The 100,302-nt window shown below is 66.9% G+C and carries 100 protein-coding genes and 1 tRNA gene; 39 read left to right on the top strand and 62 right to left on the bottom strand.

Annotation, left to right across the window (positions count from 1 at the left end; translation table 11 throughout):
• Positions 1 to 227: 227 nt before the first annotated feature.
• Complete coding sequence (recF, locus tag AAC050_RS07350; protein ID WP_339914421.1) at positions 228 to 1,358, bottom strand: DNA replication/repair protein RecF; 1,131 nt, start codon at positions 1,356 to 1,358, stop codon at positions 228 to 230.
• A 119-nt stretch (positions 1,359 to 1,477) separates the two neighbouring features.
• Here recF and AAC050_RS07345 point away from each other — a divergent pair, with 119 nt between their 5' ends.
• On the top strand, positions 1,478 to 2,365 hold the full coding sequence (locus tag AAC050_RS07345) for an SHOCT domain-containing protein (protein ID WP_339914420.1): 888 nt from the start codon (positions 1,478 to 1,480) through the stop codon (positions 2,363 to 2,365).
• Between the two features lie 7 nt (positions 2,366 to 2,372).
• Here the strand turns inward: AAC050_RS07345 and dnaN are convergent, their stop codons facing one another.
• The 7 genes from dnaN to mutM form a co-directional block, all read right to left on the bottom strand.
• Positions 2,373 to 3,491 carry a DNA polymerase III subunit beta gene (dnaN, locus tag AAC050_RS07340; RefSeq protein ID WP_339914419.1) on the bottom strand — a complete coding sequence of 373 codons (1,119 nt, stop codon included), beginning with the start codon at positions 3,489 to 3,491 and terminating at the stop codon, positions 2,373 to 2,375.
• A gap of 152 nt (positions 3,492 to 3,643) precedes the next feature.
• Positions 3,644 to 5,077, bottom strand: coding sequence for a chromosomal replication initiator protein DnaA (gene dnaA / locus AAC050_RS07335; protein ID WP_339914426.1), 1,434 nt, complete (start codon positions 5,075 to 5,077; stop codon positions 3,644 to 3,646).
• A 446-nt stretch (positions 5,078 to 5,523) separates the two neighbouring features.
• On the bottom strand, positions 5,524 to 5,793 hold the full coding sequence (rpsT, locus tag AAC050_RS07330; RefSeq protein WP_339914418.1) for a 30S ribosomal protein S20: 270 nt from the start codon (positions 5,791 to 5,793) through the stop codon (positions 5,524 to 5,526).
• 104 nt (positions 5,794 to 5,897) lie between these two features.
• The gene (locus tag AAC050_RS07325) at positions 5,898 to 6,686 is read right to left on the bottom strand and encodes an enoyl-CoA hydratase-related protein (RefSeq protein WP_339914417.1); all 789 of its coding nucleotides are present in this window, start codon (positions 6,684 to 6,686) and stop codon (positions 5,898 to 5,900) included.
• Between the two features lie 36 nt (positions 6,687 to 6,722).
• Complete coding sequence (locus tag AAC050_RS07320) at positions 6,723 to 7,280, bottom strand: DUF1697 domain-containing protein (RefSeq protein WP_339914416.1); 558 nt, start codon at positions 7,278 to 7,280, stop codon at positions 6,723 to 6,725.
• Positions 7,281 to 7,288: 8 nt separating this feature from the next.
• Positions 7,289 to 7,852, bottom strand: coding sequence for a hypothetical protein (locus tag AAC050_RS07315; protein ID WP_339914415.1), 564 nt, complete (start codon positions 7,850 to 7,852; stop codon positions 7,289 to 7,291).
• Between the two features lie 204 nt (positions 7,853 to 8,056).
• Entirely contained in the window at positions 8,057 to 8,920 is an 864-nt protein-coding gene (gene mutM, locus AAC050_RS07310) for a bifunctional DNA-formamidopyrimidine glycosylase/DNA-(apurinic or apyrimidinic site) lyase (protein ID WP_339914414.1), read from the bottom strand.
• Positions 8,921 to 9,077: 157 nt separating this feature from the next.
• Here mutM and AAC050_RS07305 point away from each other — a divergent pair, with 157 nt between their 5' ends.
• Positions 9,078 to 11,069, top strand: coding sequence for an oligopeptide transporter, OPT family (locus AAC050_RS07305; protein ID WP_339914413.1), 1,992 nt, complete (start codon positions 9,078 to 9,080; stop codon positions 11,067 to 11,069).
• 330 nt (positions 11,070 to 11,399) lie between these two features.
• Complete coding sequence (gene typA, locus AAC050_RS07300) at positions 11,400 to 13,232, top strand: translational GTPase TypA (protein ID WP_339914412.1); 1,833 nt, start codon at positions 11,400 to 11,402, stop codon at positions 13,230 to 13,232.
• A 197-nt stretch (positions 13,233 to 13,429) separates the two neighbouring features.
• Here typA and AAC050_RS07295 read toward each other — a convergent pair whose 3' ends face one another.
• Positions 13,430 to 13,681: a GlsB/YeaQ/YmgE family stress response membrane protein gene (locus AAC050_RS07295; RefSeq protein ID WP_339914411.1), complete on the bottom strand. Its 252-nt coding sequence runs from the start codon at positions 13,679 to 13,681 to the stop codon at positions 13,430 to 13,432.
• A 171-nt stretch (positions 13,682 to 13,852) separates the two neighbouring features.
• Here AAC050_RS07295 and AAC050_RS07290 point away from each other — a divergent pair, with 171 nt between their 5' ends.
• Positions 13,853 to 14,245, top strand: a complete 393-nt coding sequence (locus AAC050_RS07290; RefSeq protein ID WP_339914425.1) for a helix-turn-helix transcriptional regulator — start codon at positions 13,853 to 13,855, stop codon at positions 14,243 to 14,245.
• 109 nt (positions 14,246 to 14,354) lie between these two features.
• Entirely contained in the window at positions 14,355 to 15,161 is an 807-nt protein-coding gene (gene hisN / locus AAC050_RS07285) for a histidinol-phosphatase (RefSeq protein ID WP_339914410.1), read from the top strand.
• 6 nt (positions 15,162 to 15,167) lie between these two features.
• Here hisN and AAC050_RS07280 read toward each other — a convergent pair whose 3' ends face one another.
• From AAC050_RS07280 to AAC050_RS07270, 3 genes are all read right to left on the bottom strand, one after another.
• Positions 15,168 to 16,283 carry an alpha/beta hydrolase gene (locus tag AAC050_RS07280; RefSeq protein WP_339914409.1) on the bottom strand — a complete coding sequence of 372 codons (1,116 nt, stop codon included), beginning with the start codon at positions 16,281 to 16,283 and terminating at the stop codon, positions 15,168 to 15,170.
• Positions 16,280 to 17,197, bottom strand: a complete 918-nt coding sequence (locus AAC050_RS07275; protein ID WP_339914408.1) for a methyltransferase — start codon at positions 17,195 to 17,197, stop codon at positions 16,280 to 16,282. Before AAC050_RS07275 ends, AAC050_RS07280 begins: the two co-directional genes overlap by 4 nt.
• Positions 17,198 to 17,292: 95 nt before the next feature.
• A complete protein-coding gene (locus AAC050_RS07270; protein ID WP_339914407.1) occupies positions 17,293 to 18,063 on the bottom strand; it encodes a methyltransferase in 771 nt (256 codons plus the stop codon).
• Positions 18,064 to 18,338: 275 nt separating this feature from the next.
• Between AAC050_RS07270 and AAC050_RS07265 the strand changes: the two genes are divergently transcribed.
• Positions 18,339 to 18,809, top strand: coding sequence for an Hsp20 family protein (locus AAC050_RS07265; RefSeq protein WP_339914406.1), 471 nt, complete (start codon positions 18,339 to 18,341; stop codon positions 18,807 to 18,809).
• 100 nt (positions 18,810 to 18,909) lie between these two features.
• Here AAC050_RS07265 and AAC050_RS07260 read toward each other — a convergent pair whose 3' ends face one another.
• From AAC050_RS07260 to gpmA, 3 genes are all read right to left on the bottom strand, one after another.
• Positions 18,910 to 20,202 (bottom strand): pentapeptide repeat-containing protein, encoded by a 1,293-nt coding sequence (locus AAC050_RS07260; RefSeq protein WP_339914424.1) that lies wholly within the window; start codon positions 20,200 to 20,202, stop codon positions 18,910 to 18,912.
• A gap of 65 nt (positions 20,203 to 20,267) precedes the next feature.
• On the bottom strand, positions 20,268 to 20,897 hold the full coding sequence (locus tag AAC050_RS07255; protein WP_339914405.1) for a bifunctional diaminohydroxyphosphoribosylaminopyrimidine deaminase/5-amino-6-(5-phosphoribosylamino)uracil reductase RibD: 630 nt from the start codon (positions 20,895 to 20,897) through the stop codon (positions 20,268 to 20,270).
• Positions 20,894 to 21,607 carry a 2,3-diphosphoglycerate-dependent phosphoglycerate mutase gene (gpmA, locus tag AAC050_RS07250; protein ID WP_339914404.1) on the bottom strand — a complete coding sequence of 238 codons (714 nt, stop codon included), beginning with the start codon at positions 21,605 to 21,607 and terminating at the stop codon, positions 20,894 to 20,896. The genes AAC050_RS07255 and gpmA overlap by 4 nt, the downstream gene beginning before the upstream one ends.
• Positions 21,608 to 21,783: 176 nt before the next feature.
• On the opposite strand from gpmA, the gene AAC050_RS07245 reads away from it, so the two are divergent.
• On the top strand, positions 21,784 to 23,283 hold the full coding sequence (locus AAC050_RS07245) for a phosphomannomutase/phosphoglucomutase (protein ID WP_339914403.1): 1,500 nt from the start codon (positions 21,784 to 21,786) through the stop codon (positions 23,281 to 23,283).
• Between the two features lie 9 nt (positions 23,284 to 23,292).
• On the opposite strand, the gene AAC050_RS07240 is transcribed toward AAC050_RS07245, so the two are convergent.
• Together AAC050_RS07240 and glmM are read right to left on the bottom strand one after the other, a co-directional pair.
• Complete coding sequence (locus AAC050_RS07240; RefSeq protein WP_339914402.1) at positions 23,293 to 24,351, bottom strand: putative sulfate exporter family transporter; 1,059 nt, start codon at positions 24,349 to 24,351, stop codon at positions 23,293 to 23,295.
• 5 nt (positions 24,352 to 24,356) lie between these two features.
• Positions 24,357 to 25,706, bottom strand: coding sequence for a phosphoglucosamine mutase (glmM, locus tag AAC050_RS07235; protein ID WP_339914401.1), 1,350 nt, complete (start codon positions 25,704 to 25,706; stop codon positions 24,357 to 24,359).
• A gap of 165 nt (positions 25,707 to 25,871) precedes the next feature.
• On the opposite strand from glmM, the gene glmS reads away from it, so the two are divergent.
• The 5 genes from glmS to AAC050_RS07210 all read left to right on the top strand — a co-directional run bounded on the left by glmS (position 25,872) and on the right by AAC050_RS07210 (position 31,394).
• Positions 25,872 to 27,686 (top strand): glutamine--fructose-6-phosphate transaminase (isomerizing), encoded by a 1,815-nt coding sequence (glmS, locus tag AAC050_RS07230; RefSeq protein WP_339914400.1) that lies wholly within the window; start codon positions 25,872 to 25,874, stop codon positions 27,684 to 27,686.
• A gap of 233 nt (positions 27,687 to 27,919) precedes the next feature.
• Positions 27,920 to 28,798 carry a UTP--glucose-1-phosphate uridylyltransferase gene (locus tag AAC050_RS07225; protein ID WP_339914399.1) on the top strand — a complete coding sequence of 293 codons (879 nt, stop codon included), beginning with the start codon at positions 27,920 to 27,922 and terminating at the stop codon, positions 28,796 to 28,798.
• Positions 28,799 to 28,873: 75 nt separating this feature from the next.
• Positions 28,874 to 30,106 (top strand): NAD-dependent epimerase/dehydratase family protein, encoded by a 1,233-nt coding sequence (locus AAC050_RS07220; protein ID WP_339914398.1) that lies wholly within the window; start codon positions 28,874 to 28,876, stop codon positions 30,104 to 30,106.
• A 5-nt stretch (positions 30,107 to 30,111) separates the two neighbouring features.
• The gene (locus AAC050_RS07215; protein WP_339914397.1) at positions 30,112 to 31,002 is read left to right on the top strand and encodes an SDR family oxidoreductase; all 891 of its coding nucleotides are present in this window, start codon (positions 30,112 to 30,114) and stop codon (positions 31,000 to 31,002) included.
• 26 nt (positions 31,003 to 31,028) lie between these two features.
• Positions 31,029 to 31,394: a bleomycin resistance protein gene (locus AAC050_RS07210; RefSeq protein ID WP_339914396.1), complete on the top strand. Its 366-nt coding sequence runs from the start codon at positions 31,029 to 31,031 to the stop codon at positions 31,392 to 31,394.
• A gap of 39 nt (positions 31,395 to 31,433) precedes the next feature.
• On the opposite strand, the gene AAC050_RS07205 is transcribed toward AAC050_RS07210, so the two are convergent.
• The 11 genes from AAC050_RS07205 to AAC050_RS07155 all read right to left on the bottom strand — a co-directional run bounded on the left by AAC050_RS07205 (position 31,434) and on the right by AAC050_RS07155 (position 43,901).
• The gene (locus tag AAC050_RS07205) at positions 31,434 to 32,051 is read right to left on the bottom strand and encodes an EipA family protein (RefSeq protein ID WP_339914395.1); all 618 of its coding nucleotides are present in this window, start codon (positions 32,049 to 32,051) and stop codon (positions 31,434 to 31,436) included.
• Between the two features lie 133 nt (positions 32,052 to 32,184).
• On the bottom strand, positions 32,185 to 34,593 hold the full coding sequence (pheT, locus tag AAC050_RS07200) for a phenylalanine--tRNA ligase subunit beta (protein WP_339914394.1): 2,409 nt from the start codon (positions 34,591 to 34,593) through the stop codon (positions 32,185 to 32,187).
• 10 nt (positions 34,594 to 34,603) lie between these two features.
• Positions 34,604 to 35,680, bottom strand: coding sequence for a phenylalanine--tRNA ligase subunit alpha (gene pheS / locus AAC050_RS07195; protein WP_339914393.1), 1,077 nt, complete (start codon positions 35,678 to 35,680; stop codon positions 34,604 to 34,606).
• Positions 35,681 to 35,748: 68 nt separating this feature from the next.
• Entirely contained in the window at positions 35,749 to 36,693 is a 945-nt protein-coding gene (locus tag AAC050_RS07190; protein WP_339914392.1) for a polysaccharide deacetylase family protein, read from the bottom strand.
• 73 nt (positions 36,694 to 36,766) lie between these two features.
• Complete coding sequence (locus tag AAC050_RS07185; RefSeq protein WP_339914391.1) at positions 36,767 to 36,970, bottom strand: dodecin family protein; 204 nt, start codon at positions 36,968 to 36,970, stop codon at positions 36,767 to 36,769.
• A gap of 138 nt (positions 36,971 to 37,108) precedes the next feature.
• Positions 37,109 to 37,465, bottom strand: coding sequence for a 50S ribosomal protein L20 (rplT, locus tag AAC050_RS07180; RefSeq protein ID WP_339914390.1), 357 nt, complete (start codon positions 37,463 to 37,465; stop codon positions 37,109 to 37,111).
• A 109-nt stretch (positions 37,466 to 37,574) separates the two neighbouring features.
• Positions 37,575 to 37,772 (bottom strand): 50S ribosomal protein L35, encoded by a 198-nt coding sequence (gene rpmI, locus AAC050_RS07175; protein ID WP_339914389.1) that lies wholly within the window; start codon positions 37,770 to 37,772, stop codon positions 37,575 to 37,577.
• A gap of 219 nt (positions 37,773 to 37,991) precedes the next feature.
• A complete protein-coding gene (locus AAC050_RS07170; protein ID WP_339914388.1) occupies positions 37,992 to 39,953 on the bottom strand; it encodes a S9 family peptidase in 1,962 nt (653 codons plus the stop codon).
• A gap of 163 nt (positions 39,954 to 40,116) precedes the next feature.
• Positions 40,117 to 42,120: a S9 family peptidase gene (locus tag AAC050_RS07165; RefSeq protein WP_339914387.1), complete on the bottom strand. Its 2,004-nt coding sequence runs from the start codon at positions 42,118 to 42,120 to the stop codon at positions 40,117 to 40,119.
• Positions 42,121 to 42,279: 159 nt separating this feature from the next.
• Positions 42,280 to 42,801 (bottom strand): translation initiation factor IF-3, encoded by a 522-nt coding sequence (gene infC / locus AAC050_RS07160; RefSeq protein ID WP_339914386.1) that lies wholly within the window; start codon positions 42,799 to 42,801, stop codon positions 42,280 to 42,282.
• Positions 42,802 to 42,923: 122 nt separating this feature from the next.
• Positions 42,924 to 43,901: a glycosyltransferase family 9 protein gene (locus AAC050_RS07155; protein WP_339914385.1), complete on the bottom strand. Its 978-nt coding sequence runs from the start codon at positions 43,899 to 43,901 to the stop codon at positions 42,924 to 42,926.
• 71 nt (positions 43,902 to 43,972) lie between these two features.
• On the opposite strand from AAC050_RS07155, the gene AAC050_RS07150 reads away from it, so the two are divergent.
• Positions 43,973 to 44,725, top strand: coding sequence for an alpha/beta hydrolase (locus AAC050_RS07150; RefSeq protein WP_339914384.1), 753 nt, complete (start codon positions 43,973 to 43,975; stop codon positions 44,723 to 44,725).
• A 21-nt stretch (positions 44,726 to 44,746) separates the two neighbouring features.
• Here the strand turns inward: AAC050_RS07150 and AAC050_RS07145 are convergent, their stop codons facing one another.
• Positions 44,747 to 46,102 carry a peptidoglycan DD-metalloendopeptidase family protein gene (locus tag AAC050_RS07145; RefSeq protein WP_339914383.1) on the bottom strand — a complete coding sequence of 452 codons (1,356 nt, stop codon included), beginning with the start codon at positions 46,100 to 46,102 and terminating at the stop codon, positions 44,747 to 44,749.
• Positions 46,103 to 46,497: 395 nt separating this feature from the next.
• On the opposite strand from AAC050_RS07145, the gene AAC050_RS07140 reads away from it, so the two are divergent.
• From AAC050_RS07140 to AAC050_RS07125, 4 genes are all read left to right on the top strand, one after another.
• A complete protein-coding gene (locus tag AAC050_RS07140) occupies positions 46,498 to 49,677 on the top strand; it encodes a YdbH domain-containing protein (RefSeq protein WP_339914382.1) in 3,180 nt (1,059 codons plus the stop codon).
• 76 nt (positions 49,678 to 49,753) lie between these two features.
• Positions 49,754 to 49,945, top strand: a complete 192-nt coding sequence (locus tag AAC050_RS07135; RefSeq protein ID WP_339914381.1) for a YnbE family lipoprotein — start codon at positions 49,754 to 49,756, stop codon at positions 49,943 to 49,945.
• Between the two features lie 16 nt (positions 49,946 to 49,961).
• Entirely contained in the window at positions 49,962 to 50,324 is a 363-nt protein-coding gene (locus AAC050_RS07130; RefSeq protein ID WP_339914380.1) for a DUF1318 domain-containing protein, read from the top strand.
• 1 nt (position 50,325) lies between these two features.
• Positions 50,326 to 50,586, top strand: a complete 261-nt coding sequence (locus AAC050_RS07125) for a hypothetical protein (RefSeq protein WP_339914379.1) — start codon at positions 50,326 to 50,328, stop codon at positions 50,584 to 50,586.
• 29 nt (positions 50,587 to 50,615) lie between these two features.
• On the opposite strand, the gene AAC050_RS07120 is transcribed toward AAC050_RS07125, so the two are convergent.
• Positions 50,616 to 51,782 (bottom strand): DNA cytosine methyltransferase, encoded by a 1,167-nt coding sequence (locus AAC050_RS07120; RefSeq protein ID WP_339914378.1) that lies wholly within the window; start codon positions 51,780 to 51,782, stop codon positions 50,616 to 50,618.
• 97 nt (positions 51,783 to 51,879) lie between these two features.
• On the opposite strand from AAC050_RS07120, the gene AAC050_RS07115 reads away from it, so the two are divergent.
• Entirely contained in the window at positions 51,880 to 52,341 is a 462-nt protein-coding gene (locus AAC050_RS07115; protein WP_339914377.1) for a hypothetical protein, read from the top strand.
• Here AAC050_RS07115 and mddA read toward each other — a convergent pair.
• A complete protein-coding gene (mddA, locus tag AAC050_RS07110; protein ID WP_339914376.1) occupies positions 52,298 to 53,065 on the bottom strand; it encodes a methanethiol S-methyltransferase in 768 nt (255 codons plus the stop codon). The genes AAC050_RS07115 and mddA overlap by 44 nt on opposite strands.
• A 196-nt stretch (positions 53,066 to 53,261) precedes the next feature.
• Here mddA and AAC050_RS07105 point away from each other — a divergent pair, with 196 nt between their 5' ends.
• The 4 genes from AAC050_RS07105 to AAC050_RS07090 all read left to right on the top strand — a co-directional run bounded on the left by AAC050_RS07105 (position 53,262) and on the right by AAC050_RS07090 (position 56,396).
• On the top strand, positions 53,262 to 54,404 hold the full coding sequence (locus AAC050_RS07105; RefSeq protein ID WP_339914375.1) for an acyltransferase: 1,143 nt from the start codon (positions 53,262 to 53,264) through the stop codon (positions 54,402 to 54,404).
• 36 nt (positions 54,405 to 54,440) lie between these two features.
• Positions 54,441 to 54,974 carry a CHAP domain-containing protein gene (locus AAC050_RS07100; RefSeq protein ID WP_339914374.1) on the top strand — a complete coding sequence of 178 codons (534 nt, stop codon included), beginning with the start codon at positions 54,441 to 54,443 and terminating at the stop codon, positions 54,972 to 54,974.
• A gap of 51 nt (positions 54,975 to 55,025) precedes the next feature.
• Positions 55,026 to 55,838, top strand: a complete 813-nt coding sequence (locus AAC050_RS07095) for a tryptophan 2,3-dioxygenase (protein WP_339914373.1) — start codon at positions 55,026 to 55,028, stop codon at positions 55,836 to 55,838.
• Between the two features lie 72 nt (positions 55,839 to 55,910).
• A complete protein-coding gene (locus tag AAC050_RS07090) occupies positions 55,911 to 56,396 on the top strand; it encodes a PA2169 family four-helix-bundle protein (protein ID WP_339914372.1) in 486 nt (161 codons plus the stop codon).
• 89 nt (positions 56,397 to 56,485) lie between these two features.
• On the opposite strand, the gene rplS is transcribed toward AAC050_RS07090, so the two are convergent.
• The 10 genes from rplS to AAC050_RS07040 form a co-directional block, all read right to left on the bottom strand.
• Positions 56,486 to 56,911: a 50S ribosomal protein L19 gene (gene rplS, locus AAC050_RS07085; RefSeq protein ID WP_339914371.1), complete on the bottom strand. Its 426-nt coding sequence runs from the start codon at positions 56,909 to 56,911 to the stop codon at positions 56,486 to 56,488.
• Between the two features lie 2 nt (positions 56,912 to 56,913).
• Positions 56,914 to 57,666: a tRNA (guanosine(37)-N1)-methyltransferase TrmD gene (gene trmD / locus AAC050_RS07080; protein ID WP_339914370.1), complete on the bottom strand. Its 753-nt coding sequence runs from the start codon at positions 57,664 to 57,666 to the stop codon at positions 56,914 to 56,916.
• A 44-nt stretch (positions 57,667 to 57,710) separates the two neighbouring features.
• Positions 57,711 to 59,555 (bottom strand): DUF885 domain-containing protein, encoded by a 1,845-nt coding sequence (locus AAC050_RS07075; RefSeq protein ID WP_339914369.1) that lies wholly within the window; start codon positions 59,553 to 59,555, stop codon positions 57,711 to 57,713.
• Positions 59,556 to 59,623: 68 nt separating this feature from the next.
• Positions 59,624 to 60,076, bottom strand: coding sequence for a hypothetical protein (locus tag AAC050_RS07070; RefSeq protein ID WP_339914368.1), 453 nt, complete (start codon positions 60,074 to 60,076; stop codon positions 59,624 to 59,626).
• 8 nt (positions 60,077 to 60,084) lie between these two features.
• Positions 60,085 to 61,749, bottom strand: a complete 1,665-nt coding sequence (locus AAC050_RS07065; RefSeq protein ID WP_339914367.1) for a thiamine pyrophosphate-binding protein — start codon at positions 61,747 to 61,749, stop codon at positions 60,085 to 60,087.
• 48 nt (positions 61,750 to 61,797) lie between these two features.
• A complete protein-coding gene (truA, locus tag AAC050_RS07060) occupies positions 61,798 to 62,559 on the bottom strand; it encodes a tRNA pseudouridine(38-40) synthase TruA (RefSeq protein ID WP_339914366.1) in 762 nt (253 codons plus the stop codon).
• Entirely contained in the window at positions 62,559 to 63,479 is a 921-nt protein-coding gene (fmt, locus tag AAC050_RS07055; protein WP_339914365.1) for a methionyl-tRNA formyltransferase, read from the bottom strand. Before fmt ends, truA begins: the two co-directional genes overlap by 1 nt.
• Before the next feature lie 27 nt (positions 63,480 to 63,506).
• Positions 63,507 to 63,734 carry a hypothetical protein gene (locus AAC050_RS07050; protein WP_339914364.1) on the bottom strand — a complete coding sequence of 76 codons (228 nt, stop codon included), beginning with the start codon at positions 63,732 to 63,734 and terminating at the stop codon, positions 63,507 to 63,509.
• Positions 63,734 to 64,312, bottom strand: coding sequence for a peptide deformylase (gene def / locus AAC050_RS07045; protein WP_339914363.1), 579 nt, complete (start codon positions 64,310 to 64,312; stop codon positions 63,734 to 63,736). The genes AAC050_RS07050 and def overlap by 1 nt, the downstream gene beginning before the upstream one ends.
• A gap of 70 nt (positions 64,313 to 64,382) precedes the next feature.
• Positions 64,383 to 64,727, bottom strand: a complete 345-nt coding sequence (locus tag AAC050_RS07040) for an acyl-CoA thioesterase (RefSeq protein WP_339914423.1) — start codon at positions 64,725 to 64,727, stop codon at positions 64,383 to 64,385.
• Between the two features lie 245 nt (positions 64,728 to 64,972).
• Here AAC050_RS07040 and putA point away from each other — a divergent pair, with 245 nt between their 5' ends.
• The gene (putA, locus tag AAC050_RS07035; RefSeq protein WP_339914362.1) at positions 64,973 to 68,128 is read left to right on the top strand and encodes a bifunctional proline dehydrogenase/L-glutamate gamma-semialdehyde dehydrogenase PutA; all 3,156 of its coding nucleotides are present in this window, start codon (positions 64,973 to 64,975) and stop codon (positions 68,126 to 68,128) included.
• 21 nt (positions 68,129 to 68,149) lie between these two features.
• Here the strand turns inward: putA and AAC050_RS07030 are convergent, their stop codons facing one another.
• From AAC050_RS07030 to AAC050_RS07005, 6 genes are all read right to left on the bottom strand, one after another.
• Positions 68,150 to 68,932 (bottom strand): LOG family protein, encoded by a 783-nt coding sequence (locus AAC050_RS07030; protein WP_339914361.1) that lies wholly within the window; start codon positions 68,930 to 68,932, stop codon positions 68,150 to 68,152.
• On the bottom strand, positions 68,925 to 70,550 hold the full coding sequence (locus AAC050_RS07025; RefSeq protein ID WP_339914360.1) for an MBL fold metallo-hydrolase: 1,626 nt from the start codon (positions 70,548 to 70,550) through the stop codon (positions 68,925 to 68,927). The genes AAC050_RS07030 and AAC050_RS07025 overlap by 8 nt, the downstream gene beginning before the upstream one ends.
• 22 nt (positions 70,551 to 70,572) lie before the next feature.
• A complete protein-coding gene (locus AAC050_RS07020) occupies positions 70,573 to 71,217 on the bottom strand; it encodes a LysE family translocator (protein ID WP_339914359.1) in 645 nt (214 codons plus the stop codon).
• Positions 71,217 to 72,080, bottom strand: coding sequence for a universal stress protein (locus AAC050_RS07015; RefSeq protein WP_339914358.1), 864 nt, complete (start codon positions 72,078 to 72,080; stop codon positions 71,217 to 71,219). The genes AAC050_RS07020 and AAC050_RS07015 overlap by 1 nt, the downstream gene beginning before the upstream one ends.
• A 155-nt stretch (positions 72,081 to 72,235) precedes the next feature.
• The gene (locus AAC050_RS07010) at positions 72,236 to 72,751 is read right to left on the bottom strand and encodes a pyridoxamine 5'-phosphate oxidase family protein (RefSeq protein WP_339914357.1); all 516 of its coding nucleotides are present in this window, start codon (positions 72,749 to 72,751) and stop codon (positions 72,236 to 72,238) included.
• 96 nt (positions 72,752 to 72,847) lie between these two features.
• Positions 72,848 to 73,585: a cyclic nucleotide-binding domain-containing protein gene (locus AAC050_RS07005; protein ID WP_339914356.1), complete on the bottom strand. Its 738-nt coding sequence runs from the start codon at positions 73,583 to 73,585 to the stop codon at positions 72,848 to 72,850.
• A gap of 110 nt (positions 73,586 to 73,695) precedes the next feature.
• Between AAC050_RS07005 and AAC050_RS07000 the strand changes: the two genes are divergently transcribed.
• Positions 73,696 to 74,124 carry a hypothetical protein gene (locus AAC050_RS07000; protein WP_339914355.1) on the top strand — a complete coding sequence of 143 codons (429 nt, stop codon included), beginning with the start codon at positions 73,696 to 73,698 and terminating at the stop codon, positions 74,122 to 74,124.
• 47 nt (positions 74,125 to 74,171) lie between these two features.
• Here AAC050_RS07000 and AAC050_RS06995 read toward each other — a convergent pair whose 3' ends face one another.
• A complete protein-coding gene (locus AAC050_RS06995) occupies positions 74,172 to 74,537 on the bottom strand; it encodes a cytochrome c (protein WP_339914354.1) in 366 nt (121 codons plus the stop codon).
• Between the two features lie 116 nt (positions 74,538 to 74,653).
• Between AAC050_RS06995 and AAC050_RS06990 the strand changes: the two genes are divergently transcribed.
• The 3 genes from AAC050_RS06990 to AAC050_RS06980 all read left to right on the top strand — a co-directional run bounded on the left by AAC050_RS06990 (position 74,654) and on the right by AAC050_RS06980 (position 77,091).
• Positions 74,654 to 75,487: a universal stress protein gene (locus tag AAC050_RS06990; protein WP_339914353.1), complete on the top strand. Its 834-nt coding sequence runs from the start codon at positions 74,654 to 74,656 to the stop codon at positions 75,485 to 75,487.
• Between the two features lie 22 nt (positions 75,488 to 75,509).
• The gene (locus AAC050_RS06985; protein WP_339914352.1) at positions 75,510 to 75,878 is read left to right on the top strand and encodes a hypothetical protein; all 369 of its coding nucleotides are present in this window, start codon (positions 75,510 to 75,512) and stop codon (positions 75,876 to 75,878) included.
• Between the two features lie 85 nt (positions 75,879 to 75,963).
• On the top strand, positions 75,964 to 77,091 hold the full coding sequence (locus AAC050_RS06980; RefSeq protein WP_339914351.1) for a serine hydrolase domain-containing protein: 1,128 nt from the start codon (positions 75,964 to 75,966) through the stop codon (positions 77,089 to 77,091).
• Between the two features lie 37 nt (positions 77,092 to 77,128).
• On the opposite strand, the gene AAC050_RS06975 is transcribed toward AAC050_RS06980, so the two are convergent.
• Positions 77,129 to 77,205, bottom strand: a tRNA-Arg gene (locus tag AAC050_RS06975).
• A gap of 139 nt (positions 77,206 to 77,344) precedes the next feature.
• On the opposite strand from AAC050_RS06975, the gene AAC050_RS06970 reads away from it, so the two are divergent.
• Positions 77,345 to 78,628, top strand: coding sequence for a hypothetical protein (locus AAC050_RS06970; RefSeq protein ID WP_339914350.1), 1,284 nt, complete (start codon positions 77,345 to 77,347; stop codon positions 78,626 to 78,628).
• A gap of 133 nt (positions 78,629 to 78,761) precedes the next feature.
• Here AAC050_RS06970 and AAC050_RS06965 read toward each other — a convergent pair whose 3' ends face one another.
• Together AAC050_RS06965 and AAC050_RS06960 are read right to left on the bottom strand one after the other, a co-directional pair.
• Positions 78,762 to 79,556: an SDR family oxidoreductase gene (locus AAC050_RS06965; RefSeq protein ID WP_339914349.1), complete on the bottom strand. Its 795-nt coding sequence runs from the start codon at positions 79,554 to 79,556 to the stop codon at positions 78,762 to 78,764.
• A 1-nt stretch (position 79,557) separates the two neighbouring features.
• Entirely contained in the window at positions 79,558 to 79,860 is a 303-nt protein-coding gene (locus tag AAC050_RS06960; protein WP_339914348.1) for a 4a-hydroxytetrahydrobiopterin dehydratase, read from the bottom strand.
• A 137-nt stretch (positions 79,861 to 79,997) separates the two neighbouring features.
• Between AAC050_RS06960 and AAC050_RS06955 the strand changes: the two genes are divergently transcribed.
• Genes AAC050_RS06955 through AAC050_RS06945 form a run of 3 tightly spaced genes read left to right on the top strand, consistent with a single transcriptional unit; the run spans position 79,998 to position 82,823 of the window.
• On the top strand, positions 79,998 to 80,774 hold the full coding sequence (locus AAC050_RS06955; RefSeq protein ID WP_339914347.1) for a class I SAM-dependent methyltransferase: 777 nt from the start codon (positions 79,998 to 80,000) through the stop codon (positions 80,772 to 80,774).
• Positions 80,762 to 82,357 carry a 2-polyprenylphenol 6-hydroxylase gene (gene ubiB, locus AAC050_RS06950; RefSeq protein ID WP_339914346.1) on the top strand — a complete coding sequence of 532 codons (1,596 nt, stop codon included), beginning with the start codon at positions 80,762 to 80,764 and terminating at the stop codon, positions 82,355 to 82,357. Before AAC050_RS06955 ends, ubiB begins: the two co-directional genes overlap by 13 nt.
• A gap of 22 nt (positions 82,358 to 82,379) precedes the next feature.
• A complete protein-coding gene (locus tag AAC050_RS06945; RefSeq protein ID WP_339914345.1) occupies positions 82,380 to 82,823 on the top strand; it encodes a hypothetical protein in 444 nt (147 codons plus the stop codon).
• Positions 82,824 to 82,834: 11 nt separating this feature from the next.
• Here the strand turns inward: AAC050_RS06945 and arfB are convergent, their stop codons facing one another.
• The 7 genes from arfB to AAC050_RS06910 form a co-directional block, all read right to left on the bottom strand.
• Entirely contained in the window at positions 82,835 to 83,239 is a 405-nt protein-coding gene (gene arfB / locus AAC050_RS06940; protein WP_339914344.1) for an alternative ribosome rescue aminoacyl-tRNA hydrolase ArfB, read from the bottom strand.
• Positions 83,236 to 83,712 (bottom strand): YaiI/YqxD family protein, encoded by a 477-nt coding sequence (locus AAC050_RS06935; RefSeq protein ID WP_339914343.1) that lies wholly within the window; start codon positions 83,710 to 83,712, stop codon positions 83,236 to 83,238. Before AAC050_RS06935 ends, arfB begins: the two co-directional genes overlap by 4 nt.
• A 13-nt stretch (positions 83,713 to 83,725) precedes the next feature.
• A complete protein-coding gene (locus AAC050_RS06930; RefSeq protein ID WP_339914342.1) occupies positions 83,726 to 85,087 on the bottom strand; it encodes an amidohydrolase family protein in 1,362 nt (453 codons plus the stop codon).
• Positions 85,087 to 86,580, bottom strand: coding sequence for an amidohydrolase (locus tag AAC050_RS06925; protein ID WP_339914341.1), 1,494 nt, complete (start codon positions 86,578 to 86,580; stop codon positions 85,087 to 85,089). The genes AAC050_RS06930 and AAC050_RS06925 overlap by 1 nt, the downstream gene beginning before the upstream one ends.
• Positions 86,581 to 86,675: 95 nt before the next feature.
• Positions 86,676 to 86,963: a DUF167 domain-containing protein gene (locus AAC050_RS06920; protein WP_339914340.1), complete on the bottom strand. Its 288-nt coding sequence runs from the start codon at positions 86,961 to 86,963 to the stop codon at positions 86,676 to 86,678.
• A 20-nt stretch (positions 86,964 to 86,983) separates the two neighbouring features.
• Positions 86,984 to 87,916: an FAD-binding protein gene (locus AAC050_RS06915; protein ID WP_339914339.1), complete on the bottom strand. Its 933-nt coding sequence runs from the start codon at positions 87,914 to 87,916 to the stop codon at positions 86,984 to 86,986.
• Positions 87,916 to 88,680: an electron transfer flavoprotein subunit beta/FixA family protein gene (locus AAC050_RS06910; protein ID WP_339914338.1), complete on the bottom strand. Its 765-nt coding sequence runs from the start codon at positions 88,678 to 88,680 to the stop codon at positions 87,916 to 87,918. The genes AAC050_RS06915 and AAC050_RS06910 overlap by 1 nt, the downstream gene beginning before the upstream one ends.
• Positions 88,681 to 88,803: 123 nt before the next feature.
• On the opposite strand from AAC050_RS06910, the gene AAC050_RS06905 reads away from it, so the two are divergent.
• Entirely contained in the window at positions 88,804 to 89,145 is a 342-nt protein-coding gene (locus AAC050_RS06905) for a hypothetical protein (protein WP_339914337.1), read from the top strand.
• A gap of 117 nt (positions 89,146 to 89,262) precedes the next feature.
• Here AAC050_RS06905 and AAC050_RS06900 read toward each other — a convergent pair whose 3' ends face one another.
• On the bottom strand, positions 89,263 to 89,835 hold the full coding sequence (locus tag AAC050_RS06900; RefSeq protein ID WP_339914336.1) for a cob(I)yrinic acid a,c-diamide adenosyltransferase: 573 nt from the start codon (positions 89,833 to 89,835) through the stop codon (positions 89,263 to 89,265).
• Between the two features lie 16 nt (positions 89,836 to 89,851).
• On the bottom strand, positions 89,852 to 90,058 hold the full coding sequence (locus AAC050_RS06895; protein ID WP_339914335.1) for a twin transmembrane helix small protein: 207 nt from the start codon (positions 90,056 to 90,058) through the stop codon (positions 89,852 to 89,854).
• A gap of 140 nt (positions 90,059 to 90,198) precedes the next feature.
• Here AAC050_RS06895 and AAC050_RS06890 point away from each other — a divergent pair, with 140 nt between their 5' ends.
• Positions 90,199 to 91,320: a hypothetical protein gene (locus tag AAC050_RS06890; protein ID WP_339914334.1), complete on the top strand. Its 1,122-nt coding sequence runs from the start codon at positions 90,199 to 90,201 to the stop codon at positions 91,318 to 91,320.
• Positions 91,321 to 91,466: 146 nt separating this feature from the next.
• Here the strand turns inward: AAC050_RS06890 and ahcY are convergent, their stop codons facing one another.
• Positions 91,467 to 92,858 (bottom strand): adenosylhomocysteinase, encoded by a 1,392-nt coding sequence (ahcY, locus tag AAC050_RS06885; protein ID WP_339914333.1) that lies wholly within the window; start codon positions 92,856 to 92,858, stop codon positions 91,467 to 91,469.
• A gap of 178 nt (positions 92,859 to 93,036) precedes the next feature.
• Between ahcY and AAC050_RS06880 the strand changes: the two genes are divergently transcribed.
• The 3 genes from AAC050_RS06880 to AAC050_RS06870 are packed head-to-tail and all read left to right on the top strand — an operon-like array spanning position 93,037 to position 95,397.
• Positions 93,037 to 93,945 (top strand): retroviral-like aspartic protease family protein, encoded by a 909-nt coding sequence (locus AAC050_RS06880; protein WP_339914332.1) that lies wholly within the window; start codon positions 93,037 to 93,039, stop codon positions 93,943 to 93,945.
• 40 nt (positions 93,946 to 93,985) lie between these two features.
• Positions 93,986 to 94,975, top strand: coding sequence for a biotin synthase BioB (bioB, locus tag AAC050_RS06875; RefSeq protein ID WP_339914331.1), 990 nt, complete (start codon positions 93,986 to 93,988; stop codon positions 94,973 to 94,975).
• 23 nt (positions 94,976 to 94,998) lie between these two features.
• Complete coding sequence (locus AAC050_RS06870) at positions 94,999 to 95,397, top strand: Tat pathway signal protein (RefSeq protein ID WP_339914330.1); 399 nt, start codon at positions 94,999 to 95,001, stop codon at positions 95,395 to 95,397.
• 100 nt (positions 95,398 to 95,497) lie between these two features.
• Here AAC050_RS06870 and AAC050_RS06865 read toward each other — a convergent pair whose 3' ends face one another.
• Positions 95,498 to 96,472: an ABC transporter ATP-binding protein gene (locus AAC050_RS06865; protein WP_339914329.1), complete on the bottom strand. Its 975-nt coding sequence runs from the start codon at positions 96,470 to 96,472 to the stop codon at positions 95,498 to 95,500.
• A gap of 124 nt (positions 96,473 to 96,596) precedes the next feature.
• Here AAC050_RS06865 and AAC050_RS06860 point away from each other — a divergent pair, with 124 nt between their 5' ends.
• The 3 genes from AAC050_RS06860 to polA all read left to right on the top strand — a co-directional run bounded on the left by AAC050_RS06860 (position 96,597) and on the right by polA (position 100,285).
• On the top strand, positions 96,597 to 96,836 hold the full coding sequence (locus AAC050_RS06860; protein WP_339914328.1) for a zinc-finger domain-containing protein: 240 nt from the start codon (positions 96,597 to 96,599) through the stop codon (positions 96,834 to 96,836).
• A 15-nt stretch (positions 96,837 to 96,851) separates the two neighbouring features.
• Positions 96,852 to 97,292 (top strand): VOC family protein, encoded by a 441-nt coding sequence (locus AAC050_RS06855; RefSeq protein ID WP_339914327.1) that lies wholly within the window; start codon positions 96,852 to 96,854, stop codon positions 97,290 to 97,292.
• A gap of 71 nt (positions 97,293 to 97,363) precedes the next feature.
• Positions 97,364 to 100,285, top strand: a complete 2,922-nt coding sequence (gene polA, locus AAC050_RS06850; protein ID WP_339914326.1) for a DNA polymerase I — start codon at positions 97,364 to 97,366, stop codon at positions 100,283 to 100,285.
• Positions 100,286 to 100,302: the final 17 nt, after the last annotated feature.

Below are 100,302 nucleotides of genomic sequence, written 5' to 3'. Positions count from 1 at the left end.
CCCTGGACCGCCACGCCAAACTGACATGGTTGCTTCTCCCACGAGGGGAGAAGGACGTGGGGGCCGCACCGTGCCTGAACAGGTCGCGCTATCGCGCGCCGCTGGGTCCCGGGGTTCGCTGCGCGCCCCCGGGATGACGACAGCAGAGGGGGGATTGTGGTGCGACCCGGGAAGCACCGTACCCCCTCTCCCCAACCCCTCTCCCCACGGGAGAGGGGCTTTTTTCCCTACCCGAAGCCGCCGGGCTCGACCTTGACGAAGGTGGCGCGGGGGGTGAGGTCGGTGAAGAGGTCGGCTTCGGTGCCGGTCAGGAAGGCCTGAAGGCCGAGGGCGGTGATTTCCTCGAACAGGGCGGCGCGGCGGCGGGCGTCGAGGTGGGCCGGGGCTTCGTCCAGCAGCAGGACGGGCGGCACGGCCGAAACGGTGCGCAGCCGGGTCACCTGGGCCAGGATCAGGTTCAGCACCAACGCCTTCTGTTCGCCGGACGAGCCCTCGGCGGCGGGACGGTTCTTTTCGCGGTGCAGGGCGGTCAGGTCCGAGCGGTGCGGCCCGAACAGGGAGCGGCCGGCGGCGGCGTCGCGGGCGCGGGATCGCAGCAGACCCTCGCGGATCGCCGCGGCGATGGCGGCCTCGTCCGTGCCGGCGGCGGCCATGGATTCGGCCTCGCCGGTCAGGCCCAGATCGGCCTGGGGGAAGGGGCGGTCGCCACGGGCGTCGATCCCGGCCTGGAGCACGCTCAGGGCGGCGGTGCGGGCCATGGCGGCCCGGGCCCCGGCCTCGCCCAGCCGCAGCTCCAGCGCGTCGAGCCACAGGGGATCGGCTTCCCGGCCTTCTGCGCCGTCGGTCAGCAGGCGCAGCCGCTCGCGCAGGGCCTTCTCATAACCGGCCACCACGGCCGCATGGTCGGGCACGGCGGCGAACACCAGACGATCGAAGAATTTCAGCCGCGCGGCGCGGGCGTCGGAGAACAGCCGGTCCTGTTCCGGCGTGGCCCAGACCGGGCGCAGGAAGTCGAGCAGCCGCCCCGGCTGGGCCGTCTCGCCGTCGATACGGACGATGCGGCGCGCCGCCCCGGCCGACTGGACCCCGGTGCCGAGACGGACTTCATCCCCATCACCGGCGTCGAGCGTCAGGGCCACGGCCCAGGCCCGGCCGCCGGCCTCACCCGGTTCGCGCCGGCCCATCTCGACCGCCGTGGCGGCGCGCAGACCGCGCCCGGGGGTGAACAGGCTGAGCGCCTCGAGCAGATTGGTCTTGCCCGCCCCATTGGGCCCGTACAGCACCACCGGCCCCGCCGGAACCGGCAGGGTGGCGGACGCATAAGACCGGAAATCGGTGAGGGTGAGGGACTGGATCAAGTGTCACGCTTAGCGACAACCGCACGCCTCTGCCAAATTGATCGATGCCCAAACGAGCACTTCCGTGAATTTGGCGGCTAGCCATTCACAATCTAAGATTTGCTGGAGGGTCAAATCGAATGAGCAAGATCGACAAGCTGGAGCAACTAGATCGCCTGAAAGCGAGCGGCGCGTTGACCGATCAGGAGTTCATTGCCGCCAAGGCCAAACTTCTAGAATCGCGCGAAATTCCGGTGACATTGATCATAGGCGCGGCCCTTCTGGTCGTCATTTCAGCCGGACTGGGGACTTGGCTGTACGCGAGGCCCCCTTCGAACGATCAGCCTTCATCCCAGGCAACGCAAAATCCAAACCCCTCAATCTTGCCCTCGGCCGATCAAGCCTCTCCTGTCAATGTTGCCCTAGATGCAACGACGGTGCCCCACTCAAGGATTGATCGACTTTTCATACCATCCCTTGTCCACGGCAATCTCCCGTTTTTCGAAGCCATTTCAGGCCCCGCAAAGCAGGTCTTTGGCAGTAGCAGGAGCTACGAAATAGACGGCTGCGCAATTTGGTTAGAGATGAAGGGTCAGGAAATTCAATCGATCACCACGTCCATTTCCAACCAATGCAACCCCAGTAGTCTTGGGTTTACTCTTAACGGGAAAACCCTAGCCCAAGCCGCCCAGCGTTTCGGCGAAGGCCGGTATTCAGCAAGCTGCCTAAGAAGCTGCGGTAACGCCGTTGAACCCAGCTACACGTTGGAAATTGACGGCTACCACGCCAATAACTGGATCAGCTATAGCTTCGACTCTCAGCCAAATGGCGATCGTGATTATGATCGGCTCAACGTCTGGGAAAGTAAAATGGAAGCCGCTGAAGGCGAGGACTATGTAATTATGTCGCGATTCAATTGCGACCAACGATACGGCGCAGATGCACGGCGAGCCATCCAAGGCTTCAAGATCAAATCAGTGACCATTTCGAACGGCCTAGACCCTGAAGGGTCAGCTGCCTGCAGCTAACCGCGCCCTACACCCGCAGCGGCATCAGCACGTACTGGACGCCGGGATCGCCGGGATCGAGGACGAGGGTCGGGCTGGCCGGGTCGGCGAACATGAAGGTGGCGTTCTCGCCGGTGATCTGGCCGGCGACGTCCAGCAGGTAGCGGGCGTTGAAGCCGATCTCGAACGGCTCTTCGGAATAGCCGATCTCGACCTCCTCGACGCCCTGACCGGCCTCCATGTTGCGCACCGTCAGGGTGACGCGGTCGAGGTCGAAGGCCAGTTTCACCGAGCGGCTCTTCTCGGCCGAGATGGTGGCGACGCGGTCGACGGCGTTCTTGAACACGGCATTGTCGATGTCGGCGCGCTTGTCATTGCCCTTGGGAATGACGCGCAGATAGTCGGGGAAGGCCCCGTCGATGACCTTGGAGGTCAGGCTGGCCTCACCGAACTCAAAGCGGATCTTCTGCGGACTGACCTGGACCTCGACCGGGCCGGAGCCGTCCTCGAGCAGGCGACGCACCTGGTCGACGGTCTTGCGCGGGACGATGACGCCGGGGCCGCCGGCGGCCCCTTCCGGGGCCGGGGTCTCGGCCAGGGCCAGACGGTGACCGTCGGTGGCCACGGCGCGCAGCAGCGGAATGCCGGCCTCGGCCACCGTGTGCAGGTACAGGCCGTTCAGATAATAGCGGGTCTCTTCGGTCGAGACGGCGAAACGGGTCTTGTCGATCAGCCGGGCCAGATCATCCTTGGCCATCGTGTAGCGGGTGCCGCCGGTATCGGCCGACATGACCGGGAAGTCGCCGGCCGGCAGGACCGGCAGGTTGAATTTCGAGCGGCCGGCCGAGACCGTCAGGCGCGGATCGTCGCTGTTGTAGGTCAGGGCGACCTCGGCCCCCTCGGGCAGTTTGCGGATGATCTCGTACAGGGTGTGGGCCGGGGCGGTGATCTGCCCCTCGACCTGGACCACGGCCTCGGCCTCGTCGACCATCTCCATGTCGAGGTCGGTGGCGGCGAAGGCCAGTTTGTCGCGCCCGGCGCTGAGCAGGACGTTGGACAGGATCGGGATGGTGTTGCGGCGTTCAACGACGCTCTGAACGTGGCCGAGGGCCTTGAGGAGCGCGGATCGTTCGATGGTCAGCTGCATGTCGTCTCGCCCGGGGTGCGACGACTCGGGAATCATCGCCGCGAATAGAAGGCCTTTGACACTAGCGGATTGGCGCGCAGGAGCAACGGGGGCGCTGCTGTCCCCACAATCGAAAGATGGGGAGGAAACGCAGCGCCCTGTCGCGGACGGGTCTAGCCCCGCAGTTTGCGGGTCAGGACCTCGACGTCGCGGGCGATCTGGTCGTCCTGCGGCATCAGTTCCTCGATCTTGCGCACGCCGTGCAGGACGGTGGTGTGATCGCGCCCGCCGAAACGACGACCGATGTCCGGATAGGACCGGGTCGTGTGCTGCTTGCACAGCCACATGGCGATCTGGCGCGGACGGGCCACGGCGCGGGTGCGGCGCTCGCTGAGCAGGTCGGCCTGTTTCATGTTGAAATGCTCAGCCACCGTCTTCTGGATCTCGTCGACGGTGATGCGGCGCTCGGGTCCGCCACGCAGGGCGGCCCCCAGCAGGACCTGGGCCTCGTCGACGGTCAGGGCCGACAGACGGGCTCCGGCGACGGCGGCCAGGGTGTTCACGGCCCCCTCGAGCTCGCGCATCGAACCGGGGGTGCGGTCGACCAGATGTTCCAGCACATCGGCCCGGACCTCGCCGGAGACGACGCCGAGACGGCCGAGGGCCTCGAGGCGGTTGCGGGCCACGGCCAGTTTCAGCAGGCGGTCGGCCGGCTCGACCGGGCAGGTCAGGCCCGAGGCCAGATGGCTGCGCAGGCGCGGCTCGACCTCGGTCAGGGCCATCGGCGGGCGGTCGGCCGACAGGACGATGCGTTTGCCGTCCTCGATCAGGGCGTTGAGGGTGCTGAGCAGTTCTTCCTGGGTCGAGGCCTTGCCGCCGACGAACTGGACGTCGTCGATCAGCAGCATGTCGGCGCTGCGCAGGCTGTCCTTGAAGGCGGCGGTCGAGCGGTCCTGCATGGCGCGCACAAAGGTCGACAGGAAGCGTTCGGCGGTCAGATAGACCACCTTGGCATCGGGTCGCAGGCGCTGGGCCTCCCAGGCGATGGCGTTGAGCAGGTGGGTCTTGCCGTAGCCGTAGGGGCCGCAGAAGAAGATCGGATTGAAATGACCGTCGGCCCAGCCGGCGGCCTGACGGGCGATGGCCAGGGCGAAGGCATTGCCCTGACCCTCGACGAAACTGTCGAAGGTCAGACGCTCCTGCAGGCCGGCGGCGCGGACGGCGCGGGCCCCGTCGGCGACCGGTCCCACGGTGGGACGGGGCATGGGCGTATGGGCGACGACCTCGTCACGGGCGGCGCTGACGGCCGAGGCCGGAGGGGTCGAACTCATCTCGGCGCGGCAGCGCACGTCCAGTCGACGCGACAGGCCGTCGAGCCCCAGCCACAGCTCGTTCATGCGCCGCAGGGCGTTCTTGCGCACCCAGTCACGGGCATAGGCGGTCGGGGTGACGAGGATCAGCTGACCGGCACCGTCGGCGCGCACGGCCGACGGGGCAATATAGGAACTGAACGGACCTTCACCGATCTCGGCACGAAGACGGCCGGCCGCCTCGCTCCAGATGTGATCAGGATCGGTCATGCTCGCCATTGCCACGCCCCCCGCCATTTTCATCGCCCCGTCCTCAAAGTTTACTACAGACATCGCCCTTCTGAGGCGCCGGAAACGAGGACGACTTCTCCTGCCCCGCGAAGCACAGGCTTCGCGGGCGGGGTCAAACTCTCGAACAGACGTCTCACGCCGACGCGATACTCAGGTTCCGCGCCGTCTTCATCCGTGTCGGGATGGAAGAGCGTTAGAGCCCAAAACTTACGCTCCGAGAGAGTTGGGTCAACGCTGATTCGCGACTCGAATTGCAGTTAAATTGTTTGACTCCGCTAAAGCCAAAGCAGCGTTGAGAAATTGGTCGGCTCGCCCGACGGGCGAGCGTCGAATCCTGTGGGACGACTTATCTGCAGACACGGAAACGGCGAGGGAGCTGTCGCGCCCTCGCCGTTGATATTAATCATAATTCGTACGACAGCCCGATAAAGGACCGTCCGCAGGCGGCGTTGTCAGGCGGCCGACAGCTTCTTCAGCTGGGCGGCCAGACGGGACACTTTTCGTGAACCGGTGTTCTTGTGAACCACGCCCTTGGAGACCGCGCGCATCAGCTCGGACTGGGCCTCGACGAAAGCGCCCTTGGCGGCGGCCGCATCACCCGAGGTGAGGGCTTCCTGGAATTTACGGAGGAAGGTGCGAACGCGGGTGCGTCGCGCCTTGTTGACCTCGGTACGGGCCGCGATCTTGCGGATCGCCTTCCGGGCGCCGGGGTTGTTAGCCATCTGGAAAAACCTTCAACGGAAAACGCCGCAGACCAAACGTCCACGGCGTGAAATCTCAAGAGCGCGCGGATATAGCTGAAAGGGCGGAGGGGGTCAACGCGGAGTCACCGTCCCGTGAAATTCGGCTTTCGCTTGGCGACGAAGGCGGACATGCCCTCCTTCTGGTCCTCGAAGGCGAACAGCGAGTGGAACAGGCGGCGCTCGAACTGGACGCCCTGGGTCAGGGTGGTCTCGAAGGCGGCCCCGACCATCTCCTTGTTGGCCATGACGGCGAGGATCGACTGGGCCGCGATCTTGGCGGCCACGGCGCGGGCCTCGTCCATCAGGGTGTCGGCGGGGACGACGCGCGACACCAGGCCGGCACGCTCGGCCTCGGTCGCATCGATCATCCGGCCGGTCAGCACCATCTCCATCGCCTTGGACTTGCCGACGGCCCGGGTCAGGCGCTGGGAGCCACCGATGCCGGGGGCGACGCCGAGGTTGATCTCGGGCTGGCCGAATTTGGCCTTGTCCGAGGCGAGGATGAAATCACACAGCATGGCCAGCTCGCAGCCGCCGCCGAGAGCGAAGCCATTGACCGCGGCGATGATCGGCTTGCGGAAGCGGGCGATGCGGTCATGGCCGAGGGCGAAGAAATTGCCCGTGTACATCTGGGCATAGGTCTGGTCGGCCATCTCCTTGATGTCGGCCCCGGCCGCGAAGGCCTTGGGACCCGAGCCGGTCAGGACCAGACAGCGGACGCTGTCATCCTGTTCGACGGTGTCGAGGAAGGCGGCCAGTTCGGCGAACAGGGTCGAGTTCAGCGCGTTCAGCGCCTCGGGCCGGTTCAGGGTCACCACCGCATAGCCGTCGGCATGGCGTTCGATCAGCAGGGTGGAATAGCTGTCAGACATGATGGTGCTCCTCTGGGTCGGGCGAGGTCTAGCGCGTCACCCGCCTGACGGAAACACCTCGCCGACCCCGACCATCGTTGCCAGCTTGAGGACGGTGTTCCAGTTGCGGCCGGTACCGGTGCCGGTCAGGCGGGGCACGGCCTTTTCCGCCATCTTCGACCGGCCAATGCCGTCGGCGCACCAGAGATAGAGGGTGTTGTCCACGGCGGCGGCCCGTTCGTCGCCGATGGCGAGAGCCTGAAGGGTTTCAAGCGCGCCGTCCGCGAGTCCGGCCTTCATCACCATGACCAGCAACCGGCTGCCGTTGGCCGCGGCCTGTTCGGGAAAGGGGTTGGCGGCGATCAGGGCGGCCCATTGGTCGGGGGTGCGGACGATCGTCTCAATGCGGCGGCCAAAGCGGCGTTCGGTCTCGGCCTCAAGGGCGGCTTCCAGCGCGCCCGGATCACGATCGCTGTCGACCACCAGATTGCCGCTGGCCGCCAGGGTGCGGGGGTTGGTCAGCCCCATCTCATTCGCCATGGCGCGCTGTTCGACCACGGGCGCGCGGATGCCGCCGGTGTTCATGGCCCGAAACAGGATGATACGGTAGCGCAAGGGTGAACTCAGAAACCCAAGCGCTTCTGCATCATTTCCCACTGCCGAATAGCCCTGAGCGCAGGGCTTTCCTCAAGCTGCCGGGCCATTTTTATTGCAGGATGATCTTCGATCGAACGCATCATCTTCATGGTCGGAGAATTGTAATCTGCAAGCAACTTGTGGCTCTCAAGGATGGAAGACATTTGATCTACCGCACGGATCTGCCGCTCAATTTCGTCAGTACCCCCCATGCTACGCTGCACCTCATCCACGAGTCGCATTTGCCGATCAAGTCCGGCCCAACCGGCGGCACCTCCACTCGCCGTTTTAGACGTCCCCGCGCGAGCGGTGGACCTGTGATCCTCACGCCGTTCCTCTGCGCGCTTCATCAAGACGGCCTTGTCCACTTTCCATTTCTCCTGAAGCCGGCGGATGAGGGTTTCGTTTGGTGGAGGGGAAAGGCGCTTCATCGCGGTTGTGGCCCGCAGCCCAGGATGCTTGAGCATCATGTCAGCCACCAAATTCAGGGAGGCGCTATCGTCAATACCTGACCCTCTGGGCCGGCCACGAGATCGCTTGGGATTGCTCATTGCTTGTCTCCTTTCGCGCTCAGTCTGCCGTATGAATCTTTCTTCGCAAGCGAGAAGAAATGTATTCGTTTAGAATTCGAACGAGGAAAAATACCCCACTTCAAGAACTGTTAGAGCTTTCTAGCGAGAAAAAATGCCCGCCCGGAACCAAATGGCGGCGAGGAAAAGTCCTCCCCATATTCGTTCCTCTGCTATTTCAGCCACCTACCCTTTCTGGCAGACCGGGCAGAAGAAGGTCGAGCGGCCGCCCTGGACGATGCGGGTGACGGTGCCGGTGCAGCCGTCGGACAGACAGGGCTGGCCCTCACGACCATAGACGTCGAAGCGATGCTGGAAATAGCCCTGGCCGCCGTCGGCATTGGCGAAATCCTTCAGGGTCGAGCCCCCGGCGGCGATGGCCTCGGTCAGGACGTCGCGGACCACGGTCGCCAGCCGTTCCAGCCGGGGGCGACTGACCTTGCCCGCCGGGGTCAGGGGCGAGATGCGAGCGCGGTACAGGGCCTCGCACACATAGATATTGCCGAGACCGGCGACGTGGCGCTGATCCAGCAGGCTGACCTTGATGGACGGTTTGCGGTCGGCGAAGGCCTCGGCCAGATGCGCGCCGGAAAAGCCGTTGCCGAGCGGCTCGGGGCCGAGACCGGCGAACCAGGCATGGGCCGCGACCGCCCCGGTCGGGATCAGTCCCATAAAGCCGAAACGGCGGGGATCGGCATAGCCGACCCGGGTGACGACGGCCCCGGAGACCGCGTCCAGACTCATATGTTCATGCTTGCCGGTGACCGGGGCGGTGTGGACGAAGTCGCCCGGCGCAGTCCCGGCCAGGGTGAAGCGTCCGGTCATGCCCAGATGGGTGACCCAGGTCTCGCCGGTCGACAGGGCCGCCAGCAGATATTTGGCCCGGCGCTCGATGCGCTGGACGGTGGCCCCGTCCAGCCGGTCGACGAAACGCTCGGGAAAGGGAAAGCGCAGGTCGGGCCGGTTCTGGCACACGGCGGTCAACCGCGCGCCGACGAGGACAGGCTCGAGGCCGCGACGGACAGTTTCGACTTCAGGGAGTTCGGGCATGGGCTCTGACTCAAGGGGTAGGGCTTGGGGCTTAGGGCTTAAGGCTTAGCAGGAGATGCCGGGCGCTTCAGCCCTGCTCCCTAAGCCCTGCTCACTACCTACTAGCCTCCGCGGCTGTTTCCGGCCTAGCTTCACCCGAAGACGGAGAGCCCCCACGATGACCGACACCGCTGTACGGCCCGCCAAACGGCTGGAACTGACACTGCGCGCCCTGGTGCTGGGGTCGTTGCTGGCGCTCGTGTTCACGGCGGCCAATGTTTATCTGGGGCTGCGGGTCGGCCTGACCTTCGCCTCGGCCATCCCTGCCGCGGTGATCTCGATGGCGGTGCTGCGGGCGTTCCGGTCCTCGACCATCTGGGAGAATATGACGGTCCAGACGGTGGCTTCGGTCGGCGGGGCCATGGGGGCGATCATCTTTGTGCTGCCGACGCTGGTCATGGTCGGCTGGTGGACCTCCTTCCCGTTCTGGACCTCGTTCATGATCTGCGCCTTCGGCGGCGTGCTGGGCGTGACGCTGTCGATCCCGCTGCGCCGGGCGCTGGTGATCAACACCGACCTGCCCTACCCCGAAGGTGTCGCCGCCGCCGAGGTGCTGAAGGTCGGGTCGCGCGGCGAGGACCAGACCGAGGCGGCCGTGCGCGAGAACAAGGCCGGTCTGATCACCGTGATCGTCGGGGCCGTGGCCTCGACCCTGTTCGCCTTTCTCGCGTCGGCGCGGGTCTTCACCGCCGAAGCGACCAGCTATTTCCGCCTGCCGCCCGCCCTGGGGGGCGGGGCGACCGGCATGGGCGGCGGGGTGTCGATGGCCCTGCTGGGCGCCGGCCATCTGATCGGTCTGGCCGTCGGCCTGTCGATGCTGGCCGGGCTGGCCATCGCCTGGGGCGTGGCCGTGCCGCTGCTGACCGCGATGCAGAACACGCCCGGACTGGCCGAAGCGGCGGCGACGGATGTGTGGCTGAACCAGGTGCGCTTTATCGGAGCCGGGGCCATCGGCGTGGCCGCGCTGTGGACCCTGACCAAGCTGATCCGTCCATTGGTCGTGGGCCTGACCGCGGCGCTGGCGGCCCAGGCCAAACGGGCCACGGCCGAGACGCTGGAGCGGGTCGAACAGGATATCCCGATCGGTCTGGTCGGACTGGTGTCGCTGGCCGCGGTCGCCGCCATCGGGGTGCTGCTGTGGAGCTTCACCGCCGGGACCCCCCTGGCCCCGCATGCGCCGCTGCTGGTCGTCGGCGGTCTGTTGTATGTCGTCGTGATCGGCTTCGTCGTCGCCTCGGTGTGCGGCTATATGGCGGGGCTGATCGGGTCCTCGAACAGCCCGGTATCGGGCGTCGGCATTCTGGCGGTGATCGTCGCCACATTGATGATGGTGGCGGCCATGCGGCTGGCCCATATTCCGGCCGACCCGTCGGTCATCGCCTATGCCCTGCTGGTCACCGCCGTGGTCTTTGCCATCGCCGTGATCGCCAATGACAATCTGCAGGACCTGAAGACCGGCCAGCTGGTCGAGGCGACGCCGTGGCGGCAACAGACGGCCCTGATCGTCGGGGTCATCGCCGGGTCGCTGGTCATTCCGCCCATCCTCGACCTGCTGAACGGGGCCTATGGCTTCGTCGGTGGCCCGGCCGCCACGGTGGTCGGGGCCCAGCCCCTGCCCGCGCCGCAGGCGACGCTGATCTCGTCGCTGGCCCGCGGGGTCATCGACGGCAATCTGCCCTGGAATTTCATCGGCATCGGCGTGGTTCTGGGCATCGCCATCATCGTCGTCGATGAAATCCTCGGGGCCCGGACCCGGGCGCGGCTGCATCCGCTGGCCGTGACCCTGGGCATCTATCTGCCCTTTTCCGTGGTCTCGACCGTCGTCGTCGGGGCCGTCGCCGGCCGGATCTATGACGAGGTGGTGTCAAAATCGCCGTTCGCCGCCGTCGCCCGTCGACTGGGTGTGCTGCTGGCCTCGGGCATGATCGTCGGAGAGAGTCTGTTCGGGGTGTTCACCGCAGGGGTCATCGTCAGCACCCGCAACAGCGCCCCCTTCGCCCTGTTGCCGGAGGGATCAGCCTGGCCGGCGATGGCCGTGGGCGCAATCGCCTTCCTGCTGGCGGTAATCGGCCTGTACGGCTGGACCCGCAGCCGGGCGGCCAGGGTCTAGACCATTTTTGTTTCAGGTCGACTCGACCTGAATCCAAAAAATGGTCCCGATTCAAACTGGAGCGAAATCTGAGCCGAGTTGGACTGCGTCCAACTCAACCGATTTCGCTCTAGCCGCCCGGTTCACCGAGCCCGGTTCCGCCAACTGCCCTGCCCTTGCCGTTTTTGCCCGGCATAGGGAGGGCGCTTCACCGGAGACCGTGTTCCGCACGCTCTGGCGTTTGCGCCCGCGCCCCTGTATGAGGCGCGCGCTCCCTGTAACTGTCGCTCTTTCTCCGCGGCCCGCCCGGTTCACCCCGTTCGCCGGCCGCTTTTCACGTCTGATATCAAAATGAACCTGCGCAACGTCGCCATCATCGCCCACGTCGACCATGGCAAGACCACCCTGGTCGACCAGCTTCTGGCCCAGTCGGGCGTGTTCCGAGCCAACGAGGCGACGACCGAGCGCGCCATGGACTCCAACGATCAGGAAAAAGAGCGCGGGATCACCATCCTGGCCAAATGCACTTCGGTGCTGTGGAACGGCAAGGCCGGCGAGACCCGGATCAACATCATCGACACCCCCGGCCACGCCGACTTCGGCGGTGAGGTCGAGCGCATCCTCGGCATGGTGGACGGCTGCGTCATTCTGGTGGACGCCGAAGAAGGCGTCATGCCCCAGACCAAATTCGTGCTGACCAAGGCCCTGAAGATGGGCCTGCGTCCCATCCTGTGCATCAACAAGGTCGACCGCCCCCACGCCGATCCCGACCGGGTCCACAACGAGACCTTCGACCTGTTCGCCGCCATCGGCGCGACCGACGAACAGCTGGACTTCCCGCACATCTACGCCTCGGGCCGTAACGGCTGGGCGACGCTGGACATGAATGTGCCCAACGACAACCTGGCCCCGCTGTTCGACCTGATCGTCGACCATGTCCCGCCGCCCAAGGTTCAGGAGAACAAGGACAAGCCGTTCCAGATGCTGAACGTGCTGATCGAGTCCGATCCCTTCCTCGGCCGTCTGCTGACCGGCCGCATCGAGAGCGGCAAGGCCGTTCCCGGTATGGCCATCCATGCGCTCGACCGTGACGGCAAGGAAATCGAGCGCGGCCGCATCACCAAGGTGCTGGCCTTCCGCGGCCTGAAGCGTACGGCGCTGGACGAGGGCTCCGAGGCCGGTGACATCGTCGCCATCGCGGGCCTGTCCAAGGCCACCGTGGCCGACACCCTGTGCGCCATGGACGTCACCGACGCCCTGCCCGCCCAGCCGATCGATCCGCCGACCATCTCGATGACCGTCTCGGTCAACGACAGCCCGCTGGCCGGTCGCGAAGGCGACAAGGTCCAGTCGCGCGTGATCCGTGACCGCCTGCTGAAAGAGGCCGAGGCCAACGTCGCCATCCGCGTGACCACCACCGAGGGTGGCGACGCCTATGAGGTCGCGGGGCGGGGCGAACTGCAGCTGGGCGTGCTGATCGAGAACATGCGCCGCGAGGGCTTCGAGGTGTCGATCTCGCGTCCGCGCGTGGTCTATCAGACCGGCGAGAACGGCGAGAAGCTGGAGCCGATCGAGGACGTCATGATCGACGTCGACGACGACTACACCGGCATCGTCATCGAGAAGCTGTCGGCGCGGAAGGGCGAGCTGAAGGACATGGGCCCGTCGGGCGCGGGCAAGACCCGCATCAGCCTGATGTGCCCGTCGCGCTCGCTGATCGGCTACCAGGGCGAATTCCTGACCGATACGCGCGGTTCGGGTGTGCTGAACCGGGTGTTCAGCCACTATGAGCCGCACAAGGGGCCGATCGAGGGCCGCCTGAAGGGCGTGCTGGTGTCCAACTCCGACGGCGAGACCGCCGCCTTCGCCCTGTGGAACCTCGAGGACCGCGGCGTGATGTTCGTGGGCTCCGGTGAAAAGACCTATCTGGGCATGATCATCGGCGAAAACGCCCGCTGGGACGATCTCGACGTCAACCCGATCAAGGGCAAGGTGCTGAACAACATCCGCGCGTCGGGCAAGGACGAGGCCGTGCGCCTGACCCCGCCGCGGGCCATGTCGCTGGAACAGGCCATCGCCTATATCGGCGAGGACGAGCTGGTCGAGGTCACGCCCAAGTCGATCCGTCTGCGCAAGCAGATCCTGAACCCGAGCTTCCGCAAGAAGCGTTCGCGCCCGGAGTAGTCGCTCCGGCGACGGGATCGAGACCATGAAAAAGGGCGGCCCCGGCAGGGACCGCCCTTTCTTCTTGCGTGAGGTTCGGCCGGTCTAGACCATTTTTGTTTCAGGTCGAATCGACCTGAATCCAAAAAATGGTCCAGATTCAAACTGGAGCGAAATCTAAGCCGAGTTGGACTGCGTCCAACTCAACCGATTTCGCTCTAGCCGCGTTTGACGAGACCCAGCAGGAACAACAGCAACACCGCGCCGCCAAAGGCGACCAGCAATGTCATCAGGTTGAAGCCCCCGACCGGGATGCCCAACAGGCTTCCGGCGATGAATCCCCCCAACAGGGCACCGACGATGCCGACGATCAGATTGGTGATCAGGCCATGGGATCGCCCCATGACCTTTTCGGCCAGCCAACCGGCGACGACGCCGATGATGATCCAGCCAATGATTCCAAGACCCATAGTCGCTTCCTTTCCAATTCGAGCTCGCACAGTAAATGCACGACAACCGGTGTGGTTGCGACGCTTGAAAAGTCGGCGTTCGACGACATTCCCCCCCAAAGCGAACGCGGCACGCCCCTTGCCGCATGAGAGGCGAGCCGTTCCGTTTCGGGACAGCACGTGATCAAGGGGATTGGGGCCATGGCTACCGATATCGATCTTCATCTGGGCCGCCGGTTGCGTCGTCGTCGTCGTCTGCTGGGTCTGACACAGCAGCAGCTGGCCGTTCAGGTCGGAATCCGCTTCCAGCAGATCCAGAAATACGAATGCGGGGCCAATCGCATCTCGGCCGCCCGGTTGTGGCAGCTGGCCGAGGCGCTGGAATCGCCGGTCAGCTATTTCTACGACGGACTGGAAGAGGCGATCGAACGGCAGGAGGCGGCCGGCGCGAACGGCGGCGAAATGTTTTCCCGCAAGGAAACGCTCGACCTGATCCAGGCCTATTACCAACTGGGCGAGCGGCCGCGCCGCCGTCTGCTGGATCTGGCCAAGTCACTGCACGCCGAGACCGACGCGGCCGCCTGACACCGGGCCTTTCGGCTCCACCGCCGTCCCCTCCCCGACCGGGTGGGGACGGGGTCCGGGGTCACAAGGTGAGTGACTTGCCCGCGGCGCTTGCTGTATGCCGCCGGCGATGACCGAGCTTGAAGCCTTCACCGTCGATCTGGCCCGCGAGGCCGCGCGCGTGTCCCTGCCGTTCTTCCGGGGCCGCTTCGACCAGCAGGACAAGGGCGGGGCCGCGGGCTTTGACCCGGTGACCGAGGCAGATCGCGCCGCCGAGGCGGCCATGCGACAGCTGATCACCGCCCGCTATCCGCATCATGGCGTGATCGGCGAGGAATACGGCGAGGACCGTCCCGAAGCCGACCATGTCTGGGTGCTGGACCCGATCGACGGCACCCGCGCCTTCGTCGCCGGCCTGCCGCTGTGGACCTGTCTGATCGCGCTCAGAAGCGAAGGGCAGCCGGTCATCGGGGCCATCGCCCAGCCCTATCTCGACGAAATCTTCCTCGGCGGTCCCTCGGGGGCGCAGATGCTTCGGGGGGGCCAGACCCACAGCCTAAAGACCCGGGCCTGCGCCGGTATCGACCAGGCCGTGATCTCGACCACCGACCCCGACCTGTTCACCGCCCCCGAAGCCCAGGCCTGGGCCCGCGTCCGGGCCGCGGCCCGTCTGGCCCGTCTGGGCTGCGACGCCTATGCCTATGCCATGCTGGCGGCCGGCCATCTCGACATGGTGGTGGAGAGCGGGTTGCAGGTCTGGGACTGGTCGGCGCTGGTTCCGGTGATCGAGGCGGCCGGCGGCAGTGTCACCAACTGGCACGGCGAGGCGGCGGACGGCAGCGGTCAGATCCTGGCCATCGGTGACCCGAAACTGCGCGCGCCGGCGCTGGCCGCCCTCGGTGCGGCAGCCCTGCCCGGGATCAGCACGCCGGCCTGAGGCCGGTCAGCTTCCGCTGGATTCGGGCGCGGGCACGGCCGGTTCGGCACGGGGTTCAGGGTCAGCCTCAACCCCGGGGGCCGGGTCCTGAGACGGAGCCGGAGCCGGAGCCGGAGCCGCCTGATGCGGTGACAGGTCCTGCACCGGCGAGACATAGTCGGCCATGGCGTCGAACTCGTCGAGGAAGACCCCGCGCAACTCGTCCGTCTCCATAATGACTTCATGCCGGGCCCCGGGGACCTCGACATAACGCCCCCGGCTGAGCCGTCGGGCCGCCCATTTGTTGGTCTGTTTCCAGACCCGGTCATCATCACCCGCCTGAACAATGGCGACCGGAATCTTCACGGCCTTCAAGGCCTTGGGCTTCAGGGCCCGTTCTCCGGCGTCGAGGGCGAAGGCCAGCCAGCCCCAGGTCGGTCCGGCGACGGCCAGGTGCGGGCAGGCGTACAGCTGCTGACGCCACAGCTCGTAGCGGGTCTCGTCCGACGTCAGGGCATTGTTCTGGAAGGTATGGTCGAACGGATCGTCCATCTCATCGAGAACATAGTCAGCCCCCTTGCCGTGACGCAGGTTCCAGCGCACCGCCAGCTTGACCGACCACATCGAGCGTTTGCCGGTCCTGACCCGCAGCATCGGACTGCACAGCAAGGCCCCGGAAAAGCGGGCCTCACCCGCCTCCAGCGTCATCAGATTGAGGACCGAGCCCATCGAATGCCCCATCATGATCCACGGCTTGGGGGCCCGCGCCTCAAAGGTGTCGAGCAGGCGGGCATAGTCGTCCAGAAATTCCTCGACCGCCCGGGCATGGCCCTTCAGGCGATCCGGCAGCAGGCGGGCCGACAGGCCCTGGCCCCGCCAGTCGTGGGCCAGGACGCAAAATCCCCGCGCCAGCAGATTACCGATCAGTTCGAAATATTTCTCGATCGGCTCGGTGCGGCCCGGACTCAGGACCACCGTGCCACGCGGTCGGGCCGCGACCAGGGTCGACGGCGTCCAGAAGGCCGCGCGCAGGCGCAGACCGCCGGCCCCACGGAACCACTCCCCCTGCCCGCCGGGTGGTGGGGCGGCACCGGGAACCCCCATCAGCGGGGCATTGGCAGCATAGGCTACGGCACGGTTCACTCTGGCTTCCTGAACTTCAAGGTCATGCGATCACTCTCACCGATCGCATCGTATTTGGTCCGGTCGAACGTAGGATCAGGCGTCTGGCCCCGCGGTGCCGTCAGCCGTTGGGGCGGCAGGGTATCGACACCGAACGGATAATCCTTGGTATCCCTTTCATTGGCGTTGATTTCCGAAGCCGCAACGAAAACAAATCCGGCCTCGGCCGCCAGCTGCCGGACAAAGGCCTCCTGGACATAGCCGTTGGCGGCCGCAGGGTCCTGATCCTCATCGGGGGCGAGGCGGTGCTGTTCAATGCCCAGGGTGCCGCCGGGCCGCAGGACGGCATAGGCGTCGGAGAAGGCCTTTTCCGCAATGCCCGCCGCCATCCACGAGTGGATACTGCGCATGAACAGAACCATGTCCGCCGACCCTGCAGGCGCAAGCGGGCCGCTGCCCGGTCCGAAGGCGCTGAATTGCATCTCGCCATAGAGTTTGCGGTCGGCGGCGAAACGCGTCTGAAACGCCGCCATCAGGGCCGCCTGGGCCGGATCGTCACCGGCCCCCGTCTGGAATCCGGCCGCATAATAGGTGCCACCACCCTTGGCCAGATAGGGGGCGATAATTTCCGTGTACCAGCCACTGCCGGGCCAGACGTCGACGACGGTCATATTCGGCTGCAGGCCGAAGAATCGCAGGGTCTCCATAGGATGTCGCGCCGTATCCCGTGTCCGGTCCCGTTCCCGCCAGGGTCCGGCAATAGCCCATTCGAGCGACCCCTCGGGCGGGCCCGAAGGTGCGGCCGGCACCTCGACCTCTTCATCCTGCTTTTTTCGACTGCAACCGGCGAGGCTCGTCATCATGACGGCCGAAGCCCCCAGAAGCACGCTCCGGCGCGACGCGAACGGCCGCCAGGCCCGCGAAGACTTACGCATACTTTTCCCCCGTCTCGCCGAACATCGCGCCAGGCGCAAACATCGACAGAGCTGGATTAGCCACGTTCGCCGTCATCGTCAAAACTGCTCCCGGATCATTCCGGCCTGCGGAATCTCAAGGTCATCCGGTCGCTCTCGCCGATAGCGTCATAAGCGGCGCGCTCGGTGACGCTCAGGGTTCGCCCGTTCTGGGTCGAGCGCCGCACCGGTGGCAAGGTCCAGACACCGAAGGGGTGGTCATGATCGTCCCGCGCATTGGCGTTCAGCTCGCTGCGCGCCTCCAGCACGAAACCCGCCCTGAGGGCCGCATCGACGACATAGGATTCCGGTACATAGCCCGTGGATGCCGTCACGGCAGCGTCCAGCCCATCGGGCGCGCGATGCTGTTCCACCGCCAGAACGCCGCCCGGTTTCAGGGCCTTGAAGAAGGCCGCCATATAGGGGTCGGTGCGACCGTCCCGGGCCCAGTTGTGAATCGCACGCGCCACCAGCACCAGGTCGGCACTGCCGTCCTCGACTCCCATGGATTCGACCGGGCGATTGACGGCCGCATAGTGGCCGCCGGTCGCCTGCGCATAGGGCTGAAGGATGGCACTCCACCAGCCGCCCGAACCGGGTTCGATCTCGACGATGGTGGCCCCCGGGGTCAGGCCCCAGAAGGTCAGGGCTTCAACCGGATGCCGGAAGACGTCCCGGCTGATATCCCCGGCGGGCCGGGTCGGGCTGGCCACCGCCGCGCGGAGCGCCGCGTCCTCCTGATAGACCGGCGGAGTCATGGCCATCTGACTGCGGGCCAGCCGGGCCTGGGCATGCGCCGCGGAGGGCAGCACCAGAACAGTTGACAGCAGCAGGACAGACAGGCGCATGAAGCGTCTCCGAAGGGGACGGGGTCGTGACCCCACGTTCCATACGACGGATGGGCGGATGGGCAAGTCACGATCCCGCATGGTGACCGTTATCGGTCAAAACGCCACCCCCTTGACCCGGTGCGATCGCTTCCCACATCGGAATGCGAGAGCGCCGGTTCCGGGCTCTCCAGACCCGACGGGGCCCGACAGGGACCGTCACGGCCTGATCCCCACTGCCGTCCGGGGCAAAATCGCCGGACGGCTCAACCTTGCTGATCCCAGGAGGATGACCCATGCGTGCCTATGATTTTACCCCCCTTTATCGTTCCGCCGTCGGCTTTGACCGGCTGGCCAATCTGCTCGAGACCGCGGCCCGGACCGGTGAATCCGGCGGCTGGCCGCCGTACAATATCGAAACGACCGGCGAAAATACCTATCGCATCGAACTGGCCGTCGCCGGCTTCACGTCCGACGAACTGACGATCGAGGTGAAGGAAAACCTGCTCACGGTCACCGGCCGCAAGACCGCCAATGACGACAGTGACTCACGGACCTATCTGCATCGCGGACTGGCCGAACGGGACTTCGATCAGCGCTTCCAGCTGGCCGACTATGTCGTTGTGACCAAGGCCGATCTGGTCAACGGCCTGCTCGCGATCGACCTGAAACGCGAGCTGCCCGAAGCGTTGAAACCCCGCCGCATCGAGATCGGCGCGGCCCCCGCACTGATCGACGGCCGCAAGTCCAGGAACAAGGCGGCCTGACCGCAGCCGCGTCGAAGCGGACACATCTACAGTTCACATGAGGAGGGGCGGCGTTCGCGTCGCCCCTTTTTCAATTCCGGCAAAGCGCGAAGCGCCCGGATCAAATGGCGATGAGTGGTGGCTCGGTCGCAGCCTCGATGTCGGCCAGACCCCGGATCCCGGTCAGGTCGGCCCCTGTCAATTCGACCTGACGCATCTGGGCTCCGTGCAGGATCGCGCGACTCAGGTCCGCGTCGGTCAGGATCGCGCGCCGCATGTCGGCCCCGCTGAGATCCACGCCGCGAAGACTGGCTCCGGTCAAATCTGCCGGAAGCAGCCGGTCGGCGGACAGCATCAACGGGCCCAGCTGGGCCTCACGCATATCGGCACCGTTCAACCGGGCTCCCCCCAGCCGCACGCCCCGCAGGTCGGCGCGGCACAGATTGGCGGATCGCAGATCCGCCCCTTCCAGATGGGCCCCCTGTAACTGCACCCCGACCATGTCGAGGCCGTAGAAGACCGCGCCGCGCGCCGACAGGGCCGTCAGATTGAGACCGGTGATCGATTTCAGGGCCCGCAGGTCGACGCCGTCGAAAACGGAGGGCTGACCCTCGACCCCGCCGGTTTCACACCACTGGGCATGGTCCCGCAACATCTCGGCTGCCGGCATATGATCCACGGGTTCGCCGGCCGCGCGGTCATCGGTCAGGGCCCCCTCGAGGTTGGCCCCGTCCGTGCGCCACATCGTCGCCGTGACCCCGACCAGGATCGCGTCCCGAAGATCCGCGCCCGACAGGTCGGCACCGGACAAATCGGCACCCGCCAGATCGGCCCCGCGGAAACTGGCGTGTTTCAGATTGGCCCGGACCAGCTTGCAGTCCTTCATGACGGCGTTGGTGAAATCGGCGGCATTGGCGATGACGCCCGTCAGTTTGGACCGCTGAAGATTGGCTCCGGCCAGACAGGCCCCCTGGGCCTGGGTGTCGTTGCGGTTGCGGGCCTGGATCACCCGGTAGCCGATCTTGGAATCCGCCGAAGCGATCGAGCCCTCGCGAAGGTCCGCCTCAAACATGTCCGCACCGGTCAGATCCGCACCGCGCAGGCAGGCCCCGCGCAGGTCCGCGCGCCTGAGGCTGGCCTCCACCAGAACGCTGTCCTGCAGGTCCGCGCCGAAAAAATTGGCGTTGTCGAGTTTGGCACCGCTCAGATCGCAGCCGATCATACTGGCGGCGGAGAAGTCGGCATCAGCGAGATTGCGCCCGCTCAGATCCAGTCCCGACAGGTCCATCCAGGCGAAAACGGCCCTCGCTCCACCCGGCTTCGCCTGCCACAGACGGTCATGGCGCGTGCAGATGGCGTCCAGCTCGACCTGGGAAACACGCCGTCTCACCGCAAATGTTGGACTCGCCGCCATGATTTCATGATGAACCGACACACTTAAGGAATCTTTTCTGAAATCCGGGCCCGGCGAAAGGGGTTTCAGACGGTCATCAGGCCCTGTTCGACCAGGGCGTCAGCCAGTTCGCCGGGGCCGATCCACAGTCGCGTATAGCCGGCCTCACCGAGCCGTTTGAGCTCGGTCACCAGATCCGCCCGCGGCGAGGCGGCGAATTGCGCGTCAAAGCCCGCGCCACTCTCGCTGATCCGCACCATCGGCCGTCCGGTCTCGAGCCGGTGCAGATAGCCTTCGTACAGGACGGCGGCATCGTCGCTGAGCAGGCCGGTCTCGACCGTCAGTCCGGCCTGACGCAGCCGCTCGACGCCCCGGCCCGAGGCGAAGGGCGAGGGGTCGACAGCGGCGATCACGACCCGGGCGACCCCGGCCTCGACCAGAAACTGGGCGCAGGAGGTCCGGCCCGACGAACGGGCACCGCAGGGCTCCATCGTCACATAGGCGGTCGCGCCGCGGGCCTTGTCGCCGGCGGCCGGAATGGCCTGTTCCTCGGCATGGGGACGGCCACCGGGTGCCGTCGCGGCCTCGGCCACCACGACTCCGTCCCGGACCAGAACGCAGGCCACGGCCGGATTGGGCCATGTCTCGCCCATGCGGGCCAGCGCCATGTCGATGGCGCGACGCATGAAACCGGCGTCGTCCGGAGGGCCGCTCATGCGATCGCCGGCAGGTCTGCGGCCCGCGCGGTGTCGAGGTAGCGGGCGGCGACCGGCTTCAGGTCCGCATCCAGATCGATTTCCAGCGGGTTGCCGGTCGGGATCTCGACCCCGACGATCCGGTCGTCCGGCACCTGGAACAGGTGTTTAACGATGGCCCGCAGCGAATTGCCGTGGGCGACGATCAGCACGTCGTCTCCGGCCCGGATACGGGGCGCGATGGTGTCGTTCCAGTAGGGCAGGACCCGCTCAAGCGTGGTCTTCAGGCTCTCGGTGTCGGGGATCGGCTGACCGGCGTAGCGCGGATCGGCATGGAAATCGTATTCACCGCCGGGGGCCAGGGGCGGCGGGGGGACATCGTAGCTGCGACGCCAGATGTGAACCTGGTCCTTGCCGTGCTTTTCGGCGGTTTCGGCCTTGTTGAGCCCGGTCAGGCCGCCGTAATGGCGCTCGTTCAGCCGCCAGTCCTCAACAGTCGGGATATCCTTGAGGCCCGCCGCCTGCAGGGCCAGGGCCCCGGTGCGTTTGGCCCGTTTCAGCACCGAGAGGAACATTACGTCGGGCCGGAAACCGGACGCGGCGATCAGCTCGCCCCCGCGACGGGCCTCAGCCTCGCCCTTGTCGGTCAGGTCGACATCGACCCAGCCGGTGAAGCGGTTCTCGAGGTTCCACTGGCTCTGGCCGTGACGCAACAGGATCAGACGGGGCATTCAGGGTCTCCGGGACGATCCGCTGGGCGTAGGACCGGGTGCGCGCCGGGTCAAGGCGAGCGCGCCACCGGGCCGGGCGGTCGGGGCGGAGCCCTCGGCGGCGTGCGGCGTTATTGTCCGGCGGGGCCCCGGTAGCCTATAGCCACGCCAAACCCGGCTCTCCAAAGGTTCCATACATGCAAAAGCCCCGCTCCGATCTTCGTCCCAACACCGCCGAGTACGAGACCATTCCGCTGGTGAAGGCGACGGGGTTTCGCGAATATGACGCGCGCTGGATCCTGGACAAGGAAATCAACCTGCTGGGCCTGCAGGCGCTGGGGCTGGGTCTGGCCACCTATGTGCATGAGGTCGGCACCCGGCCGCGCATCGTCGTCGGCCACGACTACCGGTCCTATTCGCTGAGCGTGAAACAGGCGCTGATCCTGGGCCTGCTGGAAGGCGGGATGGAGGTGCTGGACATCGGCCTGGCCCTGTCGCCGACGGCCTATTTCGCCCAATTCGCCCTCGATGCCCCCTGTGTGGCCATGGTCACGGCCAGCCACAACGAGAACGGCTGGACCGGGGTCAAGATGGGGGCCAATCCGCCCCTGACCTTCGGGCCCGATGAGATCGGGCGGTTGAAGACCATCGTGCTGGAGGGTCAGGGCGTGGCCCGGCCCGGCGGGCGGCTGGAACGGGTCGAGGGCTTCCGCGACCGCTATCTGGACGAGGTCACCACCGGGGTGAAGCTGACCCGGCCGCTGAAGGTGGTCGCCGCCTGCGGCAACGGCACGGCCGGGGCCTTCGCGCCCGAGGCCCTGCGTCGCATGGGGGTGGAGGTGATCGAGATGGACACCGAGCTCGACTATAATTTCCCCAAATACAATCCGAACCCCGAGGACCACGCGATGCTGAGCCAGATGGCGCAGCGGGTGCGCGAGACCGGGGCCGATCTGGCGCTGGGCTTCGACGGCGACGGCGACCGCTGCGGCGTGGTCGACGACACCGGCGAGGAGATCTTCGCCGACAAGATCGGCCTGATGCTGGCCCGCGACCTGTCGGCCCTGCACGCCGACGCCACCTTCGTCGTCGATGTGAAATCGACCGGCCTGTACAAGACCGACGCGGTGCTGAAGGCCAACGGGGCAAACACCGTCTACTGGAAGACGGGTCACAGCTATATCAAGCGCAAGACCGCCGAGCTGGGAGCGCTGGCCGGGTTCGAGAAGTCGGGCCATTTCTTCTTCAATGCCCCGATCGGGCGCGGCTATGACGACGGCACCGTCGCCGCCGGGGCCATCCTGGCCATGCTGGACCGCAACCCGGGGAAAAAACTGTCCGAACTGAAAGCGGCCCTGCCCGACGCCTGGACCAGCCTGACCATGTCGCCGCATTGCGACGATGAGCTGAAGTATGAGGTGCTGGAGCGGATCGTCGCCGAATATCAGGCTCTGGCCGACGCGGGTGGCTCGATCCTGGGCCGCAAGATCATCGAGGCCATCACGGTCAATGGCGTGCGGGTACATCTGGAAGACGGGTCTTGGGTGCTGGTACGGGCCTCGTCCAACAAGCCCGAGCTGGTGGTGGTGGTCGAGAGCATGCGGTCGGCCGACGACATGCGCGCCCTGTTCCGCGACGAGGTGAAACCGCGGCTGGCCAAATACCCGGAGATCGGGGCCTACAATCAGGAAATCTGACGGTCGCCGTCAGACCTGGGCCAGCAGATAGATCAGGCCGAGCGCGAGACCGACCAGCACCACCAGCGACAGGGTCACCACGATGGCGATGCGCAGGCCTGACCGGGCGACCGCCCGGGCGTCAGTGCTGAGCCCCAAGGCGGCCATGGCGATTATCGTCAGCGCCGTGGCGAGTCCGGCCATCACCGGCAGGGCTGAAATCGGGATCAGGCCCAGCGACCGCGCCGCCATCATCACCAGAAAGCCGATCACGAACCACGGCACAAGCCGGCCGATCGGAACTGCAGGCACCCGGACTGTATCGCTCCGGGGGTCCGCGCCGGCCCGCCGGCGCAGGGCCATCACCAGCGCCAGACCCAGACAGACCGGCCCCAGCATCAGGACCCGCACCAGCTTGATCAGGGTGCCGGACTGGGTGGCGATGGCCCCGACGGGCATGGTGGCGGCCAGGACCTGGGGCACGGCATAGACGGTCAGCCCCGCCAGCACACCATATTCAACATGCGGCATCCGCAACAGCGCACCCAGCAGCGGCAGGGTGAGCACCACCACGACCCCCAGCACCGCAGTGAAGGCGATGGCGGCCGAGACGTCCTCGGCGTCGGCGTCGATCACCGGGGCCACGGCGGCGATGGCCGAGTTGCCGCAGATGGCGTTGCCGCTGGCGATCAGGACCGACATCCGGCGCGGCAGGCGCAGCAACCGGCCCAGGCCGTAGCTGACCCCGATGGCGACGGCGACGATCAGCGCCGTTCCGGCCAGCAGTCCGGGCCCGATGGCGATGACCGTCGCGGCGCTGACCGAGGCCCCGAGCAGTACGACCGCGATTTCCAGCAGGGTGCGGGCGCTGAACTCAATACCGGGTCGAAGGGCGGCGGACGGGGTCCAGACCGAGCGAATGGCGGCCCCGATCAGGATGGCAAGCACAATGCCCTCTATCCAGGCCCGCCCGAAAAGGCTGAATTCCAGGGCCTGGACCGCGAGGGCCAGGCCGGTAACGACGACACAGGCGATCACCCCGGGCAACACGGCAAGTAGACTGCCTGCCGTGCGTACCGGAACGGACATGAACCCTAGCCCGCCGCCTCGACCGCCGCGACGATGTCACCGACGACGCTTTCGACCATGACCGGGTCGTCGCCCTCGGCCATGACGCGGATCAGTTTCTCGGTGCCGGACTTGCGCACCAGCAGCCGGCCGGTGCCGGCCAGACGGGCCTCGCCCGCGGCGATGGCGGCCTTGACCCCGGCGCTCTCCAGCGGCTTGCCGACCTTGTAGCGGACGTTCTGCAGCAGTTGCGGCACCGGCTCGAACTGCTGGGCCAGGTCGCTCATGGTGCGGCCGCTCTCGACCATGACGGCCAGCACCTGCAGGGCCGACATCAGGCCGTCGCCGGTAGTGGCATAGTCGTGCAGGATGATGTGGCCGGACTGTTCACCGCCAAGGTTGAAGCCACCCGAGCGCATCCGCTCCATCACATAGCGGTCGCCGACCTGGGTGCGCTCCAGGGTCAGGCCGTCGGCCAGCAGGCCGCGCTCGAGCCCGAGGTTGGACATGACGGTGGCCACCACGCCGCCGCCGGTCAGCAGGCCGCGCCGGGCCCAGTCGCGCGCCACCAGGGCCATGATCTGGTCGCCGTCGACGATCTTGCCGTGCTCATCGCAGACGATCAGCCGGTCGGCGTCCCCGTCCAGCGCGATGCCGATGTCGGCCCGGTAGCGTTTGACCGCCGCCGCCAGGGCCGTCGGATAGGTCGAGCCGCATTCGGCATTGATGTTCAGGCCGTCCGGATCGACCCCGATCGGGAAGACCTCGGCCCCCAGCTCATAAAGGGTGGTCGGGGCGACGCGGTAACCGGCCCCGTTGGCGCAGTCGATGGCGATGCGCAGGCCCTGCAGGCTGAGGGTTTTGGGGAAGCTGGCCTTGGCGATCTCGATATAGCGGGCCTGGGAATCATCGATCCGCTTGACCCGACCCAGCTTGTCCGGCGCGGCCAACCCTTCGTCCAGGGCCGTGTCCATCATCGATTCGATCTTCAGCTCGACGTCGTCGGACAATTTGTAGCCGTCCGGCCCGAACAGCTTGATGCCGTTGTCGACATAGCTGTTGTGCGAGGCCGAGATCATCACCCCGATGTCGGCCCGCATCGACCGGGTCATCATGGCGACGCCGGGGGTCGGCAGCGGCCCGAAGGTCAGCACATCCATGCCGGCGCTGGTGAAGCCGGCCACCAGGGCCGGCTCGATCATATAGCCCGACAGGCGGGTGTCCTTGCCGATCACCGCCAGGTGGCGACGGTCGTTACCGGACATGAACAGACGGCCGGCGGCGAGGCCGACGCGCAGAGCGACCTCGGGTGTCATCGGATGGGAATTGGCCCGGCCACGGATACCGTCGGTGCCGAAATAGCGTCTCTCGCCCAAGGCGTTCTCCTCCGATTTCCAAGGCCGCGGAAACCTTGCGAAACCGCATTTTAGATGCCACGCCGAGGCATATCGCCTAGAGGCGCAACCGGACGTTAGACGTCGGATTAGACTGTCAGACGTCCGCGCGCAAAGCGACGACCATCATTTTCCGGGGAAGACATCATGTGCGGCATCATCGGAGTGACCGGAGTCGGCCCCGCGGTACCCCGGATCATCGACAGCCTGAAGCGACTGGAATACCGCGGCTACGATTCCGCCGGGATCGCCGTACTGGTCGACGGGCGTATCGAGCGTCGCCGGGCCAAGGGCAAGATCCGCGAGCTGGAGGCCGTAATGGCCGCCGAACCGCTGGAGGCCACCATCGGGATCGGCCACACCCGCTGGGCCACCCACGGCGCGCCGACCACGGTCAACGCCCACCCGCATCAGGCCGGGCGGGTGGTGCTGGTCCACAACGGCATTATCGAGAATTTCGCCGAGCTGAAGGCCGGGCTGGCCGCTGCCGGGCGGGTGTTCGAGAGCCAGACCGACACCGAGGTCGTGGCCCATCTGCTGGATGAGGCGCTGAAAGGGGGCAACGACCCCGTGACGGCGTTCAAGACGGTGCTGGACCGGCTGACCGGGGCCTATGCCCTGGCGGTGCTGATCGAGGGCGAGGACGGGCTGATCCTGGGGGCCCGGCGCGGCAGCCCGCTGGTGGTCGGCTGGGGCGAGGGCGAGATGTATCTGGGCTCGGACGCCCTGGCGGTCGGCCCCTTTACGCAGAAGATCAGCTATCTGGAAGAAGGCGACTATGTCGCCATCGACCGCGGCGGCGCGCGAATGTTTGATGTGACCGGCGCATCGGTGCAGCGTCCGGTCGTCCAGGTTTCGGCCTCCTCGGCCCTGGTCGAGAAGGGCGAGTACCGGCATTTCATGGAGAAGGAGATCCATGAGCAGCCCGACAGCGTGCAACGGACACTGTCGGAATACCTCGATTTCGTGAACGGCCGCACCAAGACCCAGACGATCGATTTCACCGCCATCGACCGCATCCAGATCGTCGCCTGCGGCACGGCCTTCTATGCCGGCCAGATCGGTCGCTACGCCTTCGAGCGGCTGGCGGGCCTGCCGTGCGACGTCGAGATCGCCTCGGAGTTTCGCTATCGCGAACCGGCCGTCACGCCGGGCACCCTGGCCATGGCCGTATCCCAGTCGGGCGAGACCGCCGACACCCTGGCCTGCCTGGCCTGGTGCAAGGCGCACGGTCTGAAGACCGCCGCCCTGGTCAACGTCCATTCCTCGTCGATGGCGCGCGAAGCCTCGGTCCTGTGGCCGACCCATGCCGGTCCCGAGATCGGGGTCGCCTCGACCAAGGCCTTCACCGCCCAGGTCGCCGCCCTGCTGGCCCTGGCCGTGGCCGCCGGGGTGGCGCGCGGCCGCATCGATGCCGCGACCGAGGCCGAGCTGGTCAAGGCCCTGTTCGAGGCCCCGCGCCTGATCGCCGAAGCCCTGCAGATGGACGGCGACCTGCGTGAAGTGGCCCAGGACATCGCCAAGGCCACCGACGTCATCTTCCTGGGCCGCGGAGCCATGTTCCCCCTGGCCATGGAGGGGGCGCTGAAGCTGAAAGAGATCAGCTATATCCACGCCGAGGGCTATGCCGCCGGCGAGCTGAAGCACGGCCCCATCGCCCTGGTCGACGAATTCACCCCGATCGTGGCCCTGGCCCCGCTGGACGATGTGTTCGAGAAGACCGCGTCCAACCTGCAGGAGGTGGCCGCGCGCGGCGGCCCGGTGATCATGATTGCCCCGACCCGCGCCCCCGACCCGCACGGGGCCGGCATCCGGCGCATCGCCGCCCCCGACTGTCACCCGCTGGTCGCGCCGCTGGTCTATGCTGTACCGATGCAGTTGCTGGCCTATTACACGGCCGTGCAGAAGGGCACCGACGTCGACCAACCGCGCAACCTGGCCAAGTCGGTGACGGTGGAATAGCCACCACAATCCGCACTTTTTGCTTTCGTCATCCCGGCGAAGGCCGGGACCCAGCGGCGCGCGTGAGCGCGAATCTGTCGCGAACACCGTGCCCGGAACCATCACCTTCGCTTCGCTCCGGTGCCGCTGGGTCCCGGGGTCGCTTCGCGCCCCGGGATGACGATAGCTTTGAAATTGGCATCCGTCCGTCCGATCCTGCGTTAGGATCGCGCTTCGCTGAATCAGGACCTCCCATGACCTCCACGCCCCGCCGTCTTCGCAAGGCCGTCCTGCCCGTCGCCGGTCTGGGCACCCGGGTCCTGCCCGGGACCAAGACCACGCCGAAGGAACTGCTGAACGTCGTCGACCGGCCGATCCTCAGCTACATCGTCGAGGAGGCCCGCGAGGCCGGGATCGAGCATATCGTCTTCGTCACCGGCCGGTCCAAGGGGGCGATCGAGGACTATTTCGATCACCAGATCGAGCTGGAGGCCCAGCTGCTGGCCAAGGGCAAGACCGAGATCCTGGCGGCGATGAACGCCGAACTGGCCACCGCCGGCGAGATGAGCTTCACCCGCCAGATGCAGCCACTGGGTCTGGGCCACGCCATCTGGTGCGCCCGCGACATCATCGGCGACGAGCCCTTCGCCGTGCTGCTGCCGGATGTCATCGTCGACGCCGCGCCCGGGGCCCTGAAACAACTGGCCGGGGTCTATGCAACGGTCGGGGGCAATGTCATCGGCGTCGAGGCCGTGCCGGACAGTGAGACCCACAAATACGGCATCGTCGACCCGGTGAACCGTGACGGCCGCAACATCCGCATGCAGGGCATGGTCGAGAAGCCGGCCCAGGGCACGGCCCCGTCCAACCTGTCGATTTCCGGGCGCTATATCCTGCAGCCCGAGATCTTCGACTTCCTGCAGACCCAGGAACGGGGGGCCGGAGGCGAGATCCAACTGACCGACGCCATGGCCCGGCTGATGCAGGATCAGAGCTTTACCGCCGTCGAATACGAGGGCGTGACCCATGACTGTGGCGACAAGATCGGCCTGTTGCGGGCCAATGTCGCCCTGGCCCTGAAGCGCCCCGACCTGGGCGCGACAGCGCGGGCGGCGATCGAGGCCCTGCTCTAGCTCCACGGCCCCGCTTTGCCCGCGTCCGCGCTTGGGTTAGTCAGGGAGCCCTGTAGCAAAGAGGGTTTAAGCGACATGCGCGTACTGGTTCTGGGCGGTGACGGTTTCTGCGGCTGGCCGACGGCGCTGCACCTGTCGGCACGAGGCTGGGACGTGACCGTCGTCGACAACCTGTCGCGGCGCAATATCGACAATGAGCTGGAAATCCAGTCGCTGACCCCGATCCGGATGATGGGCGAGCGGATCGCGGCGTGGAAAGAGGTTTCCGGCCAGACGATCGATTTCGTCAACATGACCGTCGGCAAGGAATTCGACCGGCTGGTCGCCCTGATCCGCGACCTCAAGCCCGACAGCGTTGTGCATTTCGCCGAACAGCGGGCCGCCCCCTATTCGATGAAGTCGGCGCGGCATAAATTGTACACGGTCGACAACAATATCAACGCCACCAACCACCTGCTGGCGGCGATCGTCGAGAGCGGGCTGGACGTGCATCTGGCCCATCTGGGGACCATGGGGGTCTATGGCTATGCCACCGCCGGCCTGCGCATCCCCGAGGGCTATCTGAAGGTCACGGTCGATACCGACCACGGCCCGGCGGAACAGGAGATCCTGTTTCCGCCGAACCCGGGCTCGATCTATCATATGACCAAGACCCAGGACGCCCTGCTGTTCCAGTTCTACGCCAAGAACGACGGCCTGCGCGTCACCGACCTGCACCAGGGCATCGTCTGGGGCACCCAGACCGCGGAGACGCGGCAGGACGAGCGGCTGATCAACCGGTTCGACTATGACGGCGACTACGGCACGGTGCTGAACCGGTTCCTGATGCAGGCGGCGGTCGGCTATCCGATGACGGTGCATGGCACCGGCGGCCAGACCCGGGCTTTCATTCACCTTCAGGACACGGTGCGCTGCGTCGAGCTGGCGCTGGCCAATCCGCCGAAGCGCGGCGACCGGGTCAAGATCCTGAACCAGATGACCGAGAGCCACCGGGTGCGCGATCTGGCGGCGATGATCGCCGGCGTGACCGGGGCGACGGTGTCCAATGTGCCCAACCCCCGACTGGAGGCCGACGAGAACGAGCTGGTCGTCGCCAATGACCAGTTCCGCGACCTGGGGCTGAAGCCGATCACCCTGGCGCAGGGGCTGCTGGACGAGGTGACCGACATCGCCCGTCGCTATGCCGACCGCGCCGACCTGTCCAAGGTGCCCTGCGTCTCGTCGTGGAACAGCGCCCGGGCCGAGGCCGTTCAGGCCGGCGAACCGGTTCCGTCCACCCTCCGGCCCTCCACAGCCCGCATCGCCTGATCCGGATGGACCGACCCGCTCCCGCCACGCCGCCGACGCTGCTGGTCTACGGCGGTGGCTGGCTGGGCCAGGTCGTGGCGCGAGCGGTGCTGGCGCAGGGTGGCAGCGTTTCCGCCACGTCGCGCGATGCCGGGCGACGCGCGCAGCTGGCGCAGGACGGCATCACCCCGCTCGACCCGGCCGATGAGGCCGCCGTGCAGGCCGCCGTGGCCGCAGCCTCGGCCCTCCTGATCACCGCTCCGCCCGAGGCCGGCGGTTGCCCGGGCGCGCGCGACCTGATCCCGGCGCTGTCGGCCTCGGGGTCGTGGCCGGACTGGATCGGCTATGTCTCCTCGACCGCCGTCTATGGCGACCGGGACGGGGGCTGGGTGTTCGAGGACGACGCCCTGAACGCCGCCAGCCTGGAAGGGGCGCGCCGCGTACGGGCCGAGCAGGACTGGCTGGATGCCGGACAGGGCATGGGGCTGACGGTGCAGATCTTCCGCCTGCCCGCCCTCTATGGACCGGGCCGCTCGGTGATCGAGCGACTGGGCGACGGCTCGGCCCGGCTGGTGCGCAAGCCCGGCCAGGTGTTCAACCGTATCCATGTCGAGGACGTGGTCGCGGGCCTGTTCGCCTCCATGGCCCGACCGCGACCCGGGGCGGTCTATAATCTGACCGACGACGAACCCTGCGCCGCCGATACGGTGACCGCCTGGGCGACCAACCGGCTGGGCCTGCCGCGACCGCCGGAGGTCGACTGGACCGACCCTTCGGTCAGCGCGGGGATGCGGCGGTTCTATCTGGACTCGAAACGGGTTTCGAACGCCCGCGCCAAGGCCGAACTGGGCTGGCGACCGCGCTACCCCAGCTATCGCGAGGGGCTGCAGGCGTTGATCGACGCCGCCGGAACATAGTCGACACTGGCAGGGGACATTCACCGATGACCGATCATGCGACCCCGAACCTGCCCGCGCGGGATTTCGAGCTGACCTCGCGATTCTACCAGACGCTGGGCTTCGAGCAGGGCTGGCGCGACGCCGGCTGGATGATCCTGCGGCGAGGGGCGATCACGCTGGAGTTCTTCCCCTATCCCGACCTGGACCCGGCGGCGAGTTCGTTCGGCTGCTGTCTGCGGCTCGACGATCTCGACGCCTTCTACGGTGCCTGCCTGACGGCAGGCGTGCCGGAGCAGTCCACCGAGGCACCCCGACTGCAGGCTCCGAAGCTGGAAGCTTCGGGCCTGAGAATTGGTTATCTGATCGATCCGGACGGTAGCCTGATCCGGATCATCCAGAACCCGCGCTGAAGCAGCGCGCGCCCGCGGCGCGAGCGTTTGCGCCCTACGCTAGAACGGCAGCAGGTTGCGCTGGCGGCTGTAGGCCATGGTGCCGACATTGGCCCCCAGACGCAGGCCGACGCCGGTGCGGATCGGGGCCAGGGTGATGCCGTCGGCGCGCTGATAGTTCACACCCAGTCCGCCGATCAGATAGGCCGACCCCTCCACGCCCGGGAAGCGGCGGTAGATCATGTCCGGGCGATAGAGGCCGTAGACCAGGGTGAAGACCCGGCTGGCGTTGCCACCGATGTCCCAGCCAATGGAGATGCCCTGCCAGAACACATCCTGCGAGGCCGACAGGTCCTTCATATGCAGGGCTCCACGACCGTAGCGCAGACCGATACCGGCGGCCCCGGCCCCCTCCTCGCCCGCGATATAGGCGGTGGGGCGGTCGCCCTGTTCGGCGAAGACGCGTTCGATCGCGCCGCCCATGGCCTCGGCGGCGATGCCCAGTTCGCGCGACCCGGCGGCGATCAATTCGTCCGCCGTATAGGCCGGGGCATTGGCGTCGGACGAGATCGGATAGTTGGGCTCGGCCGACTGGCGCGGGTTGGTGGCGCAGGCGGTCAGGCTCGACCCGGCCGCGGTGGCGGCAAGACCGGAGAGAATCAGTTGGCGACGATGCATGGCAGAACTCTCGGGGCTGGCGACGGGGGACGGAAACGGCCCGGGACCGAGGGTTCGGAACCGGACGCACAGGGTCACCGCCCTTTGCGGCAGACTTGCGGCCCCAAGGTTAACGAAACCTTGCCACAAGCCCTCAGCTACGCAGCCGCGCGCCCAGTTTTTCCGCCGCCGCCACCACTTTGGTCGACAGGGCCTCGATTTCGGCCTCGGTCAGGGTGGCCTCGCGCGGCTGGATCACGACCTCGAGGGCGATGGAAACCATGCCCGGATCGACACCGGCACCGCGATACAGGTCGAAGACCCGGACCTCGGTGATCAGGGTCTTGTCCGCTGCGGCAACGGCGCGGATCAGATCGCCCGCCGCCCCGCCTTCGGCGACCACGAAGGCGAAATCGCGGGTCAGGGGCATCAGATTGGCCAGATTGGCCGGCCCGCGGGCCTTGCCACCCTTGCCGCGCGGTTCCGGCACCGACTCCAGCACGATTTCGAAGGCCAGCATCGGGCCGTCCGCGTCGAGCGCCTTGAGCACCCGCGGATGCAGGGCTCCGAACTCGGCCATCACATTCTTCGGGCCGAGCTGAAGACGGGCCGAACGGCCGGGGTGCCACCAGTCGCGGTTCTGGCCCTGATTGAGTTGCAGCGAACCGACCGGGGCTCCGATCTGCTCGAGCACGGCCATCAGATCGGCCTTGAGCATGAACAGGGCGTCCTCGCCCGCGCCGGCCCAGTGACGGGTCGGATGCGGCGCGATCAGGCCGGTGATGACGGTGCGCTGATCGTCCGGTCCGTCGCCCAGATAGATGGGACCGATTTCGAACAGGGCCGCGTCGGCGTGACCGCGCGCGGCGTTGCGGGCCGCGGCCTGGATCAGGTTGGGCAGGGCCGAGGGTCGCATGCAGTCGAGCTCGGCTGCGATCGGATTCTCGAGCACAAGGCGTTCATCGCCGCCCCCGAACAGGGCGGCGGTGGCGCGGCTGGTGAAGGACCAGGTCACGGCCTCGGCATAGCCGAGCCCTGCCAGGGCGCGACGCGCCAGACGGACCCGGGCCTGACGCGGATTGAGGACGCCGGTGGAAGCGTGGGCCTGTTCGGGCAGGGGCGTGGACGGCAGGGCGTCATAGCCCTCGATCCGGGCCACCTCCTCGACCAGATCGGCCGGGCCCTCGACGTCACGGCGCCATGAGGGCGGGGTGACCTGCCAGGGCCTGGCGCGGTCGAGGCCGAAGCCCAGGGCCGTCAGAATGTCGGCGATCCGGTCTTCGGTCAGGGACAGGCCCGACAGGCGCTGGACATAGGCAGGATCGAAATCGACGGCGACGGGATCGGCCGGAGCCTGTCCGGTGACCACGACCTCCGACGGTTCGCCGCCGCACAGGTCGAGGATCAGCCGGGTCGCCAGTTCCAGTCCCGGCACCACCGAGGCCGGATCGACGCCGCGAGCAAAACGATACTGGGCGTCGGAATTGATGCCGAGGCTGCGTCCGGTCTGGGCCGTGGTGATCGGGTCGAACCAGGCGCTCTCGACGAAGACGTCGGTGGTCGCGTCGGAACAGCCGGTCGACTCGCCGCCCATGACGCCGCCGAGGCCGATCGGGCGTTCGCCAGCAGCGTCGGCGATGACGCACATGGTGGGATCGACGGTGTAGGTCTTGCCGTCGAGGGCGATCAGATGTTCGTGCTCGCCGGTGTCCGTGGCCACCTGTCCACCGCGCACGACGATCTCGCCGCCGACCAGCAGGGCCGCGTCATAGACGTGCAGCGGGCGGCAGCGATCATAGGCAATCAGATTGGTGATATCGACCAGCCGGTTGATCGGCCGCAGGCCGATGGCCGTCAGACGCGCCTGCAGCCACTCGGGCGAGGGGCCGTTTTTCACGCCCCGGATCAGGCGGCCGGCGAAGACCGGGCATTGGTCGGGGCTGTCGATCCGCACCGAGATCGGCGAGGCGAAGGTGCCGGGCACGGGTTGCGGTTCGGTCGTCTTCAGCGGGCCGAGGCCGGCGGCGGACAGGTCGCGGGCGATGCCGGCGACGCCGAGCCAGTCGGGGCGGTTCGGGGTGACCTCGAAGTCGATGACCGGATCGACCCCGAACACCGCGGCGGCCGGGGTGCCGACCGTCAGGCCGTCGTCAAGGTCGAGGATGCCGTCGCTGTCACCGGCCAGTTCCAGCTCGGCGGCCGAGCACAGCATGCCGTTGGAGACCACACCACGCACCGGCTTCTCGACCAGGGTGACGTCGAGGCCCGGCACCCAGGCCCCGATCGGAGCATAGATGGTGACCAGTCCGGCCCGGGCATTGGGCGCGCCGCAGACGATCTCCTTGATGCCGTCGACCGTCTCGACCTGACAGACGCGCAGACGGTCGGCATTGGGGTGCTGCACCGCCTCGACGATGCGGGCCACGGTGAAGGGGGCCATGGCCGCGGTCGGGTCGGTGACGTGCTCGACCTCCAGACCGGCCATGGTCATGGCGGCAGCGATGTCGGCGACGGAGGCGTCGGTCTCAAGGTGATCCTTGAGCCAGGACAGGGTGAATTTCATCGTCGTGTCCTCAGCTCAGGCCGCTGGCGGCATTCGGGGCCGCGAAGGCGGAGAAGCCATAGTGGGCCAGCCAGCGGGTGTCGGCCTCGAACATCGGACGCAGGTCGGGAATGCCGTATTTCAGCATGGCCAGCCGGTCGACACCCATGCCGAAGGCGAAGCCCTGGTACTCGTCGGGATCGATGCCGCAACTGCGCAGCACATTGGGATGGACCATGCCGCAGCCGAGAATCTCGAGCCAGTCGGTGCCCTCGTTCAGCTTCAGCTGTCCGCCCGAGCGGTCGCAGCGGATGTCCATCTCGGCCGAGGGTTCGGTGAACGGGAAATGGTGCGGCCGGAAGCGGGCGTCGACGTCATCGACCTCGAAGAAGCGGGCGATGAAATTGATCAGGGTCGTCTTCAGGTGACCCATGTGGATGTCGCGGTCGATGACCAGACCCTCGATCTGATGGAACATCGGCGTGTGGGTGGCGTCGGAATCCTTCCGGAAGGTGCGGCCGGGGGCGATGATGCGGATCGGCGGCGTCTGCGACATCATCGTGCGCACCTGCACCGGTGAGGTGTGGGTACGCAGCACCTTGCGTTCGCCGGTTTCCGGATCGGGCTTCAGGAAGAAGGTGTCGTGCATTTCCCGCGCCGGGTGTTTGGGCGGGAAATTCAGGGCGGTGAAATTGTGGAAGTCGTCCTCGATGTCCGGGCCCTCGGCCACGGCGAAGCCCATGTCGGCGAAGACAGCGATCATCTCGTCCATCACCTGCATGGTCGGATGGACGCTGCCCTTGCGGCGCGGTCGGGCCGGCAGGGTCAGATCGACGCGCTCGGCCAGAAGGCGGGCGTCCAGTTCGGCGGCCTCGAGTTCAGCCTTGCGGGCCGCCAGGGCTGCCTGGACCCGATCGCGCAGGCCGTTGAGCTTCGGCCCCTGCTCGCGGCGTTCATCGGGGCTCATGGCCCCCATGCCTTTCAGCAGACCGGAGATAGTGCCGGACTTGCCGAGGGCGGCGACGCGCAGGTCCTCAACCGCGGTCACGGTGGCGGCTCCGCCGATGGCGTTGATGAGGTCGAGTTCGAGTTGGGCAAGGTCAGTCATGGTGCGGTGTCGTCTAGCGGCTGACGGCGCTTTCGTCACGGGGCAAGCGCAAGGATAGGGGGCGGCGCTCAGTTCCCGGCTTCATAGGCCTGAACGATCCAGGCCGGGGGTTCAGGCTCCCAGCGGATCGGGCGGCCCTCGCTGAAGGTCCAGCGGTGCAACCATGACACGCCATTGGCCCGCACATAGCTGTCGGGATGCTGATAGATCGGGTCGGCCATGGCCGTCTCCAGCGGCACAAACCGGTAGCCGCGCGCCAGATACAGGGCATGGATCTGCGGGTACCAGTCGCGGTTCAGGCTATGGGCGTGCAGGAGCAGCACCTGGGCCGGTTCGCGGCCTCCGGTCAGTTCAGCGCTGTAGGGCTCCCAGTGATCGAGAACGGTCGACATGTGCGCCACATAGGCGGTGCCGATCCGGGTCATCAGCCCTGAGTCGCCGGCCGCCTCGGCCCGCCGGTAGAGGGCGGCGAACATCCAGTCGTTGTTGTCGATCGTGACCGGCGCGACATCATAGCCGCGCGTGGCCAGTCCGGCGGCCATGGCGTCATGCTTGTCCTGCGTTTCGCCGGTGAACAGATAGGGATGGCGGAACCAGTGCAGGGTCTGACCCCGTGCGGCCAGCACCGACCGCGTCACTTCGGCACCGCGGTCGACGTCGTCCAGCCAGGCCTCGGCGGTCGTCTGGTGGATGTTGATATGGCTGAAGGTGTGGTTGCCCAGTTCGACGCCCGCATCCAGCCACAGGTCGAGAATCGCCGGCAGGATCGCGTCGCGTTGCGCCTCGCAGACCTTGCCCTCATTGACGAAGGCGGTGGCGTGGGTGTCCAGCGGCTCCAGCATGGTCAGGAATTCGCGGGTCAGGTCCAGAGCCTGTTCCCGATCGCACAGGCGGCGGCCCTCGCCCTGATACGGCAGGTCATCAAAGGTGACGGCGACGGTCCGGGGCCCGGCGGCGGCTGGGCTGGCCAGCAGCAGAGCGAGGACGACCAGTGGGATCAGGCGCATTTTCATGGACCCGATCCTAGCCGCAAAGGACTGGATACGGGAAACGCCGTCACCCACTGCCGAAAATCAGGACAACCGGTCAGTCGTTGAGGATGAAGGTGATCTTCATATTGACCCGGTATTCGGTGATCTTGCCGGCGCGAACCACGACCTTCTGGTCCTGGATCCAGGCGCCTTCGACATTCTTCAGCGTCTTGTCGGCCCGGGCGATGCCCTGGTTGACCGCGTCCTCAAAGCTGATGGCGGAGGCGGAGGTGATTTCGGTGACTCTGGCGATGGACATGGATTTTCCCTGATATTGGACCCGGTCACGACTGGTGGTCGGACGGTCAGAGCCGTACGCCGGGAGCCTATTGCCAACGGAAAACGCCCGCCCCGGTTCCCCGGAGCGGGCGTCATCTGGTCTCGAATGACTTGAAGATCAGGCGGCGAGTGCGCCGCGGACCTTGTCAGCGATTTCCTTGAAGCCGGCACCGTCCATGGCCAGGGCGGCGAGGACCTTGCGGTCCAGCTCGATGCCGGCCTTGTCCAGTCCGTGCATGAACTGGGAATAGGTCAGGCCTTCGGCCCGGGCCGCAGCGTTGATGCGCTGGATCCAGAGCGAGCGGAAATTACGCTTGTTGGTCCGACGGTCACGATAGGCGTATTGCCCGGCGCGATCGACCGCGGCCTTGGCGGCGCGGATGGTGTTCTTGCGGCGGCCGTAGAAGCCCTTGGCCTGGGCCAGAACCTTCTTGTGCTTGGCGTGGGAAACTACGCCCCTTTTGACGCGAGCCATTTGGCAATATCCTTGTCTGGGCCCCTGCTGCGGCGCGCTCGGCGCTCGACGGCTGTAGGGGCGGAGTTCAAATTCAGTGTGAGAAGATCAGGTCGAACCGCTGCGCCGATCAGGCGTAGGGCATGTAGGATTTGATCTTCTTGACGTCGGCGGCGGCCATCAGCTTGGTGCCGCGGTTCTGGCGGATATATTTGCTGTTGTGGCTGATCAGGCGGTGACGCTTGCCTGCCACACCGGACTTGATCTTGCCGGTCGCCGTGAATTTGAAGCGCTTCTTGGCGCCTGACTTCGTCTTCAATTTGGGCATTTTTACTCTCTTTTGAGTGGGCTATCGCCCTTTGGGCTACGTGAGCCCTCGGGGTGCAGACCCTTGATTAAGAACCGCCCAGGCATGCCTGTTCGCCCGGCGGTTCGGTACGCGAAGGCGCGGCTTGTAGGCCAGGCCTGAACGGATGGCAAGATGAGTCTCGCCTCCGGAGCCGGAGGCCGCCTCACGACCACGGGGTGTGAGGCGGCGACGGTCCGGTCAGTCGGGCGGGTTGTTGCGCTCGAGGAACGGGATGAGGGCGTTGAACACCGCCAGACGTCCCGCGGCGCTGGACAGCCAGTGGTCCTCACCCTGCAGATCCACCAGTTCGACATCCTTGCCGGCGCGCCGCAGGGCGGTGGCGAAGATCTCGGACTGGGCATAGGGCACGACACTGTCGTCGCGGCCGTGGATCAGCAGGATCGGCACATTGGCGTTCTGCACCATACGGGCCGGCGAGACCTCGACCAGGCTGCCGTCATTGATGCGCGTGGCCCCCATGAAACGCTTCCAGTAACGCATCACCGGCGTGTCGCGACCGCCGGACTGGTCCCGCTCCCAGTCGAGCATGCGCGGCAGGTCCGAAACCCCGGCCCCGGCGGCGGCGCAGCGATAGACGCCCGGGTCGATGGTCGGTCCGGCCATGGCGGCATAACCACCGTAGCTCCAGCCCCAGATACAGACCCGTGCCGGATCGGCGATGCCTTCGGCAGCCAGATAGCGGACCCCGTCGGACAGGTCGGTCTGCATCTTGCGACCCCATTCGCCGAACCCGGCCTCATAGTGGGCCTTGCCGAAGCCGACGGAGCCGCGGAACTGGGGTTGCAGCACCGCATAGCCGCGCGACGCCAGCAACTGGGCCCAGTAGTCGAAGCCCGGCTCGTCGCGAGCCTGGGGTCCCCCGTGCGGCATGACGATCAGCGGCAGGTCGGCCACTTCGCGGCCCGGCGGCAGGGTCAGATAGGCCGGAATATTCGTCCCGTCGGCGGCAGCGTAGTTGATGAAGCGCACCTCACCGATCGCCTCAACGGGAATGGCAGGATAGGCCGAACCGATGCGTACGGCGCGGCCGGCGGCCAGATCCACCAGATGATAGGTGCCGATATCGGTCCCGCCCTCGGTCGAGACGATCAGCGTGGAATAGTCCGGCGTGGCCGAGACCAGTTCAACATGACGGTCCGGATAGGCCGCCGTCACCGAGGCCCAGGCCCGACCGGCCTGTTCATCGGTAAAGAGATAGGTCTGGTCGTTGTCGCCGAGGAAGCTGAAGCCCAGCAGCCGGCCGGTACGGGGATGGTAGAGGGGCGAGGCCTCGCCGGAATCGCCGAATGACAGTGCCCGTGGCTCGGACCCGTCGAGCGGGATTTCGTAGAGCTGGTCGCCGCTGTCTTCAGGGACCCGAACGATCACCGACTCGCTGGTCCGGCCGAAGCCGAGCAGGTCGGGCGTGTCGATCATATGGTCCTCGCTGATCCAGATCTGCGCCAGACCGACGTTGCGGCGCGCCGAAATCCACCAGCGTCCCCGTTCGGAATCCCAGCCCGAGCGCGCCACCGCGCGTCCGTCCGCCCCCATCACGCCATTGAAATCATCGCGCAGCGTGCCGACGCCCGTGTCGAGGTCCACCTCGAAGGTCTGGATCTGGAAATCGCGATCGAAGCTGCGCACGAAGGTGCGCGGGACGCCGTTGACGATATGGACGAACGGCGGGCCGGCCAGAACATTGACCACGCCGGACCCGCCGGAGATGCGCGTACTGGCCATATTGGCCGCGCCACCGACCGTCCGGTTGAGCAGGGTGACAAAGCGGCGCGTACGCACATTGTAGGACTGGGCGTTATAGAATTCGCTCTCGTCGGCGATGTTACCGAGATCGGCATACCGTGAGGTGAAGATCAGCACATGATCGTCATCGGCCCAGCGGACGCTGCGGATCTTCTGGGTGCCGATATCGACGACGCCGAGCGCCTCGCCCGCGACGGACCGGATCCCGAGCCGACGACTTTCGCCGACCTGCCCGACGAAGGCGATGCGTTCGCCGTTGGGTGACAGGGCCAGGTTGGACAGTGCCGGCAACGAGGCATAGGCCTCGATCGGCGGCGGGGCCGGCTGAGCGACCGCCGGCATGGCCGCCACATTTGCCAGGGCAAGAGCCCCGGCGGCAAGAATCGATCGGATCATGAATACTCCCCCTGATCAGGACCGGGCCGTGACCCCCACCCCCGGTCCTCTACGTGATGAAAGTTTATCGCCCGGCGTGTCTGATTTGAAAAGCGCTACCTGACAGCGACTGGCCACGGCAGACCGGAGGCCCCGCTCCTCGCCGGCGCGGGGCCTGATGAGTCTAGTCGGGCGGATTATTGGCTTGAAGGAACCGCACAGTCTCGGCCAGCATCCTCTGCCGCGTTTCCCCGCGCGACAGCCAGTGATCCTCGCCGCTCAGTTCGATAAATTCGACCGGCTTGCCGGCACGGCGCAGGGCGCGCTCCATCAGCCGACTCTGCTCGATCGGCACGACGGAGTCATCACGGCCATGGATCAGCAGGATCGGCGCGTCGGCCTGGTCGGCCAGCCGGGCCGGCGACAACTCATCAAGGGACCGGTCGCCCAGACGCTCGCCCCCCATGAACCGGTTCCAGTAGCGCGTCGTCGTGTTGTCACGCCGCGTCCCGTCCGAGGCCTCATTGTCGACGAAGACCCTCAGGTCCGACAGGCCCGCAACCGACACGGCGCACCGGTAGACACCCCGGTCGAGCGTCGGGCCGGCCAGGGCAGCATAGCCGCCGTAGCTGGCCCCAACGATGCAGACCCGCGCCGGGTCGATCACGCCCTGCTCGGTCAGATAGCGCACGCCGTCGGACAGGTCGGTCTGCATCTTGCGACCCCACTCACCGTAGCCCGCCTCCATGAAGGCCCTGCCACGGCCGGTCGATCCGCGGAAATTAGACTGCAGCACCGCATAGCCGCGCGACGCCAGGGCCTGGGCCCACCAGTCGAACCCCATGACATCATGATACGCCGGCCCGCCGTGAGCCAGAACGACCAGCGGCAGCCCATGCGGGTCCTGAATGCCGGGCGGCGTGGTCAGGTAGCCGTGGATTTCCAGACCGTCGGCGGCGGCATAGGTGACCGCGCGCACCGGAGCGACCTGATCCGGCTTGATCTCTTCATATGAGCCGCCGACCCGCATGATCGCGCCTGCGTCCAGATCGACCATATAGTAGGTGCCGGAATCCCGGGCCCCGCTGGTGAGCACCACCGCCTTGTGAAGATCGTTGCTCCAGCTGACCAGTTCCGGCAATCGGCCGGCGAAGGTCTGCGAGACCTGCGTCCACAGGTTCGCGGCTTGCGGATCCGCAAAACTGTAGATACGGCCCTCGTCCGTCATCCGTGATGCCCCCATCAACCGATGGGTGGTCGGGTGGAACTCAAGAGCTTGCGGATTGAAGTCGAACCGCACCGGCCGCCAGTCGCCGTTGGCCAGATTGACGTCGAAAAATTCGGTGGTTTCGGGACCCTCCTGGCCCAGATCCGGACGGAGGGCGGCGATGATGACACTGTCGCCATTCAGCCCGAGGCCAATCAGATCGGGTGTGTCGATCGGGGCCTCGGTTCGCCAGGTCGAGCGAAAGCCGCCACCCTGCCTCAGGTACAGACTCCAGGTCCGTGAATCGGCATCATATTCGCTGCGCGCCACGGACTGGCCGGAAGGGTCCAGAACAAAGCCTCTCACCTGGCGGCCCATGACTTCGGCAAGGGCAGCACGACCGGTCTCGAGATTGATGCGGAAGAGATCGAGACGATCCGGATTCCCGAACGTAAAGGCCCGGGTGAGAATCCGGGGCCCGTCGTCCCCCTGGATGACGTGCGAGGCGCTGAACATGGCTGGAAACAGGCCGCGCGTACCCACCAGCATGGTCACAAGCCTGTTCCGGGCCGGGTCGTAGATCTGACCGCTCCATAGCTCCTGCTGGAACAGGCCCAGCCGTGGCACGGTCTCCGTCGATGAGGTGGTGATCAGGACCCGGTCCTCACCGATCCACTCGAGATCGCGAACCTTGGCCCGACCGACGTCGACGCCCCCCACCTGGGCCTTGGTCGCCAGGTCCAGCATGACCAGCACCCTCTGTTCGCCCGAGACGGTGACGAAGGCCAGACGTTGGCCGGACGGCGACACCTGGAGCAGTTCGAGCGAAGGCAGGGCTCCGTAGGCCGCCAGCGGCGCGGGATCGGCCAGAGCGGCGGCCGCGCCTGATTCAGCCCTGGCCGGCGTCGGGGTCAGCCCCCCCGCAAGACCGGTTGCCAGCAGGCCGGCCGCAAGGCCGAAGAGAATATTGCGACGAAACATGAGGTCCCCACCCAGATTAGACGGTGGCCATCATTCCCGCGACCGGCCGCAATCTCAAGTGGTTCCTCACAAAAGCTCCCGTCAAATCATTCCCCGGAAACGAAAAACGCCCCGGCCGTGGGGGCCGGGGCGTCTGTGTCTGTCCAAAATCCGGAGCCGTCAGCGCGGGGCGAGGATCATGATCATCTGGCGGCCTTCCATACGCGGGGCGTATTCGACCTTGGCGATCTCGTCGAAATCGGCCTGAACCTTGTTGAGCAGCTTCATGCCGAGTTCGGGGTGGGCCATTTCACGGCCGCGGAAACGCAGCGTCACCTTGACCTTGTCACCCTCGTCGAAGAAGCGGGCCATGGCCTTGGCCTTCACCTCATAGTCGTGGACGTCAATGTTGGGACGGAGCTTGATCTCTTTCAGCTCGACGACCTTCTGGCGCTTGCGCGCCTCGGCCTTCTTCTTCTGTTCCTGGAAACGGAATTTGCCGTAGTCGAGAATCTTGCAGACCGGCGGCTCGGACGTGGAAACGATCTGGACCAGGTCCATGCCGGCCTCTTCGGCGGCTTCCAGCGCTGAAGACGTCGGCATGACGCCTTGTTTCTCACCGTTCTGATCGATCAACAGAACGCGCGGGGCGCGGATTTCCTGGTTCATGGGCGGCCCGTCCTTGACGGGCGGCTGGTTCATCGGACGGCGAATGGGCGTCGTTTCCTTGTGTGAGCAGAAGGGCAGATGTCTTGCAGGAGGGCACGCGCGATCATCGGTCGCGTTCTCCAAGGTTGGTTATATGCCCGCGAAAGGCCCTGACTTCAAGGCGCGCCGGGGCCGGGCGATGCGATGAAGTCCGCATGCAGGGCCAGAACCGCCGCAAACACCTGATCGACGGACAGGGCCTCGATCGGCGCGAAGGCTCCGCGCGTCTCATTGGAGGCGACGGTGCGGGTCGTCGCCCCCCATGGCCCGTACAGCCACCATTCCGTCGGTCCGAACAGGCCCAGCGTCGGCCGGCCGAGCGCGGCGGCGACGTGCATCAGGCCGGAATCATTGCCGACGAACAGGTCGGCGACGTCGATCGCGGCGGCGGACGCCAGAATGTCGCCCTTGCCGACGAAGTCGATGCCCCGGGGACCGGCGGCCTCCAGCGCCGGGGTCGCGGGGGCCCGATCCCCCGGGCCGCCGACAGCCATGAAGCGCCAGCCGTCGAAACGGGGTTCGGCCTTGAGCCTTTCGACCAGTTCGCCCCAGCGATCGGCCGGCCAGCTCTTGCCCGGCTGGTGGGCGATGGGGGCGAGGGCGAGGATCGGTCCGGGGCCACTGCCGCCCGCGAGCTGCGGGGCGAGCACGGCCTGTCGATCGGCCCGGGACTGTTCGTCGAGGAATATCTCGGGCTCCAGGGGCGTGGACGCTCCCATCAGGCGCGACACCACCTCGACCTTGCGTACTCCGGTCTCCCAGCTGCGGTTGTAGATCACCCGCCGCCGTGTCGGGATCAGATAGCCCAGCGCCGAACCGCGAAGGTCGATAACCAAATCCCAGCGGGTGCCGACGACCTGTTTCCACAGTCCGAACCAGTGGCCCGCGGCCTTCTTCTTGTCGAGAATGATGACCCGCTCGACGTCCGGCGCGGCGCGGAAGAAGGGGGCCGGCGGGCGGCCGCAGGCGACGGTGATCCGGGCTCCCGGCACCTGGCGGGCGATCTCCCGGATGATGCCCGAGGAAATGACGCAGTCGCCGATACGGTTGGAGGTGACGAACAGCACCTTCGGGACGATCCTGGAGTCGGGCACGCGCATTCGCCTTCGCTTCATCGGTCAGGGTTCGCTATCAGGCCCGGAAGGATTGGGCGAGAGGAACGGTCATGAACGACGAAACGATCCGCTATCTGACGCGACCCGACGGCGAGCGGCTGGCCTTTCGCGCCACGCCGGGCGACGGGCCGACCGTCGTGTGGATCGGCGGCTTCCGCTCGGACATGGAGGGCACCAAGGCCCTGGCCCTGGAGGCCGCGGCGCTCGAGCAGGGCCGGACCTTCGTGCGCTACGACCATTTCGCCCACGGCCAGTCGTCGGGTGACTGGCGTCAGGCCTCGGTCGGTCGCTGGCGCGAGGATGCGATCGCCCTGATCGATAGTCTCGAGGGGCCGGTCATTCCGGTCGGGTCGTCGATGGGAGGCTGGGTGGCCCTGCTGCTGGCCCTGGCCCGCCCTGACCGTATGGCCGGAGTGGTTCTGGTCAATCCGGCCCATGATTTTACCGAACGACTGATGTGGCCGGGACTGGCCGATCATGAGCGGCAGGCCATTCTGCGTGACGGCGAAACCCTGATGACCGAGGAAGGGCTGGGCGACTATGTCCTGACCCGGGCCATGTTCGAGGAGGCGCGCGACTGGCTGTTGCTGGACGGGCCGATCAGGATCGCCGCCCCCGTCCACATCCTGCAGGGGCGCGGCGACGCGGTTGTGCCGTGGCGGCATGCGCAGGCGCTGATCGAGCGGATGAGCGGTGGCGATGTGCGACTGGATCTGATCGAGGACGGCGACCACCGGCTGTCGGGCCCGACGGACCTGGCGCGACTGATTACGGCGGTGAATGATATGAGACTGCGCCGCTAAGCGTCAGCCTGAGTCCGGGCTTCAGGCCTGGGCGGGCCGAAGGCCTTCGGCGGTGGCCTCAAGCACGGCCGGGTGGCTGTCGCCCCCGGCAGCGATGATCCGGTCGATGCGGGCCTTTTCAGCCCGGAAGGCGGCCAGGTCCGACCCGGTCAGAATCGTACCCTCGGAGGTGCGGATGCCGGCCGGATTGATCCGTTGGCCGTTACGCCAGATCTCGTAATGCAGGTGCGGTCCGGTCGACGCACCGGTCGATCCGACATAGGCGACGACCTGGCCCTGACGAACCCGCTGTCCGGCCCGAATGCCCGAGCCATAGCGCGACAGGTGGCCGTAGCCGCTCTCAAGGCCGTTGGCGTGGCGGATGCGCAGCCAGTTGCCGTAGCCGCCCCAGCGACGCGCCTCGACCACCACGCCGTCGGCGGGGGCGATGACCGGGGTCCCGGTGCCCGCGGCGAAATCCATACCCTGGTGCATCTTGCGATAACCGGCGATCGGATGGCGGCGGAAGCCGAAGGTCGAGGAAATGCGGAAGCCACGATCCAGCGGCGTGCGCATCATGGTCGAACGCATGTTCTTGCCGGTGGCGTCGAAATACTGGGCCTCACGGGACCCGGACGGCTTGAACCGGTAGAAGACCACGCCCTTCAATTCCGCATAGAGCAGATCGCCCGAGGACACGGTGCGACCGCTTTCGGTGATCGAGCGGGGGAAGACGAAGGTATAGTCGTCACTGGCCCGGATATCGCGATCCAGATCGAATTTGTGGGCGAACAGCTGGATAGCGCGACGACGGACCGCCGCCGGCGCACCGGCGCGCTGGGCCGAGGACGAGAGCGATCCCTTGACCTCGCCGTGCAGGACCACGGTTTCGTCAGTGACCTTTTCGTCGAGGGCGCGCAGGCGCAGGGCCCCGTCAAAACTGCGCGAAACGGTGAGCTGGCTGGCCGGGCCCGTGCGCATGGTCAGGCCGATCAGACGGGCGTCGCCGCGTCCGACGCGGGGCTGGGAAATGGCGGTCTCGAAGCGCAGACCGGCGCGCAGGTCCTTGAGGTCAAAGGCGCTGGCGATGGTGGCGGCGACGGCGCTGGCCTCTTCAGCACCGATTCCGGTGCGGCGAACGGCCTGTTCGAAGGTCTCGCCCTTGCGAATCTGAACCGGGATGGCTTCGGGAGCGGTCAATCCGGCGGGCATGCCGGCGGTGGCGAAGGCCTGGGCCTCCAGCACGGAAATCTGTTGTTGTGTCAGCGGCGGCGCTTCGAGCGCGATCGCAGGCTGGTAGACGCGCCCGGCGAGCAGAGCCACCGATATCGCAGCCACGGCCGTAAAAGCGTGCGGTGCCAAGCGCATCGGCTGGCGGCGTGGGTCGAACTGAGCCATCGGTCCCCGACATACAACGGCACAAAACGGTGCCCGAAGTCACTAGAAGCAAGGATCGCGCCCAGGTGCCCCGAGGGTCGCGAGACGAGCCGTATAACCCGTCACTCCCAGTATGGGAAGCATCAGGGTTACAAATGATTAACTGCACACTGTATCGGCAGCGTCACATGAGTCACCCTGCAGTTCAAGCGGCGAGACAGACAGTTCATTCACCGTATCGGGGTGAAATCCTCGTGAAAAAAGAATCCCGCGGCCCTCGTATCGCCTCACCGTCAGAGAAAGTGTCTCCAGCGCCACTCCATGGTGTTCAATCTGCAACGAAAAATCCATTGCTGATGTGTGCTGCACTGTTCAATCCTGCTTCCTCCCGTTTCTGAAATGCTTCGGACCCACGCTTGACTGACTCTTCCCCACCCGATGTGCCCGAGACTCGCGCACCCCGCTCCCGGCGGGGTTCCGGACGTGGACGCCGGATCGGCGCGGTCGTCGTCGGCCTGACGCTGGTGCTGGTGGCGACCCTTTATCTCAACCGGAGGGCGGCGACACAGCAGGTGCTGATCGGCTGGCTGGCGCGTCAGGGCATCGACGCGGACATCGCGGTCGAGAAGGTCGAGCTCGACGGTTTTGTCGCCCGGGTCCGGATCGGCGATCCGCGTGCGCCCGAGGTGGAGATCGAACGGGTCGAGGTCGACTATGTCATCGGCCTGCCATGGCAGGCCGGCGGAGCCGGCCTGACGCCCAGTCGGGTGCGGCTGTTGCGGCCGGTGGCCCGGGCCCGCTGGCAGAACGGCCGGCTGTCCTTCGGGTCGCTGGACCCCCTGATCGAGAAATTCGCCGCCCGGCCGTCGCGCACCGACATCCCCGGACCGCGCATTCTGGTCGAAAGCGGACGCGTCAGACTGACCACCGACTTCGGCCCGATGGAGCTACTGGCCGACGCCACCGTCGACGACGGCCGGTTGCTGCGACTGGCGGCACGGATACCGGAGGTTTCTCTCGGCAAGGGCGGGACCACGGCGCGCAATCTGTCCGGCACGCTGAATCTGACGACTGCGGGCGAGCGGGTGGCATTGCGCATGGACCTTGCCGCTGACCACGCGAACATCCCCGGCTGGCAGGGTCAGGCCCTGCGGCTCAGGGCCACCGGCGACCTGCCCTACCCCGACATCAAGACGCGGCGGGAAGACGGGGCGGTTCGGCTGGACGGAACCCTGACCGGCGACCGGCTCAGCAGCGGACAGACGACATTTACCGACGCCGCCGTCGCGATGCGGTTCGCCGGTCAAAGTGCGGGCTGGACCGACGCCTTCCGACTGACGGGCCACAGCGATGTCGAACTCGCCGCCGGACGGATCGACGGTGGAAGTCTGGACGCCCGGACCGTCGCCGCGACCCTGAAGGCGGCCCGAACGACCTTGACCCGCGATCCCGAGGGTCTGACGTGGCGGCTCGACGGTGCCGCGGGGCTGACCGCCCGGCGGGCTGCGGGAGTCGGCATCTCGGGCACCGCCGTCACGGCCCGGGCACCGCGTCTGATGATCGGCGGCCGCGGTCGGGCCTTCGAGGCCCGGGGCCCCGCGACCGTCACCGCCGCCCGGGCGACCTGGGCCGACCTGGACCTGAACACTCTGCGCGGCTCCCTCGATCTGGACCTGGTGCAGGATGCGGGCGTTCGTTTCGAGGCCACGGGTTCAATGCAGGCCGCTCGCGGAGCCTGGCCCCTGTTCGGATCGCCGGCGCGGGACGACGTTCCGGAACTGGCCGAAATGAAACGGGCCCTGTCAGCCTTCGCCCTGGACGCCCCGGGCCTGAGCCTGACTGCCGGCGACGGCGGCGTGCGGCTGGTGATGGACCGGCCGGTGCGGATCACCCCGGCCAACGGCGGCGTCCTGACGCTGGAGCCGGTCGCACGACCGGTCTATGCCGCGCCGCAGGGGCAGGTCGGCGGCGGGGCCCTGACCCTGACCGCCACGCGCGGGCAGGGCCTGCCCGAGGCCAATTTCGTCGTCCCGGCCTGGACTCTGACCCCCGGCGGCTTCAGCGCGACCCTTGACGGTCGCGCCGCACTCGATTTCGGCCTGGCCCGCGGCGTGGCCCTGCAAACCCGCGGCGTGCTGGCGTCCGGACACGGCCGGGTGATCTACACAGCCAGCGACTGTGTGACCGCCACCGTCGAGCGGCTGGAGCTGGACCAGAATGACGTCACCGGCCTGTCCGGCGCGGTCTGCCCGGGCACCGGCCCCATGGTCACCATCGCCGACGGCCGCTGGCGGGCCGGTGGGGCGATCACCGGTTTCAGCGCCGCCGCGCCCTTCCTGGCCATGGATTTCGCCGGGATCGAGGGCGGACTCGTGGCCACGGGCGGACCGGCGGGACTGGGTCTGGAGGCACGCATCGACCAGAGCCGGGTCGGGGACACGACCGTGCCGCGCCGGTTCAACCCCGTGGCCGCCAGCGGACGGGCCCGACTGACCGGTCAGGACTGGACCGGGGTCTTCGACCTGAGCCAGGGGCCGCACGCTCTGGGGCGGTTGACCCTGGCCCATGACGGGTCCGCCGGAACGGGGGGAATCGACATCGTCGCACCGAATCTGACCTTCGCCGAAGGCGGACTGCAGCCCGACGACCTCAGCCCTATGGTCACTGGCCTGCTGGGACCTCCGGTGACCGGATCGGTCAGTTTCACCGGCCGCATCGACTGGGCCGCGGACCGTGAGGGTTCCAGCTCAGGCCTGCTGACCGTGCCCAACCTCGACTTCAACAGTCCGGCCGGACCGGTGAAGGGACTGAAGGGCGAGGTCGCCTTCATCAGCCTGACCCCGCTGGTGACCGCCCCGGGACAGGTCCTGACCGCAGAGCGGCTGGACACGGTCTCGGCCCTGACCAATCTCGACCTGACCTTCGGCCTCGACGCGGCGGCGATCACCGTCTCGGGCGGCGAACTGGCTGTCGGCGGCGGGATTATCCGGGTCGAACCCTTCGTGGTCTCACTGGACCGGACCCAGCCGTTTGAGGGAATCATCGTGCTGGAGAACGTCCAGCTGGGCGACGTCATCGCCGGGGCCGGGTTCGGCGACACGGTGCAGATGGATGCGGTCGTGTCAGGCCGGCTGCCGTTCATCTCCGACCCGGTCCGGGGCGTGCGGATAACCGGCGGGTCCCTGTTCGCGGTGCAGCCCGGACGCCTGTCGATCCAGCGCCAGGCCCTTACGGGCCTCAAGACCGGCGGCGGCGGCGAGGTGCCGACGGGCACGGTCGAGGACCTGGCCTATCAGGCCATGGAGAACCTGGCGTTCGACGTGCTGACGGCCGAGGTCAACACCCTCAAGGAGGGGCGACTTGCGGTGCTGTTCCATATCCGCGGTCGCCACGATCCGCCGCAGCATCAGGAGATCCGGCTGAGCGTGGCCGAACTGATCCGGCGTGAATTCCTGAACGGAGACCTGACCCTGCCGTCGGACACCGGTATCGACCTGACGCTGGACACTACCCTGAACATCAACCAGCTGGTCCGGGACCTGATGGATATGAACATCGCCCGCAGAGGCGGCACGCCGGTCTCGACACCGCGATGATCATCGTTCAGCACCCATTCACCCCGTTTCGCGTTAAATCAGTCCGAGCCCCATTCGCCTTCCGGAGCGTCATGAGATGATCACCAAGCGCCATATCGGCATCCTGCTCGCCGGCGGTCTCGCCGCCACCAGTCTGGGTGCCTGCACTCCGACCGTGCGGCTGGAGATCGCGCCGATCCAGATCTATGCCAAGCTGGACGCCGATGTTCGCGTGCGCCTCGACAAGGAGCTCCAGGACCTCCTTATCGCAAACCCCAACCTGTTCTGATCGGGAGATGGCTCAAATGAACCTGCGCAAACTCTTCGTCGTCGGGGCCGCGATCGCCGCCCTTGGCGTCGCCGCCGGTGCCGCCCTGGCCCAGACCCCGGCCCAGAAGGCCATGGTCGACGCGGCCAAGGTCCGGGGCGTGGTCGGTGAACAGGCCGACGGCTTCATCGGCTTTCGCCTCTCCACCCAGGACCCTGACCTGAACGTCGCGGTCCAGACCATCAACAGCGCCCGCGGCCGACTTTATGCCGAAAGCGCCGCCGCCGCCGGTACCACGGCCGAGGTGGCCGGAGCCCGCATGTTCGAGGCCCAGCTGCTGCCGCGCATGACCACAGGCCAGTGGTACCGCACCGCTGACGGCCAGTGGATGCAGCGCTAGGGTGGCATCGCCGATCCGGTCGCGTCTGGTCGCGGTGCTGGTCACGGTCGCCCTTACGGCCGTGACCACGGCGGGGCTGGGCCGGTTCTGGAGTGCTATCGGCGGCGGACCGCTGTCGCTTCACGGCTGGATCGCCATGACGCTCGGTATCGGCGGTACTGCGGCCCTGGCCGGGGTGCTGATGGCCCTGGCCTTCCGCTCGGACCGCGACGGCTGGGACGCCCGGGCCGATCGGCTGCCCGGGGATGACGCCAAGAGATAGGCGTCCCCGGCGCATGCCGGATCGTCGCTTCAGGCGACCTGCCGCACGGGCCGGGTCAGGGCCGGCAACAACAGGCCGGCGGACAGGGCCCCGACCACGGGCACAGCCACGGCGTCACCCATCACTTTCAGCGCCGCGCTGTCGCTGGGCGGCAGACACCAGCTGTCATCGACTCCCATCAGCCGGGCGGCCTCGCGCGCGGCCAGACGGCGGGCCCGGATCCGGCCGTCGTCACAGACCACCAGATATTGCCGCGACGACCCCCCGGCCGGAGTGCGCAGACAGCCGGCCAGACCGTCGAAACGCAACTCCAGCCGCTGGACCTTGCGCCCGTCCTCGACCCGGACCCGACGATAGCCGGCCCCGACGTGACGTCCCCCCGAAGCGGCGGCCCGGTCCAGACGCGCCCGGTGCAGCGGCGCACACAGGGCCAGCAGGGCCGCGGTCTGATCCGGATCGAACCAGCGCACCGCATCGTCCGGCAGCAGCAGGGCCGCCAGATCGAGATTGCGCCGGGCCGGGACGGCGAGCGACCACCAGCGCCAGACGCGACGCACCGCGGCGGGCAGGCGGGCGACGGCAGCGACCAGCCGGGCCGAATGGAAGGGCGCGACGGGGACGGGCACCGTGGGTCCAGCGACTCCGCGCATGGCGACGATGAACAGGCGCGGCCGCGACTGGGGCAGCCACAGGGCGGCGTCCATCTCGAGCGCACCGACGACATAGCCGGCGTCGGTCATGGCCTGGCAGACGGCAGCGAAATCGGCCCCGTCGCCCGAACTCAACAGACCGGTGACGTTCTCGAGCACGATCAGCGACGGGGCCCGCCCTTCGGCGTCCAGACCCTGGATCAGCCGCCAGAAACCCCAGAAGGCCCCGGAGCGAACCGCCTGAAGTCCGCCGCGCGCCCCGGCCAGACTGACGTCCTGACAGGGCGACGAGGCCCAGCACAGGTCGGGCGTTCCGGTCAGGTCGGACGCCGACAGCGACCAGACGTCGAATTCATACAGCGGGATGTCGGGATGGTTGGCGCGGAAGGCGCGGGCCTTGAGCGGGTCGATGTCATTGGCCAGACCGATCCGGAACCCGTCCAGACCCATGCCCGCCAGCCCGCCCCCGGCGAAGAATTCCCACGCCACCGGACCGGAGTCGGGGGCGGGCGGGGATACGAGCGGACCATCGACGCGAATCGTCATTGGGCGAGCATAGTCCAGCCGGATACGTCTGGCGCCCCCTCTTGACCCCTGCCGGGCGGCGGCGCTCCATGCCGGTCACCGTTTCCGGGAGTCTGCCATGCGTCTCATTGCCCTGATCACCGCGCCGGTGCTGGTGTTGGCCGCCTGTTCGCCGTCGCCACAGACCCCGGAGGCCCCGGCGATCGACGTCTCGCCGGCCCTGCTGGGCGGGGTCGATCTGAGCCGGCCGATCCGGGCCCTGGGCAATGAGCCGTTCTGGGCCGTAGAGATCACGCCGCAGGGCCTGATCTATGCCGGGGTCGACCGCCCCGAACAGCGGGCCGACAACCCCGGACCGGTGCTGCAGGGGACCACCGCCGTCTATGCCGCCACCAACGGGACCGGCAAGGCGCTGAAGGTGACCCTGATCGCCACCACCTGTTCCGACGGCATGAGCGACCGCACCTATCCGCTGACCGCCCGGGTCGAGATCGACGGCGAGACCCTGATGGGCTGTGCCGCCTCGATGGCGGCGATCATGGGCGCGGGGGAGTCGGGACAGGTGGTCGAGGCGAACTGACGCGGCGGGGTATCGGCAGGATCATGGATACGCGCGCGCTGTAGTCGCGATAGCGGTCACCGAAACAGGCGATCAGGTCGCGTTCCTCCAGCTGGATCCCGATCAGGATGTAGGCCGTGGTCGCGACAGCGAAGACCAGATGACCGAGGCTCATGACCGGGGTCGCCCAGAAGGCGATGATGAAGCCGAGATAGATCGGATGCCGCACCACCTTGTAGAACAGCGGCGTGCGGAAATCGCTCGGCGGCACCTCCCGGCCCCGCCGGTAGGCCCAGACCTGACGCAGGCCGAACAGGTCGAAATGACTGATCAGGAAGGTCGACAGCAGCACGACCAGCCAGCCGATCCCGAACAGGGCCCAGACGGCTGTCTCCAGAGTCGGCGACTGGACGGCCCAGATCGTCTGCGGCAGCGGCCGCCACTGCCAGAACAGCACAATCAGGGCCAGGCTGGAGAACAGGACATAGGTCGAGCGTTCGATCACCGGGGGCACGAACCGCGCCCACCATGTCTTGAAGGCCGGGCGGGCCATGGCGCTGTGCTGAACCGCGAACAGACCCAGCAACAGGGTATTGACGACGAGGGCCTCGGTCAGGGAAACGGCGATCCCGCTGTCGATGGTTTTTGGCACCATGAATCCGCCGACAAACCCTATGGAATACAGGAATGTAAGAAAAAATATGATGTAGGCGACGATACCGTACAGAACTGCGAGCGTCTTCATGACTGCGTCCCTCCCCCGGGATTTTCCTTGTTCGGTTGCGCGGAATTCGCCGCTCATCCTCCACCAGAAACCGCCACTCCGCAGACCATTGTTATATGAAAAGGGGCGGTTCGAACAGTCACCCGGTCGTGCGAACCTTCCGGATCGGTGCCGCCCGTTTACGGTTCCCAAAGCCACAGGCGCGTAAGCTCGCGGCATGACCCCGATTGCGCCCCCCGCTGATCTGCGCGCCCTGACCTCGTTGAGGTTTTTCGCGGCCGCCTGGGTGGTGCTGTTCACCTTCTGGCCGGATCTGGATGCGGGCTTCGTGCCGGTGGCCGTAACCAGGGGCTATCTGGGGGTCGAGACCTTCTTCGTCCTGTCGGGCTTTATCCTGAGCCACGTCTATCTGCAGGCGGCGGGCGAGAAGCGGTTCCGCTACGGCGGTTTCCTGTGGGCGCGGATCGCGCGGGTCTATCCCCTGCATCTGGCGACCCTGGCCGGGGTGATGGCCCTGGGGCTGGCGGCGGTCGCTGCCGGCCTGACCATTGACGGCAATGTGCTGAGCTGGGCCTCCCTGCCCGCCCAGTTGACGATGACCCATGCCTGGGGCCTGGCACCGGCGGCCGGCTTCAACCATCCGTCGTGGTCGATCTCGGCCGAATGGTTCGCCTATCTGGCCTTTCCGGCCTTCGCCGTCGTGGCCTGGCGGTTGCGCGAACGACCGCGAGCAGCGGTGGCGGGCGCGGCCCTGTTCCTGACCGGCCTGTATCTGGCCTTCGAGGCGATGGCCGGATTTTCCCTGACCGAGGCCACCTTCGCCTGGGGCGCACTGCGGATCGTACCGTGTTTCGCTTTGGGCTGCGCCCTGTATTTGGTCTATCGCCGCACGCCGCTGAAGCGGGGCGGACTGTGGGCGGCCGCGGGTGCGACGGGGATGGCGATCAGCGCATCGCTGGGCGCATGGGACGGGTTCACGGTATTGTCAGCCGGTGCCCTGATCCTGGGTCTCGCCTCGATGACCAATGCCGGGGCCGGCTGGCTGGCCTCGAAGCCCGCCGTCTATCTCGGGGAGATCAGCTATTCGATCTATATGGTCTGCGTGCCGTGGCAGATCGTGGCCGTGAATGTCGCGGCGCGGCTGACCGGGGCCGAAGACAAGCGGCTGACGCTGGGCGTGTGGCTGGTGGTGGTGGCCCTGCTGCCAGTGGTGGCGGCGGTGTCCTACCATCTGGTGGAACGCCCGGCCCGGACGGCCTTGCGACGTATGGCCGAACGGCGACGCGCCGCGCATACGGATATCGCCGATAGGGTAAATTCCCCGGAAAGGGTTCTTCAACCTTCGGAAACTATCGTCTAAGGCTTCTTTCCCGGAAACAATTGGAAACAGGCCAGTATGACAAAACGGATCACCGCCGCAGTGGTTGCAGCCTCCCTCGGGTTTTTTGCCCTGGGTGCCGCGCCGGCAAAGGCCGATGATCCCTACTGGCAGTGCGTGACCTTTGCCCGGATGTTCTCGGGCATCAATATCTTCGGTGACGCCTGGACCTGGTGGAACCAGGCCGTCGATCGTCTGAGAACCGGCCATGCGCCCGAGACCGGCTCGGTGCTGGTGTTCCGTCCCGAGGGCCGGATGAGCCGCGGCCACGTCGCCGTGGTCTCCGACATCCTGACCGACCGGGTGATTCGGGTGACCCACGCCAACTGGGGTGGCAGCCGCGGCAAGGTCGAGGAGAACGTTACCGTCGTCGACGTCTCGCGCGGCGGCGACTGGAGCCAGGTCAAGGTCTGGTACAATCCGATCCATGACCTGGGGTCGACCGTCTATCCGACCTATGGATTTATCTACAAGAATGCGCGCGACGCCTTCGACGCCGGGGCCGAGGTCGGCGCGGCGGCGAACGGCACGACCGGAACCCGCCGCCGCTGATCCCGGCTTAAGCGCTGGCCCTCGGGGGGGCGGGCGCGATAGGACGGAGCCATGACCGACAGCGCCCCCGACCCAACCCCCGACATCACCTATGCCAGCTATCTGGACCTCGACGTCCTGCTGAGCGCCCAGAACCCGCGCTCGGACGAACATGACGAGATGCTGTTCGTCGTCATCCACCAGACCAAGGAACTGTGGCTGAAGCAGATCCTGCACGAGGTCGCCCTGGCCCAGCGACTGGTGCGGGCCGGCGATCTGGTCCCCGCCTACAAGATTCTGGCCCGGGTCAGCCGTATCCAGGCGGTGATGACCCAGAGCTGGGACATCCTGGCCACCATGACCCCGGCCGACTATCTGCGTTTCCGCGGAGCGCTGGGGACCTCGTCCGGCTTCCAGAGTGACCAGTTCCGCCGCTTCGAGACGATGCTGGGGCTGAAGGACGACAGCTTCCTGAAATTCCACGTCGACCGGCCCGCAGCCCATGCGGCCCTGACCGCGGCGCTGAACGCGCCCAGCCTGTACGACGACGCGTTGTCGCAGCTGGCGGCGGCGGGTCTGCCGGTGCCGGCCGAGGTGCTGAACCGCGACGTGCGCCAGCCCTATGTGGCCTCGGAAGGCGTCGAGGCGGCGTGGCTGGAGGTCTATCGCGACACCGCCCGCTGGTGGCCCCTGTACCAGCTGGCAGAAAAACTGGTCGATCTGGACGACGCCCTGCTGACCTGGCGGCACAAACATGTGGTGACGGTCGAACGCATCATCGGCCGCCGCCGCGGTACCGGCGGCACCGAGGGTGTGGCCTATCTGGCCTCGACCCTGGAACGACGCTGCTTTCCGGAATTGTGGTCGCTGCGCACCAAACTCTGAACGGCCAAGCTGAAACCAAACCGGGGTCTCCGCGCTTTTCCTGCTGTTCCTCCCACAGTGAAAGGCACGATTATGAGTACGCCACAATCCCACGACATCCACGTCCTCAACAGCCTGATCGAGACCACCCTCGACAGCGCCGACGGCTATCGCGAAGCCGCCAGCGAGACCGAGGACCGGCGCTTCAAGACCCTGTTCGAGCAGCGCAGCCTGGAGCGCCAGGGCCTGGCCGGTGACCTGAAGGGCGCAGTCCTGACCCTGGGCGGCGAGCCCGAGGACGACGGCTCGGTGCTGGCCAAGGCCCACCGCGCCTTTCTCGACGTCAAACACGCCCTGCTCCGCGACGAACAGGCTGTGGTCAATTCGGTCGAGAACGGTGAGGACTTCATCAAGACCAAGTTCGAGAAGGCCCTTGAGGACTCCGACGTCTCGGCCTCGACCCGCGAGACCATCCGCCGCGCCTATACGACGGTGAAGGACGGTCACGACCAGATGCGCGACCTGAAGCACAGTCTGGAAAGACAGAAGGACACCGCCAGGTCGGTGACGTCCCACTAGGTCCTGGTCGGTACCGGTCCGGACACGACATGAAAAAGGCCCCGGCGGATCCCGCCGGGGCCTTGATCAATTCGGGTGATCCGAGGAGATCAGCTCTCTTCGGCGGCTTTTTCAACCTTGCCGGTTTCCGGCACGATGGCCTTCTTGTCCGGGCGCACGGTCTGCTTCTCGGCGATCCGGGCCGACTTGCCGCGACGGTCACGCAGGTAATAGAGCTTGGCACGCCGCACGACGCCGCGACGCTTGACCTCAATGGACTCGATCATCGGCGAGACCAGCGGGAAGACGCGCTCGACGCCTTCACCGAAGCTGATCTTGCGGACGGTGAAATTCTCATTGATGCCGCCGCCGGCGCGGGCGATGCAGACGCCTTCGAAGGCTTGGACGCGCTCGCGCTCGCCTTCCTTGATCTTGACGTTGACGCGCAGGGTGTCGCCCGGCTGGAATTCGGGGATGGGGCGGATGTCGGTCAGGCGGGCTTTTTCTTCAGCCGCGATCTGCTGGACGATATTCATAGCTATTTCTCCTCGAGCTTTGCGCTCTTTACCTGTGATTTGGCGGGCTCATGGCCCGCGGTCGTCTGTGCAGAATGCGCCGCCCAGAGGTCCGGCCGTCGCGTCCGCGTGGTCTCTTCCCGCTGCATCTGACGCCATTGCGCGACCTTTTTATGGTCACCCGACAGCAGCACCTCGGGAATCTCCAGCCCCTCGAACGTCCGCGGTCGCGTGTACTGCGGGTGTTCCAGAAGACCGTCCTCGAAACTTTCGCTACTCAGACTCTCCGCCTGGCCGAGGACGCCGGGCAGCAGTCTCACGCACGCCTCGATCACCACCATGGCCGCCGCCTCGCCACCGGCGAGCACCGCGTCCCCGACGGAGACCTCCTCGAACCCGCGCGCGTCGAGCACGCGCTGGTCCACCCCCTCGAACCGGCCGCAGAGGACGGTGATGCCGTCCGCCTGTGCCCAGTCCTTGACGCGCGCCTGGGTCAGGGGCCGACCCCGGGCACTCATGTACAAAAGCGGCCGCCCCGGACCGGAAACACTGTCGAGTGCCCGGGCCACCACGTCCGCCTTGAGTACAGCTCCGGGGCCGCCACCCGCAGGGGTGTCGTCCAGGAAGCCGCGCTTATCTTCGGAAAAGGCGCGAATGTCCACTGTCTCGAGCGCCCACAGGTTCCGCTCACGCCAGGCGGTGCCGATCAGCGACACCCCGAGCGGGCCGGGAAAGGCCTCGGGGAACATGGTCAGGACAGTGGCGGTAAAGGGCATGGCGCGCGCCCTTTACCGCCGATGGGCCGTCGAGGCGAGAGGGTTCAGCCTGTGGGGCGGCCGCCACCCGCCGCGATCCAGGCGTCGATCTGGCCTTCCAGCACGTCGAGCGGCACGCTGCCGCCGCCCAGCACCACGGTGTGGAAGTCACGGATGTCGAAGCGATCGCCCAACGCCTGACGGGCGCGGGCGCGCAGTTCGAGAATCTTCAGCTGGCCGATCTTGTAGCTGGTCGCCTGACCGGGGTTGGTGATGTAGCGCTCGACTTCCTTGACGATATCGCGTTCGGACACGAGCGTGTTCTGCTGGAAATAGGCGATCGCCTGTTCGCGGCTCCAGTGTTTGGCATGCAGGCCGGTATCGGTGACCAGACGCGCCGCCCGCCAGATCTCCAGCGAAAGGCGGCCGAAGTCGGCATAGGGATCCTGATAGAAGCCCATCTCCTTGCCCAGCCGCTCCGAATACAGGCCCCAGCCCTCGGAAAAGGCCCCGTAGCCGCCGAAGCGACGGAAGCGCGGCAGGCCCTCGATCTCCTGGGCGTAGGCGATCTGGAAATGGTGGCCGGGCGCGCCCTCGTGATAGCTGATGGCCTCGACCTGGGGCTTCAGCACCTGGGTCATGTCCGCCAGATTGACGTAATAGATGCCCGGTCGCGAGCCGTCGGGGGCGGGCCGGTTGTAGAAGGCGACCGAGGCCGTCTCCTGACGCCAGGCCTCGACGGCGCGGACTTCCAGCGCCGCGCGCGGCAGGGTGTGGAACCACTGCGGCGCGACCCGCATGGCGTCGGCGACCGCGGCGCGGGCGTCGACCAGATAGGCTTCCCGCCCTTCGGTCGTGTTCGGATACTGAAAGCGCGGGTCGCTCTTGATGTAGGCGAAGAAGTCCTGGAGCGAGCCGGTGAAGCCGACGCGGGTCTTGATGGTCTCCATCTCGGCCTGGATGCGCGCCACCTCGGACAGGCCGATCTCGTGGATCTGGTCGGGGGTCAGGTCGGTGGTCGTGGATTGCCGTACCCGCTCGGCATAGTAGGCGTCGCCGTCCGGGAGCCGCCACACTCCGTCGTTGGAGGTAGCCAGCGGCTGGATGCGTTCGATCGTGGCCAGGACGGTGTCATAGCCGCGTTTGAAGGGGCCGGTCAGGGCGGTGCGGGCGGCAGACAAAAGCGCGGTTTTTTCAGCATCCGTAATGTCGAGGGCCGCGACCTTCTTCTGGAAATCGGCCCAGACCGGATTGTCGGGGCCGCCGTCGAACGGGGCCCCGGAGATGACATTGCGGGTGTCGGTCAGGGTGATCGGAAAGACGAAGGCTGGAGACACGAAGCCCTCGGCAGCGCGACGCTCCACATCGGCCGAAATCTCGCCCAGCACCCGTTCGACCTCGACCAGACGGGCAATATAGGCCCGCGCATCGTCAGGACTGTCGATCCGATGGCTGTTGATCAGGAAGACCGGCAGGCTGGTCGCGGGGTTACCGTTGGCGGCGAAGATATAGTCGTGGTCGCGCCAGCGCGCGCTGGACATCTGACGCTCGACGCTTTCCTCGAACAGCTTCCAGGACAGCTGACTCTGGGGACTCAGGGCGTCGAAGCGGAAATCGGCCTTCATCCGCGCCAGCTGGGCCTCGGCCAGGGCCAGCGACCGGGCGTCGGCGGCGGGCGTGTAGTCGTTCAGCCGGTCGTAGTCGGTCTTGATGCCGAGGGCCGTCATCGACTGCGGGCTGAGCGCGATCTGTTCGCGGAAGGCCTGGTCGAAGAAGGCGTCCAGCCGGGCGTCCTCACTCTGCGCCGGGATGACGGCGACCGGGGTGCCGGTCGGGGCCACAGGAGCGGGGATGCCGGCACAGGCCGTCAACAGCAGGACAGAGGCGGATGAAATCAGGATGCGGCGCATGGGACCCCCGGAAAAACAGACGGCGACCTTCAGCTCTGACACGGGTCGGCGCAACCCCGCCAACAGGACTAGTTGACCCAGGTGACGCGGCAGTCGCTGACGGTCCAGCCGGCGAAGCCGGAGCGAACGCGGCACTGGATGCCGTTGCCGGCGAGCGGGCCATGCATGATGGCACTGTCGATCAGCGCGCCCTGACCGTCATAACGGGGCTGTCTGAACTGGACCCAGCGCAGCGGCTGGCTCGAGGCCGGCGTGCGGGCGGGATCATGAATGGCCGGGAAGCGCAGGCCGTAGTGGCTCCAGTCGCAGCGCGGAGCCCAGCCGCTGCCCTCATCGTCCAGCCACAGCGGCGGCGGCAGATTGTCGGCGGTGTCGAATTTGTAGTGTTCGCGGGCCACGGCGGCGATGACGGCGCAGTCGTTGCCATTGGCCATGACTGGCCCGGCCGGGTCCGGCAGTGGGGCGGTGGCGGCGCAACCGGCCAGCAGGAGGGGGATCAGGACAGCGGACGAACGCGGCATGGCGGCTCCTATGCGCGCCTCATACCGGTGATCGTGCGATTGGGCGCGATGTCCTCGGCCGAGGTCACCAGATGAACGATCGCCGGACGTCCCGCGTTCCGCGCCGCCGCCAGGGCCGCCGGGAAGGCCTCGGTCGTGTCGCAGCGGATGCCGAAAGCCCCGAAGGCCTCAGCGTATTTGACGAAATCGGGATTGACCAGGTCCGTGGCGATGACCCGGTCGGCCCCCGGGTAATGGACTTCCTGGTGCATGCGGATGGTGCCGTAGACGCCGTTGTCGACGATGACGGTGACGACATTGATGCCGTACTGGACCGCTGTGGCCAGCTCCTGCCCCGTCATCATGTAGTCGCCGTCGCCGGCGATGCAGATCACGTCGCGGTCGGGATGGGTGCTCTTGGCCGCGACGGCGGCGGGGAAGCCGTAGCCCATGGCCCCGGAGGTCGGGGCCAGCTGGGTGCGGCAGGCACGGTGGCGATAGAAGCGGTGCAGCCAGGCGGCGAAATTGCCGGCCCCGTTGGTGACGATGGCCGTCGGCGGCAGGATCTCGCCGAGATGGGCCATGCATTCGCTCATATTGACCGCGCCGGTGACCGCGACGGGGGTCGAGAAGGTCTGATAGTCGGCGTGGGCGGCGGCGGCCTCGTCATGCCAGGTCCGGCCCGGCTCGATCTGCGACAGGGCCAGGGCGGCGAGGGAATTGTCGGCCGTGGCGCTGAGCGACGGGGTCCAGACACGGCCCAGTTCCTCGGCCCCGGGATGGATGTGGATCAGCCGTTCGGCGGTCTGTTCGCGCGTAAACAGCGTATAGCCCTGGGTCGGATTTTCGCCCAGTCGGGCACCGATGGCGAGGATCAGGTCGGCGGATTTGGCCCGGGCCGTCAGGGCCGGGTTGCAGCCGAGGCCGAGATCACCGGCATAGTTGGGGCGGTCATTGGAGATCAGGTCCTTGCGCCGGAACGACAGGGCGACGGGCAGACCCAGTCGCTCGGCCCAGTCGCCGATGGCGTCGGTGGCGGCGGCGCTCCAGCCGGATCCGCCCAGCACCAGCAGTGGTCGTTCCGCCCTGGCCAGACGAGCGCGGACCTGTTCGGTAAAGGCGGGATCGAGCCCGGCGCGGGCCGGGACCACCGGCCGGATCGGGGCCGGGCCGCCGTCGTCGTGCAGGATGTCCTCGGGCAGGGCGATGACCACCGGCCCCATCCGGCCCTGCAGGGCGGTGGCGAAGGCACGTTCGACGATCTCGACCGTGCGCTGCGGGCTTTCAATCTCGGTGGCCCATTTGGCCAGGCCACCGAACACCTCGCGATAATCGACCTCCTGGAAGGCCCCGCGGCCGCGGTCGGTCAGGGCGATCTGGCCGACGAACAGGATCATCGGCGTTGAGTCCTGATGGGCGGTATGGACGCCGATCGAGGCGTGGGTGGCCCCCGGTCCGCGGGTGACCATGCAGACGCCCGGCTTGCCGGTCAGTTTCCCATAAGCCTCGGCCATGTTGGCGGCTCCGGCCTCATGGCGGCAGGCGATGACCTGAATCCGGTCGCGCACATCGGCGAGGGCGTCCAGTACGGCCAGATAGCTTTCGCCCGGCACACAGAAGACCCGGTCAATGCCGTTCATCACAAGGGTTTCGACGATACGGCGGGCGGCGGTGTCGGCGGGCTGCTGGGTCATGAGGCACCTGCTAGCAGATCGACCCCGCGCTTGACCATGCGGACAGGCTCAGGATTCGCTGGCCGCAACAGGGTCATAGCGAACACCGGTCAGATACAGGCCATCCGACGGAGCCACCGGACCACAGGCGGTGCGATCCACGGCCGCCAGCGCCGCCGCCACGTCCGTCGCGCTCCACCGGCCCAGACCCACCTCGACCAGGGTGCCGGTCATCGACCGCACCTGGCGATGCAGGAAGCTGCGGGCCTCGAACACCAGATGGACCTCGTCCCCGACCCGGGTGACCCGGGCCACATCCAGCGTCTTGAGCGGCGATTTCGACTGGCAGGCGAGGTCGCGGAAGGTGGTGAAGTTATGATGCCCCACCAGCGCCTGCGCCGCCTCGTGCATGGCCACAGCGTCCAGCGGCTTGCGCATGTGCCAGACCTTGCCCCGCTCCAGCGCGGGTGGCGCAGCCCGGTTGAGGATGCGGAACAGATAGCGACGGCCGGTGGCCGAAAACCGGGCGTGCCAGTCGTCAGGGACGATCACAGCATCGAGCACCACGACCCCCTCGCGCACCAGATGGGCATTCAGGGCATTCATCACCGTGGCCGGAGGCCAGTCGCGCTCCAGATCGACATGAATGACCTGTCCGGTGGCGTGGACGCCGGAATCGGTGCGGCCGGCGGCGGCGATACGTACGCTTTGACCGGTGAAGGCGGCGATCGCGGTCTCGATCACGCCCTGGACCGTGGGCTGGCCCGGTTGGGCCTGAAAGCCGTTATAGCTTCCGCCGTCGTATTCGATGGTCAGACGATAGCGGGGCATCAGCCCAGCACGGTGCCGGCGGCAACGGGAAAGCCGCGCAGGAATTCGTCGGCGGTCTGGGCCGCCCGGCCCTCGCGCTGGACCCGCAGCAGCCGGATCACCCCCGCGCCGCAGGCCACCGTCAGCGCGGAATCGAGGGTCAGGCCCGGCGTGCCGGAGCCCGGGGCCAGCCCCGACATCAGCACCTTGATCCGGACCGGGCCGTCCGGGCCCGGAGCCTCGAACCAGGCCCCGGGAAAGGGCGACAGGCCGCGGATATGGGCGTCGACCGCATCCGCCTGGCGGGTCCAGTCGATCCGGGCCTCGGCCGGGGTGACCTTCTTCGCATAGGTCGGCTGACCGGTCTGGGGTGTGGTGATCCCGCCGCGTTCGATGGCCCCCAGGGCGCGCGGCCACAGGCCGGCCCCGGTCATCGCCATCCGTTCGGACAGGGTGGCGGCGGTATCGTCGGCGCGAATGGCCAGGGTTTCCGACAGCAGGATGTCGCCCTCGTCGAGGCCTTCGGACATACGCATGATCTGGACACCGGTCTCGGTGTCACCGGCCATAATGGCGCGCTGGACCGGGGCGGCCCCGCGCCAGCGTGGCAGCAGGGAGCCGTGCAGGTTGAAACAGCCGAGTCGCGGAGCCTCGAGCACCGTCGGGGTCAGGATCTGGCCATAGGCGACGACACAGGCGGCATCGAGGTCGAGTGCCTGAAAGGCGGCCACGGCCTCGGGCGACTTCATCGACTCCGGGGTGAACACCGGCAGGCCCATGAGCTCGGCGAAAGCCTGGACCGGTGACGGGGTCAATTTCTGGCCGCGGCCCCGGGGACGGGGCGGCTGGGACCAGACGCCCACGACCTCATGGCCCGAGGCGATGATCTCGGCCAGGGACGGCACGGCGAATTCGGGGGTACCCATGAAGGCGAGGCGCATGCCCCCGCCTTTAGACGTCCGGACGGCCTACTGCCAGCGGGTCTTGACGCCGCCGCCCTCGTCCCATTCGCCCCCGGCGTCGAGGGCGGCGTCGAAATTGAGCAGGCGATCCAGCAGCAGGCCGGCCCCGACGCCGACAGCCATAACCGCGAACAGGCCCACCAGACTGCCGATTCCGACCTTTTCCGACCGGGTCAGGCGACGCCGTCCCGACGAGTCAATGATGCGGGACTTGCCGACCTTGCGACGAACCATCAGGCGGCCATCCTTGCCAGTTTCTTGACCTTGGCCACCGCCCGCTCGCGTTTCAGGCGCGACAGATGATCGATGAACAACACCCCTTCGAGATGGTCCATCTCATGCTGGATGCAGACGGCGTAGAGGCCCTCGGCTTCTTCCTCGACGGCCTTGCCGTTGTAGTCGAGGTAGCGGAGGCGCACCTTGCCGGGGCGTTCGACCTGATCGAAATATTCGGGCACCGACAGGCAGCCCTCTTCGTAGGCGTAGATCTCGTCGGAGGCCCAGAGGATCTCGGGATTGACGAAATAGCGCGGGTTGCGGCGTGACGTATCCTCGTCCTCGCCCTCGACCGGCTCGGGGGCGACGTCCTCACCCTCAAGGACCCGGTCGCCCAGATCCATAACGATGACGCGCCTGACCTCGCCGACCTGTACGGCCGCCAGGCCGATGCCGGGGGCGGCGTACATGGTCTCGAGCATGTCATCCATCAGGGCGCGCACGTCGTCATCGACTTCGGCCACAGGGGCGGAAATCTGCTTCAGCACCGCCGTATCGGCGGCATTGTCGACGGTCAGGATGCGACGGATGGCCATGAGCTGGAGGTAGGTGGCGCGGGGCCAAAGGTCAAGATTTCACAGTGGAACGGCCCACGTTACCGGGGCTTCAGACACCCGCCGGCAACACCCGCGGCTTGCGGTCATCGTCGATGGCCACATAGGTGAAGACGCCCTCGGTGACGCGGACCGACTCGGCCAGATGCTGGCCCCGGGCCCGCTTCCACGCCTCGACCCGGACCCGGATCGAGGTGCGGCCGGTGTGGATGACCCGGGCGTGGATGCTGACCTCGTCCCCGACCGAGACCGGCTGGAGGAAGACCATGCCGTCGACGGCGATGGTAGCGCAGCGACCCTGGGCGCGCTCGAAGGCCGGGGTCGCCCCGCACAGATCCATATGGGCCAGCAGCCAGCCCCCGAAGATGTCGCCCTCGGGATTGGTGTCGGCGGGCATGGCGATGACGCGCCCGACGGGCGGGCCTTCGGGACAGGGGGGAGTGGCGGCGAGGTCGGTCACGAAATCACGATCCTGTCTGACGGAGGGCGGGAACCGGCTCACAGCGAACCGGTAGGGTCTTTCTCACACCCGCTGGAAGATGGTACCCCGGCCCGAACGAATTTCGCCATACCGGCTCACCAGGCCCTCCATCAACCGGCGAAGTTCGCCATCCTTGCCGCTAACCTCTGGATTTTATTTGCATGACGGCTGCCGAGTTTTCGCCCTCGAGCCTCGCCCACTGGGACGAGATCGATCGCGGCAAGTTTCGCGACGAGCGCGAGGTGGTGGCCGAGCTGCTGGCGCAGGTGCCGCTGACCCCGGCCCAGCGTGAGGCCGTGGCGGTCGAGGCGGTCGAACTGGTCGAGCGGGCCCGCAAGGACAACCAGCGCCAGGGCGTGGTCGAGAGCTTCCTGCAAGAGTTCTCGCTGGGCACCCGCGAGGGTCTGGCCCTGATGTGTATGGCCGAGGCCCTGCTGCGCATTCCCGACGAGGAGACGCGCGACCGGTTGATCTCGGAGAAGATTCGCTCGGCCGACTGGGCCAAACATCTGGGCCAGTCCGAAAGTCTGTTCGTCAACGCCTCCACCTGGGGGCTGATGCTGACCGGCAAGCTGGTCGAGGTCGACGAGGACGCCAAACGCGACCTGCCGAGCTTCCTGCGCCGGGTGGCGGGGCGGATCGGCGAGCCGGTGATCCGACAGGCCGTGGCCGCGGCTGTGCGGATGATGGGCGAGCAATTCGTCGTCGGCCGCACCATCAAGGGGGCGCTGAAGCGGTCGGCGCGCGAGGGCTGGCTGTGCAGTTTCGACATGCTGGGCGAAGGGGCCCGCAGTGCCGAGGACGCGGTTCGCTACGAAAAAATCTATGCCGGGGCCATCGAGGCTGTCGGCCAGGTGCGGCGCGACACCGAAGGGATGCGCGGCCCGCAGACCGGCCACGGCGTGTCGGTCAAGCTGTCGGCCCTGTGCCCGCGCTATGAGGCGACCCAGGAACCACGGGTGTGGGACGAGCTGTATCCGCGGGTGAAGCGGCTGGCCCTGATCGCGGCGAAATACGACATCAATTTCTGCATGGACGCCGAAGAAGCCGACCGGCTGGCCCTGTCGCTGAAACTGCTGGACCGTCTGGCCCACGACCCCGATCTGGGCGAATGGAAAGGTCTGGGCCTGGCGGTTCAGGCCTATCAGAAGCGCGCGCCCGAGGTCATCGCCCGGGTCACCGCCCTGGCTGAACGCTCGGGCCGTCGGATCATGGTGCGGCTGGTCAAGGGGGCCTATTGGGACACCGAGATCAAACGGGCCCAGATCGCCGGCCGCCCCGATTATCCGGTGTTCACCACCAAGGTCGCCACCGACGTCAACTATCTGGTCTGCGCCCGCGCCATCATCGACGCCGCGCCGCATCTGTACGGCCAGTTCGCCACCCACAACGCCGTGTCTCTGGCGGCCATACACCGGATGGCGAAGGACGCCGACGTCAAGATCGAGTTCCAGCGGCTGCACGGCATGGGCGAGCCCCTGTACGATGCGGCCGAGGCCGCCTGGAAGGGCGAAGACCTGTCGATCCGCGCCTATGCCCCCGTCGGCGGGCATGAGGAACTGCTGCCCTATCTGGTCCGCCGCCTGCTCGAGAACGGGGCCAATTCCTCGTTCGTTCACGCCCTGCTCGACGAGCGGGTACCCGCCACCACCGTCGCCTTCGATCCCGTCACCGTGCTGGAAGCCCAGCCCGGCCCTCACCCCAAAATTCCGGTCCCCCAACACATGTACGGAAATCGTCTGAACTCCCTCGGCCGCGACTATTCCCAGGTCGAGGAACGCGAACGTCACGCCAGCGCCCTGGAAATGATCGACCGCGAAAAGCTCAACTCCGGCCCGATCATCAGCGGCGTGTTGCGCGCCGGCGAGAATCCGACCGACGTGATCAGCCCGTCGGACTGCAACAGCGTGCTCGGCTATGTGTCCGAGGCCACCGACACCGAGATTCACCAGGCCATCGAACTGGGCGCGCGCGCCCATATCGTCTGGGACCGGGCCGGCGGGGCGGCGCGGGCCATCGTGCTGCGCAACATGGCCGACGCCCTCGAGGCCGACATGGACCGGTTCGTGGCCCTGCTGGCGCGCGAGGCCGGCAAGACGCTGAACGACGGCGTAGCCGAGGTGCGCGAGGCCGCCGACTTCTGCCGCTACTACGCCATGCTGGCCGAGACCCAGTTCCCCGGGCCCGAGATCCTGACCGGGCCGGTCGGCGAGACCAACCAGCTGATGCTGCACGGTCGCGGCGTCTTCGCCTGTATCAGCCCGTGGAATTTCCCGCTGGCCATCTTCACCGGCCAGATCGCCGCCGCCCTGGCGGCCGGCAATGCGGTGCTGGCCAAGCCGGCGGAACAGACCCCGCTGGTGGCGGCCGAGGCCGTACGCCTGTTCCTCAAGGCCGGACTGCAGCCCGAGTTGATCGCCCTGGTCCCCGGTCGCGGCGAGACCGTCGGCGCGGCGCTGGTCAACCATCCGGGCATCGACGGGATCGCCTTCACCGGCGGCACCGGCACCGCCCGGGCCATCAACATCGCCCTGGCCAACCGCCCGGGTGCCATCATCCCCTTCATCGCCGAAACCGGCGGGCTGAACGCCATGTTCGTCGACACCACGGCCTTGCGCGAACAGGTGCTGGACGATGTCATTAACTCGGCCTTCGGCAGCGCCGGCCAGCGCTGTTCGGCCCTGCGCATCCTGTATGTGCCCAAGGACTCGGCCAAGGGACTGATCGAGGGGCTGAAGGGCGCGCTGGCGACCCTGGTGGTCGGCGATCCGGCCGATCCGGCCACCGACATCGGTCCGGTCATCGACGCTGAGTCGCGCGAGGTCCTCGAGGCCCATCTGGCGCGGCTGGAGAAGGAAGCCAAGGTTCTGGCCCGGGCCGAGTTCGCCGAGAGCGCCAACTGCGGCCATGGCACCGGCGAATATTTCGCCCCGACCATCGCCGAGATTCCGACGCCCGACTTCCTCGAAGCCGAAGTGTTCGGTCCGATCCTGCACATCTATCGCTACGACCCCGAGGATCTGATGACGGTGGCGGGCAAGCTGGCCGGGCGCGGCTTCGGCCTGACGCTGGGCGTGCACAGCCGTATCGAGGCCTTCGCCGAGGATGTGATCCGGCTGGTGCCGGCGGGCAATGTCTATGTGAACCGCAGCATCACCGGGGCCGTGGTCGGGGTCCAACCGTTCGGCGGCGAAGGCCTGTCAGGCACCGGACCCAAAGCCGGCGGCCCCAACAGTCTGATCCGCTATGCCTCGGAACAGGCGATCAGCGTCAATATCGCCGCCCAGGGCGGTGATCCGGCCCTGCTCAACCTCTAGACTGGCATCGTTCCCGGTGCCTCAGGGCACCGGGACATAGTCGGACGGCGGATGCGGCTTGAGACAGCAGTCGATCAGGCTCTGCCAGGCCGATTCAGCCGTATCGGCGAAGCGGAACAGGCTCAGGTCTGACGGTGATACCAGCCCGTGGGAGACCATGGCGTCGAAATCGATGACTGTGCGCCAGTAGGTCTCATCGACCAGCACCACCGGGATCGGCGGTGCCTTGTCGGTCTGTCTCAGGGTCAGAAGCTCGAACAGTTCATCGAAGGTGCCGAAGCCGCCGGGAAAAACCACCAGACCGTTGGCCCGCATCGCCAGATGCATCTTGCGCATGGCGAAATAGTGAAAACGGAAGGTCAGGCCGGGCGTCGACCAGCCATTGGGTTCCTGCTCGTGCGGCAGGGTGATGTTGAACCCGATCGAGGGGGCTCCTACGTCGGCAGCCCCGCGATTGGCCGCCTCCATAATGCCGGGACCACCGCCGGTGGCGATGACGTTGTCGCGCACCTGGCCGACATCCCGCATGGCCCCGCCGCGCAGCGACGCCAGCTTGCCGAACCGACGGGCCTCGGCATACCAGTCGGCATGGCGGCCGGGGCCGTCCTCGCGCACGCGAGCGCTGCCGAACACCACCAGGGTGGTGCGTATGCCCCACGCCCGGAGCACCTCTTCGGCCTTGGCGAACTCCAGCTGGAAACGCACCCCGCGCATCGAATCCCCGAGCAAGAAATCCTGATCCAGCGCGGGCAGGCGGTAGGATGGCGACGCCAGCTGGGCCGCATTGGAGTCGGGATCATCCATGGGCAGCGCCCTCCATTGGCCTGCTGTCGGGCGGGGACTGCAGCAGGGCCGTTTTCATCGCCGCGATCGCGGCCATGCGCGCGGCGTCGGACTCGAGACCCTGCAACGCCTCATTCATCGAGCTGAGCAGATCGGCCCGGGCACTGTGCCAATCCGGCCGGGTCGCCGCGCCGGGCAGCATGCGGACGGCACGACCGGAGACCAGAGTCACGTCCGCCGGAGTCAGGGTGAAGGTCTGATCCAGTTCGGGGATAATCACCGCCGCTGCGTCGACGCCGGCGGTGATCAGACGCGTCGACAGGCCCTGCAGTGAACCGGGCTCGCCGTGGGCGAGGAAGACCTTGCCGGATACCGGGCCGCGCGCCTTGAACCAGTCAACCAGCGCCGGAGCGTCGGCATGGCCGGAAAAGAGGTCGAGGGTGCGGATACGGGCATGGACGCGGATGTCATCACCCTGGATCCGGACCTGGGACGGTGAAGCCTGCAGGATCCGGCCGAGGGTGCCGGCAGCCTGGAAACCGGTGATCAGGACCGTGGTCTCGCGCCGCCACAGCAATCGTTTCAGGTGTTTGCGGATCCGTCCGGCGTCGCACATGCCACTGCCGGCAAGAATGATGTGCCAGTCGCGCAGCCGATCCAGCCGGTCGCTTTCCTGGGGTCGCATCAGATAGTGCAGCCGGTCGGCGTGGCGCAGGACCAGATAGGGGTTTTCGGACGCGTCCATGTTCCAGCCCCGCTGCAAGAAGACATCGGTCGCCTCGATGGCCAGCGGGGAGTCGAGGAAGATTTCGCCTGCCAGATCGGGCTCGGCCTCCATCACGGCCAACAGGTCGAGGATCAGCTCCTGGGCCCGGCCGACCGCAAAGGTCGGCATCAGCAGTGGGCCGCCCGCTGCCTTGGCCGAACGCAATTCCCCGGCCAGTGCCTTGCGTCGTTCCTCAAGATCGAGGTCGGCGCGATCCCGGTCGCCATAGGTCGATTCCAGCACCACATGGTCGACGCCGGCGGGACCGTCCGGAGCCGGCAGGAAGGGCTGGTGGCCCGAGCCGAGGTCGCCGGAGAACAGCAGCCGTACCGGCTTGCCCTGATCCTCAATCGTCAGCTCAACCGAGGCGGCTCCCAGCAGGTGACCGGCTGCCCAGTAGCGCGCCGTAACCCCCGGCACGATCTCAACGGTCTCGTTGAACTTTACGGTTTCAAACAGGCGCAGGGTCGGTTCGACATCGGCTGAGGAATAGATCGGCTCGACCCGTGGAAGCCCGCGCCGCTCGTTGCGGCGGTTGAGATGGGCTACGTCCCCTTCCTGAATGTCGGCCGAATCCGCCAGCATGACCGCACATAGGTCCCGGGTGGGCCGGGTAGCGTAGATCGGCCCGCGAAAACCGGCCCGGACCAATTTGGGCAGCATGCCGGAGTGATCGATATGGGCATGGGTCAGGAAAACCCCGTCGATGTCCCGGGCATCAAAGGGGAAATCCTGATGGTTCAAGGCCCGCAGGGTCTTGGGACCCTGAAACATGCCGCAGTCGACCAGAAAACGGCCGTGGTCAGTCTGCAGCAGGGCGCAGAAGCCGGTGACACACCCGGCGGCACCGTGGAAGGACAGGGACAGGGTCATGGTTGGTCTCGCTCTGGAAAGATCAGCGGGGTGCGACTCCCACCCACAGGGCCGTAGCGGCCAGTCCGGTCGCCAGACCCCAGCGCAGCAACCGACGGCCGGACGCCGGAAGGTGTGACGCGGTCCCGGCGGCCCCGACGACGATCGCCAGATGAACCATAATACTGATGCCGATATGAATCCCGCCGAACACCAGCATCTGGGTCCGGGGGGCGGCGAACTCCGGACGGACGAAACCGGGCAACATCACCATATAGAACAGGGCGGCCTTGGGATTGAGAAGATTAGCGACCAGCCCACGCAGCATCAGCCGGCCGGCGGCAAAGGGAAGCCGCAGTGGCCGCGACTGCACCGATCGCTCCGGCAGCAGGGCCTCGATCGCCAGCCAGAGCATGTAGCCGACACCGGCCCATTTCAGCGCGGTCAACGCCCCGGCCGACGCCAGCGGCGTCTTCGTCAGACCATAGAGCGCCAACATCAGATAGAGACCGAGACCGACCGTAACCCCGACGATGGTCAACAGCCCGGCCAGCCGCCCGCGCACCGTCGAGACCAGCGCCAGATAGCCCATATTGGGACCCGGGGTCAGCTCGATCAGAACCATGGCCAGAAGGAAGGCCGGCAGGACCGAGGGATCGACCAGCCACATACCGGCAGTGCCGGTCATCAGTGGGCGAGCAACAGACAGGGACCATCCGTGTCCTCGAGAAAAGCCCGGGTGGCTCCGCCGAAGATCGCCTCCCGAAGCCGCGAATGCCCCCAGGCCCCGGCGACGAGCAGGTCGACGCCCTCATCCTGAGCCCCCTCGACCAGAGCTTCGCCTGCCGAGCGGCCGGCGACGGCGACCGGCCGTCCGGTTCCGACCCCGTGCAGGCGGAGATAGGCGTTGAGCGAGGCCGTTTCCGGCGCGGTCGCCGGATCGTCGAGCCCCTCGGGGTATTGCAGCAGCATCAGTCCGGAGGCCATGGCGATCAGCGGCAGGGCACTGCGTACCGCCCGTCCCGCCTCGGCACTGCCGTCCCAGGCGATCGCGGCCTGGCCGGCGAGTCGTTCCGGTCCGCCGCGGGCGATCAGAACCGGCGACCTCTGCTGCAGCAGGATCTGCCCCAGCACCTCGGTGCCGTATCCCGCGCCCTGAAGATAGGTCTGACCGATGACCACCAGGTCAGCCAGCGCCATGGTCCGGACCAGGGCGAGCGAAGGGCGGACCGCATGGGGATGCACCAGGATCCGGGGTGCGCCGTCACCGTCACCGTAGACGATATCCGCGGTCCGGGCCGCGGATCGGGCCCCGGTCTCGATACGGTGCTGACAATCCCGTTCGGATTCCGACAGGGCCTCGATCGCTTCCGGCGACAGGGGCGCGCCAAGCGTCATGCCGAGCGCAACGAGGTCGATGGTCGCATCATGATGGATCGGCAGAACCCGGGCGACGGCTCCATGCCGGGCGGCGAGGCCGGCGGCAAAGGCCAGGGTCTGGTCATCGCCCGGACCCCCGCCCGCCAATGCCATGATGAGTTTGTAGCTCATGCTGACCCTCCGTCGGCCCGTCCGGGGTCGGCCGTGACCCACCGGCACAGACTGGGGCCCGGCCGGGCGCACGGCATTGATCCAGATCAGCTCCCCGGATCAGATTGTCGGGGAAATTTCCGCGGTCCGATCGGCCCCGTCCGCGACGACGCGTCCTAAAACAGGCGGGATACGTCGCCGGGTATATCGGCGGCGACCGTCGCGGCCGGACCGACCGAAAAGGTCTGCGGCCGGCTACGACCATCCATCACCGCGACCGGAGAGATGATCTCGGGGGCCATATGAATGACCGCCACGGCATCATCGTCGGGACAATAGACGCGCACATCGGGATAGCGGGTGCTGACCAGCCGGTTGATACCCTCGATCAGGGCCGGATCGAGCACTTCGGTTGCGCGCCCGGCCATGGAAAGACCGACCGCGGCCCCGTGATCCATCTCGCTGCGCACGGCGACCGACACGCGCGGGTCAGCCTTGATATTGGCCAGCTTCTGGCTGTCACGACCGATGGTGAAATACAGGTTGAGTCCGTCATTGACGTAACCGACCGTCGTCACCTGGGGCCAGCCATCGGGGCGATTGACGGCCAGGCTGAGCAACCGCTGGGAGTCCAGCAAGGCCACCACGGCCGCGACCGCGCCGCCGTGGATGGGGGTGACGTCCGTGCTCATGCCGACCTCCTTGTTTCTGACGGACCGTCTTATCGGGCGAACCGACGGTCGACTCCATTCGGTGATGGCCGCGCGATACGCGGCCGCGTGGTCCGCTCAGGCTGTGCCTTCAGCCAGATCGCGCAGGACCCCGGGCTGTTCGATCCGCAATTCCGACAGCGAGACCAGATGAATCACGCCCTGGGTCTTGAGCCGGGTCAGGATCCGGCTGACGGTTTCAATGGTCAGCCCCAGATAGTCGGCGATCTCGGACCGGGTCATGGGCAGATGGACCTGCCCCTCCAGCCGCGACCGCGCCGGGTCATGCGATGGAAGCTCCAGCAGGAAGGTCGCGATCCGCTCCAGCGCCGTCTTGCGGCCGAGCAGCAGCATCTGGTTCTGGGCGGCCACCAGCTCATGCGTGGCGCGCTCGAGCAGGGCGGTCTCGAGAGTCGGACAGTCCCGGATCAGGGACCTGTACTCGCTCTTGCGAAAACGGCAGGCCGTCGCCGGCTCGATCGCCTCCGCGGAGAAGACATAGGAGTCCCCGGTGGCCAGGCCGAGAAAGTCGCCGGCGAACAGGAAGCCCGTAATCTGTCGGCGGCCGTCGGCCAGCAGCTTGTAGACGCGGACCGAGCCCGAGGTGATGTTGAAGACATGGTTGGCGGGGTCCTCCTCGCGGATCAGAACCTCTCCGGCCGCGAAGGTCATATGTTCGGCCAGGCTGTCGAGACGTCCCAGGTCGGCCTCGTCGATACTGCCGCAAACGCTGAGAACGCGGGTGCCGCAACGATCACAGGCATTGTCCTCTCGACGCCGCGAACAGTCCGCGGGCAGGGCTTTCAGCTCCAGCATATCCTCATTCCCAAGCCGGATTCGACCCTAGGCCCGAACGGATGAAACAACAATCGCGGCTCATTGATTGAGATCAAGGCACCGGGGGCCGAATGAGCCTGAATGGTCGGATGTCTGCTGCCACGGTTCAGCCCCTGTCCCCCGAGGACATCGACGAGGTCTATGTCCTCGTCCGGCTGGGCTATGCCGATCTGACACTGGACGACTGGCGGGCCATGGCAACCCGGCAGATCGCATCGCCGGAGTCGACGGGCGGTATCCTGATCGCCCGGGACGGAGGTCGACGGCCCCTGGGTCTCTTACTCTATTCGATCGCCCCGAAATTCGCGGGGCGGCCCAGCCTGCAGGTGGAGCGACTGATCAGTTTCGACCTGATCGACCCGCAGGCCGTCGCCGACGCCATGATCGGGGAGGTTCTGAAAATCGCGCAGATCCAGGATTGTGACAGCCTCAGTCTGGTGCGCCCGATGGACGCTCCGCCCCAGGCCGCCGCCCTGGTGTTGGCCTCGGGTGTCTCGATCCTGCACCGGGTATTCTAGAGCCCTTACGGACCCTGACTGTCGACGTCCGTCAGGGCTGGTCGGCGCTAGTGCACGACCCGGGCGCTGCCGCCGATGCTTTCCAGATAGGTGATCAGATCAACCACCTGCCGGGGCTCGAAGACGAATTCCGGCATTTGCGGGTGGGCCGTCACCATCCCTTCGGCGAGGGCTTCCTGCAGATTTTGCACCGGATAGCGGCGGTTGAGTTCACGAAACGGCGGGGCGATGTCGAGCGGGCTCTCATCGGTCAGACCGACCGCATGGCAACCGGCACAATGGGTCCGAACCAGCACACCACCACGCGCGGCGGACCCGGCGTCGACCATGAGCGCCGAATCGGCTCCGGACAACGGCGGCGACGCAGCACAGCTGGTGAGCATGAGCAGGGCGCTGAATTTCCAGAGAGACATGATCTGATCCTCGTTCCGGAACGACTGTCACAGTCTGTCTTCACGGCAGCATTGATCCCGATCAATGCAACCCTGCGGCCGCCGGGCTCTTCTGACAGACATAAGGAGTCGCCGCGATGAGCTACAGGTCCGTAATGGTCTATGCCGACGAGGGCCTGGACAGTGATACCCGGGTGACCCTCGCCTGCGACCTCGCCACCCGCTTCGACGCGCACCTGATAGGGGTGTCCGGCAGCGCCCCGGTGCCGCCTCCGGTCGGCGACCCCTATATGGGTGGCGGTGTCCTCGGCGAGGCCCTGACGCTGTATCTGGATCTGGCCGAAAGCAACGTCCAGCGCGCGCTCACCCGCTTTCACGAGGTCGTCGGGGGGCAGTTCGAGGATTGTGAGTGGCGCGGCCGTGTCGGGTTTCCGGCCGACATCCTGATCGCGGAATCGCGCGCGGCCGATCTGGTCATTCTCGGTCGCCGGACCGACAGGACCCCCTTCTACACGCCGGATCCGGCCGATGTCCTGATGGGCGTGGGCCGGCCAGTGCTGATCGTGCCGCCCGGGTCGGGGCGAACCCCCGTCGACTGGCCGGCGGTGGTGGCCTGGAGCGACAGCCGCGAGGCCCGACGCGCCGTGGCGGCGGCGCTGCCGATGCTGCGCCAGACCGAAAAGGTCCATGTGGTCGAGATCTGCGACGGTGACGAGACCGGGGACGCCCAGACACGCGTCGACGACGTCGCCGCCTGGCTGAAACGTCACGACATCGACGCCGTGGGCGAGGTGAGTCCCCGCGATCACGACTCCACCGCCGCCGCCATCCTGGAATTCACCGCGTCGCGCAAGGCCGGGCTGATCGTCGCCGGCGGCTACGGCCACGCCCGGATCCGCGAATGGGTGCTGGGCGGCGTGACCCGCGACCTGCTCGCCGACAGCCCCGTATGCCTGCTTCTCAGTCATTGATCCCCTGCCCGAGGAATCCCGCATGACCACTTTCCAGCACATCCGTCTCGAACTGGCCCGTGATGCGGACCACCCGCACGGCGACTCCGCCAACGGCTATGATCTGGTCGCACCGCTGGACGGTGACGGGCGGCTCGACCTCGCTGCCTGTCGCGCCGAACCCGACCGGTGCCGGGTCCGGCGCTTCGAGCAGGACACGACCGTGGCCACCGGCCTGTTGCGGCACACGACCGGTGATCGCTGGATTCTGGATCTGGAACCGGGCGACGCCGACGATGTCACCGGCTTCCGCCTCGGCGAGGAAAAATTTGTGCTCGGCGAATATGTGTCGCTGCTGACGGCGACCGGGGTCGAACACACCTACAGCGTCAAACGCCTGCAGCCGGTTTAGGGGCAATGCGCGCGATTAAGTTTTCGTAATACTGCATCCAAACGGCACGTGCCCGGCCTCATCCCCCCAACAAAGGGGATCCAAAATGGTACGTCTATCTTCGACATTCAGCCTGATGTTTGCCGCCGTCCTGATGACCGGCTGCGCGGCGGTTGCGGAACCGGTCCGGACCGCCCCGGAAATCGCAGCGTCTCAATCGCTCAAAGGCGAACTGGACGCCCGGGCCCCCGGGTGGCTTCGTCTTTATGACGTGCCCAGCGTGTCGGTCGCCTATATCGTGGACGGACAACTGGCGTGGAGCGCGGCCTACGGTGAACGGGCTCCGGGCCAGCCGGCGACCCCGGACACCCTGTACAATATCGCCTCCATGACCAAGCCGATCGTCGCCGAAACGGTCCTTCGGCTGGCCGCTGCGGGGCGTCTGTCTCTCGACGAACCCATGGCCGCCTACTGGACCGACCCCGACATCGCCGGCGACCCGCGACGACTCCAGCTGACCGCGGCGATGGCGCTGCGTCATCAGTCCGGCTTTCCGAACTGGCGTTATGAGACCGAAGACCACCTGGTGTTCCAGGCGGACCCGGGAACACGCACCTCCTATTCGGGCGAGGGCTACGACTATGTCGCCCGCTTCGCCGAGCGCCGCACCGGCCAGGACTGGGAAAGCCTGGCCAACGAGATGGTGTTCGCCCCGGCAGGAATGGTCGATACGCGCTTCACAGGCGGCGGCGCCCTCAGCGACCGAGCGGCCAGCTCAAAGGGCCCCGACGGCAGCTGGCGTGCACCCGACGTCGGCACCGAATGGTCCGCCGCCGACAATGTGCGCTCGACCGCCGCCGACTATGCCCGCTTCCTGATCAGCGCCATGAACCGTCAGGGCCTGACGCCAGAGCTGGCCGTCCGTCGCGTGACCGTGGACGACGACCAGACGGGTCAGGCCTGTGGTCCCGAACGGCTGGCACCCGAGGTCTGCCCTGATGCTCTCGGGTTCGGTCTGGGTTGGGTCGTGACGCGCTATCCCGACGAGACCATCATCCAGCACGGGGGTGGCGACTGGGGCGAGCGGACCCTGGGGTTCTATGTGCCGGAGACGCGCACGGGCATCGTGGTCTTCACCAATGGTGCCAACGGCATGAAGGTCATCCGCGACGTCGTCGCCCTGCTGCACCCCAATGCGAAATTCGTGGCCTTTCTCGACATGCAGGCCCGCTGAGGCCCGTCGTGTTCGACGACTGAAATGACGGAAAAAATGGCGCACCCGACAGGATTCGAACCTGTGACCCCTGCCTTCGGAGGGCAGTACTCTATCCAGCTGAGCTACGGGTGCATCCGGCCGCACGACGGCGGAGGGCGGTGCTTAGCGCAGGACGGGGGCGGCCTCAATCCCCCATAGGGGTGTGGTGCCGATGCCGGGGCTGGCGTAGCGTCGTCGGGTTCCTGTGCCGCTATCGTTCCGGAGTTCGCCGATGCGTCGTCTGATCCTGTCCCTGCTCCTGCTGGTGGGAGCCTGCGCCACCCCGTCCCTGCCCCCGCCTGCCGCCACAGGCAGTCTGGACCGGATCGCCGCCGACTATGTCGCGCTGATCCTCGAGATCGGTGAACGCGAACCGGGCTATGTCGACGCCTATTACGGCCCGCCGGAATGGCAGGCGACGGCCAAGGCCCATCCGCGTGAGCTTCCGGCCCTGACCCGGGGGGCCGCGACCCTGACAGCCCGGCTGAACGCGGTGCCGACGACCGGAGCCGATGCGGCGACGGTGCAGCGCCGCAAATATCTGCTGGCCCACGTCTCGGCGGCGGCGGCGCGGTTACGCATGCTGTCGGGCGAGACGATGAGCTTTGCCGACGAGGCCGAGGCCCTGTTCGGCGTCCGGCCGGACCTGCTGCCCCTGTCGGATTATGATCCGGTCCTGGCCGAGATCGACGTCCTGCTGCCGGGCGAAGGTTCGCTGGTCGAGCGGGTGGCGGCGTTCAAAGCGGCGTTCGTCATCCCGAAAGACCGGCTGGAGCCGGTGATCGGGGCCGCCATCGCCGAATGCCGGGCCCGCACCGCCCGGCACATCACCCTGCCGGCCAATGAGCGGTTCAGCCTGAGCTTCGTCGGCGACAAGCCATGGTCGGGGTACAATTATTATCTGGGCGATGCCGCCAGCCGCATCGAGATCAATGCCGATTTCCCGATCCATACGGAGCGGGCCATCGATCTGGGCTGCCACGAGGGTTATCCCGGCCACCATGTCTACAACGCCCTGCTGGAGCGGACCTTCGTACGCCAGCGCGGCTGGGTCGAGATGAGCGTCTATCCGCTGTTTTCGCCGATGTCGTTCGTCGCCGAAGGCAGTGCCAACTACGGCATCGACCTGGCCTTTCCCGGCGACGAGGGGACACGGTTCGAGGCGGGGGTTCTGGCCCCGCTGGCCGGAATCACGGGGGCCGACTTCGCCAGGAAAGCGCGACTGGGGACCCTGACGCGGCGACTGGCGCGGGCGGAATACACCATCGCCGATGACTTCCTGTCCGGCCGCGTGAACCGCGAAGAGACCGTCGCGCGGCTGGCGAAATACACGCTGACAACCCCGGACAAGGCGGCCCAGCGCCTGCGCTTCATCGAGACCTACCGCAGCTACATCATCAACTACGGCCTCGGCCGCGACACGGTCCAGGCCTGGGTCGAACGTCAGGGCCCGGATCACTGGCACGGCATGGAGACGTTGCTGAGCAGCCAGATCCTGCCGGTGGATCTTCTCTAGCGGGCCGCGTTCGTCGGCCCTTCGGGACCTCCCGATCCGACGCGGCCTGGCGCTTCGCGCGCGACCTGAGCTCAAGCAGCGAGCTGCCGCGCGGCGAGCGATAGCGCAAAAAGCGCGGTGAGCCCGTCAGGGCTCACTGCGCCAGCAGGCCGCCGTCGATCTTGAACTCGGCCCCGGTGACGAATTTGGACTCATCAGACGCCAGATAGAGCACGCAGTACGCCACATCGTCGGGCTCGCCGATCCGTTTCATCGGGATACCGCGGGCCAGTTTCTGATGGGCGGTGGTCTCGTCGCCGCCGGCCATGGCGATGAAGGGGTCGAGGATCGGGGTCTTGATGAACACCGGGTGCACCGAGTTGCAGCGCACGTTCCAGTCCTGTTTCGCTCCCTCGAGGGCCACCGTCTTGGTGTACATCCACACCGCCGCCTTGGTGGCGTTATAGGCTCCCATGCCCGGGGCCGCCGCCAGACCCGCCACCGACGAGATATTGATGATCGAGGCCGGGGCGGCAGCCCGCAGATGCGGCATCGCGTGTTTGCAGCCCAGCATGACGCTGTCCAGATTGACCGCCTGGACCCGACGCCAGTTTTCAAGAGTGTCGGCCTCGGCATAGTGCAGCTCGCCGCCGATGCCGGCGTTGTTGACCAGCACCGACAGACCGCCCATCGCGGCCACGGCGGACTCGACGACCGCGACCCAGGCGTCTTCACTGGTCACGTCGTGGGCGAAGGCAAAGGCGGAGTCCGGCATTTCGGCATTGATGGCGTCGGCCAGGGCCTCGACCCCGGACAGATTGACGTCGGTCAGGGCGACCTTCGCCCCCTCGCGGGCCAGCATCCAGGCCATGGCCACGCCCAGTCCACCGGCCGCCCCGGTGATCAGCGCGCGCTTGCCGGTGACCCGCCCTCGTCCTGTCGTGCTCATCTCACCGCCCTCCCAGGCGGGCGGCGGTCGCGTCAATGAACCGGGCCATGCGGATGTCGTTGTCGGTGACGCCACCGGCGTCATGGGTCGTCAGCAGGACCTCGACCCGATTGTAGACATTGGACCATTCCGGATGGTGATCCATCTTCTCGGCCAGCAGGGCCACGCTGGTCATGAAGGCGAAGGCCGCGTTGAAATCGGCGAATTTCAGGGCTCTTTCGATGGCCGGGCGCTCGCCCGCGGCGACCGTCCAGCCCGGCAGACCGGTCAGGACTTCCGTTAGGTCAAGGGCTTGAAGCGCCATGGGAGGTCTCCTTGTTCAGCCCCTGCCGTATCGCGCCCACCCCGCCACCACAAGCGTTTGCGGACCCGGACCGGTCCGGAAGCGCCGCGACCACACGGCCCGGTGACGCCGCCGCCGCAAACCGCTAAACCGCGCTGATGACCGACCCCGCCCCATCATCCGGCAAGACCTCATCCTTCGGATTTCGCGACGTCGACGCGACCGAAAAGGTGCGCATGGTGCGCGGCGTGTTCGACAGCGTCGCCTCCAGCTACGACCTGATGAACGACGTGATGAGCGGTGGCGTCCACCGGCTATGGAAGGACGCGGCCGCCGCCAAGCTGAACCCCCGCCCGGGCGAGACCATTCTCGACGTGGCCGGCGGCACCGGCGACATGGCCCGGCGCTATGCGAAGATGGCCCGCCGGGCCCAACAACGCCGCGGCGGCGAGGACGCCTCGGTCATCGTGCTCGACTACAATGCCGAGATGATCATGGCCGGGGTCGACAAGGGCGGCGAGCCGGAGATGTCGTGGTCGGTCGGCGACGCCATGGCCCTGCCCCTGCCCGACGCCTCGGTCGACGCCTATTCGATCAGTTTCGGCATCCGCAATGTCGCCCACATCCCCCAGGCCCTGGCCGAGGCCCGGCGGGTGCTGAAGCCGGGCGGGCGGTTCCTGTGCCTGGAGTTTTCGCGGCCGGTCGCGGCCCCGATCCGCAAGGCCTATGACACCTGGTCGTTCAAGGCCATTCCACGCATCGGCGGCTGGATCGCCGGCGATCGCGACAGCTATCAGTATCTGGTCGAGAGCATCCGCCGCTTTCCGGACCAGGCCACGTTCAAGACCATGATCGAAGCCGCCGGCTTCAGCCGGGTGACGGTGACCAACCTGTCCGGCGGTATCGCCGCCATCCATCACGGGTGGGCGATCTGACCAGCCGCCTGTTCACCACCACCCCGCCGCCGGCCCCGGCGACGCTGAAGGTGCGCGATCCCGTCGGAGCCTGGCTGCGTCTGCTCGGCTGGGGCTGGGTGCTGGTGCGTCACGACGCCCTGACCCCGCGCGAGATCACCCCCGCCCTGCCGGCCTGGGCGCGCTCGATCGCCCATCTGCTGCATCTGTTCGCCGGACCCGAAGGCCGCAACGGGCGGCCCGGCCAGCGCCTCGGCCGCGCCTGCGAACATCTGGGGCCGGTGGCGATCAAATTGGGTCAGGTCCTGGCGACGCGGGCCGATATCTTCGGCACGGAATTCGCCACCGACCTGGGTCGACTCAAGGACCGGCTGGACCCCTTCCCCACGGCCGAGGCGCGGGTCGAGGTGGAACGTTCGCTGGGACGGCCGCTGGACAGTCTGTTTCGCGATTTCGGCGATGCGATCGGCGCGGCCTCGCTGGCCCAGGCCCACCCCGCCTGGCTGGCCGACGGCCGCAAGGTGGCGGTCAAGGTGCTGCGGCCCGGGGTCGAGCGACGGGTGGCCCGCGGACTGGACTCCATGCGGCTGGGGGCCCGGCTGACCGACCGCTTCGTGCCACTGTCACGCCGACTGGAGCCGGCCGCCTTCGTCGAGACCATCGCCCGGTCGATGACACTGGAACTGGATATGCGGCTGGAGGCCGCCGCGGCGTCCGAGCTGAAGGACATCATGGCAGCCGTACATGCGGACGGCGGCGGCCACATGACGGCTCCGGCCGTGGTCTGGGACGGGGTCGGCAAGCGGGTGCTGACGCTGGAATGGGCCGTCGGCATGGCCATGACCGACCCGGCCGCCGTCGACCAGCCGGGGCTGGACCGCAACGCCCTGGCTGACAACATCGTGCGCGCCTTCCTGACCCAGGCGCTGGATCACGGCACCTTCCACGCCGATCTGCACGAGGGCAATCTGTTCGCCCGGGCCCCGGCCGAGGTGATGGCCGTCGATTTCGGCATCATCGGTCGCCTCGGTCCGGCCGAGCGACGCTATCTGGCCGAGATTCTGTGGGGGTTCCTGAGCCGCGACTATGCGCGCATCGCCCGGGTCCATTTCGAGGCGGGCTATGTGCCGCCGCACCATTCGGTCGAGGCCTTCGCCCAGGCCCTGCGTGCGGTCGGTGAGCCGGTCATCGGCAAACAGGCCAGTCAGGTGTCGATGGGGCGACTGCTGGGCCAGTTGTTCGAAATCACCGCCCTGTTCGACATGCATCTGCGGCCCGAGCTGATCCTGCTGCAGAAGACCATGGTCTCGGTCGAGGGCGTGGCCCGACGACTGAACCCCGACCACGACCTGTGGGCCGCGGCCCAGCCGGTGGTCGAACGCTGGATCCGGCGCGAGCTGGGCCCCCAGGCCCAGGTGCGCGAGGCTCTGGAGGAAGGGTTGGCGACACTGAAGGCCCTGACCCGGCTGGTGCAGAACCCGCCGGAGCCGCATACCGTCGTGGTGCAGCCAGCGACATCGCCGTGGCTGATCGCCGGGGTTACCCTCGCCCTGACCGCCGCGATCTCTGCCCTTGTTCTGTCGCTTTGGATTGCCATTCTCTGAGGCTCAAACCGGAGTTCCGTCCATGAAGACCGTAATCCTCGTCGGCCTGGCGCTGCTGGCAGCCCCTGTCGATGCCATGGCCCAGGACGGGGTCGCCGCCGCGACCCTGCCCAACAATTTCGATCGTTCCGCAGCGGTGTCCGCCGTGCCGGCACAGGCCGCGGTCCTGCCCGACGACCGTGCCGAACCGGCCCTGCGCGCCTTCATCGACCAGGCCGCCAGCGGCACGATCGACACGACCGTCCTGTCCGACGAGCTGGCCGCCGCGGTGACGGCCCAGGCGGCCCAGGTCACGCCGCTGATCCAAAGTCTCGGCGCGGTTCAGGTGGTGACGTTCGTGGGCAAGGAAAACGGAACTGACCTGTTCAGCATCCTGTTCGACAAGGCCGATACGGAATGGATAATCGGCTTCAACGCTGACGGTCGGATCGGGGCCCTGCTGTTCCGTCCGGCCGGGACGGAATAGACGCCGCCAATTCAGTCAGAAGTGCCGGGCCGTCCCCGCGCCGACTTGATGCCAGACCGCTTGGCCTTGCCCACCAGCCGCCGTTCCTTCGAGGCCCGGGTCGGCCGCGTCGGCACGCGATAGACCGGAGCCACCGAGGCGGTATCAACCATCTCCTGAAGCCGGGCGATGGCGTCGGCGCGGTTGCGCTCCTGCGAACGAAAGCGCACGGCGGTGATCAGGATGACCCCGTCCAGCGTCAGCCGGCTGCCCGCCAGCTTCATCAGCCGCGCCCGTACCGGTTCGGTCAGGGACGGCGAATTGCGCGCATCGAACCGCATCTGCACCGAGGTCGAGACCTTGTTGACGTTCTGGCCGCCCGGTCCGCCGGCGCGATAGAAGCGGAACTCCAGCTCATCTTCGGGGATGGTGGTCATGACACCTCCCGCCGGGCGCGCACCACCGCGGTGTCCAGCGCCTGAAGGAAGGCCGAGCGGTCCTTCGGACCGAACGGCGGTGGACCCGAGGTGGGCAGGCCCATGGAGCGCATGTGTTCGCCGACCAGCCGCCCGGCCAGGGCCGACCCGATCGAGTCGGGGGTGAAGGGCTGGCCATTGGGCTTCAGCGCCTGGGCCCCGGCCTTCAGACAGCGGTCGGCCAGCGGGATGTCCGAGGTGATGACGATGTCGCCCGTCACGGCGCGTTCGGCGATCCAGTCGTCAGCGATATCGGGCCCGGCGTCGACCACCACCTGTTCGATCCACGGCGCGCGCCGGGTGTTGATCCAGCCGTTGGAGACGACGAAGACCTGCAGGCCGTAACGTTCGGCCACGCGATAGACCTCGTCCTTCACCGGACAGGCGTCGGCGTCGATGAACAGGCGGGTCGTGGCAGGGGCGGGCGGGGTCATGCCCCGCCCTGTATCACTGTCCGTAGGCCGGTGGCATCCCGTTGGCCTGAACGCCGCCGGTGCGATAGCGCTCGTGCAACAGAAGCTGGCGGCTGGACATCGGCTGGGCCGCGCCACCGACATAGACGGCCTCAGCCTGACTCAGCGGTTCCAGCGGGTCACCGGACCAGATCACCACGTCCGCCGCAGCCCCGGCCTTCAACTCACCAAACTGGCCGCCCATGCCGAAGATACGAGCGGGATTAACGGTGATCGCGGCGATGGCGGCATCGTAGGACAGGCCGTGCGAGACGGCATTGCCGGCGTTGAAGCGCATTTCGCGCGCCCGGTGGATCGAGCCCTCATTGCCCTTGATGGCGATGACCACGCCGGCGGCCTGCAGGGCGGCGGCATTCTCCATCCGGGACGCCCGCATCTCGAAATTCGACGGCAGGTTGGCGGTCGGATTCAGCAGCACCGGCACATTGGCCGACGCGATCTGTGCGGCCACCAGCCAGCCCTCCTCGGCACCGTCGAGAATGACCTTCACCCCCTCCTCGCGCGCCAGACGCAGCACCTGCTGGATGTCGGCGGCACGATGCACCGTCACGATCAGCGGCATGGTGCCGTTGGCCACCGGGATCAGGGCCTCGAGATCGGCCCGCGACAGGCTGAGGTCACGCAGACCGGCCCGATCGTAGGCCCGCTGGTTACGGGCGAACAGCCGCACCTCGGCCAGGGTTTCCTTGAACTGGGTGAACTCGGCCCCGCGCGCACCGCCGGCGACGCCGGCCCCGGCCTCGCCGAACGGGGCCACCATGGCCACGCGCGCCTTGACCAGAATGTCATTGCCCTGGGCGAGGTGAACGATGGCGGCCTGACCGGCGAACAGGCCCGGTGTCTGGAAACCACCGGCTCCTGCACCGGCGAAATCGGTGTCGCCGTCATCCCGGTGATTACCGCCGCCGCCGCCCGAGTGGCTGGGGGTGACGATGGCCCGGGTCACGCCGCCCAACCGGGCGACCGGCAGGGTGATCGACCAGGGGTCGAGTCCGTAGGAGACGTCAAAGGCGGCGCTGATGGTGTTGGCACTGTTGGACAGGTCGTTCGATCCCCGCACCGAGGACACTTCCGACCCGCCGAGGCCGGAATCGACCGCGACAAAGCCGGGGGCGACGACCTTGCCCCGCGCATCAATGATCCGGGCCCCCGACGGGGCGGCCCCGGTCCCGACCGAGACGATACGGCCGTCGCGCAGGACTACGGTTCCGTTCTCGATCACCGAGGTTCCGGTCAGGACCCGGCCACCGGTGATGGCGGTCAGCTCCTGGGCCAGGGATGGTGAGGCGACGGCAAGCGCCGCAGCCGCACCGAGAATGAGGCTCTTGAGGCGCATCAGCGGGCTCCCTGACGGACGGTGGCGGCCTCGAGGCCATAGCCGGGCTGACCCAGCTCGAAATCGGACACCGGTTGATAGGCCGGGTTCATGCGGTCGAAGGCCAGGGCCCCGTCGATGAAGACCTGATCGGCGCGGGCGTAGATGCTGAACGGATCTGCACTCCAGATCACCACATCGGCGCGTTTGCCGGCTTCAAGCGAACCGGTCTGGTCGGCGATACCCAGCGAACGAGCGGCGTTCAGCGTGATCCAGCTGATGGCCCGCTCCTCGGAGATATTCATCCCGGCCCGGCGGCCGGCGGCGAGGGCCACAGCGGCTTCCTGATTCAGGCGCTGGGTCAGTTCGGCGTCATCCGAATGGATCACGGCGCAGGAGCCTTCGGGCGCATCCACCAGGGCGGCATTGGCCTCGACCGCGTCGAGCCCCTCCATCTTGAAGCCCCACCAGCCGGCCCACATGTCGGCGCAGATGCCTTCACGCGCCAGCATGGGCGCGACCTTGTAGGCCTCGATGGCGTGGTGGAAGGCCGTGATCCGGTAGCCGAACTCCTTGGCGATATCGATCATCACCGCCATCTCGTCGGCGCGATAGCAGTGGTTCTGAACCAGGATGGTGCCGTCCAGCACCCCGGCAAGGGTTTCGAGCTGGAGATTGCGGGTCGGCGGCGAACCCTCGCCGGTCTCGCGCCATTTGTCCCATTTGGACCGGTATTCCTGAGCGGCGATAAAGGCGGTGCGATAGCCGGCGACATTGCCCATGCCGGTGGCCGGCGACTGGTTGCGGCTGCCGTAGACGCGCGACGGGTTCTCGCCGCAGGCCATCTTCAAGCCATAAGGGGCACCGGGGAATTTCATGCCCTGCATGGTGATCGACGGCACATTGCGGACGGTGACGCCGCGGCCACCGAACAAATTGGCGGATCCGGGCAGGATCTGCAGCGTGGTGACGCCGCCGGCGCGGGCGGTGTTGAAGCCGGGGTCCTGGGGCCAGATCGAATGTTCGGCCCAGACCTGGGCGGTGTTGGGGTTGGTCGCCTCATTGCCGTCGCTCATCCCCTGGACGCCGGGCGAGGGATAGACACCGAGGTGGCTGTGAGTGTCGATCACCCCGGGGGTCACATAGCGGCCGCGGGCATCCACCACTCGATAACCCGCGGGCACGGGGGTCGAGGCGTCGCCGACCGCGGCGACCCGCCCGTCGGTGACGATGACCACGCCATTGTCGAATTTCGTGCCCGCTCCGGTCAGGACCGTGGCTCCGACAATGGCCATGTTCTCGCGTGGCAGGGCCGCATAGGTCGAGGGATAGGGGTCAGGATTGGTGGCAGCGTCGAGGCCGCGCGCCATGGTCCGGCCATTGCTCGCGCCGGACGCGGCCGGGGCCGACGAATCGGTCGTGCCGGTGGTGGCGCAGGCCCCCAGCGACAGTCCGCCCGCGAGAACGCAGGCGAGGACGGCGAGGCTGGAGCCCCGCAGGCGATTGACGATCATCGAATACTCCCCAGAGACCCAACCATCGCCGCCTCCGGCGATGTGTGATGGAGGGATTGGACCCCCTCGGTGCCCCGCCGTCAAAGCGGGATTCATTACAACGCCGTAAGGTTCGCCCTGACGCCATCGTCGTCCAGACCATCGACACGGATCATCTTGAGCCGCGACTGGCCGCCGCGCTGCAGCGTCACGGCGGACTTCGGCACGCCGAGGGTTTTGGCGAGAAATTTCAGCAAGGCGGCATTGGCCTCACCCTCGACCGGGCGGGCCCGCACGCGCACCTTCAGGATCGCGCGCCCCTCGGCGTCGACATCCCAGCCGTCGATGCGGTCGAGGGACGCGCCGGGGGTCAATTTGACGGCGAAACGGGCGAAATCGGACACGCCGCTCCGCCCGATGCCCCTTAACCCAGGGCCGTCATCAGTTCCGGGACGGCGACCTTGTAGTCGGCGACGATGCCGAAGTCGGCGACCTGGAAGATCGGGGCGTCGGGATCCTTGTTGATGGCGACGATGATCTTGGAATCCTTCATCCCGGCCAGATGCTGGATCGCGCCGGAGATACCGATGGCGATGTACAGGCCGGGAGCCACGACCTTGCCGGTCTGGCCGACCTGATAGTCGTTCGGCGCATAGCCGGCGTCGACGGCGGCGCGCGAGGCCCCGACGGCAGCGCCCAGCTTGTCGGCCAGCGGGTCCATCACGGCGTGGAATTCCTCGGCCGAGCCCAGCGCGCGACCGCCGGAGACGACGATCTTGGCCGCGCCCAGTTCCGGACGGTCGGACTTGACCATCTCTTCCGAGACGAAGCTGGCGCTGCGACCGGCGTCGACGACCTTGGCGGCCTCGATCGCGGCCGAACCGCCCTCTTCCGCCGCGTTGAAGGCGGTCGGGCGCACGGTGATGACCTTCTTGCCGTCCGACGACTGGACGGTCTCAAGCGCATTGCCGGCATAGATCGGACGCACGAAGGTATCGGCCGACACCACCTCGATGATGTCCGAGATCGGCGCGACGTCGAGGGCGGCGGCGATGCGCGGCATGAAATTCTTGCCGTCGGTGGTGGCCGGCGACAGGATGGCGTCATAGCCCCCGGCCATGGCGACCACGGTCGCGGCCACGGCCTCGGCCAGCTGGTGACCCAGGGCGGGGCTTTCGGCCGTCAGGACCTTGCGCACGCCCTTGATCTTCGCGGCGGCACCGGCAGCGGCCTTCGAGCCGCCGCCGAGGACCAGAACATCGACGTCCCCGGACAGGGCCAGGGCCGCCGTCACGGTCTTGTGGGTGGTGTCGCGGACGGTGTCCCCGTCACGGTCGGCGATGACGAGAACAGCCATTAGAGGACCCCCGCGGTCTTGAGCTTGGAAACCAGTTCGGCGGCGTCGGCCACAATGATGCCGGCCGTGCGCTGGGCCGGCGCGGTCACCTTGACCACCTTGAGCCGCGGGGCCGTGTCGACGCCGTAGTCGGCGACCGCCTTGACCGCGATTTCCTTCTTCTTGGCCTTCATAATGTTCGGCAGCGAGGCATAGCGCGGCGTGTTCAGGCGCAGGTCGACCGAGACCACCGCCGGCAGCGGGGCCGCCAGGGTTTGCAGACCGCCGTCGACCTCGCGGGTCACCGTGGCCTTGCCGTCGGCGATGACGAGCTTGCCGGCGAAGGTGGCCTGGGGCCAGTCCAGCAGGGCCGCCAGCATCTGGCCGACGGCATTGTTGTCCCCGTCGATCGACTGTTTGCCGAGCAGCACCAGGTCGGGCTTCTCCTCGTCCACGACCGCCTTCAGCAGCTTGGCGACAGCCAGCGGCTCGAGATCGGTGTCGGACTGGATCAGGATGCCACGGTCGGCCCCCATGGCCAGGGCCGTACGGATGGTCTCCTGGGCCTGGGTCACGCCGATCGACACCACGACGATCTCGGTCGCCGTTCCGGCCGCGTGATGCTCCTTGCCTTCCTTCAGGCGTACAGCCTCCTCGACGGCGATCTCGTCGAAGGGGTTCATGCTCATCTTGACGTTGGCCAGATCGACGCCGGTCTGGTCAGACTTCACTCGAGCCTTGACGTTATAGTCGATCACCCTTTTGACAGGGACGAGAACCTTCATGAGCCTACCCACACAAGTGCCGGAATGTTGCGGCAGGGAATGGAACGGCCGGAAGGGCCTGTCAACGTAACGTGGGGTCAATCCCTTGCCGCAAGCCGCCCCTGAACCGACCGGAACCCTGTCATGAACCGCCTGTTGACGATGAAACGGCTGAGCACCCTGTTCCTCGGACTGTTCGCCATACTGGTCGGCGGGGCCTTCGCCTACCAGGCGCTCTGGACCGCACCGGGCGAACGCTGCGAGGAGAGCGGCCGCTGGTGGGCCAACGAGGGCCGTATCTGCGCCCAGCCGATCTCGATCGCCGAGATCACCGGCCGCCCCCTGCCTGGAAAGCGGGCTGAGGAGTCCGCCGAGAAAAACCGCGAACTGGTGCGGATCGAGGATGAGATCGCCGCCCAGAAACGCGCCCGCGATGCTGAAACTGAAATCCAGCGGGCCCGACTGGCTGCCAGCCGGGGTCGCTAGACCATTTTTGTTTCAGGTCGACTCGACCTGAATCCAAAAAATGGTCCAGATTCAAACTGGAGCGAAATCTGAGCCGAGTTGGACTGCGTCCAACTCAACCGATTTCGCTCCAGGAGGTCAGCGGGTCGCGCCGGGGGTCCACAGGACGTCCCCCGCCCCGTTGGCATTGGCCCGACGGGCGGCCACGAACAGATGGTCTGACAGGCGATTGAGGTAACGCACTGCCGCCGGCGTGACGGTCGCGCCGGTCTCGGCCAGCCGCACCGCCTCGCGTTCGGCCCGGCGACAGACGGTCCGGGCCAGATGCAGGTGCGCAGACAGGGGCGCGCCGCCCGACAGGATGAAGCTGTCCAGCGGCTTGAGACAGTCGTTCATCCAGTCGATCTCGGCCTCGATCCGCTCGACCTGGCTGTCGATGATCCGCAGCGCCTCCCATTTCGGCTCTGGGTCGTGCGGCGTGGACAGGTCCGCGCCGAGATCAAACAGCTCGTTCTGGATCCGGCCCAGCATGGCGTCGATCCGGTCGTTCTGGCCCGAATGCAGCCGGGCGACCCCGATGACGGCGTTCAGCTCGTCCACCGCCCCGTAGGCCTCGACCCGGACATCGGTTTTGGACACCGGCGCGCCCGAGGCCAGCCGCGTGGACCCGTCATCACCCGTGCGAGTGTAGATCCGGTTCAGAACAACCATTCGCTAGTTCCCGCCCTCAGCCACCGTGCGACGACTTCCACCACAGGCCGGTCATCAACAGCACGACGGCCACGGCCTGCAACACCACCCGCAGACGCATCAATTTGTTGGAGTGGGTACGCCCGTATTCACCGCCGCGAAAAAGGGCATGTATGCCGAATCCCAGCGTGACCGTGACGGCGGCGACCGCCAGCAGGATCAGGATCGTAAAGACGTTTTGCATAAAGCCCTTCTAGGCCCGACCGCGGCCGGTGGCCAGCCGGGCTGTTGCGCGACACGGCACCGCAGCCGATCCGCCTGAAAATCGACGACACACTAAACAGTCGGTCACCATTTTCTGCCACGGTGGCGGCGAGAAGCACCATGACCGATCGCACGATCCGCAGTCTAGCCTACCTGCACCGTTCGGCCTCAACCGCGCGGCTGCTCAACCTGCACCGGGTGCATGCCGAATATGGAGATACCGACGCCTGGGCCGAACACCCCATGTTTCTCGCCTCACCGCTGAACCGTGCCATGGTGATCAAGCACCGGCTGCGTCGTAATGAGCTGGATGTGTTTGCCGGCCGACGCCATGTCGCAACCAAACTGGTCATTCCGATCAACGCCGACGACCTGAGCGCCGGTGGCAGCTATGTCTTCGTCGACCAGATCGACTTCGACAAGGTCATGCTGGAAACGTTCGGCATGAACTCGAGTCACCCTGACCTCGAAACCCTTCGCTTCATGGACCAGCTGCCCTCACTGGACCCGTTCCTGTTGCGCGAACAGCTGAGACGGGGCGGCATAGAACCGGCTCCCTGCTATTTCGGCATCAGCACCGCCGACACGGAAAGAATGGCCGATTTCGTCGAGCAGGAGATCATGCCGCTGGTCACGCTCAGCCTGGGATCCGCCGGTTCGTCCGCGGGTCAGGCCCAGGTTCTGACCGAGAAGATTCTGTCCAATGCGCCGGGCGACCGCATGGAGGCCCTGCGTGAGGCCCTGCGGCTGCCGCCAGAGGAATATCTGGAGGGCGTGTTCTGCTGGAAGGGCTTCCTCTACTACAAATGGGTTCTGACCACCCTGAGCGACGAAATCGCCGACGTGGTCGAGGCTATCGCCACCATCAAACCTATCGGGACGGCCGAGCCACATATTCGCGACCGCCTGATCCGCAGCCGGGAGGTGCTGAGCGACAGCATCTTCCGGACCTGTGACGATGTGGCCCTGACCATCCAGGTCTATGACAAGGCCTACGCCAGCCTGATGGTCGAAGGAGGCTCGACCAAATTCCGCGAATTCCTGATTGATTCCCCGAGCATGTTCCGCCGACTGGGCGATCAGCTGGGGGCGATCCAGCACATCATCAGTTTCTGGCGGTTCCGCTTCGGCCGGAATCAGGCCCCGGTCGAGGTCGGTGAACTGCTCGACATTTTCATGGATTTCGAAGCCGGCCTGGCCGTTCGCGGCGACGTTCAACCGACCTATCAATTACAGGCCTGAATTCCGCGACCGTAGCCGCGCCAGGTCACCACAACGAACACGCAGGGGGCCGGTGGATTTCCACCGGCCCCCTTTTCTTTATTCCGTAACGCCCGCGGAACGGACGAAGAAGCCGGATCAAGCCGGGGCAAAACCCAAGCCCTGCTCTAGTAGCGGTAATGATCCGGTTTGAACGGCCCCTTGGTCGGGACCGAGATGTAGGCGGCCTGTTCCTTCGACAGGGTCGTCAGCTTCGCGCCCAGCTTGGCCAGGTGCAGCATCGCGACCTTCTCGTCGAGATGTTTGGGCAGGACATAGACCTGGTTCTCGTACTTGGCCTTGTTGGACCACAGCTCCATCTGCGCCAGCGTCTGGTTGGTGAACGATGCCGACATCACGAACGACGGATGGCCCGTGGCATTGCCCAGATTCACCAGACGTCCCTGCGACAGCAGGATGATCTTGTTGCCGCCCGGGAATTCGATGTGGTCGACCTGGGGCTTGATCTCGTCCCATTTGAAGTTTTTCAGACCGGCGACCTGAATCTCGGAATCGAAGTGGCCGATGTTGCAGACGATGGCATTGTTACGCATCCGGCGCATGTGATCGACGGTGATCACGTCCTTGTTGCCGGTGGCCGTGACGAAGATGTCGGCCTTGTCGCAGACGTCGTCGAGGGTCTGGACGTCATAGCCCTCCATTGCCGCCTGCAGGGCGCAGATCGGGTCGATTTCGGTGACGATGACGCGGGCGCCGCCGTTGCGCAGCGAGGCAGCCGAACCCTTGCCGACATCGCCGTAGCCGCAGACCACGGCGACCTTGCCGGACAGCATGACGTCGGTGCCGCGGCGGATGGCGTCGACCAGCGATTCACGGCAGCCATACAGGTTGTCGAACTTGGACTTGGTAACGCTGTCGTTGACGTTGATGGCGGGGAAGGGCAGCTCGCCCTTTTCGGCCATCTGGTACAGGCGGTGGACGCCGGTGGTGGTCTCTTCCGACACGCCGCCGATGGCGTCGCGGATCGCCGAATAGAAGCCCGGCTTCTCCTTGATGTAGCGCTTCATCACCGAATAGAGGGCTTCCTCCTCCTCGTTTTCCGGATTGTCGAGCACTGAGATGTCCTTCTCGGCCTTGGGACCGAGCACGCACAGCAGGGTGGCATCGCCGCCGTCGTCGAGGATCAGGTTCGGATAGCCGCCGTCGGCCCATTCAAAGATCTTGTGGGCATAGTCCCAGTACTCAACCAGGGTCTCGCCCTTGGTCGCGAACACCGGCGTACCCGAAGCGGCGATGGCGGCAGCCGCGTGGTCCTGGGTCGAGAAGATGTTGCACGAGGCCCAGCGGACGTCGGCACCGAGGGCCTCCAGTGTCTGGATCAGCACGGCGGTCTGGATGGTCATGTGCAGCGAGCCGGCAATGCGGGCCCCCTTCAGGGGCTTGGCGGCACCGAACTCCTCGCGCAGGGCCATCAGGCCCGGCATCTCGGTTTCAGCAATGGCGATTTCCTTGTTGCCGAACGGGGCAAGCGAAATATCGCGGACGATGTAGTCGGTCATGAGGGGGGTCTCTCACCAATCGGGGGAAATTCAGGATGGGAGGTCTATAACCCGCCGGTGCTTAAGGGGCAATGAACACATAAGGATATCCTTATGTCTTTTTGGACCCGCTGCCGCCTTGCACTTGCCAAGAGCCGGGATCCAACGCTTCATTTAAACACGGAGGGTCGAGACCGGGATGGTCACACGACGCATACTGATTGCCACCGCCGCCAGCCTTGCGGCCGATCCCCTGCCCGCCCTCGCGTGGCAGGAGTCCTTCGATTCCGAGGCTCTGCATCGTGGGCGCGCGACCGTGTCGGTGTTCCTGAACGGCGAAGGTCCCTTCAACTTCATGGTGGACACGGCCGCCAACGCCTCGGTCATCTCCAGCGATGTCGCAGAGCGTCTGCAGCTGGAGTCGCTCGGCGAGATTGGAATGCACACCCTCGTCGCGCGCGAAGTCGTGCCCGCCGTCCGCGTCTCCCGAATGGAGAGCGGAACGCTGGATGCCCGTAACGTTACCCTTGCCGTCGGACAGCGGACCGCCATGGCCGGTCTGGATGGCATGCTTGGATGCGACCTGCTGGTCGACCGGAAGCTGATTCTCAATTTTCGCGGGACCCAGCGGGTTCGCATCGCGCGGTCCAACTCTCCCCCGAGAGGGTTTCTCGGCAGACGCTCTTCAGGCATCCCTTTGGTCGTTGCCGGAGAGCGACTTATGGGGAGCCTGCTGATGATCCCCGCCCGGATCGGCCGCGCCTCCACCGTCGCCATCATCGATTCCGGAGCTGACGGCACGATTCTGAATCGTGCCGCCGCCGAGGTCGGTCGCGCCACCCTTCTGGTTCCCGGTGACGGACAAATCATCAGACGCGTTCAAAGCCCTACGGGGGAAGTGACGACGGGCAGGGCAATGCTCCTGCCGTCACTGAATTTCGCAGGCATAACAATCTCCGACCTCGCGGTGGCTGTCGGTGACTTCCATAGCTTCCGGGTCTGGGGACTCGAAGATCAGCCTGCGATGCTCATCGGTCTGGATGTCCTCCGGCTCTTCAGCTCGGTCCACATCGATCTTCGGCGCAGCGAACTCAGCCTCTACGTCTGAATCCCTTGCACGCAAGAGCGTCGCGTCTATACAGCGCCTTATGATCGAAACCTCTGTCCCGCGCCACGACTGGACTCTCGACGAAGTCGAGGCCCTGTTCGCTCGCCCTTTCATGGAGCTGGTGTTCGAAGCCGCGACGGTGCACCGGCACTGGTTCGATCCATCCGAAGTCCAGAAGAGCCAGCTGCTGTCGATCAAGACCGGCGGCTGCGCCGAGAACTGCGGCTATTGCAGCCAGTCGGCCAGTTTCGATACCGGGCTGAAGGCGGAAAAACTGATGGACGCCACGGCCGTGATTGCCGAGGCCATGGCGGCCAAGGCGAGTGGGGCCAGTCGCTTCTGCATGGGAGCCGCCTGGCGCGAGCTCAAGGATCGCGACACCCCGAAGCTGGCCTCCATGATCGCCGGGGTGAAGGCCCTCGGCCTCGAGACCTGCGCCACCCTGGGCATGCTGAACGCGGACCAGGCGCGCCAGCTGAAGGATGCCGGGCTCGACTTCTACAATCACAACCTCGACACCGGGCCGGAGTATTATGCCCAGGTCGTCACCACCCGGACCTACCAGGACCGGCTCGACACCCTGCAGCATGTCCGGGACGCCGGCATGAGCACCTGCTGCGGCGGCATCGTCGGCATGGGGGAGGCCCGGCGCGACCGGGCCAGCCTGTTGCACGCCCTGGCCACCCTGCCCGAACACCCCGACAGCCTGCCGGTCAATGCTTTGGTGCCGGTCACCGGTACACCGTTGGGCGACCGGGTCCTCGCTGTCGGCGAGATCGATCCGATCGAATTCGTCCGCACCGTCGCCGTCGCCCGCCTCGTGTGCCCCAAGGCCATGGTCCGGCTGTCGGCCGGGCGCGAGACCATGACCCCGGAAATGCAGGCCCTGTGCTTCCTCGCCGGGGCCAACTCCATCTTCGTCGGCGGCAAGCTCCTGACCACACCCAATCCGGAACAGGACGAGGATGCAGCCCTGTTCGCCCTGCTGGACCTGCGCCCGATGGAGCCGATCACCGTAACGACACCTTAAGCGGCGGTGACTATCGTCCAGGCATGGATCGTCGCAAACTTCTCGGCCTCGCCGCTCTTGCCGCATCGACTGCCGTTCCCGCCCGGGCCTCGAGCAGCGAAGGCGACAGCACGTCGACCAGCACCTACATCCGCTTTCCGATGGTCACGGCCACCATCCTGCGGACGGGGGGGCGACGCGGGGTGATGACAGTGGAGACCGGCGTCGATGTCGCCGACGCCGCCCTGCACAGCCGTGCCGCACATTCCGCCCCGAGGTTGCGCGCTGCCTACAATATAGTGGTTCAGCGCGCTGCCGGAGCCATGCTGCCGGGAACGGCTCCGAACGTTGATCGGCTGGTGACCCAGCTCCAGGCGGCGACCGACGCCACCCTTGGCCGTCCCGGGGCGAAATTGCTGATTGGCACAGTGATGGTGGTTTGAACGCGCCCGGCGGATATCGCCTGTCAGGGCGAGCGGTCGATCCGGAGCCTTTTCGTTTCTGACGGCCTCGGCCAGCCCCCGGAAAAAGGTCCGGGTTTATCTAGTCCTTCGTCGGACTGACCTGGTCGACATTGCCGTAGGTCAGGGCCAGGAAAACGTCTTCCAGGTCCGGATCCTCGGTGGTGATGTCGGCGATGGTGATCCCGGCCGCGCGCACCGCCGCCAGCACCTGTTCGACCGAAGACTTCCCCTTGCGATAGGTGACGGAAAAGGCCCCGTTCGGACGGGCCACGACGTCGAACCCCCTTAGCACCGGCGGCGGCGTCTGTGCCGTCTCCGGCGTGACGATGACGTTGCGAGTGTCCAGTCGCCGAAGCAGCTGTGGCGTCGGCTCGCAGGCCACGACCTCGCCCCGGTTCATGATGGCGATGGTGTCGCAGAGCTCCTGGGCCTCCTCCAGATAGTGGGTGGTCAGCAGGATGGTCACACCCTCGGCGTTGATGCGGCGGACGTATTCCCACAGCTGGCGGCGCAGCTCGACGTCGACCCCGGCCGTGGGTTCATCGAGGATCAGCACCGGCGGATTGTGCACCAGGGCCTTGGCCACCATCAGTCGCCGCTTCATACCCCCCGACAGGGCCCGGACATAAGCGTGCGCCTTGTCCGACAGGCCGAGCGCCGCCAGCAGTTCGTCGGAGCGGCGTTCGTTCGCCGGCACGCCGTAGAATCCGGCCTGAACCTCCAGCGCCTCGCGCGGGGTGAAGAAGACGTCGGCGACGATCTCCTGCGGCACCACGCCGAGGGCGGCGCGGGCGTCGCGCGGGTCGCGGTCGATATCGCGCCCCCAGATGGCGGCCGTGCCGCCAGTCTTGTTGACGACACCGGCCAGGATATTGATCAGGGTCGACTTGCCCGCGCCGTTGGGTCCCAGCAGACCGAACATGGAGCCGCGGGGGATAACCAGATCGACGCCGCGCAGGGCGGTCTTGGGCGGCGATTTGCGGGAACCAGCATAGGTCTTCTCGAGACCGTGAACCTCGATGGCGTTGACGGGCAGAGCTTCGGTTTCGGTCATCAACAGTCCATGCCTCAGGGCCCCGATCGACGCGAAGCGCGGCCAGTCACCAATAAATTGACGCCTGTCGGCGCGACGCATAGGTATGCGCGGCGATCCGTTCCGCCAAGGTCACGAGCTGAAAATGCCCCCGCGCCATATCACTGCGATCATCCCGCCGCCCGAACAGATCGTGGTCGCCACCAAACGTGTCGCCTGTGACGGCGGCGGCGGGGCTCTGGGTCATCCGCTCGTCTACATGGACATGGGCGAGGATGATTTCGTCGAGTGCGGCTATTGCGACCGCCGTTTCGTGCTGTCGGACCACCCGCTGCCCGAGAACGAATATCTCGATCCGGCCGCCCGTCCGCCCGAAGCCCACTGAGTCGACGGAGGTCGGATGCGCTTTCTGCACACCATGGTTCGCGTGACCGACCTCGACGCATCCCTGCATTTCTACTGCGACCTGCTGGGCCTGACCGAGGTCCGGCGGATGGAGAACGAGCCCGGGCGCTTCACCCTGGTCTTTCTCGCCGCCCCCGCCGACGTCGAGCGCTCGGCGGCAGAACGGTCGCCCGAGGTCGAACTGACCTTCAACTGGGACCCCGAACCCTATGACGGCGGTCGCAATTTCGGCCACCTCGCCTACAAGGTCGCGGACATCCATGCGGCCTGCCAGCGGCTGATGGACGGCGGCGTGATCATCAACCGGCCGCCACGCGACGGCCGCATGGCCTTCGTCCGCTCGCCCGACGGCATCTCGATCGAACTGCTGCAGGAAGGGCCGGCCCTGACCCCGGTTGAGCCGTGGCTGTCGATGCCCAATACCGGAAGCTGGTAACCGTCACGGTCCGGGCCTGAGGGCCCGTCGAAGACGATGACGCCGCCGCGCGCGACGCCTATGGTCGCCGGATGAGCGCCACCGAATCTGACACCCCGACGACCGCCCCGATGCGCCTGTGGCTGATCGATGCCTCGGCCTACATCTTCCGCGCCTACCACGCCCTGCCGCCGCTGACGCGCAAGTCGGACGGGCTGCCGGTGGGGGCGGTGCAGGGGTACTCAAATATGCTGTGGAAGCTGCTGCAGGACATGAAGGGGCACGACGGGCCGACGCATCTGGTGGCGGTGTTCGATCATTCGGAGCGGACGTTCCGGAGCGAGATGTTCCCGGCCTACAAGGCGCACCGGCCGCCGGCGCCGGAGGATCTGGTGCCGCAGTTTGCCTTGGTGCGGGAGGCGACGGCGGCGTTCGGGGTGCATTGCGTCGAGTTGCCCGGCTACGAGGCCGACGATCTGATCGCGACCTATGCCTGTCGGGCGCGGGAGGCGGGGGGCGAGGCGGTCATCGTCTCCAGCGACAAGGACCTGATGCAGCTGATCGGCGGCGGGGTCGTGATGTACGACCCGATGAAGGACCGGCGGCTGGAAGAGGAGGCGGTGTTCGACAAATTCGGGGTCACGCCCGACCGGGTCGTCGATGTCCAGGCCCTGATCGGCGACACCTCGGACAATATTCCCGGCGCGCCCGGCATCGGGGTCAAGACCGCGGCCCAGCTGATCCTGGAATACGGCGATCTGGAAACCCTGCTGGCCCGGGCGTCCGAGATCAAACAGAACAAGCGGCGCGAGACCCTGATCGAGTTCGCCGACCAGATCCGCATGAGCCGCGACCTGGTCACCCTGGTGTGCGACCTGCCCCTGCCCGCCCCGGTCGAGGCATTCGCGGTGCGCGACCCCGACCCGGCCACCCTGTCGGCCTTTCTGGAGCTGATGGAGTTCCGCAGCCTGCAGAGGCGCGTCGGCGACGGCAAGGCCAGCGCCCATGACGGCTCGGCCTTCGAGCCCAAATCGGCACAGGGCGCCTCTGGCACCCTCTCGGCCCCGGTGGCCAGCCCGCGCCATGGCCCCCAGCCGGTCCGGGCCGATGTGGCGATCCAGCCCTTCGACACGGCCGCCTATGACTGTGTGCAGACGCTGGAGCAGCTGGACGCCTGGATCGCCCGCGCCCGTGAGGCCGGGATCATCGGCTTCGACACCGAGACCGACGCCCTGTCGGCCACCCATGCCGGGCTGTGCGGCCTGTCGCTGGCGGTCGGGCCCAACCAGGCCTGCTATATTCCCCTCAGCCACGCCCATCCCGAGATGGCCGGGGCCGGGGGGCTGGATTTCGGCGACACCCCCGACACCCGCGCCCCGATCGTCCAGATCGACGCCGCCACCGCCCTCGAACGGCTCAAACCCCTGCTGGAGGACCCGGCGGTGCTGAAGGTCGGCCAGAACATCAAATACGACCTGGCGGTGATGGCGCGCCACGGCGTGAACGTCGGGCCGATCGCCGACACCATGCTGATCTCCTATGTGCTGGAGGGCGGGCTGCACGGCCACGGCATGGACGAGCTGTCGCGCCTGCACCTGGGGCATGAGCCGATCCCGTTCAAAGCGGTGTGCGGCACCGGCAAGGCCCAGATCTCGTTCAGACATGTGCCGCTGGAACCGGCCACCGCCTATGCGGCCGAGGACGCGGATGTGACGCTGCGGCTGTTCAGGATTCTGTATCCGCGCCTGGCCCCGGCCGGGCTGATGACCGTCTATCAGACGCTGGAGCGCGGCATGCCGGCGGTGCTGGCGCAGATGGAGCTGCACGGCATCCGCGTCGACCCGGCGCGGCTGAAACGCCTGAGCCACGAGTTCGGGCTGAAGATGGTCGAGCTGGAGGCCCGGGCCCACAGCCTGGCCGGGCGGCCGTTCAATGTCGCCAGCCCCAAACAGCTGGGCGAGATCCTGTTCGGCGAAATGGCCCTGCCCGGCGGCAAGAAGACGGCCGGGGGCCAGTGGGCCACCGACGCCGCCGTGCTGGACGAACTGGCCCTGACCCATGAGCTGCCGCGCGTGCTGCTGGACTGGCGCCAGCTGGCCAAGCTGAAGGGCACCTATACCGATGCGCTGAGCGCGGCCCTGGACCCCGGCACCGACCGCGTCCACACCAGCTATCAGCTGGCCGCGGCCAGCACCGGGCGGCTGGCCAGTTCCGACCCCAATCTGCAGAACATCCCGATCCGCACCGAGACCGGCCGCCAGATCCGCCAGGCCTTCATCGCCGCGCCGGGCCATGTGCTGATCAGCGCCGACTATTCCCAGATCGAGCTGCGGCTGCTGGCCCATATCGGCGACATTCCCGAGCTGAAACGCGCCTTCAAGGCCGGGCAGGACATTCACGCCGCCACGGCCAGCGAGATGTTCGGCGTGCCGGTCGAGGGCATGCCGGCCGAGACGCGCCGCCGCGCCAAGGCCATCAATTTCGGCATCGTCTATGGCATCAGCGCCTTCGGCCTGGCGGCGCAGCTGAACATTCCGAGGGAAGAGGCCGGCGCCTATATCAAGACCTATTTCGACCGCTTCCCCGGCATCCGCGACTATATGGAGGCGATCAAGGCCGAGGTGCGCGAGGCCGGATACGTCTCCACCGTGTTCGGCCGCCGCATCCACATCCCCGCCATTCACTCAAAATCGGGGGCCGAGCGCCAGTTCGGCGAACGCGCCGCCATCAACGCCCCGATCCAGGGCGCGGCCGCCGACATCATCCGCCGCGCCATGATGCGGATGCCGGGGGCGCTGGTCGAGGCGGGGTTTGGGCCGGGGTCAGGGTCCGAGGTGAAGATGCTGCTGCAGGTGCACGATGAACTGATCTTCGAGGCGCCGGAGGGAGTGGCCGAGGCCGCCATCGCCGTGATCAGGCGGGTGATGGAGGGGGCGGGGGACCCGGCCGTGGCTCTGTCGGTGCCGTTGGTGGTCGATGCGCGGGCGGCGGGGAACTGGGATGAGGCGCATTGACCCTTTCAGATTGGATT

The sequence above is a fragment of the uncultured Brevundimonas sp. genome (assembly GCF_963974615.1).
GTDB lineage: Bacteria > Pseudomonadota > Alphaproteobacteria > Caulobacterales > Caulobacteraceae > Brevundimonas.
Note: the sequence above shows the minus strand (reverse complement) of the source record. Positions and strands in the feature narration are given on the sequence as shown.

Bases quoted from the DNA above. Each gene is read 5' to 3' on its own strand.
- AAC050_RS06935 (WP_339914343.1), bottom strand. From the start codon at position 83,712: ATGACCCCGCCCGCCCCTGCCACGACCCGCCTGTTCATCGACGCCGAC.
- AAC050_RS07040 (WP_339914423.1), bottom strand. From the start codon at position 64,727: ATGCCCGCCGACACCAATCCCGAGGGCGACATCTTCGGGGGCTGGCTG.
- AAC050_RS07245 (WP_339914403.1), top strand. From the start codon at position 21,784: ATGCAAAAGCCCCGCTCCGATCTTCGTCCCAACACCGCCGAGTACGAG.
- pheS (WP_339914393.1), bottom strand. From the start codon at position 35,680: ATGACTGACCTTGCCCAACTCGAACTCGACCTCATCAACGCCATCGGC.
- AAC050_RS07185 (WP_339914391.1), bottom strand. From the start codon at position 36,970: ATGTCCATCGCCAGAGTCACCGAAATCACCTCCGCCTCCGCCATCAGC.
- rplT (WP_339914390.1), bottom strand. From the start codon at position 37,465: ATGGCTCGCGTCAAAAGGGGCGTAGTTTCCCACGCCAAGCACAAGAAG.
- AAC050_RS07305 (WP_339914413.1), top strand. From the start codon at position 9,078: ATGACCGACACCGCTGTACGGCCCGCCAAACGGCTGGAACTGACACTG.
- AAC050_RS07005 (WP_339914356.1), bottom strand. From the start codon at position 73,585: ATGCTGGAGCTGAAAGCCCTGCCCGCGGACTGTTCGCGGCGTCGAGAG.
- AAC050_RS06995 (WP_339914354.1), bottom strand. From the start codon at position 74,537: ATGTCTCTCTGGAAATTCAGCGCCCTGCTCATGCTCACCAGCTGTGCT.
- AAC050_RS07120 (WP_339914378.1), bottom strand. From the start codon at position 51,782: ATGACGATTCGCGTCGATGGTCCGCTCGTATCCCCGCCCGCCCCCGAC.
- AAC050_RS07000 (WP_339914355.1), top strand. From the start codon at position 73,696: ATGTCTGCTGCCACGGTTCAGCCCCTGTCCCCCGAGGACATCGACGAG.
- pheT (WP_339914394.1), bottom strand. From the start codon at position 34,593: ATGAAATTCACCCTGTCCTGGCTCAAGGATCACCTTGAGACCGACGCC.
- glmS (WP_339914400.1), top strand. From the start codon at position 25,872: ATGTGCGGCATCATCGGAGTGACCGGAGTCGGCCCCGCGGTACCCCGG.
- arfB (WP_339914344.1), bottom strand. From the start codon at position 83,239: ATGACCACCATCCCCGAAGATGAGCTGGAGTTCCGCTTCTATCGCGCC.
- dnaA (WP_339914426.1), bottom strand. From the start codon at position 5,077: ATGGCGGGGGGCGTGGCAATGGCGAGCATGACCGATCCTGATCACATC.
- AAC050_RS07165 (WP_339914387.1), bottom strand. From the start codon at position 42,120: ATGTTTCGTCGCAATATTCTCTTCGGCCTTGCGGCCGGCCTGCTGGCA.
- AAC050_RS07050 (WP_339914364.1), bottom strand. From the start codon at position 63,734: ATGGTTCGTCGCAAGGTCGGCAAGTCCCGCATCATTGACTCGTCGGGA.
- AAC050_RS07345 (WP_339914420.1), top strand. From the start codon at position 1,478: ATGAGCAAGATCGACAAGCTGGAGCAACTAGATCGCCTGAAAGCGAGC.
- AAC050_RS07020 (WP_339914359.1), bottom strand. From the start codon at position 71,217: ATGACCGGCACTGCCGGTATGTGGCTGGTCGATCCCTCGGTCCTGCCG.
- AAC050_RS06900 (WP_339914336.1), bottom strand. From the start codon at position 89,835: ATGGTTGTTCTGAACCGGATCTACACTCGCACGGGTGATGACGGGTCC.
- AAC050_RS06925 (WP_339914341.1), bottom strand. From the start codon at position 86,580: ATGATCGTCAATCGCCTGCGGGGCTCCAGCCTCGCCGTCCTCGCCTGC.
- AAC050_RS06905 (WP_339914337.1), top strand. From the start codon at position 88,804: ATGAACCGCCTGTTGACGATGAAACGGCTGAGCACCCTGTTCCTCGGA.
- rplS (WP_339914371.1), bottom strand. From the start codon at position 56,911: ATGAATATCGTCCAGCAGATCGCGGCTGAAGAAAAAGCCCGCCTGACC.
- AAC050_RS07145 (WP_339914383.1), bottom strand. From the start codon at position 46,102: ATGGCTCAGTTCGACCCACGCCGCCAGCCGATGCGCTTGGCACCGCAC.
- AAC050_RS07070 (WP_339914368.1), bottom strand. From the start codon at position 60,076: ATGCCGCGTTCGTCCGCTGTCCTGATCCCCCTCCTGCTGGCCGGTTGC.
- AAC050_RS07205 (WP_339914395.1), bottom strand. From the start codon at position 32,051: ATGCATCGTCGCCAACTGATTCTCTCCGGTCTTGCCGCCACCGCGGCC.
- AAC050_RS06915 (WP_339914339.1), bottom strand. From the start codon at position 87,916: ATGGCTGTTCTCGTCATCGCCGACCGTGACGGGGACACCGTCCGCGAC.
- typA (WP_339914412.1), top strand. From the start codon at position 11,400: ATGAACCTGCGCAACGTCGCCATCATCGCCCACGTCGACCATGGCAAG.
- AAC050_RS06865 (WP_339914329.1), bottom strand. From the start codon at position 96,472: ATGACCGAAACCGAAGCTCTGCCCGTCAACGCCATCGAGGTTCACGGT.
- AAC050_RS07215 (WP_339914397.1), top strand. From the start codon at position 30,112: ATGGACCGACCCGCTCCCGCCACGCCGCCGACGCTGCTGGTCTACGGC.
- AAC050_RS07065 (WP_339914367.1), bottom strand. From the start codon at position 61,749: ATGACCCAGCAGCCCGCCGACACCGCCGCCCGCCGTATCGTCGAAACC.
- AAC050_RS06930 (WP_339914342.1), bottom strand. From the start codon at position 85,087: ATGCGCCTCAAGAGCCTCATTCTCGGTGCGGCTGCGGCGCTTGCCGTC.
- AAC050_RS07115 (WP_339914377.1), top strand. From the start codon at position 51,880: ATGCGTCTCATTGCCCTGATCACCGCGCCGGTGCTGGTGTTGGCCGCC.
- AAC050_RS07260 (WP_339914424.1), bottom strand. From the start codon at position 20,202: ATGGCGGCGAGTCCAACATTTGCGGTGAGACGGCGTGTTTCCCAGGTC.
- AAC050_RS06895 (WP_339914335.1), bottom strand. From the start codon at position 90,058: ATGCAAAACGTCTTTACGATCCTGATCCTGCTGGCGGTCGCCGCCGTC.
- AAC050_RS06970 (WP_339914350.1), top strand. From the start codon at position 77,345: ATGCGTCGTCTGATCCTGTCCCTGCTCCTGCTGGTGGGAGCCTGCGCC.
- AAC050_RS07030 (WP_339914361.1), bottom strand. From the start codon at position 68,932: ATGGATGATCCCGACTCCAATGCGGCCCAGCTGGCGTCGCCATCCTAC.
- AAC050_RS06880 (WP_339914332.1), top strand. From the start codon at position 93,037: ATGGTCACACGACGCATACTGATTGCCACCGCCGCCAGCCTTGCGGCC.
- AAC050_RS07090 (WP_339914372.1), top strand. From the start codon at position 55,911: ATGAGTACGCCACAATCCCACGACATCCACGTCCTCAACAGCCTGATC.
- AAC050_RS06985 (WP_339914352.1), top strand. From the start codon at position 75,510: ATGACCACTTTCCAGCACATCCGTCTCGAACTGGCCCGTGATGCGGAC.
- infC (WP_339914386.1), bottom strand. From the start codon at position 42,801: ATGAACCAGCCGCCCGTCAAGGACGGGCCGCCCATGAACCAGGAAATC.
- AAC050_RS06990 (WP_339914353.1), top strand. From the start codon at position 74,654: ATGAGCTACAGGTCCGTAATGGTCTATGCCGACGAGGGCCTGGACAGT.
- AAC050_RS07325 (WP_339914417.1), bottom strand. From the start codon at position 6,686: ATGTCTGACAGCTATTCCACCCTGCTGATCGAACGCCATGCCGACGGC.
- AAC050_RS07170 (WP_339914388.1), bottom strand. From the start codon at position 39,953: ATGATCCGATCGATTCTTGCCGCCGGGGCTCTTGCCCTGGCAAATGTG.
- AAC050_RS07015 (WP_339914358.1), bottom strand. From the start codon at position 72,080: ATGAGCTACAAACTCATCATGGCATTGGCGGGCGGGGGTCCGGGCGAT.
- AAC050_RS06910 (WP_339914338.1), bottom strand. From the start codon at position 88,680: ATGAAGGTTCTCGTCCCTGTCAAAAGGGTGATCGACTATAACGTCAAG.
- AAC050_RS07075 (WP_339914369.1), bottom strand. From the start codon at position 59,555: ATGCGCCGCATCCTGATTTCATCCGCCTCTGTCCTGCTGTTGACGGCC.
- AAC050_RS07265 (WP_339914406.1), top strand. From the start codon at position 18,339: ATGCGTGCCTATGATTTTACCCCCCTTTATCGTTCCGCCGTCGGCTTT.
- mddA (WP_339914376.1), bottom strand. From the start codon at position 53,065: ATGAAGACGCTCGCAGTTCTGTACGGTATCGTCGCCTACATCATATTT.
- AAC050_RS07240 (WP_339914402.1), bottom strand. From the start codon at position 24,351: ATGTCCGTTCCGGTACGCACGGCAGGCAGTCTACTTGCCGTGTTGCCC.
- rpsT (WP_339914418.1), bottom strand. From the start codon at position 5,793: ATGGCTAACAACCCCGGCGCCCGGAAGGCGATCCGCAAGATCGCGGCC.
- fmt (WP_339914365.1), bottom strand. From the start codon at position 63,479: ATGCGCCTCGCCTTCATGGGTACCCCCGAATTCGCCGTGCCGTCCCTG.
- trmD (WP_339914370.1), bottom strand. From the start codon at position 57,666: ATGCCCTTTACCGCCACTGTCCTGACCATGTTCCCCGAGGCCTTTCCC.
- dnaN (WP_339914419.1), bottom strand. From the start codon at position 3,491: ATGCAGCTGACCATCGAACGATCCGCGCTCCTCAAGGCCCTCGGCCAC.
- AAC050_RS07010 (WP_339914357.1), bottom strand. From the start codon at position 72,751: ATGAGCACGGACGTCACCCCCATCCACGGCGGCGCGGTCGCGGCCGTG.
- AAC050_RS07255 (WP_339914405.1), bottom strand. From the start codon at position 20,897: ATGAGCGGCCCTCCGGACGACGCCGGTTTCATGCGTCGCGCCATCGAC.
- AAC050_RS07210 (WP_339914396.1), top strand. From the start codon at position 31,029: ATGACCGATCATGCGACCCCGAACCTGCCCGCGCGGGATTTCGAGCTG.
- gpmA (WP_339914404.1), bottom strand. From the start codon at position 21,607: ATGCCCCGTCTGATCCTGTTGCGTCACGGCCAGAGCCAGTGGAACCTC.
- AAC050_RS07100 (WP_339914374.1), top strand. From the start codon at position 54,441: ATGACAAAACGGATCACCGCCGCAGTGGTTGCAGCCTCCCTCGGGTTT.
- AAC050_RS07275 (WP_339914408.1), bottom strand. From the start codon at position 17,197: ATGCGTAAGTCTTCGCGGGCCTGGCGGCCGTTCGCGTCGCGCCGGAGC.
- AAC050_RS06890 (WP_339914334.1), top strand. From the start codon at position 90,199: ATGACCGATCGCACGATCCGCAGTCTAGCCTACCTGCACCGTTCGGCC.
- AAC050_RS07150 (WP_339914384.1), top strand. From the start codon at position 43,973: ATGAACGACGAAACGATCCGCTATCTGACGCGACCCGACGGCGAGCGG.
- AAC050_RS07095 (WP_339914373.1), top strand. From the start codon at position 55,026: ATGACCGACAGCGCCCCCGACCCAACCCCCGACATCACCTATGCCAGC.
- truA (WP_339914366.1), bottom strand. From the start codon at position 62,559: ATGCCCCGCTATCGTCTGACCATCGAATACGACGGCGGAAGCTATAAC.
- AAC050_RS06955 (WP_339914347.1), top strand. From the start codon at position 79,998: ATGACCGACCCCGCCCCATCATCCGGCAAGACCTCATCCTTCGGATTT.
- AAC050_RS07105 (WP_339914375.1), top strand. From the start codon at position 53,262: ATGACCCCGATTGCGCCCCCCGCTGATCTGCGCGCCCTGACCTCGTTG.
- polA (WP_339914326.1), top strand. From the start codon at position 97,364: ATGAGCGCCACCGAATCTGACACCCCGACGACCGCCCCGATGCGCCTG.
- hisN (WP_339914410.1), top strand. From the start codon at position 14,355: ATGACCGAGCTTGAAGCCTTCACCGTCGATCTGGCCCGCGAGGCCGCG.
- AAC050_RS07270 (WP_339914407.1), bottom strand. From the start codon at position 18,063: ATGCGCCTGTCTGTCCTGCTGCTGTCAACTGTTCTGGTGCTGCCCTCC.
- putA (WP_339914362.1), top strand. From the start codon at position 64,973: ATGACGGCTGCCGAGTTTTCGCCCTCGAGCCTCGCCCACTGGGACGAG.
- AAC050_RS07190 (WP_339914392.1), bottom strand. From the start codon at position 36,693: ATGAAAATGCGCCTGATCCCACTGGTCGTCCTCGCTCTGCTGCTGGCC.
- AAC050_RS07220 (WP_339914398.1), top strand. From the start codon at position 28,874: ATGCGCGTACTGGTTCTGGGCGGTGACGGTTTCTGCGGCTGGCCGACG.
- AAC050_RS06980 (WP_339914351.1), top strand. From the start codon at position 75,964: ATGGTACGTCTATCTTCGACATTCAGCCTGATGTTTGCCGCCGTCCTG.
- AAC050_RS07130 (WP_339914380.1), top strand. From the start codon at position 49,962: ATGAACCTGCGCAAACTCTTCGTCGTCGGGGCCGCGATCGCCGCCCTT.
- AAC050_RS06960 (WP_339914348.1), bottom strand. From the start codon at position 79,860: ATGGCGCTTCAAGCCCTTGACCTAACGGAAGTCCTGACCGGTCTGCCG.
- AAC050_RS07135 (WP_339914381.1), top strand. From the start codon at position 49,754: ATGATCACCAAGCGCCATATCGGCATCCTGCTCGCCGGCGGTCTCGCC.
- AAC050_RS06870 (WP_339914330.1), top strand. From the start codon at position 94,999: ATGGATCGTCGCAAACTTCTCGGCCTCGCCGCTCTTGCCGCATCGACT.
- AAC050_RS07025 (WP_339914360.1), bottom strand. From the start codon at position 70,550: ATGACCCTGTCCCTGTCCTTCCACGGTGCCGCCGGGTGTGTCACCGGC.
- AAC050_RS06860 (WP_339914328.1), top strand. From the start codon at position 96,597: ATGCCCCCGCGCCATATCACTGCGATCATCCCGCCGCCCGAACAGATC.
- bioB (WP_339914331.1), top strand. From the start codon at position 93,986: ATGATCGAAACCTCTGTCCCGCGCCACGACTGGACTCTCGACGAAGTC.
- AAC050_RS07225 (WP_339914399.1), top strand. From the start codon at position 27,920: ATGACCTCCACGCCCCGCCGTCTTCGCAAGGCCGTCCTGCCCGTCGCC.
- AAC050_RS07315 (WP_339914415.1), bottom strand. From the start codon at position 7,852: ATGAGCAATCCCAAGCGATCTCGTGGCCGGCCCAGAGGGTCAGGTATT.
- AAC050_RS07295 (WP_339914411.1), bottom strand. From the start codon at position 13,681: ATGGGTCTTGGAATCATTGGCTGGATCATCATCGGCGTCGTCGCCGGT.
- def (WP_339914363.1), bottom strand. From the start codon at position 64,312: ATGGCCATCCGTCGCATCCTGACCGTCGACAATGCCGCCGATACGGCG.
- ahcY (WP_339914333.1), bottom strand. From the start codon at position 92,858: ATGACCGACTACATCGTCCGCGATATTTCGCTTGCCCCGTTCGGCAAC.
- AAC050_RS06945 (WP_339914345.1), top strand. From the start codon at position 82,380: ATGAAGACCGTAATCCTCGTCGGCCTGGCGCTGCTGGCAGCCCCTGTC.
- AAC050_RS06855 (WP_339914327.1), top strand. From the start codon at position 96,852: ATGCGCTTTCTGCACACCATGGTTCGCGTGACCGACCTCGACGCATCC.
- AAC050_RS06965 (WP_339914349.1), bottom strand. From the start codon at position 79,556: ATGAGCACGACAGGACGAGGGCGGGTCACCGGCAAGCGCGCGCTGATC.
- rpmI (WP_339914389.1), bottom strand. From the start codon at position 37,772: ATGCCCAAATTGAAGACGAAGTCAGGCGCCAAGAAGCGCTTCAAATTC.
- mutM (WP_339914414.1), bottom strand. From the start codon at position 8,920: ATGCCCGAACTCCCTGAAGTCGAAACTGTCCGTCGCGGCCTCGAGCCT.